The following is a 114,425-nucleotide window of genomic DNA, read 5'->3' on the forward strand; positions in this document are numbered from 1 at the left end:
CCCCCGCGGCGCCCCCCCCTCGCCCCCCCCGCCGCCCCCGCCTGGGGCCCCCGGGGCCCCCCCCCCCCCCCTGGGGGGCCCCCCCCCCCCGGGGGGGGGGGGGGGGGGGGGGGGGCGTGGGAGCGCTCCCGACTCCCCACAGATGGGAGCGCTCCCACTTGCCGTTGACTGGACTGTAGAAGCGGTTCATGTCCCTGACAAGACTGTGCGCGTCGGGTTTGTCGAAGGAATTTCGAAGCCCCAGGTGAGAGACGCGCCGCCGGGAGCGCTCCCGGGCACCGACGTCGGATCAGGCGGAGTCCCGGAGCACGAGTTCGGTGCGCAGGATGACGTGGCGCCAGGCGACGGCGGAGTCCTCCATCTCCTCCAGGAGGAGCCGCACCATCGTGTGGCCGATCTCCTCCAGCGGCTGCCGGACCGTCGTCAGCCGCGGTTCCGTGGACCGGGCCGGCCGGCAGTCGTCGAAGCCGATCACCGCGACGTCCTGCGGCACCCGCCGGCCCGCCGCGCGCAGCGCGTTCAGCGCCCCGGCGGCCATGGTGTCCGAGGCGGCGAACACCGCGTCGAGCTCCGGGTGACGGGAGAGCAGACCGGTCATCGCCCGGCGCCCGCTCTCCTCCGTGAAATCGGCGCACTCGGCGACCAGCGAGGACCTGACCTCCACACCCGCCGCCTCCAGAGCCTCCCGGTATCCGCGCAACCGGCACTGAGCGACGTACATGTCGAGCGGTCCGCTGACGGCCGCGACCGTGGTCCGGCCGCCGTTCAGCAGGTGCGTGACCGCGCCGCGCGCGCCGCCGGTGTTGTCGGCGTCGACGTAGGTGACGCTCTCGTCGCCGGAACGGCGCCCCAGCATGACGGTGGGCAGTCCCGCCTTGGCGAGCAGGTCCGGCAGCGGGTCCTCGGCGCGTACGGACATCAGCAGCACGCCGTCGACCCGGCCGCCCCGCGCGTACTCCACGAAACGCTGCCGCTCGGTGTCCGTACGGACCAGGGTGAGCAGCAACTGCACCGGGGTGTCGGTCAGGGCGTCGCCGACGGCATGGACGATCTCGGTGAAGAACGGCTCCCCGAACAGCCGCCAGTCCGTCTCCGTCATGACCAGCGCGACGGCGTCCGCGCGGTGGCCGGCCAGGGAACGGGCCGCGAGATTCGGTACGTAGCCCAGTTCGGCGATGGCCCGCTGCACGGCGCGGCGTGTCGAATCCCGCACGCCGGCCGCGTTGTTGACGACCCTCGAGACGGTGCCCCGCCCCACACCGGCGAGGGCGGCCACCTCCTCGAGCGTCGGCGTACCGGGACGCTGCCTGACCATGCCCGCCTCCCCCCTACGAGATCATCCGATATTACGGTCAGTCGCTCGGCTTGGTGGGCCGATCGCCAGGCGTCCGGGGCGGGCGGGGGCCGTCGGGTCGTACGAGCACGGCCGGATCGACGGGAGCCGCCGGACCGGTGACGTCCGTGAGGTCCGCGCCCCACGCGGCGGCGCACAGGATGCGGTCGAGCTCCCCGGTGTGGACGGCGGCGCCGAGCCAGGCGCGGGTGAAGCGGCCGGTGTCGGCCGGGAGCAGCCGGCCGAAGGGGTCGCGTGCGCGGTCCGCGGCGGCGGCGTGGAGCTCGGTGAGGAGTTCGGCGGCGGTGGCGAGGCCATGCCGGCGAAGACGCGTGCCGTCGGCGTCCCGGTTCCCCGGGAAGGCGAGCACGCGGCGGCCTCCGGAGGCCGCCTGGTGGACCCGGCGCCGCAGCAGGTGCACGGGTGCCTCGTCGACGGCGGGCGCGGCGGCCGGGGCACCGCTGGGCGCCGGTGCGGCGGGCAGGTCCGCGCGACGGAGCCGGTCGAGACCGAGGTCGAGGCGGCTGCCCGGGTCGGTGGGATGGCTGACGGCCAGGAGCAGAGCGCGGGGCCGCGGGGCCGGCGTGAGCCGGGCGACGACGCGCAGCCGGACGCCCCGGGCGGACGCCAGAAGGCGGAGGTTCTCCCGGTCGGGCAGCGCGGGGTCGTCGTGGGCGGCGGCGAGCCGGAGCGTGCGGCCGCCGCAGTCGGCGACCAGGCACTCGCCCGCTGCCTCACGGACCGTGCCGATGAGCGTGACGTCGAGGAACAGCAGGTCACGGTCGTCCGTCAGGGCGCGGGAGACCTGCTCGGCCACCGGCACCGCCCACAGGCGGTCCAAGGGCTCGGCGTGCCATGCGGCGCCGGTGGCACGCACGGCCCGTACACCCGCGCCCGCACCCAGGCGGCCCGTCGGAGAGACGGTCGCGCCGGACACGGCGAGTCCCGCACGCGACAGCTCACGGTGCGTCAGGGACGTGTCCCCGATGGGCACGGCGCGGTCGGCGGCGCCGGCGGCCCGCCCGGCGCCGCCCGGGGCCACGTCGGAGACCGCGTACAGCCGGCCCGCGGCGTCGGCGGTCCAGGTGACGGCGCCCGCGTATCCGGTCGCGGTGAGGACGGGCTCGGCGAAGAGCCCGTACAGGCGCAGGGACCCGTCCGGGGTGTACGGCCGGCGTACGGTGCCGCGCAGCCCGGCGAGTTCCGGGCCGGTGGCGCCGGGGAGGCGGTGCGCGAGGAGCAGGACGTCGCGGAGGGCGGCGGCGAGATCGGTGAGACGGTAGGCGGGGTTCGCGCTCCGGGCCGCGCGCAACGCGGTGACGACGGCGACCGCACGGCTCGCCGCCCGGGGGAGTCCCGCGAGCCGTGCGGTGTGCGCGGCGTGCAGCAGCTCGGCCTGGAGCACAGCACCGGCACCGTCGGTGCCGGCCTCCAGCACGGCGGCCGCGGCGTCGTACAGGGCGGTCGCGGCGAGACGTTGGCCGGGAGTGGCCGTTTCGGGGGCGGTTTCCACGGGGACGGCCGTCGCGGCGGTGGGGACCGTGGAGGGGACCGCCGGCGCGGTGGGTGACGGCCGGGGAGAGGAGGGCGGTGATGGAGCAGGGTCCCGAGCCGGAGGAGGGGCGGGCGACGGCTGTGCTGAATCCCTGGCCGGTGGCTCAGCGGGCGCTGGCTGTGCTGAGTCCGTGGCAGGTGGCTCCGTCGCCGAGGGCTCCGCGGGATCGGCGACCGGGGCCGCCGACGCCGCGGCGGCACGGTGCAGGCAGCCGGGTGCGAGCAGACAACCGCAGCGGATCTCCCCGGCGCTGGTCACCACCCCACCGGGAGCGTGCAGTTCGAGGTCGGTGTCGTCGTCGACGGCGATGCGCACCACGTCGCCCGCACGCACCGTCGGGCGAGCCGCCACCTTGGCGACGCCCGCGTCGAGCCGCTTGCGCAACCGAGGGGTCAGCGCCGCGACGAGCTCGGCGGTCACCGACGGGGCGACCGGCGGAAGCTGTGGGTTCACGCGATCTTCTCTCCTACCCAGCGGGCGAGTTCGAGCGGACTGAGGGCGGCGACCGGCATACCCGCGGCGACGAGTTGGCCCGCCGTCCCGGTGGAGTACCGGGGGCGGCCCGTGTCGTCGAGGCTCGCGCAGCCCAGGACGTGGCAGCCGGCCCCCACCAGGGCGCGGACCTCGGCGAGCAGTCCGCCCAGCGGGTAGCCCTCGTCGAAGTCGCTGACGACCACGACGAGGGTGCGGGACGGCACGGTGACGAGCTCGCGGGCGTGCCGCAGCCCCGCGGCGATGTGCGTGCCACCGCCCACGCTGACCTCGAGCAGCAGGGACAACGGGTCGTCGACGTGGTCGGTGAGGTCGATGACCTCGGTGGAGAAGGCCAGGAAGTGCGTGGACAGCGTGGGCACTGCGGCCAGTACCGAGGCGGTGAGGGCGGCCCAGACCGTGGACGCCTCCATGGACCCCGACACGTCGGTCACCAGGATCAGCCGCCAGTCGGCGGCCCGTCGGGCGCGGGTACGGAAGACGGGGTGTTCGGGAATGACCCGGACCGTGCCGTCCGGGGCGCGCCGTGCGGAGGGCAGGTTGGCCCGCAGGGTGCGGGGCAGGTCGAGGCCGCCGCCCGGGCGGCGGCTGGGACGCGGCAGGACCGTGCCGTGCAGCGCGGGGCGCAGCCGTGTGGCCAGTTGCCGGGTCAGTTCCTCGACCAGACGCCGTACGAGCGGCCGCAGCGCGGCCAGGCGCGCCTCGGGCAGGCCACCCGCGTGCCGGAGCACGGTGCGCAGCAGGTCCACGGAGGGCCGCACGCTGTCCGGGTCCAGTTCGGCCAGGACGTCCGGCCGGCCCGTCGCGGCCGCGGCCGCGAGGACCTCCTCGCGGATGCCCGGCCCGAACAGCACTGCCAGCTCCTCGGACCACTCACGCACACCCGGATAGGACGCCTCCCGGCCGCCGCCCCCGCCGCTTCGGCCGGGCCCGGTCAGGTCCCCGCGGCTGCCTTCGCCCCGCCCGCTGCCGTACAGCTCGTCCAACGCGGTGGCCAACGAGGCCGCCGACGGGGGCAGCCGGTCGGTACGGCGGCCGAGCACGAGCCGCCAGCGGTCGGCGGGGGCGAGGCGGTGATCGCCGGCGGCGGGCGGTGCGTCGGGGGTGGGTGGTGTGTCGGGGGTCGTGGTGGTGGGCTCGGTGGCCGGTGGTGCGTCGGGGGCTGTGGCGGTGGGGTCGGGTGTGCCGGTCTCACGGGCAGGGAGCGGGGGCGGGGGCAGCAGCCCGAGTCCGCCGAGAGCGGCTCGGGCCGTCAGGTCCGCGCGGGTCCACAGGGCGAGGGCATCGGGGTCCACCTCGCCCGTGTCGGCCGGCCGGCCGATGTCCAGTCGTTCCTCGACGGTGGAGAGGAGCCGGTCGCGGGCGGCCGGGCTGAGCGTGTCGAAGCCGCCCCGCAGCGCCGGCAGCCGGTCGAGGAAGTCCCGGTCGGACAGGTCGCAGACCCGGTCGAGCAGTGGCTGCAGCGCGGGTGCCGCAGACTCCAGCAGCGGGCCGGCGGCCGTCAGCAGCCCGGTCAGCCGGGCGGTGAGAGCGGACCGGGACGCGCGGTCGCTCGCCGCGTCGACCCAGGAGGCGACGCGGCGGCCCAGGACTTCCGCGTCCTCGTGCCCGAGGAGCACCCGGACAGCTCCGGCGGCGCCGCGCATCAGAGGCGAGCCGTCGAACGCCAGCCGGTCCAGGGCGTCGGTCAGCCGGACGCCACCGAGGACGTCCGCCCGGTGGGCGAGCTCCAGCAGGGCGTGCGCGTCCGCCGGGTCCTCGGCCCCGGCGAGACCGTCCACTTGGCGAACCGCGGCGGAGGTGAGGAGTTCGGCCACGGCGGTGGCACGCACCGCACGGCCCTCGTCGGTGCCGAGCGCGGCGATGTGGCCCGCGCGCAACCGGTCGAGCAGAGCCAAACCGGTGAGGAGTTCGGGCAGCGCGGCGGTGCCCGGCAGCACCTCGCCGGCCTCCGCGAGCCGCGCGTCGGTCAGCTCCGGCAGGCCGCACTCCGCCGCCTGCCGGAGTCCCTCCAGCGTCTGCGCGGCCATCGGCCCGCCCTCGTCCCGTTCCGCGCGCCACCGCTCGCGCAGGACCCCCTCGGCGGCCTGGGCCGGAGTGACACCGCGGACGCCGGCCGCTGACAGCATGGCCTCGGTCGCCGGAGTCCACCGCACCTCCCACCGCGTCGTCAGCGACTGCGCACCGCCGGCGCCGACGACTTCCTTTTCCTGTGCGTACGGCACACCGCACACCGTCAGGCGGCGCAGCAGCAGGTCGCGTTCGCGGTCCAGGGCGGAACGCAAGGGGTCCAGTCGCAGATCCCGGGCGGCCGCACCCGGCCCGGTGGGACCTGATCCGGTCGGCACCCGCCCGGTCGGCCCCTGGCCGGTCGCCCCCGGTCCGGCCGGCCCTGGTCCGGTGGTGCCCGGTCCGGGCAGTCCCAGCGCCGACAGTTCGGCCTCGACGGCCGGGACGAGGCCGCTGCGCGGCGCGCCCGGAGCCGGACGGCCGTTGCGCGTCCCGACGAGGACCTGCTCCATCGCCCGGGCGACGGCCCGCCCCCTGCCGTACGGCTCGCCCTGCGCGAGCACCGTCTGCACCGCCTCGACCAACTCCCCCCGGCCCGCCGCGGGCAGCCCGCGCAGCCGGGCCAGGTCCGAGGCCAGCCGGGTGATCTCGCGGGCGTCGGCGGGCCCCGACGGATGTCCGAGGGCGCGCAGTCCCGCACACACGCGTACGGCCGCTCCCGTCAGCGCCTCCTCCAGCGCACCCGGATCGCCCGCCGACCGCAGGACGAGGTGCTGCCATTCCGGGTCCCGGATGCCCGCCGGATAACCGGACCGCTCGTCCAGGAGGGCGTACGTGTACGGGATGAGGGACGTGATCCATCCGGAGCGGTCGGCCACGTGGCCGGGGCGGTCGGCCGGGCCGCGACGGCTGCCGGGGCTGCCGGAGCGGTCCGGCTCGGCCTCGGGCTCGGGCGCTGCGGCCGGGAACACCAGCGCCGGAGCGTGGAAGGCACCCACGACCACCGCGGCACGCGCGCCGTCCGCGGTGGCGGCGGCCAGACGGGAGCGCATCCAGCGCTCACGCCGCAGGTCCAGCTCCGGCACGCCGCCCGACGAGATGGCCTCCTCGCGCAGCGCCCAGCCGGTGAGGAGCGCGGCACGGCGCAACGCCTCCGGCTCGGACCCCGGAGCCGTGGCCTCGACGAGACGGTCCCAGAGGTCCTCGTCGGGACGACCGGTGAGCCGGGCCCGGAGAGCGGCGGTGAGCCCGGAGCAGCCGGAATCCGACGCGGCGGCTGAGGTCACGGACGGCAGGGACGGCGCGGACGGCACGGACGGTGCGGGAGGCGGGGCGGGTGTGCCGGGGCGCCTGGTCTCGTGCCATGCCCGGTCGGCCAACGGCAGGTCGCAGGCGACGACCGGCACGCCGCGCCGGCAGGCCCAGCGCACGGCGGCCAGCTCGGGGGAGAAGTCGGCGAAGGGGTAGAAGGCCGGCCCCCCGCCCTCCTCGGTGGACGCGGCCGCGAGGGCGACCGGGGCTCGCGTCTCCTCGTGGCCCAGCCAGGGCAGCCACTCCTGCATCTCGGCGGGAAGCTCGACCAGCAGGACGTCCGGAGCGGCCCCGTCCAGCAGCCCCGGCACCGCCGCGGCCAGGGACGGGGCGTGATGCCGTACGCCGATGAGGTAGGGCGCCGCGGGAGCGGTGAGCGCGACGACCGCTTCGTCCGGAGACAGGGGCGAGGCGGGGGAGGGGGAGGGCGAGGGGCGGGACACGGAAGTCAGCCCTCCAGGTCCGTGCGCAGGTCCCACAGGGTGCGCCAGGTGGCCGAACCCTGCTCCGCGCGGCGCCGGACCGGGCCGTCCCAGTAACCGCGCAGACGCGCCGCGTCGGCCGGGTCGTCCTTGCGGACCACGCCGAGGAGATGCCCGGGGAGCAGCCCCAGCACGTCGCGGTCGCCCGGGAAGTACGCCGCGGCCAGTCCGAGCGCGCCCGCGACGGACACGGCTTCCGCGGTGCTCATCACCGTGGACGGCCGCTCGACCTCCCAGCCCTCCGCCGAACGGCCCTCGCGCAGGTCGCGGAAGGCGACGACGAGGGCCTCCAGGACAGCCTCGTCGACCCGGAACGGCGCGCCGGACCGTTCGACACAGGCCCGAGCCTGGCTGCGGACCAGCGCCGTCTCCGCATCCAGGTCCGGAATGGGGCCGACCGTCTCGAAGTTGAAGCGCCGCTTGAGCGCGGCGGACATCTCGGAAACGCCCTTGTCGCGCAGGTTGGCGGTGGCGATGAGATTGAAACCGGGCGTGGCGTGCGCCAGGGCGTCGTCGGTGCCCGAGAGCTCGGGGACGGCGATGCGCCGCTCGGAGAGCAGCGAGACCAGGGCGTCCTGCACCTCCGGCAGACACCGGGTCACCTCCTCGACGCGGGCGATGCCGCCCCGGCCCATCGCGGTCAGGACCGGGGAGGGCACGAGTGCCTTCCGGCTGGGCCCCTGGGCCAGCAGCAGGGCGTAGTTCCACCCGTACTTGAGCTGGTCCTCGGTGGTACCCGCCGTGCCCTGGACGACCAGGCCGCTGGTGCCGCACACGGCCGCCGCCAGCAACTCGGACAGCATGGACTTGGCGGTGCCGGGCTCGCCGACGAGCAGCAGGCCGCGCTCGCCGGCGAGGGTGACGACGCACCGCTCGACCAGCGCCCGGTCGCCGACGAACTTGCCCTCCACCACCAGACGGCGCGGCACGCCCTCGGGCGCCAGGGCGTCCTCGGGCAGCCGCAGGGCCCGGCCGTCGCTGCCCATGACGAACGTGACCACGGCCCGGGGGGTGAGCCGCCAGGCCGGCGGGCGGGGCCCGTCGTCGTAGGCGGCGAGGAAGGCCAGCTCGGTGGCGTACCGGTCCTCGGGCGGCACGATCTGGCGGGTGGTGTCGGGGGAGAGGGTGGTGGTCATCGACGGATCTTCCGGTGGACTCGGGCAGTGGTCATGGGCGGGCGTGCGGGTGGTCGCCTGCGCGGTCATCGGCGGCGGCCCTTCCTCGTGGCGCGGGTGGTGAGCTCCTCGTAGCCGGGTGCTTCGCCGGCGCGCACCCGGGCCCAGGCGAGGGCGAACAGCTCGGGCACCGGGAGGAGCGGTACGGCGCGGAGTCCCGCGCGGACGGGATAGAGGCCCTCCTTCCACGTCTCCACCGGCAGGGCGGGCGCCTTGAGGTCGCGCCAGCCGCAGGGCAGGAAGAGGGAGCGGCCGGCGCGGGGCCGCTTGGCCTCCACGACCAGCTCCGTCGCGGCGAGTTCGGCCCGGGCCTTCTTCAGACGACCGGGCTTCCAGCCGGTCCAGCGGGCGCAGTTGCGGTCCGTCGGGTCGGGCAGGGCGAGCAGCTGGAGATAGAGCGCCGCCGCGTCCTCGCCCAGTCCGTGGGCCGCGGCGACCTCGGTGACGAGCGCCGGCACGCTGACCGTGGGGTCCTGCGCCGCTCCGGCGGGCCCTTCGGGTTCGAGGCCGGCGGCGAGGGTCCGGGCCAGCTCGTCGCCGAGAACGGCCCGCAGGGACCGGAGCCCGGAGCCGCGCGAGGCACCCACCAGCCCTTCGAGGAGGCCGAACACGGCGTCGTCCGGGCCGGTGAGGCCGGCCGGGCGCACCAGCACGGTCTCCCTGTCGCTGTGCCAGGGGTGCAGCACGAGCGCCTCACCGACCCGCGTGGTGCCGTCCGCGCCGGCACCCCCGGCGTCGGGCAGTCCGTACAGCTTGCGGAGCTCGGTGGCCGTGGTCCCGCCCTTCTCCGTCCACGAGACGTCCAGCTCGAGCAGCAGCCCCGGGTCGGCGACGCGGCGGCGCAGCGCGGTCAGGCCGTCCGGCAGGGCCGCGCGCAGGGGGTGCCCGTAGGGCAGGGCGTAGGCGAGTGAGGCGAGGGCGGTGACCGCACTGGTCAGGTGGTGGCGTCCGGGCACCGCGGCGGGGTCCTCCGCGACCAGCCGGCCGTCCTTGTCGGGCCGTTGGACGGTGGTGCGGCTGAGCCAGGCGGTGCGGGCCGGATTGAGGACGTCGTCGGCGGACGCGGTCGGAAGGCCGTCGAGAGCGGGCGCCAGGTCCTCGGGCACGCGGACGAAGGAACCGAGACGCTCGGCCCACATCCGGCCCGCGGCGTCCGTGTCGGGCCCGGCCGTCCACAACTGCGCCGGGTCGTCGGGCAGCAGGGCGCCGACGAGTGCCTCCCGGTCAGCGGCGAGGAGCGAGTTCAGCATGCTCCTGCCCGAGTTCAGCTGGCGCGGCTTGAGCCCGATCGTGGTGAGCGCGTCGGCGCCGAGCTGCTCCGGCAGTCCGGCGAGGAGCAGCGTGGCCTGGAGCGGACCCAGGCCCGCGTGCGTCACCGCGGCGAGCGCGGCGGGTGCGTCCGGCTGCCAGGGAGCGGCGCCCTTGTCCCGGATCAGCCGGGTGACGGCGGCGAGGCCGTCGCCCGGGAACGCCGACGCGTGGCGGGTCTCCCTCTCCAGAGTGAAGTGGGCGACGGCCCCGAACGTACCCGTCGGGTCGTGGTCGAAAGCGAGCCAGTTGACGCGGTCGCGACCGTAGTCGACGTTCTGGCAGCCGAGGACGACCACGGTACGACCGTCCCGCCGCAGCACCTGACCCGCGCGCTCCGGCTTGTCGTGCTTGTCGTGCCTCTCGTACGGCTCGCTCAGCATGATCTCCCGCAGGCCGCTCCCGGGCGCGGCCAGCGGCCCTTCGGCGAGTGCTTCGAACAGGAGGAGCAGCGCCTCGCGCTCGTCCTGCGGCACGGTCGGTGCGGCGGCCCGGTAGGCCAGTGGCCGCAGCACCTTCAGGAGGGCAGGCCAGACCATGCCGATACGGGGGATGGCGTGCTCGTCGCTGCGCCATCCGTCGCCGAGGGCGGTGCGGCGGGTGCGGTCGGACACCTGCCTGCCGTCGGCGGGCTTCCCCGAGAGTACGTGGTTCACGGCGCGGATCTGCTGGAGCGCGGTCCACTGGCTGTTGCCCGCCCAGGATCCCCACATGTGGGCCAGACCGTCGGTGGCCGTGCGCAACGTGTGGTCGTCACCGTGCTCGGGACGGTAGTCCGCGAACATACCCTCGGTCCGCTTCCGGTGGTCCGCCGTCGGCTGCTCGACGGGCGGCGTGACGAACCTGGTGACCGAGTCGGCGATCTGGAGGGTCGAGCGGACCAGGGCCGCCACGCCGGTAAGGAGCCGCTCGTCGGTGAGGCCGGGAAGCGACCGGGACACGACCTGCCGTACGACCTCCTCGGCGGTCGGCACAGCGGTCCTGCCGTCGGCGGTCACACCGTCCGGACTGCCGGTCCCACCGCTCGCTCCGCCCTGCCCGCCGACCGGACGCCCGCCCGTTCCCGGACCACCGCCCGTGCCCGGACCACCGGCTGCCCCGCCGGGGCCCTCGGCCGCCCTCACCAGCGCCTGACGCTCGGCCAGCGCCCGCGCCGCGTCGCGCACCAGCCCGGCCGCCCGCTCGTCGGTGAGCGCGCGCAGCAGGGCCGACGCACGCTCGTCACGGGGACGCAGGGCGTGCCAGAAGGCGACCGGCGGCACGAGCGGGGTGCCCGCGGCGAACTCCCCGCCCCGTTCGTTCGCCGTCACCCGGCCGAGCATGCCGGTGCCGCTACCGTCGTCCTGCGCGAACAGGGCGATCCGGCGCCGCGTCCGCGCCACGACGGGCGCGGCGCCCCCGGGCATCCGCAGCGCACCGAGCGGAACGACACGTTCCCCGCGCTCGGAAGCCCGCAGGGTGACGGTGCGGCCGTCGGGCGTTCCGGTGGTCGTCCGGGTCTCGCCGGCCTCGTCCTCGGCCCGCACCCAACGGCCGAGAACGGTGCCGTCCGTGCCGAACGGGCTTTGCTCCAGCCCCGGTCGCAGGGGGAGAACCTCGCACCGGTCCTGCAGCAGCGTCGTGCCGTCCTGGGTGCCGGACCGCAGGAAGGCGGGCAGGGAGGCGCGCCCGTGGGTGCCGGTCGCCGGGTCGTACTCCAGCCACACCTGCTGCCGGCCCTGCCTGCCCTGCCGCCAGTACAGGCTGCCGTCCCCGATGACGGGACGGCTCGCGGGCAGTACGGTGTCGCCGGCGTGCAGGGTGCGCCCGCCGGTGGCCCGGCCGCCGCCGGGCAGCGGAAGGGACGGGGTGCCGGCGCTGTCGCCGCGCCACCCGTGGGTGATCTGCTCACCGGTGAGCGTGACCACCTCGGAGGGCCGGGTGGACCAGTAGCCGCACTGCTTGCCCTCCTGCCACCACATCACGAGAAGTTCCCCGTCGGTGTAGCGGAACTGCGGGCGCCGCCAGCGGTCCAGCTCGGCCGGGAGCCGCAGGTCGTGTTCGAGCAGAACCTCGTCCGGGCCGACGACGACCGCCTTGTGACCCCGGCTCAGGATCAGGCAGGGCCAGGCCTCGTTGACGATCAGTGTGTTGTCGCGGTCCTTGCGTGTCTCGGCGTCGAGCAGCCGCAGGGCGTCGTCCAGGGCGGGCCAGCCCAGTTCGTCGAGGATGCCGGCCCGCAGGGTGCGTCCGAGCAGCGGAGCCGTTTCGTAGGCGGCGGCGCGGGCGACCGCTTCGGGGTTGACCCGGGGAGCCACAGCCCGGAAGGGATGCAGCCGGTGCAGTGCCTCGCGGGCCCCGGGCAGCCCCACCGAGCCGGTGAGTTCCCCGACCGCGGCGTCCAGCCATTCGCGCAGGACGCCGCTCAGCACCCGATGTCCGGCGAGGTGCTCGAGTACCTCGGCCGCCTGCCGGTCCTCGCTCACGGCACCGACGGCCCGCAGCAGCAGGGGACGCAGCCGGGGATCAGCCGCGACGGCGGCCAGATCACGCCGCTCGGGGCTGGTGTCCCGCGCCCAGCGGTCCAGTCCGAGATGGACCTCGGTGCCGGGTTCCGGCAGGGCGAGGGGGACGTTCGCCGCCGCGCAGAGGTCCAGCAGACCGACGTCGGCGCCCCTGTACCGGCGGCCGGTGAACAGGTCGACGGGCCGTCCGTCGGCGCGCAGCCGGGACGCCATCCGCGCCACCAGGTCGAGGGTGGCCGGCGAGGTGCCGCACACCGTCGCGCCGTGCTTGCGGTGGGCGGCCCAACGGCTGAGCCAGTCCGCCGCGTCGACACCGTCGGCCCCGACGACGGGCCCGCCCGTTCGGTCCGTACCGTCTGCCTCGTCTGCCTCGTCCGTCTCGCCGGTCAGCAGCCGGTCGGCGCCGCACTCGGCCAGCAGCGTCAGCCAGAAGTCGTCGCTCTCCACGTCGCGGCCCAGCCCGGCAGGCATGATCTCCAGCAGGCGGGCGCGTACGGCCGGTCGCCGGCCGGCGAGGACGGGCAAGGTGGTCCGGTAGGCGGTCCAGAAGGAGACGGGGGCCCGGACGATGGCGGGCGAGGCGACCAGATCGGCGACCAGGTCGCACTCCGCCTGGACGCGGGACAGCCCGGCCGCCTTGATCAGGACGCGGGCGTCCTGCGGCAGTGACGCGTACGGCGGCACACCGGCCGCGCAGCGCTCCACCGCCAGCTGCCGGAACTGGCCCCATGCCTCGGCGGCGTCCAGCCGGCCGGAGAGGTCCTTCACATGCTGCTTGAGCGCCTTGACCGTCAGTGCCCCGGCGAAGGCGAACTCCAGGAAGACGGCGCGCTGCCGCTCCTCGTCGACCGCGAGCGCGTGCACCCGCTCGGCGTCGCGGGCCTTGCCGAAGAAGGCGGCGGCGTAGGTGGTGTTGTCGTACTGGAGGAAGATGCGGGCGGCCTGCTCGTAGAAGGTGGGCAGGAAGTGCGGCACCGCCCGGCCGAGCCGTTCACCGAGTGCCTCGAAGCCCTCCTTCGCGGTGCCGGGGCGGGACTTGGCCTGCCGCGCGAGCCGCTCGATGTCCTTGACCAGGGCCAGCGCGTGATGTCCGTTGCCCGGGTCGTTGACCAGTGCCCAGGCGGGGAACCCGAGGGTCTCCCGCTTGACCTGCCCGACCTCGGGAGTCTCCGCGTCGCGCACGAGGCCGAGGAAGTCCAGGGCGAGGTCCTCGGCCTCGCCGAGGGTGCCCGGCACCAGCCGGACGACACTGCGGTCGCCCAGAGCGGCATGGGTGTAGGTACGGACGGTGAGGGTGTCGGCGTCCTCCCGGCCGGTGCTGCCCGGCGGCAGGAGGGCACCGGCCTCGAGCAGGGCGGCTGCGGTGGCGTCGTCGTAGGCGGTGGTCCGACGAGTGGCGGGCGTGGTGTCGTCGTGCGCGGTGGTTCCGCCCGGCGGAATGGCGGCTCCGGCCTGCGCGAGGGTGGCTCCGCCCGGTGTGGCGGCGGCCCCGTCGGTTGCCATGGTGGTGGTCCCGTTCACGGTGCTCACGCCGCCCGCTCCTCGTCCTCGATGTCACGTCCGGCGTACAGCGCGGCAGCCATGCGCATGCCCTCCGACCAGGCCACCGGCCCGATCCCGCCGAGCTTCAGCACGCGCCCGGCGCTGTCGGTCCACACCAGGGGACCGGTCTCCGTCTCCTCGTAGCCGTCGTAGTCGCCGACCCAGACGCGGGCCTCGACGCTCCGGGCCCTCTCCCGTACGGAGCAGACGGCGTAACCGCCGCGCACGCGGTAACCGAGCTGGGTGACCCGCCCGTGCAGGAAACGCAGTTCCTTGAAGGCACCGCCCGCGTACTCCTCGACCGAGGTGCTCTCGGCGTCGAGCGCGGCGGGACGGTGCCAGACCTCGCGGAAGAGCTGCTGGGCACGCTGCTCGACGCCGAGTTCGACGGCGAACTCCCGCAGTTCCCCCAGGTCTTCGAGGAGCACCGGGTGCGGGAGACGTACGAGGTCGGGGGAGATGCGCACGGTGTCCCCGTCGAGGTCGACGAGACCGAGGCCGCGGTCGGGGTCGGCGTCCCGCAGGAACCCCGCGACCTCGCCGTCGGCGCCGGTGACGACGAGGTCGCGCAGGGCGGACCGCCAGGCCGGGTCGGGCCATACCCGGGTGAGCACGGCGAGGGGGACGGGCAGTGACCGCACCATCCACCGCTCCACGTCGGTCAGACACCGGCGTTCGTGCCGCTCCAGCCACTCGGTGAGCCGGCGCAGCCCCACCACGGCGGGATCGTCCGCCAGTTTGGCCGGCACCGACTTGAGCCGTCGTCCGGCGGCGTTGCGGCACACCACCTTCCCGTCGTCCAGGGCCACCTCGTAGTCCCCGGCCGTCACCCACCCCATGGGTACCTCCCCGCACCGCGGTGATCAAGTGCTGGAAACCATAGGCCAGCCCACTGACAACGCTGCGGGCGCAGGGGACGGCCGGCGTACGGGCGCCGTGCCGTCAGTCGTCCAGGCGGACCGGCATCAGCAGGGAGAAGGCCGTCTCGTCGTCCGTCCGGCGGACCGCGAGGGGGGCCGTGGAGGTGCCGCACTCCAGGATCAGCCGGTCCCGGTCTCCGGCGGCGAGCGCGTCCAGCAGGAATTCGCGGTTGACGGCGACGTGGTTCCGGTCGTCGTCACCGTCCTCGCACACGGTCACCGTGCCGTCGTCGGTGACCCTGAGCACACTGATCTCGTGCGACGGGCCGTCCTTCTCGTGCGCCCCGCCCGCGCGGACGGGGCCGGTCTCCAGTGCCCTCCGGAACGCCGGCACATCGACGAGGGCACGTCGCCCGGAGGGCAGTTGGACCAGACGGCGGTAGTCCGGGAAGTCGTACGCGAGGCACTGCCCGGCCGCCTGACGGTCCCCTGCCTCCAGCGCCACGCGGTCGCCGTCCACGGTGAGGGCGACGGGCTCGTCACCGCTCAGCAGCGCGCGCATCGCGTCGGCCAGCGGGACGGGCACGATGACCTGTACGCGCGGTCCGCCGTGCCCGGCGGTACCGGTCCGCGCGACCGCCAACCGGTACCGGTCGGTGGCCACGAGGTGGAGCGCGTCGCCCTCCGCGTCGAAGAGGACTCCGCCGAGCATGGGCAGTTCGGGGTCGCCACCGGTGGCGAAGCGGACCGAGTCCAGCGCGGCGGCCAGTTCGGGCGCGGAGACGGACATCCGGACGGTGGCGGTACGCGGTGCAGCGGTCATGGGGGTCTCCCTGTGGTCGAGTAGCGTTCGGAGTGCGGAGAACTCGCTGCGGGCATCGGCCAGCCCCAGTTCGAGACGGCGCAGGTGCGCCTGGAGGAGCCCGCGCACCAGATCCGTGTCCGCGCTCGACCAGCCGGCCAGGACCAGCCGGATGTCGGCCAACGGCATGCCGGCCCGTCGCAACCGGGCGAGCAGCCGGGCCTCGTCGAGCTGCCCGGGGTCGTACCAGCGGTAGCCACTCACCGGATCCACCCAGGCGGGGACCAGCACTCCGGCACGGTCGTAGAACCGCAGGGCGCTCACGCCCAGCCCGCTGTCGCGGGCCATCTCCCCGATGCTGCGCATCTCGCTCTCCACGTCCGCAACCCTGATCCCTTGACCAGGTCGAGGGTCAATCCCGGCCCGGCCCGGCCCTCCCCGGCCCAGCCCTCCCCTCCCCGGCCGGGTCCGGCCATGCCTGCCCCGAGCGGCGGCTCCACGGAGCGCCCCGGCCCGGTGTCCGCCCGCCGTCTGCCATTCTTGCGCCGTGCACAAGCCCAGCGCCGTCACGCCCGACGCCCCCGGGACGATACGGGCGCCGCTCCTCACGCAGGAGTGGCTCGACCTCGCGTTCGTCCACTGGGCCGTCGAGCCCGCCACCGTGGCGGGGCTCATGCCGCGGGGCACCGTTCCCGACACGCACGACGGGCTCACGTACGTCGGTCTCGTCGCCTTCCGGATGCACCGGGCCGGCTGGCTGGGGCTGCCCGGGGTGCCGTACTTCGGCTCGTTCCCGGAGACCAACGTGCGGCTGTACTCGGTGGACGCGCACGGACGGCGCGGCGTGGTCTTCCGGTCGATGGACGCCTCGCGGCTCCTGCCCGTGGTGATGGGCCGCGTCGGCTTCCGGCTGCCCTACCTGTGGTCCCGCATGTCCGTCCGCACCGTCGGCGACACCGTGACCTACACCAGTTCCCGCCGCTGGCCCGGCCCGCGCGGCGCCTACAGCCGCATCACCGTACGGCCCGGCGAACGCATCGACGAGCCCACCGGGCTGGAGCACTTCCTCACCGCCCGCTGGGGCATGCACAACGCGTTCTTCGGCGGTGCGGCGTATCTGCCCAACCAGCATCCCCGCTGGCCCCTGTACCGCGCCGAGCTCCTCGCCTGCGACGAGGACCTGGTCGCGAGCGCCGGGATCCCGGCCCCCGCCGACGCCCCGGTCAGCGTCCTGTACTCACCGGGCGTCGCGGTCCGCCTCGGCCGCCCGGCCCGCACCGGACGCCGTTGACCGTACGCGGCGCGTGCCCGTTGTCGCCCTCACCACCGTCGCCTTCGTCACCAGGGGGTGCCACCGTGGCAGGGAGCGCCGTCGATGGCGGGAGGGAGACGCGGCGTACGGGCCCACCCTCACCCCCTCTGATGAAAACGATTATCATCGTGTACCTTGCCTCGTGTTCAGGACCATGAGGAAGAAGCGAGGGCACCGATGCCGGCCTCACCGTCGAGATTCGTCCGACGCTGGATCACCGCGGCGATAGTGGGTTCCGTCCTGGTCGGATGCGGCACATCCACCGAACCCGCGGAGGGGGACAAGGCCGCGAAGGCCGACGCCAGGACCGACGTCACGGTGGAACCCATCAAGGCGACACGGCAGTTGACCGACGCGAACGGCGTCACGATCTCGCTGGAGCGGGAACCCGAGAGGATCGTCTGCCTGTTCGGGCTCTGCGACGACATCCTGACCGAGCTGGGCATCGTCCCCACGGCCACGAACAACGCTCTCCTGGCTCACCCCGACTTCCTGGGGAAGGAGCGGGCGGCCGAGATCGACGTCATCCCCGGCGGGTTCATCGCCCCCGAGGTGGAGGCGATCCTCTCCCACAAGCCCGATCTCGTGATCGGCCTCGAGGACACCCACGGCAAGCTGGCCCCCGCCCTGAAGGGCGCCACCACGTTCTGGGCCATGCAGCCCGAGAAGTGGCAGGACAGCGTCGGCTATCTGCGCGACGTCGCCGCGCTCACCGGCCGCACCGCCGAGGGCGAGAAGGCCGAGAGGGCCTTCCGGGCCAAGCTCGCCGGCGCCGAGCGGGCCAGGAGCGACAAGACCGCGCTCGTCATCTTCGGCAGTGACGAGAACTTCGGCGTCGCCACCCCGGGGACGGACGTGACCGCCGGACTGTTTCCCAAGCTGGCCGACTATCCCTGGACATCTCGTGGCGTGGAGGGCAGTTACAGCCTCGAAGAGATCCTCGCGCGCGACGTCGACGTGCTGTTCGTCGAGACGATCAGCTTCGGCGAGCCGGACGGCAAGCTGTCGGAGAAGCTCGCGAAGAACCCGCTGTGGGGCAAAATCCCGGCCGTGCGCAACGGCGACGTCCACGAGGTGAACTCCGAGGTGTGGGCCAAGGGACGGGGCACCCGCTCGCTCGGCATCGTCCTCGACGAGGCCACGGCCGCGCTGCGATGAGAGAGCCGACCGCCCGGGCCGCGGCCGAGGACGCGACGTCGGGCGGGGGGCGGCGGTCCGTACGGTCCCCGCGCGACCCGCGCGCGAGCAGGGCCGGCAGGCGGTGGCAGCTACTCGTCGTGAGCGTGCTGCTGGTCGCGGCGTCCGTGTGCATGCTGAGCCTGGGCACGCCCTACGTTCCGCTGCACCGCCTTCCCGGAGCACTGCGGGACGCGGACGGCACGCTCGCCGGGATCGTCGTCACCGAACTCCGCGTCCCACGGCTGGTGCTGGCGCTGCTCGCCGGTGCCTGCCTGGGCGCGGCGGGCCTCGTGCTGCAGGAGGCGCTGCGCAACCCGCTCGCCGTCCCCGAGATGCTGGGCGTGTCCTCCGGGGCCGCGCTCGGGGTCGCCGCGCCCCTGGTGCTGGCGGTATCCGTCCCCGCCGTCGCCCAGCCCCTCCTGGCCATCGGCGGCGCCGCGTTCGGCGGCGCGCTCACACTGCTGGCCGCCGGACTGGGGCGAAGCCCGTCCGCGGTACTGCTCACCGGGGCCGCGGTCGCCGCCGCCCTGCAGGCCGCGCTGCTCGTGCTCATGGTCATGGCCGATCAGATGGACCTCCAGTTGATCTACCGGTACCTGCTCGGTTCGCTCTCCGCCCGTACCTGGGACGACGTCGCCGGGCTGTGGCCGTGGCTGCTCGTCGCGGTGCCCGCACTCGTGCTGTGCGCGCCGGTGCTCTCGGTACTGCGACTGGGGGACGAGGACGCCGAGGCGCTGGGCGTCCGCGTGCACCGGGCCCGGTTCGCCGCGCTGGCGATCGCGGTCCTGCTGATCGCGCCCGTGACGGCCGTGTGCGGACCGGTGGCATGGGTCGGTTTCCTCGCCCCGCATCTGGCCCGACGGCTCGACCCGACGGCGGACGCCGTGCGCTGGCTGCCCTGGTCGGCCGCGTGGGGTGCCGTGGTGGTGGCCGTCGCCGACGTACCGGCCCGGCTGGCACTGGCACCGGTGGAGACACCTGTCGGCGCCTGGACGTCCCTGTTCGGCGTGCCCGTCGGGGTCGCTCTGCTCCGCTCGGGAAGGCGGAGACCGAAGGCTCCCCGTCCGGCGGCGGGCTCCGAGGCCGCCCGCCCGGACCGGCGGGTCGCGCCGGCCGCGTCGCAGGAGGGAGCCCGGTGAGCCGGGGTTCCGGAGGAGGGATCGTGGTGAGCCGGCGTTTCGGAGTGCTCCTCCTGCTCCTCGTCGTGTGTGCCTGCGGCGGACTGCTGGCCGGCCGCGGCATGTCCCCGGCCGTGGTCCGGGAGGTCATCGGCGGGGGCGGCGACGCGACGGAGCGGCACATTCTGCTGCAACTCCGCCTGCCCCGCCTGCTGGTGTCCCTCGGCGCGGGGGCCTGCCTCGGCGTGGCGGGCCTGATCCTCCAGTCCGCCCTGCGCAACCCGCTCGCCGGACCCGAGGTCACCGGTGTGACCCCGGGCGCGGTCCTGGGCGCCGTCACCGCGACCGGCCTCGGACTGGCGGGCTGGGAATCGCCTCTCGCCGTCGTCGTCGCCGCGTGTCTGGGCGGGTTCGCCGGAGCCGCGCTGATGTGGCTGCTCGCGGGCCGTGGCGGGGGCGATCCCGCGCAGACCGCCGTGCACGGGGTGCTGGTGTCGGCGGTGCTCGGCGGGCTCACCGCCATGGTGCTGCTGGTCGCACCGGGACAGCTCGGCAGTGTCGTGCAGTGGCTCGTCGGCACGACGGAGGGGCGGGTGTGGCAGCACTGGCACCTGCTGTGGCCGTGGGCGCTGGCCTGGGGCGCACTGGCCTGGCTGCTGGCCGGGCCGCTGACCCTGCTGCGCTGCGGCGACGAGATCGCCGGTGCGGCCGGGCTGTCCGCCGTGCGTGCCCGGACCCTTGCCCTGGTGTGCGCCGTGGCACTGACGGCGAGCGCGGTGGCCGCGGTGGGCGCGCTTGGCTTCGTCGGGCTGCTTGTACCGCACCTGGCCCTCGCGGTGTTCGGCGCGGACCTGCGGGTGACGCTGCCCGGTGCCGCCCTCGTGGGGGCCGCCGTGGTGAGCGGGGCGGACGCGACGGCCCAGCTGATGTCGCGGCTGCTGGCCCTCGTGCTGGACACCGAACGGTTCACGCTGCCGGTCGGGGCGCTCACCACGTGTATCGGAGCGGTGCTGCTGCTGGTCGTCGTACGCCGGGCACCGAGCCGAACGTTCTGATGTCGACGAAGGACAGAACATGACCGAACCCGTGGGTATCCGTGCCGAGGGAGTCCACTTCGGCTACCCCGGCCGCCCCGTGCTGCGCGGTGTCGACGTGACCGTCGAACCCGGCGAGCTGACCGCCCTCATCGGCCTCAACGGCTGCGGCAAGTCGACCCTGCTGAGGCTGGCCGCCGGCCTGCTGCGGCCGGGCCAGGGGCGTGTCCTGCTCGGCAGCGACGACGTCGCCGGCCTCTCCCGACGCGCCACCGCGCGGCGGGTCGCGCTGCTGCACCAGTCGGCCCCGGCCGTCCCCGGCATGACCGTCCGGCACCTCGTCCGGCAGGGGCGGTACGCGGCGCGCGGCCCGCTCGGCATGCTGCGCGAGGGCGACGACCCCGTCGTACGGCGCGCGCTGCGCGACGTCGGGGTGGAGGAGTGGGCCGACCGGGACGTGGACGCGCTGTCGGGCGGTGAACGGCAGCGCGTCCGGCTCGCGATGGCGCTGGCCCAGGACACCCGCGTCCTGCTGCTCGACGAGCCGACCACGTACCTGGACCTGCATCACCAACTCGACGTGCTGCAGACCGTGGTGCGCCTGCGTGAGGAGCGCGGCCTCACCGTCGTGATGGTGCTGCACGACCTGGCCCACGCGGCCCGGTTCGCCGAGCGGATCGTCGCGCTGCGGGACGGCCGCGTGGTGGCGGACGGGACACCGAAGGACGTGGTCACCCCCGGGCTGCTCGCCGATGTGCTCAACGTCGCGGGCAGGGTCGGCCGGGACCCCGAGGGCGGCTGGCCGGTGTGTTACCCGGACCGCCCCCTCCCGGGCCCGGGGCATGAGAATGACATTCGATAGATTCCGCTCCGGGGGGCCGCCGACCTGCTGCCCGGGCGCGGTACCGCCTGGCTGCGCTGTGACGGCGAGGGCCGACAGGTCCGGCTGGAGTCCCGCGCGGCCGCTCCCGGAGACGTCACCTCGGCCCACGTCCGTCGAACCCACCGTCACCGCACGGCGCACGAGCTCCCACTACGGCCACCGCGCCCGGCCGTTGACGCTGCTGGACACCGGGTACGCCGCCGCGCCGTGGCTGGCGGCACGCTCCCTGAGCGTGCCGCGGGCCACAGCCGACCTCGACGGGCTCGCCGAGAACCCTCTCGCCGCCGTCCGCCTCGTGCCGTCCGAGACGCCACGCCACACCGCCGGCGCCCCTGCGTCCAGCGACCTGTCGGCCCGCCGCAGCGCCCGGCCCCCGCTGGGGGGCGCCCCGCTCCGGGACGCCCTGCGGACGGTGCCGGCCGCCGCCGTGGAGGCGAGCGCCGGTGAGCTCGCCCGGTGCGCCGCCGTCGGGGAACCACCACCCGGACCCGTCGCGCCGGCGCCCGACGGCACACCGCGGCGCCTCCTCGCGGGGGACGCCCGGCCCACACGCGCCGCCCGGGCCGCCGGCCGGTCCCGGAGCGCGGACGCGGGCGCCGTGCCGCTCGGTCACGGCTGCCCGACGGAGGCGGATGCCCCGCGGATCCGCCGCGCCCACCTGTGCGCGGGCTCGGCCGTGCACAGGGCTCACGTGACCGCCGGCCGGCACGGTCCGGCGAGCCGCCCCGTCGGCTCCTGGCAGCAGCGGGCCGACCTCGGTGCCGCACCCGGCGCGGACTGGAGCGTCCACGGCCCGGCCCTCGGCACCACCCACTCAGGAGGGGGAACCCCGTGATCGTCCACCCAGAGCTGCGGCGTGCCGCACGGCACGCGCAGCGCCCCCTGCTCGCGGCGACCCTCCTGCAGGGAGCCGTCACCCTCGCCCACCTCGCGCAGGCCGTGCTGCTCGCGATCGCCCTCGCCGACGTGGCCCGGGGCGACACGGACCGGCTATTGCCGCTCCTCGGGGGAGTACTCGGCGTCGTCGCCGCCCGCGCGGGGCTCGGCCACTGGCAACGGCGCACCGCCACCCGTGCCGGGGCGCGGGTCAGGGTGCGACTGCGGGACGAACTCCTCGCCCACCTCGGACGGCTCGGACCGGCGTACCTGACCACCGCGCGTGCCGGAGCCGTACGCGCCACCCTCGTCGACGGGGTCGAGGGCGTCGACGCCTACGTCTCCCGGTACCTGCCGCAGCTCCTCGTCACCGTCGCCGTGCCGCCGCTGCTCCTCGCCGTCCTGGCCGCCGTCGAACCGGTCGCCCTGCTCGGCCTCGTACCCGCCCTGCTGCTCGGCCTGCTCGGTCCACGCGCCTGGGACCGGCTCCTGGCCGAGCGCGGCAAGGAACACTGGGACACCTACGAAGGCCTGGCCGCCGACTACCTCGAAGCACTGCAGGGCATGCCCGCACTACGGGCCGCGGGCGCCGTCGGACGCACCCGCGAGCGACTGGAGGAACGCTCCGCGGCGCTGCACCGGGCGACCGTCGCCAAGCTCCGCGTGTCACTGGTCGACACCGGCCTCACGGACCTGGCCATCCAGGGCGGCACCGTGGCCGCCGCCCTGCTCGCCTGCTGGTCGGCCGTCACCGGTACCGCCACGCCCACCGGCACCTACCTGGTGCTGCTCCTGGCCTCCGAGTGCTTCAGGCCCGTACGCGACCTGTCCCGGGAATGGCACGCCGGATACCTGGGCGCGTCGGCGGCGGACGGACTCGCCGCACTGCGCACCGCCGACCCCGAGGTCTCCGATCCCCACGTCCGCGACCCGGCGCCGGAGCGGGCGCACTGGCCGGATCCGCCGCGCATACGCTTCGAACACGTGGAGTTCGGATACGACGGAGCCGACGGGCCGGTCCTCCGCGACGTCACCTTCACCGCCGAGGCGGGGCGCACCACCGCCGTCGTCGGGCCCTCCGGTGCCGGAAAATCCACGCTGCTCGCCCTGCTCCTGCGCCACCGCGACCCGCAGCGGGGCCGGATCACCGTCGACGGCCGCGACGTGGCCGGTTACGGACTCGACTCGCTGCGGCAGGGCATAGCCGTCGTCTCGCAGGAGACCTACCTCTTCCACGCCTCCATCGCCGCCAACCTGCGCCTGGCACGGCCGGACGCCACGGACGAGGAACTGGCCCACGCGGCACGGGCGGCTGGCATCCACGACGAGATCACCGCCCTCCCCGACGGCTACGCCACCCTGCTCGGCGAACGGGGCGCCACCCTGTCCGGCGGACAACGCCAGCGCCTCGCCCTCGCCCGGGCCCTGCTCGCCGACGCCCGGGTACTCGTCCTCGACGAGGCCACGAGCGCGGTCGACGAACGCCGGGAGGCCCACATCGTCCGGGAACTGCTCGACGCCGCCGGAGACCGGACCGTCCTGCTGGTCGCCCATCGGATCGCCGCCGTCCGGCACGCCGACCGCATCGTCGTCCTCGACGGTGGTCGCGTGGACGCCGTCGGGGAGCACGCCGCCCTCGTGGCCGCCGGAGGCGTCTACGCGGAGCTCGTCAAGGCCGGTCACACCGAGGAAGAGGGGCTCACCGCATGAGCAGCACCGTCGGCACCACCACCGCGGTGACGCCGGGCGGCACCACCGACGCGTCCGTGCCCCCACGGGGCTCACTGCGCGCCCTGCTGCCCGCCCTCACCGGGCACCGGGTCATGGCGGCCCGCACCTGCGCCGCCGCGCTCGCCGAACAGGGCTCACTGGTCGCGCTGCTGACGCTGGCCGCGCACAGCGTCGGAACAGCCGTCATCGAAGAGCGGGCCCCCTCGCCCGGTACGGTCACCGCGCTGATCGCGCTCGTCCTCGTACGCTCCCTGATGACCTGGCGCGAGATGGATCTCTCGCACGACCTGGCCTACCGGGTGCTGGCCGAACTGCGCGTGCGGATCTTCGACGGGCTCGCCCGCAGCGCCCCCGCCCGGGTGGCCGGCCGCCGCAGTGGGGACCTGGCCGCCACCGCGCTGGCCGACGTGGAGGCGCTGGAGTTCTTCTACGCGCACACCACGGCCCAACTCCTCGCATCCGGCGTGGTGTTCACCGGCGGTGCCGTCACACTGGCGGCGGTGGAGCCGTGGCTCCTGGCGGCGGTGCTGCCCTGCGCCGCGCTCCTGACCGTGGCACCCTTCGCCGACGCGCGTGGACGCGCCACGCGCGGGGCCCGCACCAGGGCGGAGGCCGCGAAGCTCTCGGCCGACACCGTGGAGACCATCGACGGCCTGCGTGAACTGCTCGCATTCGGAGGGCTCGCCGAGCGGCGCCGCCGCCTCGCCGAGCAGGGCCGGCGGGTGGGTGCGGCACAGCGGGCCGAGGCCACCTGGGAGGCCATGGCCGCAGCCGTCCGCGATCTGCTCATCGTGCTCGCGGTCCTCGGCGTGGTGCTCGCGGCCGCGCAGTCCGTGAACTCAGGGCGGCTGCACGGCGCATGGGCCCCGGCCGTCATGACGCTGGCCCTGGCGGTGCTGGGCCCGGTCGCCGAGTCGGCCAGGTCGCTGAGCCAGGCCGTGGGGCTGCGCGCCGCGGCCGCCCGCGTCGACGCGGCCGTGAAGGCCCCCGCGTCGGCCCCGCCACCCGCCGCCGTCCGTCGGCTTCCCCCGGGCCCGCTGGGTGTCCGACTGCACGGGGTGCGCTTCGACTACGGGGGCGGGCCCGTACTCGACGGAGTCGACCTGACGGTTCCCGCCGGGCAGACGCTCGCCCTGGTCGGTGTCTCGGGGGCCGGCAAGTCGACCTGCGCCCACCTGCTGGCCCGCTTCTGGGACCCGTCCGTGGGAGCCGTCCAGCTGGTGCCCCGTGACGGCGACCCCGTCGACCTCCGCGACGTGGCGGACGCCGAACTGCGCCGTGCCGTCGCCGTCGTGGGGCAGGAGACGCCCCTCTTCCACGGCACCCTCGCGGAGAACCTGCGCCTCGCCGCACCGGACGCGGACGACGAGGTCCTCGCCGAAACCGCCCGGGTCTGCGGCGTGGACGGGATCGCCGCCCTGGACTCACTCGTCGGGGAGCGCGGTTCCACGCTCTCCGGCGGCCAGCGGGCCCGTGTCGCTCTGGCCCGCGCCCTGCTGGCCCGGCCGAGGGTCCTCGTGCTGGACGAGACCACGGCCCACCTGGACAACGCCGGCGACGCCCGGCTCGCCACCGCGCTCGCCGGAGGCGATCGGACGACCGTCGTCATCGCCCACCGCCCCGCCACCATCCGCCGTGCGGACCGTATCGCCGTCCTGGAATCCGGCCGCGTGGTGGAGGAGGGCACCTGGGACGACCTGACCACCCGCCCGGGCGGCGCGCTCAACCGCGTGCTGACCGTTACGCCGTCCCCAGGGTGAGGCCGTCGCCGGCGACCGTCGATGACGCCGAGGCCGGTGAATGGATCCGTTCAGGGTGCGGATCCGGATGATCGGGTCCGCACGTCTTTGTGAACTGGCGCGAGATGTGACCACCACGCGGACTCACATCGTCCCCCGAGCGTTCTGCTGTCCTCGTGGACGCCGACGGGGAATTCCCCAAAGCCAGGGTCGTCATCCACGAATTATCTGCCTCGCCGGCACGCCTTGCGGACCACCGCATTCGGAGGATACTGAGATGGGGCGGGCTGCGCGGTATGCCGGTCCGAGGGAGGCCATTGCCACTGTCGCAGCGGCAATGAAAAAGCAAGTGAACCGCGGCAGTTCAATTGCGGAGAAAGTGTCATGCATGGGCAAGTGCGGGCAGTCATCGACAACGAGCCGATCGCGATGATCAAGGTGGGCGTCTACCGTGATCGGTCTCTCATCGGCAAGGCCTATACCGACGACGAGGGGCGATACAGCGCTGATGTTTCCGAGGGGGAATTGGTCACCGTGAAGTTCGATACACACCATTCGCTCACCAATGCCGAAGACTGGCATCCGTCGGTGGTCGCCAATGTGGTCGCTGACGACAGGATTCCATTGGACCGCCTTCTGCTCAAAACTGGTCATGGTGCAGACGCGGAATCGGCCGTAGATGCTCTCAGTGGGTATCTGTTCGCTGCGGAATGGGAGGATGACGACTACGCCCGAACGGCAGAATCCCGCCTGTCAGGACTGAAGCAGACCAGTGAGGTGCTCCAGGGAATCCAGCGAAAGCTCCAGGAGTACTTCAGGGCGAAGACCTGAGGGTGCCGAATAGTTCTTCGACCGCTCGGCGACGGTGCGGTCGCGGGCGGGGGTCAGGGTGCCGTCGGCGATGAGCACGGCGTCCTCGGCGAACCGCTTGCGGGGGCCCGGCAGGGCCCGGTCCTCCAGCGGGAGGCTCCACAGCCGGCCCTTGCGGACCGCGTCCTCGCCCTGCGTTCGCAGAGCAGGCGCGCACCAGTCCCGGACCGGCAGCCGGTTCGGAGTGGATCCGGAGTTACGGGACACGAGGCGCTCGCACGGTGAAGCACTTGACGCCCCAGGCTTGACGCCCCAGGGGAGTGAGTGGTTGAGTACTCACATGAAGACGGAACGCCGCCAACTGTCCACAGCCGAAGAACGCCGGGAGACGGTGTTGCGCACGGCCATCGGGGCGTTCGCGGCCCGGGGGTACTTCGGGACCACCACCACCGAGGTGGCGAAGGCCGCCGGCATCTCGCAGGCCTACGTCTACCGCCTCTTCCCCAACAAGGAGGCGCTGTTCACCGCGGTCGTCGACCACTGCTTCGTCCGGGTCCGCGCCGCCCTCGAAGGCGGTGCGGCGAACGCGGGAGGCGCTGCCCCCGAAGTGGTCCTCGACTCGATGGGTGACGCCTATGCCCGCTTGATCAGCGACAACGACCTCATGCTCGTCCAGTTGCACGCCCAGGCGGCTGCCGTCTCCGAGCCGGCGATCAGGGAGGCGGTGCGGGCGGGGTACGCCCGCACCGTCGAGTACGTCCGCGGCGCCTCGGGGGGCAGCGAGCAGCAGGTCCAGCAGTTCTTCGCCGTCGGCATGCTCTGCCACCTGCTGGTCTCCATCGACGCCGAGTCGGTCTCCGCACCCTGGACCCGCACCCTGGCCGCCGGGATCACGCACTACTGACTCGCTCTTCGGCAGGCGGCCCCGTGTCGGCGTACCCGGTGGCCGCTTTCCTTGGTCCGGAGAGTGAGTGTTCAACCACACAGTCATTCTGCAGTGCACCCTTCTCTCGACACCGAACCGAAACCGAGAACGAAAACCGAGGTCCGCCATGGCCAGCAAGCCCTACCTGACCGGTCACTACGCTCCCGTCACCGACGAGACCACCGCGGCCGAGCTGACCGTCGAAGGCACCCTGCCGCCCGAACTGACCGGCCGTCTGATCCGCAACAGCCACAACCCCAAGCCCGGCATCACCCCGACCCACTGGTTCAAGGGCAGCGGCATGGTGCACGGCGTACGGCTGCGCGAGGGCCGCGCCGAGTGGTACCGCAACCGCTGGGTCCACACGCCCGCCCTGGACGGTGCCCCCTACATGACCGACCAGGGACCCGACCTGACGGCCAGCACGGCCGGCACGCACGTCATCGAGCACGGCGGGCGGCTCCTGGCCCTGTCGGAGGCGGCGCTGCCCTTCGAGCTGACGGCCGACCTGGAGACGGTGGGCGCCTATGACTTCGGCGGCAAGCTCACCTCCGCCATGACCGCCCACCCCAAGGAGGACCCGGCCAGTGGCGAGCTGCACTTCTTCTCCTCCTCCCCGTTCCCCCCGTACCTGATCCACCACGTTGCCTCCGCCGACGGCCAGGTACTGGACAGCCAGGAAGTACCCGGAGCGAGCGCCGCGCTGAAGCACGACTTCGCGATCACCGAGCACTACGTCGTCTTCCTCGAGGGCTCGGTCACCTTCGACCCCGGCGAACACTCCGGAATCCCCTACGGCTGGAGTGACGCGCAGGCCTCGCGCATCGCCGTCATGCCGCGCGGAACGGGCGGCGCCCGGCAGACCCGCTGGTTCGAGATCGGCCAGGGCTACGGCATGCACTTCGCCAACGCCTACGAGGACGCCCACGGGCACATCGTCGTCGAGGGCCCCACCGTGGGCCGCGAGGGCTGGCAGCGCTCCTGGAACTGGTGGGTCGGAGCCGAGGACCGGGGCGCCGAGCCGAACTCCGGCTCCCGCAGCCGCCGCTGGACCGTCGACCTGGCCGCAGGCACCGTCCGGGAACAGCAGACCGACGACCTCACGGTGGAGTTTCCCACCATCAACGACCGCTTCACCGGCAGCGAGCACCGCTTCCAGTACGCGCTGTCGTTCCCCGACGACCGGGGGATCGGCAACCACACCCTGGTGAAGTACGACCGCTCCACCGGCGCCCGCCAGCTGCTGCCCTTCGGCACCGGCCACCTGCCCAGCGAGGCGGTCTTCGTCCAGGCGGAAGGCACCACCGGCGAGGACGAGGGATACCTCATGACCATCGTGAGCGACCTCAACGCCGACGCGTCCCGGATGGTCGTCCTCGACGCCTCCGACCTCACCGTGCCCCCGGTCGCCACGATCCACCTCCCCCGGCGGGTGCCCGCGACGATCCACGGTTCGTGGATCCCGGACGCCGCCCTCTGACCCGCCCAGCACTCGCCGACGCACACGACACCGACACCGACACGTGACAAGGAGCTCTCCCATGTACGACTCCCCCACCCCCTCTTCCGCCGGCACCGTCACCACCGAGGCGGTGCTGCCCGGCATCGTCGACCCGGACGGCATCCAGGTCCGCACCCGGCCCGTCCGCCCGGCCGGCCCCGGGCAGGTGGTGCTGGCGATGGAGGCCGCCGGAATATCCTTCGCCGAGCAGCAGATGCGCCGCGGAAAGTACTTCGACCAGCCGCCCTTCCCCTTCGTCCCCGGCTACGACCTCGTCGGACGGGCCGTCGACGTGGGAGAGGGCGTACCCGGCGAACTGCTGGGGCGGCGCTTCGCGGTCCTCACCAAGACCGGGGCCTGGGCCGGCCACGTCACCGTCGACGCCGGTGACCTGAGCGCGGTGCCCGAGTCCGTCGACTCCGCCGAGGCGGAGACCTTCGTGGTCAACGGCATCACCGCCTGGCAGATGCTTCACCGCATCGCGAAGATCCGGCACGGCCAGACCGTCCTCGTGCACGGCGCCAACGGCGGGGTGGGCTCCACCCTCGTCCAGCTCGCCCGCATCGCCGGTGCCCGGGTCGTCGGCACCGCCTCGGCCAAGCACCACGACGCCGTCCGGGCGCTGGGCGCCGTCCCCGTCGACTACCGCGCCCCCGACCTGGAGGGCCGACTGCGCGGGCACGCTCCGCGCGGCTACGACGCGGTGTTCGACCACGTCGGAGGCGAGGGCATCGTCGTCTCCTACCGCCTGCTCGCCCCCAAGGGCACCCTCGTCGCCTACGGCACCGCATCGACCCGCGACGTCCAGGGCTCGTCGAAGGCGCCGGTCCTCAAGCTGTTCGCCCGCCTGATGGTCTGGAACGCGCTCCCCAATGGCAAGAGCGCCCACTTCTACAACATCTGGGCCGGACGGCGCAGGCTCGACACCTTCCGCGCCACGCTGCAAGCCGACCTGGGGCACGTCTTCGACCTGCTGGCCGAGGGCGAACTCGTCCCCCAAGTCGCCGCGCGCCTCCCGCTCACCGAGGTCGGCGAAGCGGTGCGGCTGGCGGAATCCGGCACCGTGGTGGGCAAGGTCGTCCTGGTGCCGTAGACCCAGCTCGGCTGAGTGCGTCAACGGGCGCTCCGCCGCACGCCACGAACACGCCGTCTGCGGGGAGCAGGACGTTTCTACGAAGCGGTCGCAGTGGTTCCCGCACGCTCGATGCGGGCGACGATCTCCTCGGCCACCCGGTCGAGGTCGGCGTCGACGACGAGGCGGACGTGACCCGACGGATCGCGGTGGAAGGTGGTGACACCCTCGTCGTCGACGGTGACCGTACCGGGCTCGGTCTCGTACAGATCGGGGCGGAGCATCGACAGGGCGGTGATCGGGTCGTGCGGGACGCTCCAGCCCTCGCCGGTGAAGCCGGTCCAGGCGTCGATCTCGCGGGCGAGCGCGACGCCGTAGGGGCCGGCCGCGCGGATGCGCTCGATGCCGTCGCGGCCGATCCGCACCCGACGGGTGGTCTCGATGCCGGTGATCACGGTGGGGATGCCGGCGGCGAAGACCTCGCGGGCGGCGGTGACGTCGCTGACGATGTTGTGCTCGGGCTCGGCATCCGGCCCGAAGTGGCCGCCCATGAGGTAGAGCGTGCGGACGGCTTCGGCGAAGCCCGGCGCGTGGGCGAGGGCGCGGGCCAGGTTGGCCTGCGGGGCGATGCCCATGACGTCGAGCTCGCCGGGGCGGGCGAGGACGGCCTGGGCGAGGAAGCGGTCGGCGGGCACGCCGTCGCGTACGGGCTCCGTCTCCAGGTCGGTGAAGGCGCGGCCCTCGTGTCCGGCCCACCACACCTCCTTGCCGGAGAGGGTGTCCTCGGCGCCCGGCACCACCGTCAGCTCGTGCCCGGCGAGGGCGGCGAGGCGGTGGGCGAGGCGGGCGCGCAGCAGGGTGTCGCCGTAGACGGTGGTGACGGCCTCGACCCGGACGTCGGCAGGCGAGCCGAGCAGCACGCCGAGGGCGAGCGCGTCGTCGACGTCGCTGCCGATGTCGGTGTCGAGGAGGACGTGGTGGAGCGGGGTGGTCATGCGTGGGGTCCTTACTCGGGCCGTTACTTGAGGCCGCTGCTCGCGATGGACTGGGTGAAGTGGCGCTGCAGTCGCAGCAGGACGGCCAGCGGGATGACGGTGAGGACGACGGCGGCCGCGAAGACCTGCCCGTAGTCGACGACCATCTGGCCCTGGAGCGTGCCGAGCGCGATGGGGCCGAGCTGCTTGGACGGTTCGGTGCCGATCAGCAGGGGCCACATGTACGACTGCCACTGGAAGGTGAAGAGGGTGAGGCCCGCGCCGATCAGCGCGGGGCGCGACAGCGGCAGGTGGATGCGCGTGAACACGCCCCACCAGCTGAGGCCGTCGATGCGGGCGGCCTCGACGAGTTCCTTCGGTACGGCGAGGAAGAACTGGCGCAGCAGGAAGATGGCCAGGCCGTTCCCGATGCCGGGCAGGATCAGGCCCGCGTACGTGTTCTGCAGGTTCCAGTCGCGGAACAGGGACGACAGCGGGATCGCGATCGCGTCGAACGGAATCATGAAGCTGAGCAGGATCACGGCGAAGACCAGGCCGCGCCCCGGGAACTCGAAGACCGACAGGCCGAACGCGGCGCTCGCCGAGACCAGCAGCCCGAGCGAGACGGTGACGGCCGCGACCAGCACCGAGTTGAGCACGGCGCGTCCGAACTCACCCTGGAACAGGGTGACGTAGTTGTGCAGTGTCGCGTCGGTGGGGACCAGGGAGCGCCAGGACAGCTCGTCGAGGCTTCCGAGGACGTGGGAGCCGGGGCGAAGGGAGCCCGCGAGGACCCACAGCAGCGGCAGCGCGAACAGCACGCCGATCACGACGGCGGCGATCGCCGGCATGTGCCGGGCCGCGGAGGGACGGCGGCCCGTCGAGCGGTGAGGCGTCGTCATGGCTACTCCTCCTCCTTGCCCTGCATCAGCCGGTACTGGACGGCGACGACGGCGAGGGTGAGTGCGACGAGCAGCACCACCTCGGCCTGGGCGTAGTGGATGTCGCCGACGCTGTAGGCCCGGCGGAAGACGTCGTACATGAGCAGGTTGGTGGAGCCCTCGGGGCCGCCGCCGGTGAGCAGCTGGACCGGTGCGAACACCAGGAAGTTGGAGACGGTGTCGGCGACGAGGACGAAGGCGAGCGGGCGGCGCAGCAGGGGCAGCGTGACGTGCACGAAGCGCTGCCAGGCGTTCGCGCCGTCCATGGCGGCTGCGTCGTACGTCTCCTGCGGGATGTCCTGGAGCCCGGCGATGAGGAACGTCATCCAGTAGCCGACGCCGACCCAGCTCATCAGCACGATCAGCGCGTACAGCGCCTGCGTCGGGCTGGTGAGGAACGGCTGGGAGGGCAGGCCGAAGACACCCAGGAGCGCGTTGAGCGGGCCCTCGGGGCGGTAGAGGATGCCGAAGATCACGGCGGAGACGGCGGGCGGCACCGCGATCGGCGCGAAGACGAGCGACCGCCAGAACCGGGCGCCCGAGAAGCGCCGGTTGAACAGGACGGCGAGGCCGAGCGCGCACAGCACCTGGAGCGGGTTGACGATCACGCTGAAGAGCAGGGTGACGCGCACGCTCTGCCAGAACTGCGGGTCGCCGAAGAGGTCGCCGTAGTTGTCGAGGCCGACGAAGCGGGTGACGCCGTCGACGAGGCTGTGGTGGCGCAGGCTGTCGACGACGGCGAGTCCGGCGGGCAGCAGCCGCAGGACGAGCAGCGCGAGCAGGGCCGGGGCCAGGAAGGCGAGCGCGGTGCGGGCCTGGGAGCGGGTGCGGCGGCGCACGGCGGGCTTCGGGCCGGTGGGGAGCCCGGGGGTGTCCGGGGGCCGGGTGGTACGCGTCATCGCAGTCGCTCCCAGGTGCGCACCAGTTCGTCCGAGGCCTTGGTGAGCCGGGGCTCCGCGGGCGAGCCGTTGCGGATGTCGGAGAAGGCGGAGGCCAGGACGGTCTCGAACTGGGTGTAGCCGACGGAACGCGGGCGGCTGACGGCCGTGTGCTCCAGTTCGTGCCGCATGATCGCGGCGACTCCCTCGGTCGACCGCGTGGCCTGCTCGTCCAGGCGCGCGGCGTACGCGTCGAAGGCGGCGCGGTGGGCCGGGATCAGCGGGGACGCGGCGACCGTGGCGAGGCTGCCCGCGGTGGTCAGCGAGGCGTACTCCATGAACTTCAGGCCCACCTCCTGGCGGCCGCTGTACGGGTTGAGGCCCCAGGACCAGGAGTCGGTCGGGGTGACCGGACGGCCGCCCTCGAAGTACGGCTGCGGAGCCGTACCCCAGGCGAACTCCTTCAGCCCGGCGAAGGCACCCAGGTTCCACGGGCCGCCGACGAAGAACGGCACCTTGCCCGAGGTGAAGAAGGACGCCAGCTGGAAGGAGGTGACGCCGCGCGGGGAGAGGCCGTCCGCGAACAGCTCGTGGTACCAGCGCATCGCCTTCGCCCAGCCGTCCGTCGTGACGGCGGGCGAGAGCATGTCCTCGCCCGTGATGCCGGAGCCGCCGCCGAGGGACTCGACCAGCGGCTGCAGGCCGTAGTACGCGTCCGTCTGCTCCAGGACCAGGGCGTACTCGCAGCCCGCCCGCTTCATGGCACGGCGCCCGGCATCGACGATCCTCTCCCAGGTCCAGCGCTCGGCGGGGTCCGCGGACGGGACGCCGACGCCCGCCTTCTTCAGCAGGTCGGCGTTGTAGAAGAGGTACTGGGTGGAGGTCCACACCGGAAGGGCGCGCAGGGTGCCGTCCCAGGAGCTGATCCCGTACTGCTCCGTCGTGACGGCCGCGCGGGCCCGCCGGCCGACGCCGTTCAGGTCGGTGAGGAAGCCCCGGGCGCTGAGCGCGGGGACGCGCGGCTGATCGACGCAGTACACGTCGATGGCCGAGTCCTTCGCGGACAGCCGCAGCTGAAGGACGTCGTTGAGCTGTGCGGGCGGCACGGCGGTGTACGCGACCCGCAGCCCCGGGTGCGCTTTCTCGAAGCCCCGGATGACCGGCCGGAACGTCTCCGGGGTTTCGGGGCCGAGGAACCGCACGGTCCGGCCGGGGTCTCCGGACACGTCGGAGGTGCACCCCGTGAGGGCCGCGCCGGAGGCGGTGGCGGCGAGGGCCGCGGCGAGCAGCGTTCTGCGGCTGAGCGGGCGCGCGGCGCCCGGGGAGCGGTTCACGGCGACCACTCTGCATCGGGTGGAGCCCCGGGAAGGGGTGCTATGACCATCACATGTCCAAATCGTTTTGCATTACGGGTGGCGAGGAGAGCGCAGACAGGCGTAGGTGTGCATGGTTGCTCCGCACCTTGATGGCGAGCACGATACAAAACGTTTTGCGTTCTGGGTAGGGTGACACCGACCACGGCGCCGCACGGGCGCCGCCGACGACCGGGAGACGGATGTGCACGGCTCGGGCCGCGTCAAGATCGTGGATGTGGCGGCCGCCGCCGGGGTCAGCGTGACGACGGTGTCGCATGTGATCAGCGGCCGCCGCCCGGTGTCGGCGACCACCCGCGCCCGGGTCGAGGACGCCGTGCGCCGCCTCGGTTACCAGGCCGACCCGTCGGCGCGCGGCCTGCGCACCCAGCGCACCGACACCATCGGGCTCGTCGTCCCGGACATCACCAACCCGTTCAACACCGAGCTGGCCGCCGGCATCCAGGCCGTCGCCTACGCCCGCGGCCTACTGACGGTGGTGTGCGAGGCGCCCATGACGGACGGTCCGAAACTCCCGTCGGTGCTGAGTCAGTTGACCGCGCGACGGCTCGACGGCATCGTGCTCGGGCGGTTCGGCGCACAGCGCGCGGACCTCGACCGGATCGCCGGCTCCGGGGCCGGTCTGGTCCGCCTCGGCACCCGGATCGCCGACGGTCCCGGCGATGTGGTGCGCGGCGCCGAGACCGAGGGCATGCGGGACCTGGTCCGGTATCTCGTGGGCGAGCGCGGCTACCGGCGGATCGGCTTCATCGGCGGCGAGGCGGGCGTCGAGCCGGGCGGCGAGCGCTACGAGGGGTATCGGCAGGCGCTCACCGAGGCGGGGCGGACCCTGCCGGAGGAACTGGCCGTGTGGACGGGCTTCACACGGGAGGGCGGGCGCGCCGGGGCGGCCCTCCTCCTCGACGCGGCCGAGCCGCCGGACGCCGTGGTGTGCGCCAACGACCTGATCGCGATCGGGGTGCTGGACGTCGCGCGTGAGCGGGGGCTCGACGTGCCGGGGCGGCTGGCCGTCACCGGGTACGACGACATCGACGCGGCGTCGATGGTCTCCCCCGCGCTGACGACGGTCGTCAACCCGGCGCGGGAGATCGGCCGTTCGGCGGCCCGGCTGCTCATCGACCGGCTCGACGGGGACAAGGGGCCCGCGCGGGAAGTCGTGCTGACGCATCAGGTGGTACGGCGTGCCTCGGCGTGAACCCGGCCAGTGGCGCGGCACGGTCCGGCGGCGAGAGCAGTCCTGCCGGGGCATGGCGGGAGCACGCCGAGCACGTCGGTGTCGCACCGGACGGCCCGTGTTCCGTGACGCGGCCGGGAACCATGCTGGCCCTGGACGAGCTCGCCCTCGAACGCGCGCGGCGGCCGTACGACCTGCGCCACGCAGGTACTCCTTCCGGCCGGCCTCCGGCGGCGGTCCCGCCGAGTGCGCGCGCCGGGCAGGGCAGAGCATTCAGGTGCTCTTCCGCTACTACGCCGGGGACCTTGCCGAGGCACGTCATCATGCGAACCGGCTCGTCGAGGAGTCCATGCTGCCGTGGGACGAGCGCGGAGGCGATGCTGCTGCGCGTCGGTCCGGGCCCGGTCCGGGAATGCCCCGGAACAGCTGGTCGGAGGTGGGAGACGGGTGGGACGCATCAGGAGTGAGGTCGAGATTCGCCCCGCGACTCAGGGTGAGTGTCACGAGGGCGCCCGACCAGGCGACTTGCCTGGTCAGGCGTCACAAGGGCTTGTCCGGGTCCCTAGAAGAAGCCCAGCTTCCTCGCGGAGTACGAGACCAGGAGGTTCTTCGTCTGCTGGTAGTGCTCCAGCATCATCTTGTGGTTCTCCCGGCCGATCCCCGACTGCTTGTATCCGCCGAAGGCGGCATGCGCGGAGTTTGATGCAGCTCCGTACCGGCGACGTTGGACGCTCAGAAGAATCCGAGCTTCTTCGGCGAGTAGCTGACGAGAAGGTTCTTGGTCCATTGATAGTGGTCCAGCATCATGCGGTGGTTCTCGCGGCCGATACCCGACTGCTTGACCCCGCCAAATGCAGCGTGCGCCGGATACGCGTGATAGCAGTTGGTCCAGACACGCCCCGCCTGGAGTGCGCGGCCCGCTCGGTAGGCGGTGTTCATGTCGCGGGTCCACACCCCGGCGCCGAGGCCGTACAGGGTGTCGTTGGCGGTCTTGATCGCGTCGTCGAAGTCGTTGAACGGCGTGACCGACACGACCGGGCCGAAGATCTCCTCCTGGAAGATCCGCATGCGGTTGTGGCCCTCGAAGATCGTGGGCTGCACGTAGTAGCCGCCCTTCAACTCGCCGTCGTGCTCGACGCGTTCGCCACCGGTGAGTACCTTGGCGCCCTCCTGCCGGCCGATGTCCAGGTAGGAGAGGATCTTCTCCAGCTGGTCGTTGGACGCCTGGGCGCCGATCATCGTGTCGGTGTCCAGGGGATGCCCCGGCCTGATCATCTCGGTGCGGGCGACGGCGGCCTCCATGAACTCGGCGTAGGCGCCGCGCTGGACCAGCGCGCGGGACGGGCAGGTGCACACCTCGCCCTGGTTGAGCGCGAACATCGTGAAGCCCTCGAGCGCCTTGTCGCGGAAGTCGTCGTCCCGCGCCCAGACATCCTCGAAGAAGATGTTCGGTGACTTGCCACCCAGCTCCAGCGTGACCGGCTTGATGTTCTCCGAGGCGTACTGCATGATCAGCCGCCCCGTGGTGGTCTCCCCGGTGAACGCCACCTTCGCCACCCGCGGGCTGGACGCGAGCGGTTTGCCCGCCTCCGCGCCGAAGCCGTTGACGACGTTCAGGACGCCGGGCGGCAGCAGGTCCGCGACCAGGCTCAGCCAGTAGTGGATCGACGCCGGGGTCTGCTCGGCGGGCTTCAGGACCACGGCGTTGCCGGCGGCGAGGGCGGGGGCCAGCTTCCAGGTCGCCATCAGGATCGGGAAGTTCCACGGGATGATCTGCGCGACCACACCCAGCGGCTCGTGGAAGTGGTACGCCACGGTGTCGTCGTCGAGCTCGCCGAGCGAACCCTCCTGCGCGCGGATCGCGCCCGCGAAGTAGCGGAAGTGGTCGATGGCGAGCGGGATGTCGGCCGCCAGTGTCTCGCGCACCGGCTTGCCGTTCTCCCAGGTCTCGGCGACCGCCAGGCGCTCCAGGTTCGCCTCCATACGGTCGGCGATCTTCAGCAGGATGCCGGAACGCTCCGTCACCGACGTGCGGCCCCAGCCCGGAGCGGCCTCGTGAGCGGCGTCGAGCGCCCGCTCCACATCCTCCGCCGTACCGCGCGCGACCTCCGTGAACGGCCGGCCGTTCACGGGTGACGGGTTCTCGAAGTACTGCCCGCGCGCGGGCCGCACGTACTCGCCGCCGATGAAGTGGTCGTAGCGCGACTGATAGGAGACGATCGCGCCCTCGGTGCCGGGCGCCGCGTAACGGGTCATCCTGTCTGCCTCCCTCGTCCAGCGCTGCCCGCCGTTGGACAGCTCTGCGCGCGAGGCTAGGCAGCGGGACGTTGCAGGGACGTTGCGTGCGCGGCGGTCACCGACCACAGGCGGGAACCGCGCCCGTGACCCGTCGGCCGGCGGTCACCACGCGTGAGGTGCCGCCGCCAGTTCGGACTCCAGCGCGGCGAGCCGGGACCGGACCGCCGGCGTGGGCCGGACCGCGGCCAGCGCACGCCACACGTCGAGATCGTCCTCGCCCCAGGGTGCGTGCGCCCAGTCGGCCAGCAGGTCGGGATCGCGGCAGGCGATCAGCGCGGCGCGCAGACCGTCGGCGAGCCGGTGCCTGAGCCGTACCACCGCCGGAGCCCGGGACCCGGGCAGCAGCGGGCCGGCGTACGCCGCCACGGCCCCCGTGACCGCACCGGCACGCAGGCGACGCTCGACGACGGTGGCGTCGGTCTCGACGGGCAGCGTGAGCCGGTACGGTCGGGACGCCAGCCGGCCGGGCCCCAGGATCCCCCGCAGCCGGGCCAGTTCGGCACGGAGGGTCACCGGCGGCACCGACTCGTCCTCGTACAGCGCGCACAGCAGCTCGTCACCGGTCAGGCCCTCCGGGTGGTGGGCCAGCAGCACGACGATCTCGCTGTGCCGCCGGCTCAGCCGTACTCTGCGACCGCCTCCGCGCAGCAGGGCCTCGTCACGGCCCAGCGCGGTCAGCTCGGCCGCCTCGGCCGGGGGCTGCTCCGGGGTGAGCAGCGCCAACTGTGACTCGGCGGCACGCGCGACCGCCTGGACAAAGCCCAGGCTGTGAGGGTGCGCCAGATCGTCCCCGCCGGTGATGTCCACTGCGCCGAGTACCCGCCCGGTGCGGGGGTCGTGCACCGGAGCCGCCGCGCACGTCCACGGCTGGACCCGCCGTATGAAGTGCTCCGCCGAGAAGACCTGGACCGGCCGTCCGACGGCCACCGCCGTGCCCGGCGCGTTCGTCCCGACCGCGGACTCCGCCCACCGGGCACCCGGCACGAAGTTCATCCGTCCGGCCCGGCGCCGGGTGGCCGGATGCCCTTCGACCCACAGCAGCCTGCCGTGCGCGTCGCACACCGCGAGCAGGTGATCGCAGTCGGCGGCGAACGTGCCCAGGAGTTCGCGGATCAGCGGCATCACCCGCGCCAGCGGATGCTCGGCCCGAAAGGCGCCGAGGTCACTGTCCGTGAGCTCCACGCTCGCGGTGCCGTCCGGGCCGACACCCGCCCGGACCGACCGCCGCCACGACTCCGCCACCACGGCACGCACGGGCCGCGGCACCGTCCCTGCCTCGGTGAACGTCGCATGTGCGCGCCGCAGTGTGCGCGCGCGTTCGACGGGATCGTCCCCCGATTCCAGAGCCAGCCATGAATCAGGCAACTCGGCCTCCCCGGGCGGTGATGCTGACGGTGATGCGCTGCGGACATCGTCACTCCGCCCCCACGCGCGGACAACCTCTCGGGCCAGCCGGATCACCCCGGACGCGGGGCCCGCCGGCGGTCAGGCGAAGTTGACCAGTCTGATGTAGCGGGTCCAGTCCCACAGGGGCCCCGGGTCGGTATGGTCACTGCCGGGTACCTCATGATGGGCGATGATGTGCGCGCGGTCCTTGGGGATGCCGTACGCGGTACAGATCGCCGCGGTGAGCCGGGCCGACTGTTCGTACAGGGCGTTGGTGAAGTATGCGGGCCGGTCCACCCACCCTTCATGTTCGATGCCGATGCTGCGGGTGTTGTAGTCCCAGTTCCCCGCGTGCCAGGCGATGTCCGCCTCACGCACGCACTGCGCCACGTGCCCGTCGGAGGAGCGGACGACGTAGTGCGCGGACACCTGTTTCTGCGGATTGCGGAAGATGGAGAGGGTGTCGGCGTATGTTTCCTGTGTGACGTGGACGACCACGCGGTCGACGGGGTAGGCCGTGGGACGGCTCGACCGGGTGTAGTTGGACGTACTCGCCGGCTGCCACTCGGCGGAGGGGTAGTCGACGGCCCGGGGCCGGGCGGCGGCCCGTGGGGAGGAGAGCAGGGCGTAGGGGACGGCGGCGAGCGCGGCGCCCGTCAGGAGCCGGCGCCTGGTCGGAACCGGTGCTGTCCTTTTCCTTTCCATGGGGGACTGCCTTTCGTCGGTGGGCCCTCGAGCCCTGTGGGGGTGCAGGGTGCTCCGCTGCGCGACGTTGCAGGGAAGGAGAACGCGATGCGGACGTTCGCCGCCCTCCGGACGAGGAACATCCGCGCGAATCACCGTACGGGCAGCGGGGGTTGCGCAGAAGGGCGCCGCGCCGTTCCGTGGACAGCCGCCGCCTTGTGGACACCGCGCTCACTCGATCGAGTGGCCTGGGTGCGAAGCGGGGCTGTTCGGGCGCTCAGGGTCGAGGCCGGTTCCGCCACCGCCACCGCCGCCGGTGCCGGGCTCGGGGGCCGGGTTCGCCTCCCTGCGGCCATGGCGGCGGGCTCGGGTTTGCCTCGCGGCGGTCACCGGTTCGGGTCGTTGCCTCGCTGCGGTACCGGATCCAGGCTCGGTTCGTAGCCGTAGCCGTAGCCGTAGCCGTAGCCGTAGCCGTAGCCGTAGCCGTAGCCGGAGCCGGTCCGGTCAGGCCCGCTCCGCCACTACCGCCGGGTCGTCCAGGACAGCGCGCACAACCGAGTGTGCGGCGCCGAGCAGCGGTCCCTGAGGGCCGAGCTCCGACACGGAGACCGGGCAGGCCGGACCCGCCGTCCGCCGGGCCAGTTCGTCCCGCAGCGACGGCAGCAGCCAGGGCGCGAGTCCGGCCAGCGCGCCGCCCAGCACCACGCTCTCGGGGTCGAGCAGGTTGACCGCCCCGGTCAGCGCGATGCCGAGCGCCGTGCCTGCGTCGCGCAGGGCACGTCGTACGGCCTCGTCGCCCTCGGCGGCACGCCCCGCCAGCAGCCCGACGCGATCCGCGCCCGGCTCCACGCCCGCCGCGCGCAGTACCGCCTTCTCACCGGCGTACTGCTCCAGGCACCCGCGCCCGCCACACGCGCACTCCGGCCCGTCGGGACTGACCGGCATGTGCCCGAGCTCGCCGGCGAATCCCCGGGTACCGCGCAGCAAGCGCCCGTCGACGACCACGGCCGCACCGATGCCGATCTCCGCCGAGACGTGCAGGAAGTCCCGTGGGGTGCCTTCGCCGAGCCACAGTTCGGCCAGCGCGCCGAAGTTGGCCTCGTTGTTCACGGTCAACGGCAGGTCCGCGGGCAGCAGTGCGCCCAGATCCGCGTCGTGCCAGTCCAGGTTCGGCGCGCGTACGACGGTACGGGCGTCCCGCGCCACGAGACCGGGCACGGCGACCGCGAGCCCGGCCGGCCACAGCCCCTCGGCCTCCGTCTCCGAGACGACCTGCCGCACCAGGCCGGTGAGCTGCTCGATCACCGGCTCGAGCGAGCGGCCCCGATTGCTGCCGTACCGCACGGCTCGCGACCGCACCTGGCCACGCAGGTCGACCGCGCAGACCGCGAGGTGGTCGACGCCGACCTCCGCCCCGATGCCGGCCGGGCCCTTCGCGCTGACAGCGAGCGCCGACCCGGGACGCCCCACCCGGCCGGGGCGCTCGGGACCCAGTTCCTCCAGCAGGCCCGAGCGGATGAGCTCGTCCACGAGCGTGGACACCGCCGCACGCGTCAGCCCGATCCGTGAGGCCACGGCTGCCCGGGACAGCGGCCCCTCGGCGCTGACGGTGTGCATCACCCGGGCGAGGTTGCGACGGCGCATCCCCTGCTGGGTGTCCGGCAGCGCGCGCCCGGGGCGGGCCGGGTGTGCTTCGTGTGGCGGTGCGGTCATGCCTCCGTCAGCCCCTGGTCTGTCATCGGTCGGTCGTCGACCGGTCGGTCATCGGTCTGTTCCCCGGTCGGTCCCATCCTCGGCCATGTACCGCGTGGGCGCGGGCCCGCCGGACGTACGTCGCCTCCGACCGTGCCCGGCGGCCGCCGCGGGGCACCGCCGGAGGACAGCCGGGAACGTCCACGGATGACGCCCCCCGGGCGGCCTGGCTCGGGACGCTCCGCGACGACGAGCGTCCGGTCGCGGGCCCTTCGGCTGTCCTCCGTCGGCGCGTGCCGGGCGCGTTTCCACGGCGGACGTCTCCATGGCCGGTGAACGTGATCGCGGTCCGGGCACACCTCCGGCCGGTGTGCGCAGCTCGCCGATCACGTCGACATGCCCCGGCGACGCCCCGCGCCCCGCAGGAGCGGCCCGTGACGGTGCCCGTTGCTGGCGTCGCCCGCGTGAACACGTCCTCAGCGGGAGTCCGCGTTCCGTTCCAGCAACGGTGCCGCGTCGGAGAGTACCCCGGTGATCCTGGTCAGTGTCGCCTCGTCCCGTTCCACGGCGTCGAGTACCGGCCCGGCGGCCGTGTTCCAGCGCCGGGCGACCGCCGCCGCGTCCTCGCCGGTCAGCAGGCCGGCCGCCTGCGCCGCGGCGCCGAGGGCGACGAGTTCCCTGGCCTCGGGGATCTGGACAGGACGCCCCGACAGCCGTCGTACGGTCTGCTGCCAGGCAGTCCCGCGTGCGCCGCCGCCGATCAGCAGCAGTGGCGCGGACGGGTCCGCGTCGGCGTCGAGGACCAGGTCGAGCGCGCCGAGCAGCGAGTGGACGGCGCCGTCGTACGCCGCCTGGAGCAGCTGGCCGGCGGTGGTGTCGTGCCGCAGGCCGTGCAGGAGGCCGGAGGAGTGCGGCAGGTTCGGCGTGCGTTCGCCGTCCAGGTAGGGCAGGAGCGTGATGCCGGTGCCGGGCTCGACGGCTTCCCGGTCCACGCCCAGCAGGGCCGCGACGCGGTCGACGGCGAGTGTGCAGTTGAGGGTGCAGGCCAGCGGCAGCCAGTCGCCGCGGGCGTCGGCGAAGCCCGCCACGGTGCCGGTCGGGTCGGCGGGGCGTCGTTGCGAAACGGCGTACACGGTGCCGGACGTTCCGAGGCTCATCACCGGTACACCGGGACGCAGCCCCAGACCCAGCGCGGCTGCCGCGTTGTCGCCGGTCCCGGCGGCGACCAGGGTGCCCCTGGAGAACGGCAGGTCGTGGCCGTCGCGCACGGTGCCGGCCACCTCCCCGGGCCGGACCACTCGGGGCAGCAGTGCCGGATCGAGCCCCACACGCGCGAGGATCTCCTCGTCGTACGCCTCGGTGCCGGACGCCCACCATCCGGTGCCGGACGCGTCGCCTCGATCGGTGGTGCCCTCGCCGGTGAGGCGCTCGGTGAGGTAGTCGTGGGGGAGGCGTACGGCCTTCGCCGAGCGTGCTGCCTCCGGCTCGTGCTCGGCCAGCCAGGCCCACTTGGTCACCGTGAACGAGACGCTGGGCACGCTGCCCGTGCGCTCCGCCCAGGACTTGGGGCCGCCCAGTTCCTCGATGAGACGACGGGCCTGCGGGGCGGAGCGCACGTCGTTCCACAACAGGGCCGGACGCACCGGGTCGCCGTGGGCGTCCAGCGTGACGAGTCCGTGCTGCTGCCCGCCGATCGACACCGCGGCGGCCTCACGCGCGGCGTCACCGCACTGGTGCAGGGCCTCGCGCAGCGCGTCCCACCACTGACGCGGATCGCTCTCGCGCCCGGCTCCGGTGGACACGACGTGGGGGGCCTGGCCGCTTGCCACGACCCGGCCGGTGGCCGCGTCGACGACCAGCGCCTTGGTGGACTGGGTGGACGTGTCCACGCCGACGACGAGCGGACCCTCGGCTGCTGACATCGGACTTCTCCCTCTTCCGCGGCTCTGCGGCATCTGACTGGACTTGCCTGGACGTACCTGCGCTGAGCAGGGGTTTCGCGGTTCCTCGGTCCTCGTGACTCGGACGTCACTCCTTCGGGGACGCCTTGTCTCTTCCCAGGACCGTGTGTGCATACTAATTTGTAAAGCGCCATGACGAAATAGTCGGTGGCAAGTGATCGGCAGCGAGCGAGGAGCCACGGAATGAACTACCAGCCCACTCCCGAGGACAGGTTCACGTTCGGTTTGTGGACGGTCGGTTGGCAGGGTCGGGACCCCTTCGGTGACGCCACCCGCCGGGCGCTGGACCCGGCGGAGTCGGTGCGGCGCCTGGCCGAGCTGGGCGCCTACGGGGTCACGTTCCACGACGACGACCTGATCCCGTTCGGGTCGAGCGACACCGAGCGCGAGGAGCACGTCAAGCGGTTCCGGCAGGCGTTGGACGCGACGGGCATGAAGGTGCCGATGGCGACGACGAACCTGTTCACGCATCCGGTGTTCAAGGACGGCGCGTTCACCGCGAACGACCGGGACGTGCGCCGGTACGCCCTGCGCAAGACGATCCGCAACATCGATCTCGCGGTGGAGCTGGGCGCGAGCGTCTACGTCGCCTGGGGCGGCCGGGAGGGCGCGGAGTCCGGCGCGGCCAAGGACGTGCGGGACGCGCTGGACCGCATGAAGGAGGCCTTCGACCTGCTCGGCGAGTACGTCACCGAGCAGGGCTACGACCTGAAGTTCGCGATCGAGCCCAAGCCGAACGAGCCGCGCGGTGACATCCTGCTGCCGACGGTGGGCCATGCCCTGGCGTTCATCGAGCGGCTGGAGCGGCCGGAGCTGTACGGCGTGAACCCGGAGGTCGGCCACGAGCAGATGGCGGGGCTGAACTTCCCCCACGGGATCGCGCAGGCGCTGTGGGCGGGCAAGCTCTTCCACATCGACCTCAACGGCCAGTCGGGCATCAAGTACGACCAGGACCTCCGGTTCGGTGCGGGCGACCTGCGGGCCGCGTTCTGGCTCGTGGACCTGCTGGAGAGGGCCGGATACGCGGGGCCGCGGCACTTCGACTTCAAGCCGCCGCGGACCGAGGACCTCGACGGGGTGTGGGCGTCGGCGGCGGGCTGCATGCGCAACTACCTGATCCTCAAGGACCGGGCTGCCGCCTTCCGCGCGGACCCGCAGGTGCAGGAGGCCCTCGCCGCGGCTCGGTTGGACGAACTGGCCCGTCCGACCGCGGAGGACGGTCTCGCGGCGCTGCTGGCCGACCCGACCGCCTTCGACACGTTCGACGTGGACGCGGCCGCTGCCCGCGGCATGGCCTTCGAACACCTCGACCAGCTCGCCATGGACCACCTCCTCGGCGCCCGCTGAGCGGTCCGGCCTCGGTGCGAAGGCTCCGGCCCCCTCCGGTTCACGGACGCTGTTGATGCATCCCGTCGCATGACGCCGAGCGGAGCGGCGGTCCCCGGCGACGCGCCGCGTGCGCGCTGTCTCGCCGGGGCCCCCGCTCCGACCGAGGTCCCAGGGCAGGTGCCCGGCAGCCGGCGGACGGATTCGCCCACGGCGAACGGTTCACGGAGGGGGCCGGAGCCCGTCCGGCTGTGAGAACCCGTGCGCAGCCGCACGATCGGTCACCGGGTCTCGTTACTGCCGCTGCCGCTGCCGCTGCCGCTGCCGCTGCCGCTGCCGCTGCCGGTCAGGCGGGCCGGTGCCGCTGCCGCTGCCGCTGCCGGTCAGGCGGGCCGGTGCGGCGTGGGCGTGGCGAGTCGTTCGGGGCCGGGCATCAGGGCTCGTCCCCGGCTGCGAGTACCGCCATGGCCAGCGCCGTCGCCGGATCCTGAGTGGCGCCGCCCGCGGGGACCCAGCGGCCGCGCTCCTTGCGGTAGGGCCACCAGCGGCCGTCGCGGTCCAGGCGGAGTTGGTGCGGCGCGCCGACGACGGTCCACCGGTTGGCCCGCGCCCGCAACGACGGCCGCTCGTCCTCGTCCCACGCCGATTCCAGTGCCGCACGCGCGCGTGCGAGCGTGTCGCCCGTAACCGCCCACTCCTCCTCGAGCACGGCCAGAGCGGCTCCGCCGCCGAGCCGCCACGCGCGTACGGCGACGGCCAGTGCGTCCTGGCCGCGCCCCGAGCCGTCGCCGAGGCGGTGCAGCACCTTTGGCCCGGGGCCGCCCGCGGCCAGGCGTACCGCGTCCTGCGAACAGGTCGCTTCCTCGCCCACCGCCGGCCGGCCGTGCCCGCTGCGGAGGGCCTCGGCGAGCAGACGGTGGCCCTCCGCCGCGGCCCGGGAGGCCAGGAACGCCAGTGCGGCCGGGTCGACGCCCGGAGGCGGCGCGCTCTCGGTGTCCAGGGACGGCGGTACACCCGGAGCCTCCCGGAGGTCGGGCAGGGCAGGCAGCGGGGGCAGCACGTGCCCCGCCGCGTACGCCTCCGCGGCGTCCACGCCCTCCGGGCGCGAGGCGGCGCACTGGGAGGGTGTGTTGCCGCGCGTCTGAAGGGCGTCGAGTACGGCCCGCTCCGCGCGTCCCCGCATCAGCAGCAGGACGAAGGGGTCCTGGTCCAGCAGCCGGGCAACCTGGTAGCAGAGAGCCGCCGTGTGCCCGCAGTGGTCCCAGGCACCGCAGTCGCACTCCGGTTCCAGGTCGCCCAGTCCCGGCAGCAGGTCGATGCCGGCGTTCGCGGCGTCCTCCACCAGGTGCGGCGGCATGTCGCGGTCCAGCAACGCCGCGACGTGCCCGGACCGCTCGATCGCCATGTCGACGAAGCGGTCCCACTGGGCGTCGGACAGCTTCTCCAGAAGGACGTCGGCCCGGTGCGCCGTGCGGTTCCGGTCCTGGACGACCGCGGTGATGCGTCCCGGACGTACCGACACCGCGCCGACCGCTCCCGCGCGCGCGAGCCGGCGGCCCGTCTTCACCTGTGCCGTGTCCAGAGCCGCGTCCTCCAGTGCCTTCAGCCAGGCCAGCCCCCACCAGGTCTGCGCGAAGCCCCGTCCGTGTGCGGGCGGCAGCGCGGCGAGCGTCCGTTCCGTGTCATCGTCGTACCGGGTCATCGCCTACCCCCTCGCAGCTCGACCAGGTCGGCCAGCTCCGCGTCCGTCAGCTCCGTGAGCGCCGCGTCACCCGTTCCCAGCACCGCGTCGGCGAGGTCCCGCTTTCGGTTCAGCAGGGCGGCGATGCGGTCCTCCACGGTTCCCTCGGCGACCAGCCGGTGCACCTGCACGGGGCGGGTCTGGCCGATGCGGTAGGCACGGTCGGTGGCCTGCGCCTCGACGGCCGGATTCCACCAGCGGTCGTAGTGCACGACGTGCTCCGCGCGCGTGAGGTTCAGTCCGGTGCCCGCGGCCTTCAACGACAGCAGGAAGACCGGGACCTCGCCGTCCTGGAACCGCCGCACCAGTGTCTCCCGACCCGTGACGGACGTGCCGCCGTGCAGGAACAGCGAGGCCACGCCGCGGGCGGCCAGGTGCTGTTCGAGGAGACGTGCCATCTGCACGTACTGCGTGAAGACCAGCACACTCGCCTCCTCGGCGAGGATGGTGTCGAGCAGCTCGTCCAGCAGCTCCAGCTTTCCCGAGCGGCCCGGGATCCTCGGCTGTTCCTCCTTGAGGAACTGTGCCGGGTGGTTGCAGATCTGTTTGAGACTCGTCAGCAGTTTCACGACCATGCCGCGACGCGCCATGCTGTCGGCTCCGGCGATCTCCGCGAGCGCCTCGCGCACCACCGCCTCGTACAGCCCCGTTTGTTCCGCGGTCAGTGACACCGGGTGGTCGGTCTCGGTCTTCGGCGGCAGCTCGGGGGCGATTCCGGGATCCGATTTGCGGCGCCGCAGCAGGAACGGCCGTACGAGCCGCGCCAGCCGCTCCGCCGCCGCCGGGTCCTGACCGCCCTCGACGGCCTGTGCGTAGTGCCTGCGGAAGGTGCCGAGCCGGCCCAGCAGCCCCGGGGTGGCCCAGTCGAGGACGGCCCACAGTTCGGAGAGGTTGTTCTCCACCGGGGTGCCGGTGAGCGCCACGCGCGCGCGTGCGCCGATGGAGCGCAGGTGCCGCGCGGTCTCCGAGTACGGGTTCTTCACGTGCTGGGCCTCGTCGGCCACGACCATGCCCCACGGCACGGCGGAGAGCCGGTCGGTGTCCAGGCGCATGGTGCCGTAGGTGGTGAGCACGAACTCGCCGTCGGCCGGCCCTTCGAGGTCGCGCCGGGCACCGTGGAAGCGGCGTACGGGCGTGCCGGGTGCGAACCGCTCGATCTCGCGCTGCCAGTTGCCCATGAGGGAGGTCGGGCACACCACCAGGGTGGGTCCGGCCGCCGACGCGTCGGTCTGCCGGTGCAGATGCAGGGCGATCAGCGTGATGGTCTTGCCGAGACCCATGTCATCGGCGAGACAGCAGCCCAGGCCCAACGACGTCATGCGGACCAGCCAGTTGAGTCCCCGTCGCTGGTAGTCGCGCAGGGTGGCGTCGAGGGCGGCGGGCTGCTCGACGGCATCCTGGGCCTCGGGGTCGGCGAGCCGCTCCCGCAGAGCCGCCAGCCATCCCGTGGGGCGTACCTCGACACGGTGCCCGTCGACCTCCGTCGAGCCCGTCAGGGCCGCGGCGAGCGCGTCGACCGGCGTGACCTCGTGGTCCTGCCGGGTACGGGCGCGGCGGGCTTCCTCGGGGTCGACGAGCACCCACTGGTCGCGCAGGCGCACCACGGGACGGTTGGCCTCGGCCAGCAGCTCCAGTTCCGCCCGCGTGAGTTGCTGCTCGCCCAGGGCGAACGACCAGTTGAAGGCCAGCAGCGCGTCGGCGGACAGGAACGACGGGCCGGTGTCCGACGAGGCCGTGCGCGGCGCCGGCTCGTCGTCGGGCGGCCCCACCTCCGCGCGGGCGGTCAGGTCCCGGGCCAGCTCTCTCGGCCAGTGCACGTCGACGCCCGCCCCGGCGAGCGTCCGGGCGCCCCGCCCCAGGAGCTCGGTGACCTCTTCGTCGGCGAGTTCGAGGGCGTCCGGCACGGCGGCGGACAGCAGCGGTGCGAGGGCGGGCCAGGCCCGTGCCGCGCGGCGGAGTGCGAGCAGCACGTCCATCCGCGCGCGGGTGCCGAACGCGTCACCCACGCCGCCCGCCCACACGTCGGCGGTGTCCGCGACGAGGGCGGGGTCGCTCACGCTGTGTACCTGGAGCACGGCCCGGAACGCCGGCCCGGTGTCCTGGGAAGCCGCGGCCGACAGGCCACGCACCTCGACACGCAGCGACAGCCGTACGCCCATGTCGTGTCCCGCGGCGATCTCGGCGGCCCATTCGCTCAGCTCGGGCGTGCGCCGGGGCTCCCGCGAGGCGTAGGCGGGCCCGGCCGTCACGAGTTCGGCGGCGGGGGAGCGGGGGAGTGTGTCGGCCAGGGCGTCCAGGAAAGCACGCACGAGCCGTTCCGGGTCGGGCAGCCGCAGGGGTTCGGCATCGTCGACGGGTACCGCGTGGGCCTCGGGCGGCATGGCGGCGGCGAGGTGGCGGACCCGCTCGGTCTCCTCCGCACCCAGCGGTCCGATGCGCCAGGCGTCGTGGCCGGACGCGGACAGGCCGGGCAGCAGCAGCCCGCGCGCCACCAGGTGCAGCGCCTCGACGGCGACCGCGCCCCAGAACACGGTCGCCCGGTGGCCGTCCGCGCGGGCACGCGCGCGTGTGAGGACCGGCAGGGCCGCCCGCACCGGCAGCACCACCGCGGGCACACGGACCGCGGCCACGCCGTCACCGTCGGGCAGTACGACCGTCAGGTTTTCCACGGACCCCTGTGACATGGCCGCGGTGTCCTCGCCGTCGGGCCGCCAGAAGGCGACTCTGCCGGTACGGGCGGGGTCGCCGGGCACGAAAACGGCACGGCAGCGGGCGAGTTCGGAGTACTCGGAAAGTGTCGCCGGGAGGGTGGTCTGCGCAGCGATGACGTATTCCTCAAATTTGACTAGTCGGGGACACGATCGCCGACTGTACCTGATCGCCGAGGCTTCGGGGTGCGGTCGGGCTGTGGCGTGAGTCACTGTTCAGAGGGGGGATGTTCTCTCCGGAGGGAGTGGCCGACGGGTCTCAGGGGCGCGTCGGGGATCTCAGAGTTGCGACGGGAGCACAGGGTGCGTGAGGGACCTCAGGGGGGCGTAAGGGTACGGCCTCAGGGACGTCTCAGGGTCGCGGTACGGAACCGCCGGGAGCGCGGGCCCGTTTTCAGGACAGAGAGCGGCAGTGGCCGCGAAGGAGGCGACACCATGTCGAAGAACGCCAAGGTCGCAGCAGGGGGTGTGGCGGCCGGGCTCATCCTGCTGATCTGGCTGCCCTGGTGGGCCGCCCTGCTCATCGTTCTGGGAGTCCCGGCGGCCGCGTACCTCACCCTGGACCCCGCCCAGCGGCGCAGGCTGCGCCGCGTCACACGCAAGGAGATCGGCCGCTGAGGTGCTGACGCGGCGCCGGCCGCGGTCCTGACGGTCGTGCGGGCCGCGGGCGGCGCGGTGGCCCCGCGCCACCCACGCGGTCCGCGCGTCCAACGCCGACCGGGAGCAGGACAAGGACCGGCCGTGGTCTTTCGGACCTCCTGCCGCCCGGACCGTCGACGTGCGTGCCGCCGCGGGCCGTGCGGTAGCGGTGCGGCTCGCCTCGCCCGCCGGTGTCGACCAAGTGCGTGCACACGTCGGAGCCGGAGGCCTCGGCGCCGGGTCAGCTCGGCCGTACGGCCATCGCGTCGAGGGACTCCAGGAGTCCGGGCAGCAAGGGACCCCGGCCCACCGGCAGGACCTCACCGGGTTCTTCGTCGAGCAGGATGAAGGCGATGTCGTCGGTTCTGGCGACGAGCGACCAGCCGGGGCCGTCGGCACGCAGCGTCCGCGCGTCCCCCGGCGCGAACGACGACCGGATCCGGCCGAGCGGCGGAGGCGTGTCGACGTAGGCGCGGGCCTCCGCGAGCACCCGCCGGACACCGCCGTGTCCGGACCGACCGGCGTCGGCCTTGACCGCGGCGTCCGCCTCGTCCGCGGCGTCGGTCTCGTCCGTGGAGTTGTTCTCGACGTCCTCGCCGGCGCCCGCGCTCCCCACCGACCCACCGCCCGGTGTGCCGCCCGCCGAGCCGTCGTCGCCGCGCGCCGCCAGGAATTCCGCGTCGTCGACCTGTTCCCGCCACTGCGTCCACCGCAGGGCGATCTCGTCGGCTCCCAGGCGCCGCTGCGCGGGCCCCCAGGCAGTGGTGTCCGGCGGCGACAGCGCGGGCCGGCCGGCCGACTCGGGGCCGGGATCGTGCGGTGCGGGCAGGCCGGGGGCCGCCACGGCGACCGCGAGAGGCCAGCCGGGCAGCGCGGCGACAACCGTACGCTCGTCCGGCGACAGGTCGTGCTCCATGCCGCAGTCCCAGGACGCCACGGCGACGGCGACCAGCGAGACGTCGTCGATGACGACGGTCCACCGGGCGCCGTCACCGTCCTGACCGAGGACCAGGCCGTAGCCGTCGGCCAGCGGTGGGAGACCGATCGCCGCGCACGCCTGCGGATAGTCGTCGCCCAGCACACTCGGAAACTGCGCCGGTGTCAGCAGCGCCGCCGTGAGCACGTAGAGCGCGTCGTCCGCGGTGGCGACGGCATCCTCGTCCGTCCCGGCCATCCCAGCCTCCCCATCGGTTCGCCCAATGGCGCGCACCCTAGTGCGGTCGGGAAGCCGTTGTCACGACTCCCAGACGCACCCGAGCTGCGGCTCTTCCGGATGGACGGGGGCGAATCGCCCACTCGCGCCGGACCGTGGAGTCAGCCCGTGGGCAGTCCCAGGAGCTCGCGGGCCACGACCCGGGGCGACTGGCCGCGTTCCCGCGCGAGCGTGAGCACGGCCCGGCACGCCAGCTCGTTCACGCCGAACGACAGAGCCTCCGGTGACACCCAGCCCGCCGCCTCGTCGATCCGCTCCTGGTCGTCGTCCGCACACGCCGAGACGTACGCGGCCGCGGCCTCGAACAGGTTGTGCGCGCGCTGCCCCCCTCCCGTGTCGCCCTCAGTGCGCCGAGCGGCGCGAGTTCTCTTCCAGACCTCGCGGATCCTGCCGAACAAACGGACCACCCCTCCCTGCCGACGGCCAGAGCCGTACGTACATCTCCCCCTGTTCCACGTAGTGTTGACACTCCGGAGGCAGAAGGGAACGGTCACGGTGAGGCGTTTCGAACGGCTGGCACAGATCCGGCGGATGGACCCGTACGCGGACGCTTCGGAGATCTACCGCCTGGCTTCGGCCTACGAGTTCCCCTGGGACTTCGCCCGCGCCCTCGAGCTGGCGCTCTACCGCACCTACGCCGTTCCGAGCATCGGCCGGTTGCTCGCCGGGACGGCGGAGTTCACGGACCGGCCGCAGAAGCGGTACGACGACACGGCGCTGCTGCTCGATGCCGTGGTCGAGCACGGATTCGGCAGCGAGCAGGGTCGCACGGCCATCCGGCGGATCAACCAGATGCACCGCAGCTACGACATCACCAACGACGACATGCGGTACGTCCTGTGCACGTTCGTCGTGACTCCCAAACGCTGGATCGACACCTACGGATGGCGAAGGATGTCGCGCCACGAGACCATCGCCTCCGCGGTCCACTACCGCACGCTGGGGCGGCACATGGGCATCAAGGACATTCCCGGTTCCTACGAGGAGTTCGAAGCCTGCCTCATCGCCTACGAGCAGGCCCACTTCGCGTGGGACGAGGGGGCGCGCCGGGTCTCCGACGCCACTCTCGACCTCATGGCCTCCTGGTACCCGAGTGCCCTCGCCCCGCTCCTGCGGACCGGGACCCTCGCCCTGCTCGACGAGCCGCTCCTGCGGGCCTTCCGGTACACCCCGCCGGGTCCCGCCACCCGCGCGCTCGTGCGCCGCGCCGTGCGGCTGCGCGGCCGCGCGGTGCGCCTGATGCCGCCGAGGCAAGCGCCGCACCACGCCCGGCAGAACCGGGAGATCAAGGGCTATCCGCACGGGTACCGGCTGGCGGAGCTGGGCACCCGCCCGGTCCCGGGCGTACGGAGCTGCCCGGTCCGCCACCTCGGCACGTCAGGCGCCGAGTGAACCGATCGCCGCGCGCAGCGGAGCGGTTCTCGTCGGTGATGTCGCGCTGCGCGGGCTCGGCGATCCGACGGCGCGGCTCGTGCCGGCCCTCCTCGGTGAGCGTCAGGACGTGACGCGGGGCGGCCACAGGGCCCGGCCGTGGGGTATGCGCCAGGGGGGCGCAACCCGCGCGGGCGTATGTGCACGGGCTCGGATCGGTCTCGTCCGTGTACCGCGCCTCGGCGGCGGTCGCGGGAGGGAGCCGACCGCTCCGACTCGGTCAAGCGGTCGGGTCCTCGCGCACGGCCAGGGCCAGGAAGCGGGCGTTCTCGTCGACGTACGACGTCATGCGCCACCCGGAACCGGCCAGCAGCGGCCGGAGAGTGGACTCGGCACGCAGGTCGTCCGGGGTGATCCGCCGCCCCTGACGGGCCGCGAGGGCCGCCCTTCCGATCGGGTGGAACAGCGCCAGCACACCGCCGGGTCTCACGACGCGAGCCAACTCCCGCAGGTTCTCCGCGGGATCGGGCAGGTGCGCGACGAGGCCCGCCGCGAACACGGCGTCGAGCGACCGGGACCGCAGCGGCAGCGCCGCGACGTCGGTCAGCAACAGCTGTCCGTCACGGTCCCTCGCCGCCCGTACGGCGGCCTGGAGCATGGCAGGTGTCAGATCGGCCCCGACGACGAGGCCCGACGGTCCCACGGCCGCGCGCAACGGGGGCAGGGCGCGTCCGGTGCCGCAGCCCGCGTCGAGCACACGGGCCCCCTGGCGCAGGCCCAGCGCGGCGACCGCGGCCGCGTAGGCGGGACCGTCGTCGGGAAACCGGCTGTCCCAGTCGGCGGCGCGGACCCCGAAGAACTCCTGGACGTGCGTGTGGTCGTTGCTCATCTCCGCATGATCCCCCAAAGGCACGGCAGGTGCCGCGGGGCACACGTTCGAACGTGGTGCGATCGCTGCGTCGCCTTCCTGGAGCAGGCAGCGACAACTTGCGGCGTCCTTCCCCGCAGTGCGCCCTTGCCGGGACCGGCGTCCCGGGGCCACGGGACAACTGAACCACGCCGCCCCGGGCCGGCTGCCCCCGCGCCGGCACACCGCTACGACGACCAGGGAGCCCCGCCTGCGCGCCCCGTCCTCGCGCCGGGAACCCCGGTCGTGCTGTGAGACGCCCGGCACCGCGACTCGGGGAAGGAGGTGCCGATCCTGCCCGTCGAGTGTGCCGGGCGGACGCACACCGCCCGGCTGCTCGACTCCACGCGCTGACCGGAGCGGCTCTCCCGACCGGGACGGCCTCAGTCCGCCACGGCCTTCTGGGCCAGGACCTTGTCCACGGGGACACGGACGAGAAGCTCGCCCGGAACGCCGTTGCGGGCCCCGAACTCCTCGGCGCGCTCCTCACCCATGTACCGGGCCCCGATTCGGGCGGCCCAGTGCCGGAGGTCGTCGAGGTCCTCCGAGATCCGGGCGCTTCCCCGCAGCACCACGAAGCCGAAGGGCGGCCGGTCGTCGTCCACGCACAGGGCGACCCGGCCGTCACGGACCAGATTGCGTCCCTTCACGGTGTCCTTGCCGGTGTTGAACACGACGTCGTTCCCGTCCAGCAGGAACCAGATCGGCGCCACATGCGGGCTGCCGTCCGCCCGAACGGTCGCGAGCTTCCCGGTGCGGGTGCCGTCCGAGACGAACGCCCGCCATTCCTCATCGGTCATCTTGTGCGCCATGTCCCCATCCTCCTTGCCCGCAGCACGAGCGTGGTGAAGGCTGGCGGGCAGATCCTCCGACCAGAGGGGGCGACCATGCACACGGGGACAACACGGGGAGATCGGATCATGGTGCAGAACCAGGGACTCGGCTGGCTGCTGGACGACCTGACCGAGCGCGTCGAACACGTCCGGCACGCGTTGGTCCTGTCCAACGACGGGCTGGTCACCGGAGCCAGTACGGGTCTGCGACGCGAGGACGCCGAGCACCTCGCCGCCGTCTCGTCCGGACTGCACAGCCTGGCCAAGGGCTCGGGCCGCCACTTCGGCGCGGGACAGGTACGCCAGACGATGGTCGAGTTCGACGACGCAGTGCTGTTCGTCACCGCCGCCGGCTCGGGCAGTTGCCTGTGCGTGCTCAGCGGCGCGGAGACCGACATCGGGCAGATCGCCTACGAGATGACGCTGCTCGTGAACCGGGTCGGTGAGCACCTCGACATCGATGCGCGACAGCCAGGCCGCATAGCGCCCACAGAGCTCTGACCTGGGCATTCAGCGCACCCGTGGGGTGGGCCGCGGAGTTGTCCACAGGCCTGCCACGAATGTCGCGCCAGCGGCTACGGTTTTGTGTCAGGCGGGCGCGGACGGCGTCGGCCGCACACTCCACGGGGGAGACGAGCATGTCCGGCAACACCATCGGGCACGAGACCACGGCCACCACCGAGCAGGTCGGCGCCACGTGCGGCACCAGTCGCGACAACCCGCTCACGCCGGGACGCGCGGCACGAGAACTCGGCCTCGAGCGCCGTGACTTCGACCTCGCGGTACGTCTCGGCCGCATCCCTTCGACCCGGCCGAGGTCTCGGAGGTCGTCAGGGACCCCTACGAGCGTTCCCATATGAACCGCTTCCGTCCGCCGCCGCCGGTCCATGGCTCGCCCGGCTCCCCGGCCGCGCAGCTCGTGGAGGAGATCATGACGGCGGGCGACCCGGACGAGATCGGCTGGCTCCGCACGGACCTGGCGGGCGCGGTGGAAGCCGCTCGCGGTCGGCGCCCGGCGCCACGCCCGGCCCTTCGCCCGGTGCCGCCCCCGCCCGACCGGGAACCCACCCGGTACGAGGCGGAGCCGACCGGACGGTTCCGCGGCCTGTTCGGCCGGCTGTGGCGCAGAGCCGCATGACCTACAGGGCCCGGAAAAGCCCTTCCTGGACGACCGAGACCAGCATGCGCCCCTCCGTGTCGTAGATCCGCCCCCGGGCCAGGCCCCGCCCGCCGGTGGCGATCGGCGACTCCTGGTCGTACAGGAACCACTCGTCCGCGCGGAACGGCCGATGGAACCACATGGCATGGTCCAGCGACGCCATGTCGAAGCCCCGCCGACCCCACAGGGGTTCCACCGGGATGCGCACGGCATCCAGGAGGGTCATGTCGCTGGCGTAGGTCAGGGCGCAGGTGTGCACGAGCGGGTCGTCCCCGAGCGGACCGACCGCGCGCATCCACACCGCGCTCCGGGGCTCGGCGCTGCGGACGTCATCGGCGTTCCAGCGCAGCCGGTCGACATAACGGATGTCGAAGGGCTGGCGGCGGGCCATCCGCTCGAACTGCTCCGGCAGCGCGCCCAGGTGCTCCCGCACCTCGTCGGCGACCGTCGGCAGGGACTCGGGATCCGGCACCTTGCGGGCCGGCGGCAGCTGGTGCTCGAAACTCCCCTGCTCAGGCTTGTGAAAGGAGGCGGTGAGATTGAAGATCGTGCGGCCCTGCTGCACCGCGGTGACCCGGCGGGTCGTGAACGACCGCCCGTCCCTCACCCGTTCCACCTGGTACACGATCGGGACGCCCGGGCGTCCCGGGCGCAGGAAGTACGCGTGCAACGAGTGCACCGGGCGGTCGCCCTCCGTGGTGCGGCCCGCGGCGACCAGCGCCTGGCCGGCCACCTGGCCGCCGAAGACCCGCTGCAGCGACTCCTCGGGACTGCGGCCACGAAAGATGTTGACCTCGATCTGCTCCAGGTCGAGCAGGGCGACGAGGCTCTCGGCCGGGTTCGTCATCAGCGGGATTCTCCTGTGTTCACAACTGGCCGACATCGGTGACGCGGACGACCGCCCGGCCCTCGGCGTCGGAGGCCGTCAGGTCGACCTCCGCGCTGATGCCCCAGTCGTGGTCGTCGTTCGGGTCGTCGAAGATCTGCCGCACACGCCACAGGCCGTTCTGCGGCTCCTCCTCGATGACCAGCAGCTTGGGACCGCGGGCGTCGGGACCGGTGCCGAGGTCGTCGTACTCGTCCCAGTACTTGTCCATGGCCTCGCCCCACGCGTCGGCGTCCCAGCCGGCGTCGGAATCCATCTCGCCCAGCGCCTCGACCTGGTCGAGGGCTGCGAGCTCGACACGGCGGAACATGGCGTTGCGGACGAGGACACGGAACGCGCGCGCGTTGGCGGTGACCGGCCGCACCTGGTCGGCCTTCTCCTGCGCCTCCTCGGCGGTCATCTCCTCCGGGTTGGCGAGCTGCTCCCACTCGTCCAGCAGGCTGGAGTCGACCTGGCGCACCATCTCGCCGAGCCACTCGATCAGGTCCTGCAGGTCGTCGGACTTCAGATCGTCCGGCACCGTGTGGTCGAGGGCCTTGTAGGCGCTCGCGAGGTAGCGCAGCACGATGCCCTCGGTACGGGCCAGTTCGTAGTGGGAGACCAGCTCGGTGAAGGTCAGTGCCCGCTCGTACATGTCCCTGATGACGGACTTCGGCGACAGCGGATGGTCACCGACCCAGGGGTGGCTCCTGCGGTAGGTGTCGTAGGCGTGGAAGAGCAGTTCCTCCAGCGGCTTCGGGTACGTGATGTCCTGGAGGCGCTCCATGCGCTCCTCGTACTCGACGCCGTCCGCCTTCATCGCGGCCACGGCCTCACCGCGCGCCTTGTTCTGCTGGGCGGCGAGGATCTGCCGCGGGTCGTCCAGCGTGGACTCGACGACGGACACCATGTCCAGCGCGTACGACGGCGACTCCGGGTCCAGCAGCTCGAAGGCGGCCAGGGCGAACGTGGAGAGCGGCTGGTTCAGCGCGAAGTCCTGCTGAAGGTCCACCGTGAGACGGACGATGCGTCCCTCGGCGTCCGGCTGGGCGAGTTTCTCGACGATGCCGCCGTCCAGCAGCGAGCGGTAGATGGCGATCGCCCGACGGATGTGCCTGAGCTGCTGCTTGCGCGGCTCGTGGTTGTCCTCCAGCAGGTGCCGCATCGCCGCGAAGGCGTCGCCGGGCCGGGCGATCACCGACAGCAGCATGGTGTGGGTGACGCGGAAGCGGGACGTCAGCGGTTCCGGATCGGAGGTGATGAGCTTGTCGAACGTGCTTTCCGACCACGCCACGAAGCCCTCGGGAGCCTTCTTGCGGACGACCTTGCGCCGCTTCTTCGGGTCGTCACCGGCCTTGGCGAGCGCCTTCTCGTTCTCGACGACGTGCTCGGGCGCCTGGGCGACGACGAAGCCCTCCGTGTCGAACCCGGCGCGCCCGGCCCGGCCGGCGATCTGGTGGAACTCCCGGGCCCGCAGCGTCCGCACCCGGGTGCCGTCGTACTTGGTCAGCGCCGTGAACAGCACCGTACGAATGGGGACGTTGACGCCCACGCCGAGCGTGTCCGTTCCGCAGATCACCTTCAGCAGGCCGGCCTGCGCGAGCTTCTCCACCAGCCGCCGGTACTTGGGCAGCATGCCGGCGTGGTGGACACCGATGCCGTGCCGGACATAGCGGGACAGGTTGCGGCCGAATTTCGTGGTGAAGCGGAAGTTTCCGATCAGCTCGGCGATCCGCTCCTTCTCCTCACGCGTGCACATGTTGATGCTCATCAGCGCCTGTGCCCTTTCCACGGCCTGCGCCTGCGTGAAGTGCACGATGTAGACGGGAGCCTGCCGGGCCGCCAGCAGATCGGTGAGGGTCTCGGTGAGCGGCGTGTAGCGGTACTCGTAGGAGAGGGGCACGGGCCGCGTGGCCGAGCGGACCACCGCCGTGGGACGGCCGGTGCGGCGCGCGAGGTCCTTCTCGAAGAAGGAGACGTCACCGAGCGTGGCCGACATCAGCACGAACTGGGCCTGCGGCAGCTCCAGCAGGGGAATCTGCCAGGCCCAGCCGCGGTCCGGCTCCGCGTAGAAGTGGAACTCGTCCATGACGACCTGGCCGACATCCGCGTGCTTGCCGTCACGCAGCGCGATGGACGCCAGGACCTCGGCGGTGCAGCAGATGACGGGGGCGTCGGCGTTCACGGAGGCGTCGCCGGTCAGCATGCCGACGTTCTCGGTGCCGAAGATCTTGCACAGTTCGAAGAACTTCTCCGACACCAGCGCCTTGATCGGGGCCGTGTAGAAGGTGACCTCGTCCCGGGCCAGGGCGGCGAAGTGGGCGCCTGCCGCGATCATGCTCTTGCCCGAGCCGGTGGGCGTCGACACGATCACGTTCGCGCCGGAGACCGCCTCGATCAGCGCCTCCTCCTGGTGGGGGTAGAGCGTGAGACCGCGCTCCTGGGCCCACGCCTCGAAGGCTTCGTACAGGGCATCGGGGTCGGCGGTCCGCGGCAGCTGGTCGATGAGGGTCACGCCCCCATCTTGCCTGCCCCGGGTCGTGATGGGGGAATCGGCTGTCCGCATGAAGATCACGAACGCTACGCTGGGTCGCCGACGAGACATCGGTGGACCCGGACAACTGCACAGTGGTACACGAGGAATGGGGCGGGCAACGGCGATGATGGGACCAGCGCACTCACTGTCGGGCGCCGCGGCGTGGCTCGGAGTCGGGGCGGCGACCGCCGCCGCAGGGCATCCGATGCCCTGGCCGGTGCTGCTCGCCGGAGCTCTGATCTGCGCCGGCGCGGCGCTCGCTCCGGATCTCGACCACAAGGCGGCCACCATCTCCCGGGCCTTCGGACCGGTCTCACGGGGATTGTGCGAGATCGTCGACAAGCTGTCGTACGCCGTCTACAAGGCGACGAAGAAGCAGGGCGACCCGCGCCGCTCCGGCGGGCACCGCACGCTGACGCACACCTGGCTGTGGGCGGTCCTCATCGGCGGGGGCACGTCGGTCCTGGCCATCACGGGTGGCCGCTGGGCGGTCCTGGCGATTCTCTTCGTGCACATGGTGCTGGCCATCGAGGGCCTGCTCTGGCGGGCGACCCGCGGCTCCAGCAGCGATGTGCTGGTCTGGCTGCTGGCCGCGACCAGCGCCTGGATTCTCGCCGGGATACTGGACAAACCCGACGGTGGCGCGGACTGGCTGTTCACCGCACCGGGCCAGGAGTACCTGTGGCTGGGGCTGCCGATCGTGCTCGGCGCGCTGGTGCACGACATCGGGGACGCGCTGACCGTCTCGGGCTGCCCCGTGCTCTGGCCGATACCCGTGGGCCGCAAGCGCTGGTACCCCATCGGCCCGCCGAAGGCCATGCGGTTCCGGGCGGGCAGCTGGGTGGAGCTGAAGGTGCTGATGCCGGCGTTCATGCTGCTCGGGGGAGTGGGCGGCGCGGCGGCCCTCAACTTCATCTGAGGGAGGCGGAGCGACCGGCCAGGTCAGCCGGCCCCGCCGGCGCTCTGCCCCTCGCCCGCGCCGTAGCGCCGTTCGAAGCGGGCGACCCGCCCCTCCGAGTCGACCGTCCGCGCCTTGCCCGTGTAGAAGGGGTGGCTTTCGGAGGAGATCTCCACATCCACGACCGGGTAGGTCTCGCCGTCGTCCCACGCGATGGTCTGATCGCTGGTCGCGGTGGACCGGGTGAGGAAGGCGTACCCGGCGCCGCGGTCACGGAAGACGACGGGCCGGTACTCGGGATGCTTGTCCTGCTGCATGGCTTCTCCTCGTGCGGCGCGGATCATCGGGGCGACGACGCGGAAGCGCCGCCGCGGGTGGTGTCAGCCGGGCAGGGAGTCCTCGTCGACGACGTGCATCGCGGCCTCCTCGGCGGAGGCAGCCGCGCCGTCGATGCCCACGTCCAGGGCGACCAGCGCGGGCTCCTCGTCCTCGTGCGCCCCCTCGTCGGGCGCCACGAGCCGACCGGAACGGTCCGTGCCGACCTCGTTGTCCAGCAGTTCGCCGTCGGTGCCGTCCGAGTCGCCCAGTCCGTCGCCATCGGGTGCGAGCACGTCCGGCCGCTCCTCGGCGAGCCGCTGCTCCAGTGTCTCGCCCTGATGGCGCTCGGCGGCAGTCACACCGGTGTGCTCCACCGCCCAGGGGCGCTCGGGCGGGGACCAGCCCCGGTCGAGGGGATCGTCGACACCGTCGTACTCGAGGGTGTCCTCGCCGTCGAGCAGCCCGGTGTCCTCCCTCTGCTCGGATCCGTCGGGCTGGTAGACGTCATCTCCCCATCCGTCGGCGCTGTTCACGGGTACCTCCAGGGGGTGGGGCGGGCCCGCTCTCTCCGTGGACCACGGCGGGCCGCCGCTGCACGGGGCACGGGTGCCACCCGTCGCAGTACCGCACTCGTCCAGGGCCTGCCCCGAGCCGTTGCCTCCTTCCACCCTTCCACCCCCGTTCGGGACCCCGCAACGGCACGGCCGCCGACCGGGCACCCGACGCCCCGGCCCCCGGGGCCGGCCGGTGGCCCTGTCCGGCCGAAGCAGGGGCCGGAACCTGCCGAGCACCGACCCGGTCCGGTCGACACCGGCCGACTCGGGCCTCCGGTCGACTCCGGACGAACACCGGCCGACTCCGCCGGAAGCCGACGGGGCGGGTCCGGCCGAACGCCGGCCGACTCCGCCGAAAGCCGACGGGGCCCTCCGGCCGAACGCCGGAGGGCCCGAGTGAACACCAACCGCCCTTCACGGCGCCCGCCGCCCACACCGTGCCCAGCCGCCCCCGTCACTCCGGATCGGCACCACAACGGCAGCCGGCCGGTTGCCGCGCGGAGCGCGCTATCCGTGCCAGGACCGCCACAGCGCGGCATACGCGCCGTCCGCCGCGACCAGCTCGTCGTGGCTGCCCAGTTCGCTGATCCGGCCGTTCTCGACGACGGCGATGACATCCGCGTCGTGGGCGGTGTGCAGGCGGTGGGCGATCGCGACGACTGTGCGTCCGTCGAGGACCTTGGCCAGGGACCGTTCGAGATGGCGAGCGGCCCGGGGATCGAGCAGGGACGTCGCCTCGTCCAGCACCAGGGTGTGCGGGTCGGCCAGCACCAGGCGGGCCAGCGCGATCTGCTGGGCCTGTGCCGGAGTGAGCGCGAATCCGCCCGAGCCGACCTCGGTGTCGAGCCCTTCGGCGAGGGCCCGGGACCAGTCGTCCGCGTCGACCGCGCCCAGCGCCGCCCACAGCTCGGCGTCGGTGGCGCCGGTCCGGGCGAGGCGGAGGTTGTCGCGCAGGGAGCCCACGAAGACGTGGTGCTCCTGGTTGACGAGGGCGACGTGCGAGCGGACCCCTTCGGCGGACATCCGGGACAGTTCCGCGCCGCCCAGCGTGATCCGGCCGTCGCGAGGACCGTAGATGCCGGCCAGCAGCCTGCCCAGGGTGGATTTGCCGGCGCCCGAGGGCCCGACCAGGGCGAGTCTCGTGCCCGGAGCGACCTCCAGCGACACCTCGCGCAGTACGTCCACGCCCTCGACGTAGCCGAAGTGCACTCGGTCGGCGTGCACGTGCCGTCCGTCGGGCGCCAGGGACGAGTCGCCGGCGTCCGGCTCGATGTCCCGCACGCCCACCAGCCGGGCCAGTGACACCTGGGCCACCTGGAGCTCGTCGTACCAGCGCAGGATGATGCCCACCGGGTCGACGAGCATCTGCGCGATCAGCGCCGCCGTGGTCAGCTGTCCGACCCCGATCCAGCCCTGCAGGACGAACACACCACCGATCAGCAGGACGGAGGCGAGCACCGTCACATGGGTGATGTTGACGACGGGGAAGAGCACCGACCGCAGCCACAGCGTGTAGCGCTCCCAGGCGGTCCACTCCTTGATCCGGCGCTCCGACAGCTCGATGCGGCGGGCGTCCAGACGGTGGGACTCGACGGTACGCCCGGCGTCCACGGTCTCGGCGAGCGCGGCGGCCACGGCGGCGTACCCGGCGGCCTCCGAACGGTATGCGGAGGGCGCCCGCCGGAAGTACCAGCGGCAGCCGATGACGAGCAGCGGCACCGCGAGGAGCACGGCCGGTGCCAGCTCAGGCGCCGTGACCACCAGCCCGCCCAGCAGCAGAACCACCCACACGACGCCGATCGCCAGCTGGGGCACGGCCTCGCGCATGGCGTTGGCGAGCCGGTCGATGTCCGTGGTGATCCGGGAGAGCAGATCACCCGTGCCGGCCCGCTCCAGCACGCCCGGCGGCAGCCCGACCGACCGCACGAGAAAGTCCTCGCGCAGATCGGCCAGCATCCGCTCGCCGAGCATGGCCCCGCGCAGCCGCACCTCCCGCACGAACACGGCCTGCACGACGAGGGCGACCACGAAGAACGTGACCGTGAGACCGACGTCCGTTTCGCGGGCGTCGTCCGACACCCGTTCCACGAGCCCGCCCAGCAGATAGGGCCCCGCCATCGAGGCGATCACGGCGACGACGTTGACGGTGACGAGGAAGAGGAAAGCGCGGCGGTGCCGGCGCAGCAGTTCTCCCGCGTAGGCGCGTACGGTCGAGGGCGCGCCGACAGGCAGGGTGCTCGCCGTCGTCGGGGCCGCCGGGTCGTACGACGGTGGCGCGACGCCGATCATGCCGTCTCCTCGATCTCTTCCAGTCGGTGCAGTACGTCGTCGCCGAGGACGTCGTCGTCCAGGGCCTTCGCCGGTTCGTCCCCGGCGGTTCCGTCCCGGTCCGCCGCTGTCTCCTCGTCGGTCTCGCGGGTCACCACCGCCCGGTACCGGGGCTCGGTGTGCAGCAGGTCCCGGTGGGCGCCGACCGCGGCGACCTCGCCGTCGTGCAGGAACACGATCCGGTCCGCGCGGTCCAGCAGCAGCGGCGACGAGGTGAACACCACTGTGGTGCGTCCTGCCCGCAGCGTCCGCACGCCCTCCGCGATCCGTGCCTCGGTGTGCGAGTCCACGGCGGAGGTCGGTTCGTCCAGGACGAGCGCCTCCGGGTCCGTGATCAGGGACCGGGCCAGCGCGAGCCGCTGGCGCTGGCCGCCCGACAACGAGCGGCCCTTCTCGGTGATGCGGGCGTCCATCGGGTCGTCGGCGCCGAGTGATCCCTGCGCGAGTGCCGCCAGTACGTCCCCGCACTGGGCGGCGGCCAGCGCGTCCTCCGCGCCGACGGTGCCGGACGCGGGTACGTCGAGCAGTTCACGCAGCGTGCCGGAGAGCAGCACCGGGTCCTTGTCCTGCACCAGCACGGCGGTGCGAGCGGACTTCAGTGGCAGCTCGTCCAGCGGAACCCCGCCCAGCAGGGCCGACGTGCCCTCCTCCGAGGGGTGTCCGCCGAGCCGTTCCGCCAGCCGCCCGGCCGCGTCGGGGTCGCCGCACACCACGGCGGTGAACCGGCCCTTCGGCGCGAGGAGACCGGTGGTCGGGTCGTACAGGTCCCCGGACGGGACCTCGGCGGGACGCGAGCCCGCGGTGTCGGTGGCGCGCTCCAGCGCCAGGACCCGTGCGGCGCGTTTGGCCGAGGGCCGGGAGAAGGAGTACGCCATGGCGATCTCCTCGAAGTGCCGCAGCGGATAGGTGAGGATCATGACGGAGCTGTAGACGGTGACCAGTTCGCCGACGCCGATGCTGCCCTCGCGGGCCAGGTGGACGCCGTGCCAGACCACCGCGACCAGCAGCAGTCCCGGCAGCAGCACCTGGATCCCGGAGATCAGTGACCACATCCGGGCGCTGCGCACGGCTGCGTGGCGTACCTCCTGGGAGGCGTCTCGGTAGCGGTCGAGGAAGAGCTCCTCCCCGCCGATGCCGCGGAGCACGCGCAGTCCCGCGACGGTGTCCGAGGCGAGTTCGGTGGCGCGGCCGGCCTTCTCGCGCTGCACGTCGGCCCGCCGGGTGGCCCGGGGGAGGAGGGGCAGCACCGCGAGGGCCAGCACCGGCAGGCCCAGGATCACGACGACGCCGAGCGCCGGCTCGTAGACGAGCAGGGCCACGCAGACCAGCACGATGGTCAGCGCGGCCGCGGTGAAGCGGGAGACGGCCTCCACGAACCAGCCGATCTTCTCGACGTCGCCGGTGGAGACGGCCACGACCTCGCCGGCCGCGACGCGACGGGTCAGTGCCGAGCCCAGCAGGGCGGTCTTGCGGGCCAGCAGTTGCTGGACGCGGGCCGCGGCGGTGATCCAGTTGGTGATGGCGCTGCGGTGCAGGAAGGTGTCGCCGACCGCGTTGCCGACGCAGCACAGCACCATGACCCCGCCGGCGAGGGCGAGCCGGGTGCCGGAGCGGTCGACCACGGCCTGGATGGCGAGACCGACGCAGAACGGCAGGGCGGAGACGGAGGCGAAGTGCAGCAGGCCCCAGGCCAGCGACTTGAGCTGTCCGCCCAGCTGGTTCCGGAACAGCCACCACAGGAATCGGGGACCCGAACGTGCGTCCGGCACGCCCGGGTCGGGAAACGGAAGGTCTCGGATCTGCATGGCATCCCAGTGGCTCGTGTCAGGGGGTGCCGTTCACGACGGCATCAAGAGGCTGCAAACCGTGAAAGGTTCGCGTCGCGGCAGGCCAAAATCAAGCGGTTTTCCGCGGTGGGGTACGAATCCGGCTGCCTCCGCCACCCACCCACCTGCCGCGCCGCTGCGGCGCGATGCGGTGCGCGTGCGAACGCGGACCCATGCGGAGCGGCAGGTGGGTGGCGTGCACCCGGTCCGCCGCCTTCGCGGCGCGCCGCGAAGGCGGCGCAGGCCGTACCGGCACGACTGTGACCACGCCGTCGCCATCGACCACAACCGGGTCAAGGGCACCTCGCCGAACGACCCGACCCGCCCCGAGGGCGCGGGCGAGGGGTGGTGGCATCTGGCTGCATATGGACCACGGAAGCCGTACGTCAGCCTGCCGCAAGCCGGCGATGGAGTACCGGCCGCGCACGCTGGCCCCCGAGCACGCCCCGGTGGTGGTCATGAGGACAGGGCGCATCCCAGTGCCTGACCGCCATCTCAAGGCGTGACCGCGCGTCCGACAGGCGTGACCGCGCGTCCGAGAGGCGTGACCGCGAGCCGCCGGTCACGCCGTCCGTCGGCCCCGTCCGAGGTCGGGCCCGTCGATCAGCGTGTCCAGGAGTCCGCCGAGCACCGCGCGCTGCTCGTCCGTCAGCGGGGCCAGGATCTCCTCGGCGGCGCACCGGCGTGCGCCGTGCAGTTCCCGCAGGGCCGCGTGCCCTTCGGCGGTGAGCTCGATCCGGATCACCCGGCGATTGGCCGGGTCCGGTACGCGGCGCACCATCCCGGCCGCCTCCAGTCCGTCGACCAGAGTCGTCACCGCCCGCGGCACGACCTCCAGGCGCTCGGCCAGATCGGCCATGCGGGGTGGCGAGCCGTAGTGCGCCAGGGTGCGCAGCAGCCGGGACTGGGCCGGTGTGATGCCGAGGTCGCGGTGCTCGAGATGGCGCTTCTGGATGCGGTGCACGCGGCGGGTGAGCCGCAGCAACTGCTCCGCGAGCAGGCCGTCGGGATCGGGGGCGGTCATGGGGGAACAATATCAGGATGATGTTCATTGTGAGTATAGGTAACAATGACTTATGATCCGTGAGATCCACGCAGGTCTGCCGACGGCAGGCCGCGCCGGCCTCCCCCTCCGTCTCCGAAGGAGCTTATGCACCCCGGTCGCGCATCCACCTGGACCGCACCCGCCGACGCCGGCGAACAGCCCCGGCAGGTGCGCCGCATCCTGAAGCTGTTCCGTCCCTACCGCGGCCGCCTGGTGATCGTCGGGCTGCTGGTCGGCGCAGCGTCGCTGGTGTCGGTCGCCACGCCCTTCCTGCTGAAGGAGATCCTCGACGTCGCGATCCCCGAGGGGCGCACGGGCTTGCTGAGCCTGCTCGCCCTCGGCATGATCCTCGGCGCCGTCCTCACCAGCGTCTTCGGCGTGCTGCAGACGCTGATCTCCACGACCGTGGGCCAGCGCGTCATGCACGACCTGCGCACCGCCGTCTACGGCCGGCTGCAGCAGATGTCCCTCGCCTTCTTCACCCGCACCCGCACCGGCGAGGTCCAGTCCCGCATCGCCAACGACATCGGCGGCATGCAGGCCACCGTGACCTCCACGGCGACCTCCCTGGTCTCCAACCTCACCGGCGTGATCGCCACGATCGCCGCCATGGTCGTTCTCGACTGGCGATTGACCGTCGTCTCGCTGCTCCTCCTCCCCGTCTTCGTGTGGATCAGCCGTCGCGTCGGCAGGGAGCGCAGGAAGATCACCACACGACGCCAGAAGCAGATGGCCGCGATGGCCGCCACGGTCACCGAGTCCCTCTCCGTGAGCGGCATCCTGCTCGGCCGCACCATGGGCCGCTCCGACTCGCTCACCCGGGCCTTCGCCGACGAGTCCGAGAGCCTGGTCGACCTCGAGGTGAAGTCGAACATGGCGGGCCGCTGGCGGATGGCCGTCATCACGATCGTCATGGCCGCCATGCCGGCCGTCATCTACTGGACCGCGGGCATCGCCCTCCAGTTGGGCGGCCCGGACGTCTCCCTCGGCACCATCGTCGCCTTCGTCTCGCTCCAGCAGGGACTGTTCCGCCCGACCGTGAGCCTGCTGTCGACCGGCGTCCAGATCCAGACCTCGCTCGCGCTCTTCCAGCGCATCTTCGAGTACCTGGACCTGCCGATCGACATCACCGAGCGCGCCGACCCCGTCCGCCTCGACCGCATCAAGGGCGAGGTCCGCTTCGAGGGCGTCGAGTTCCGCTACGACGGCAAGGGCGGCCCCGTCCTCGACGGCATCGACATCACCGTCCCCGCGGGCAGCAGCCTCGCCGTCGTCGGCCCGACCGGCGCCGGCAAATCCACACTGGGCCACCTGGTGCCGCGGCTGTACGACGTGACGGGCGGCCGGGTCACCCTCGACGGGGTCGACGTCCGCGACCTCGACTTCGACACCCTCGCGCGCGCGGTCGGCGTCGTTTCGCAGGAGACGTACCTCTTCCACGCCTCGGTCGCCGAGAACCTGCGCTTCGCCAAGCCGGACGCCACCGACGCGGAGCTGGAGGCGGCGGCGCGGGCGGCGCAGATCCACGACCACATCGCCGCCCTGCCCGACGGCTACGACACGGTGGTCGGTGAGCGTGGGCACCGTTTCTCCGGCGGGGAGAAGCAGCGCCTGGCCATCGCCCGCACCATCCTGCGCGACCCGCCCGTCCTCGTCCTCGACGAGGCGACCAGCGCCCTGGACACCCGTACCGAGGCCGCTGTGCAGGCCGCCATCGACGCCCTGTCCGCCGACCGCACCACGATCACCATCGCGCACCGCCTGTCCACCGTCCGCGGTGCCGACCGCATCGTGGTCCTCGACGCCGGGCGCCTGGCGGAACAGGGCAGGCATGAGGAGCTCCTGGAGCGGAACGGGCGGTACGCGGCCCTGGTCCGCCGGGACGCCCGACTGGAGCCGACAAGATGACGATATGCCGGGTTTGCGTACAAATGGGGGTTACCGTGCCCGCATGCAGACGAACACTCCGCGACGGAGCACGAGAGGCACCAGGAGAACGATCCGACTGACGCGCCGGGGCCGTATCGCCCTGATCGTGACCGGCGCCGTCGTGGCCGGTACCGCGGTGGCGGTGCCGCTGCTGGTGCCGGACGAGGAGGGCGACTCCCGCCCCACCTCCCTGGTGATCCCGGAGGGCTGGCGCGCGACCCAGGTCTACGAGGCCGTCGACAAGACCCTTGCTCTGGCCCCCGGCACGACCAAGAAGTCCCTGGCCAAGGCCAACCTCGAACTGCCGAACGACGCCGAGGGAAACCCGGAGGGCTATCTCTTCCCGGCGACCTATCCGCTCGGTGAGAACCCGACGCCCGAGAAACTGCTGACGGCCATGGTCGACACGGCGAACGAGCGGTTCAACGGCGCCCCGGTCGCCGCGGGCGCCCAGCGCAACGCGCTGAACGTCTACCAGGCGGTCACCATCGCCAGCATCGTGCAGGCCGAGGCCGCCACGGAGGAGGACATGGGGAAGGTCGCCCGGGTGATCTTCAACCGGCTGGAACGCGGTATGCCGCTCCAGATGGACTCCACCATCAACTACGCCCTGCGCCGCTCCAGCCTGGAGACCACCACCGAGGACACCAGGATCGACAGCCCCTACAACTCGTACCAGCGCATGGGCCTGCCTCCCACGCCCATCGACAACCCGGGCGACGAGGCCGTTCGCGCCGCTGTCACGCCGACCCCCGGCGACTGGCTGTACTTCGTCACGGTCAAGCCGGGCGACACCCGCTTCACCGCCGACTACGCCGAACACCAGCGCAACGTCGCCGAGTACAACCGCATCCGGCAGAGCGCCTCGAAGGAGCCTGCCGAGACGAGGTGACCGGCCGGCGTCACGTGGCGACCGGTTCCTGTTCGGCCAGCAGTCGCCTGATGTCCCGTACGGCCGCGCGTCCGGCCCGGTTGGCGCCCACGGTGCTGGCCGACGGCCCGTAGCCGACGAGATGGATCCGAGGGTCGGCGACGGCACGCGTCCCCTCGACACGGATCCCGCCCCCCGCCTCCCGCAGCCGCAGCGGTCTCAGATGGCCGATGGCGGCCCGGAACCCGGTCGCCCACAGGATGACGTCGGCGGCCGCCCGCCGTCCGTCGCTCCACTCGACCCCCTCGGCCGTGATCCGGTCGAACATGGGCCGCCGGTCCAGCACCCCCGACTCCAGACCCGCCCGGATCGCGTCGTTCAGCGGCAGTCCGGTGACCGCCACCACGCTCTTCGGCGGCAGTCCCTGCCGCACCCGTTCCTCGACGAGCGCCACCGCGGCCCGGCCCGCGTCCTCGTCGAAGGGCCCCTCGCGGAAGACGGGGGGCCGCCTCGTCACCCACGTGGTGGCCGCGGCGTACGGGGCGATCTCCAGCAGGTGCTGCGTCCCGGAGGCGCCCCCGCCCACCACGACCACGCGCTGCCCGGCGAACTCCTCGGGGCCGGTGTACTGCGCGGTGTGCAACTGCCGCCCCCGGAAGGTCTCCTGCCCCGGACTGCGCGGCCAGAAGGGCCGGTCCCAGGTGCCGGTCGCGTTGATCAGTGCCCGCGCCGACCAGGGGCCGGCCGACGTCTCGACGAGCAGCCGCCCGCCCGTCCCCTCGCGCACCGCCCGCACGTCGACAGGCCGCCGCACCCGCAGATCGAAGGTCCGCTCGTACGTCGCGAAGTACTCGCCGACGACCTCGGCGGACGGCCGCGCCGGATCCGCGCCGGTCAGCTCCATGCCCGGCAGGGAGTGCATGCCGTGCACCTTGCCGTACGTCAGCGACGGCCAGCGGAACTGCCAGGCGCCGCCGGCCCGGGGCGAGTGGTCGAGCACCACGAAGTCCCGCTCGGGCTCGAACCCGGTGCGCCTGAGGTGATGGGCCGCGGCGAGCCCCGCCTGACCGGCACCGACGACGACGACCTCGACCTCCTGTGTGTTGTTCACCTTTCTACCAACGGATTGGGGCGTCCCGGTCTTCCCCGATCCGCCCCGGGACGATCACGAGCCCGGTGCTCCCCCGCCCGGCTCGCCGCGTACGTCAGGATGGGGGCATGCCAGATGCCTTCACCACCCGAGTCCTGAACCTCGCCACCGGCTCGTCGGAGCGGGTCGCCGACATCACCGGTGACTGCGAGTCCTTCCTGCGCGAGGCGGCGGCCGGCCGCGACGGTCTCCTCAACGTCTTCGTCCCGCACGCCACCGCCGGCATCGCGGTCATCGAGACCGGCGCCGGCAGCGACGACGACCTGCTGGCCGCCCTGCACACCCTGCTCCCCGCCGACGACCGCTGGCAGCACCGCCACGGCAGCCCCGGCCACGGCCGCGACCACGTCCTGCCCGCCTTCGTACCGCCGCACGCGACGCTGCCGGTGATCGGCGGACGCCTGGAACTCGGCACCTGGCAGTCGGTGTGCCTGGTGGACACGAACAGGGACAACCCCGACCGCCGGGTGCGATTGTCCTTCCTCGGGTAGCTCCGGCGCAGCCGAGGCACTGGAGGCGAAGTCCGGCCGTACCGAGCGGGAGGGCTGGGACTGGCCCCGGGAGACGGCCGGGACCGGCCCCGGGACGGCCGTGCGAGCCGGCTCGCAGGCGAAGAAGCCGACGGCCCGGTCGGAGCCGGCCGTGCCCTCGTGTGTGCGAGAAACGAGCCGCCTCTTGGCCCTGGCAGCGGGTGGATCCGTGAGAGCGGCCGGGCTCCTGACCGAGTTCGGCAGCGTGGTGCGGGCTGCCGAATCTCAGAGCCTTCTGATTTCACGTCACTACCGTCCGGGCCATGGTGCGCGACTATCTCATCATCGGGGCCGGACCGGCCGGACTCCAACTTGCCGCTCTGCTGGAACGCGACGGGCGCGACTACGTCGTCCTGGAGCGGGGGAGCGGACCGGGGACGTTCTTCACCCGGTATCCCCGCCATCGGCAGCTGATATCGACCAACAAGGTGAACACGGGTTTCACGGACCCGGAACTCAACCTGCGCATGGACTGGAACTCGCTGCTCAGCGACGACCCGGAGCTGCTCTTCACCCGGTACAGCGAGCGCTACTTCCCACCGGCGGACGACCTGGTGCGCTATCTGGCCGACTTCGCGGCACGCACCGCGGTGCGCGTCGAGTACGGGACAGAGGTCGTCCGGATCTCCCGCGCGGACGGCGTCTTCACCGTCGTCGACGACGACGGACGCACCCGGCAGGCCAAGCGGCTGGTCATGGCGACCGGTGTCTCCCGACTCCACGAGCCGCCGATCCCGGGACTCGAACTCGCCGAGCGGTACGACACCTTCGACCCCGACCCGGCGTCCTTCACCAACCAGCGGGTGCTCATCATCGGCAAGGGCAACTCCGCGTTCGAAACCGCCGACGGTCTCGTGGAGAAGGCCGCGGTGATCCACGTCGCCGGCCCGCACTCGGTCAAACTCGCCTGGAAGACCCACTATCTCGGGCATCTGCGCGCGGTGAACAACAACTTCCTGGACACCTACCAGCTCAAGTCGCAGAACGCGGTGCTCGACGGCACCGTGGAGAGCATCGAGAAGTCCGGGAGCGGCGGCTTCCGGGTGATGCTCCGCTATGCGCGGACCAGGGAACCGCTGCGCGAACTGCACTACGACCGGATCATCGTATGCACCGGTTTCCGCTTCGACGCGTCCGTCTTCGACGACACCTGCCGCCCCGCGCTCGTCATCAACGACCGGTTCCCCGAGCAGACCTCGTCCTTCGAGTCGGTCAACGTACCGGACCTGTACTTCGCCGGAACCCTGATGCAGCAGCGGGACTTCAAGAAGTCCACCAACGGCTTCATCCACGGTTTCCGCTACGCGACGCGTGCCCTGCACCGCATCCTGGGCGCCCGCCATCCCGGTACCCCCTGGCCGGCCCGGACGCTCACCGCCACGCCGGAGGCGATCGCCGACGCCGTCATCGGCCGCGTCAACCGCTCGTCGGGCCTGTGGCAGCAGTTCGGGTTCCTCGGTGACGTGGTCGGCGTGGACGGCGACCGCGCCGTGTACCAGGAAGAGGTCCCGCTCGACTACGTCACCGACGGCGGTCTCGGGCCCGCACCGCACCGGTTCGTCGTGGACCTGGAGTACGGACCCGAACACGACCAGGCCGACCCGTTCGACATCGGTGTCCCGCGCGTGGTCGAGAACGACGTCGCCCACGCCATGGATTCCACGTATCTCCATCCCGTCGTCCGCCACTACCGGGACGGCGTACTCGCCGGGACCCACCACCTGGCGGAGAACCTGGAGAACGACTGGAACCTCCCAGCGGTCCACCGGCAGCCGCTCACCAGGTTTGTGAGGGAGAGCCTTGGCTGAGCAGTTCCCCGGTGCCGTACTCGACCTCCTCGACGCGGCGGGCGACCGTACGGTGTTCGAGCACGCCGGCCGGGAGGTCTCGGGAGCCCGGCTCCTCGGCATGGTGCGGCGCGCCGTGAACGGCATGCGGCGCTGCGGTGTCGGGCCCGGCGACGGCGTCGCCATGCTGCTCGGGGTCGGCCCCGGGCCGTTCGCCGCGGTCATCGCCGCCCACGTCCTCGGGGCCCGCGTCGTCGGGGTGCGGCCCGGCCTGACCGGGCGTCAGCAGAAGCACGTCCTGAGGGATGCCGCCGTACGGGTCACCGACCGGCCCGACGGTCCCGGCGCCCGCGGTGCCGGAAGGGTCCTCGCGCTCGACAGCCTGCTGTCGGCGGAGGACGACGGTGTCCGGCCACGAGTGCTGGCACGGCCCGAGGACGTCGCCCGGCTCCTGCACACCAGCGGCAGCACCGGCGTCCCCAAGGCGTGCGCCCAGACCTACGCGGCGATGACCGCGGGCTGGGCGCACCGGCCGGACGCCTGGCCGCCCGCCGTCCGTCGACTCGCCGGGCGCCTGGACCGGTTCCTGGTGTTCGGCACCCTGGCCAGCCAGGTGATGATGGAGTACGGGCTGCTGGCACTTGCCGCCGGCGGCACCCTGGTCACCGCCGACCCGCCGGACTTCCCCGACGCCCTGGTGCGGCACCGGGCGACCGCGAGCGTCATCACGGTCGCCCGGTTGGCGAAGCTCGTGGCGGGTCAGCGCGAGTCGCCGGTGGACCTCGGCGCACTGCGCGCGCTGATGGTGTCGGGGTCACCGCTGGAGCCGGGACGGCTGCGGGAGGCGGTCGAGGTGCTCGGCCCGGTCGTCTTCCACGGCTACGGACAGACCGAGACCGGCATGATCTCCATGGCCACCCCGGAGGAGCCGGCAGGCTCCCTCGGGGTGCCGCCCGTCGAACTGGAGATCCGCGACACCTCCGGCCGCCCGGTCCGGCGGGGGACCGACGGCGAACTCTTCGTCCGTACCCCGTCGCAGAGCTCCGGCTACTGGCGGGAACCCGCCCTCACGGCGGAGGTGTTCCGCGACGGGTGGGTGCGCACCCGCGACCTCGGCCGTCTCGACGCATCGGGCCGGCTGTGGCTCACGGGACGGGTCCGTGACGTGATCATCGTCAACGCCAACGTGTACTACGCCGGGCCCGTCGAGCGGCTGCTCGCCGGGCATCCCGCGGTGGCGGAGGCGTACGTCGTCGCCGTGCCCGACGACAGCACGGGCGAGGCCGTCCACGCCTTCGTCGTCCCCTCGCCCGGTCGTACCCCGGACCTCGGCGAACTGCGCACGCTCGTGGCGGCGGAGCTGGGTGAGGCCTGCGCGCCGACCCGGCTCACCCTCATCGGCGAGGTACCGCTCACGGCCGCCGGAAAACCCGACAAGCGGCGTCTCGCGGCCGGAGGCTAGCGCCGGGCCCCGTCCCGGGCCGTGCCCGGGACGGCAGGAGGGACGGGGCGGCGCGCGCGACGCCATGGACGCCACCGCTCACGGCGCCGTGCCCTCGTTGCCCGGTGCGGGCGTTGCCGGCACGGTCTTCTCGGTGGTGACGGCCTCGCCGCGCACCAGATCGTCGAGTTCGGCGTTCAGCCCGGCGTCTTCGGGATGCCGGGCAGCGGCCTGCGGGTCGCTCCCGCGGAGGGCGACGGCTCCCCCCGCGACGGCCATGGGGAGAGCGACGAGCACCGCGGCGGTGCGCATGCCTCCCGGCGCGGAGAGGACCAGAGCGATGAGAGGGGGCCCGAAGGCTCCGCCTGATTTGCCGACCGCCGCGGCCCAGCCGCCGGCGGTCCCCCGGATGGCCATCGGGTAGATCTCGGCCGTGTAGGGGCCGATGAGTGCGATGACACCGGCGGTCCCGGCGAACAGCAGCATCACGGCGGTCAGGAGGACAGGCCGGCTGCCGTCCGTCCCGACGGCGGCCAGAGCGAGCAGCGCCGCGACGGTGAGGGCCGCGTAGACGACCATGGTGCCCTTCGCCGACCAGCGCATGTAGAGCCATGCGGCCGCGACGCAGGTGGGGATGGACAACAGCGACGAGACGAACAGCAGCGTGGCGGCGGACATGCCCCCCTCGTTCGAGGCCTCCAGCAGACTGGGCAGGAAGGTGATGAAACCCCAGTAGACGAGGCCCCAGGCGAGTGCGTAACCGCTGACGACCAGAGTCTTGGCCGTCTGAGGGCGTTTGAACAGGGTGGAGGCGGGGACGCGCCCGGCCTGGGACCGCTGGGCGGTGAAGGCGGCCGACTCCGGGATCCACCGGTTCAGCGCGATCAGGATCAGGACCAGTGGGAGCTGGGCGAACCAGAGGACGCGCCACCCGGTCAGCGGGATCAGCACCGCGGCCAGTCCGGCGGCTGCCATGTAGCCGCCGGTGGTGGTGAGCCCGGCCTGGAGCACCATGATGGCCGCGCGTCGTCCGGGCGGCAGACTCTCGGTCATCAGGGCGTAGACGACGGGCAGCATGCCTCCGGCCGCCATCCCCATCAGAGCGCACATGACCAGGATGCCGCTGTAGGTCGTCATGGCGCCGCACACCGTCGTACCGAGAAAGAGGAGGGACGCGATGAGGATCGTGGCCCTGCGCCCGATTCGGTCCGCGGCACGGCCCCCCACGAGTGATCCCAGTACCGTGCCGCTGAGTGCCACGGTGGGCAACCACGAGATCTCAGCGGCGCTGAGATGGAACTCGGCACGCATGCCGGGCTGGATGAACGCCAGGGTGGCGGGTTTCATCTGGTCGACCATCAGCGCGAAGCTCAGAACGGCGATGAGACTGTGCCGGCTCGCCCGGGCCGGGGCGGGGCCGGCCGCGGGGCCTGCTCCAGGGGGCTGCACGACCGCGAACCCGGAGATCACCACGCCCACGACGATGGCGGCCATGGCGGCCCACATCATCTCCGACGTTCCCATCATGGCCATGTGGAACCCCATGGACGCGGAATCGATGAACATCCACACGTGCTGGCCGACGCCGGCGCAGGTGAGGGCGACGCCGGTCCAGAACATCAAGGGCCGGGGTATCAGCGAAGCTGGTTGTGCGGGCAAGGTCAGTTCTCCACCCTGTAGAAGCTCTGACGGGGCTCGCCGCGGAAGCGGCCCGCCTCGGCGACGGGCGGCGCTCCGTGCGGTCGCGGCCAACGGCTCACGACCCGGCAGCCGGCCGGGACCACGACCGCCGGAACGAACGCGGGGCCGAGCTCCGTGCGAGTCATCCGGCGCCCCTTTCCGGGTGGCGGACCGGACAGCGTCCGGCCCGCTGCTCCTCGAAGTACCGTGCCGCCGGACGCCGTCGGCGGGCATGCAGGACCATGACCGTGCCGAGCACCAACTGGCGTACGCTCCGGGTGACGTCCTCCACCCCGTCCCGCAGCCGGACGAAGGTCCGCAACGCCTCCAGGCGGCGGGGCCGGGGAGGCAGGCCGCGCGGAATCAGCAGGCACGGCGCCCGGTGCGGGATGGAGCGGGTGTGCGCGGCCGTGGAGTCCAGCCGGAAGCGGCCCAGCACCTCGCGGACCGCGGCGCGCAGTACGAGCGGCGAGATCCGCCAGGCCGGACAGGGGCGGTTCGCTGCCATGCCGTACGGGATGTGGTGGACGTCCCTGGCGGTCAGGCGGGTCCAGCGGTCGGGGTCGAACTCCTCGGGCCGTTCGTATCCGGTGGCGTGGTAGTCGGGGTAGCTGAAGCACACCACGGAGCCCGCCGGCAGCACCGTCGCCTCGTCGAGCGGGATCTCACCCGTGGTGATCCGGTGGGCGATGCCGAACAGCGGGTACAGCCGCATCGTCTCGTCGAGCACCTGCGTCAGGTACCGGTCGTCCTCGGGATCCGCGGCCAGGCGCTGCTGCACCCGCGGGTGGTGGGCGAGGGCGAACAGGACGTGCGCGGTCGCCTCGGACAGTTGCACGACCGCCGTGTTGAAGAAGGTCCCTTGCAGGTAGTGCACCTGCTCCGGCACCGACAGGGAGGCCGGCAGCGGGTGCGGTACGTGGCCGGCCGCGACCCGGTCCCGCAGATAGGCGGTCAGTCGGGCCCGGCGGCGCGGATGGCGTAGACCGGTGCACTTCAGGGCGGTGATCACGTCATCGGCGTGAGCGGTGATCAGGTCCCGGGCGCGCGGCGGGCACGGCTCCCGGAAGACGAGCTCGTAGCAGAACCCGGCCCACGCGGGCATCACCAGGTCCCGCAGCCGTACGAGGCTGATCCGCGTGTCCGGCAGCGTGTCCAGCGCGCCGGCGACGGCGCGGGCCGCTGCCGCCGTGAGATCGGCCGAGTTTCCGGCGACGATGCGCCGCGTCGTCGCGGCTACGTCCTCGTAGCGTTCGCCGGGCTCCAAGTGTTCCTGGTGCACCTCGGGCCCCGGCGCCAGCCAGTACCAGAACAGGTCGGACAGGCCCGCCCCCTCGCTCCGCCCGTTCGCGGCCGGGTGGGCGTAGACCCGCTCGAACACCTCCGGCCCGTGGATGGCGTTGGGCAGGGTCACCACCCGGTCGCCGTTGACCTTCTCGAAGATGCGTACGCGCAGCGCCACCACAGCGCGCGGCAGCCACCACGCCTGCGTCCTCGTCCGGTTCCTCACCGCGGCCCCCCGTTCCGCACGACCATGTCGGCCGTCAGATCGGCGTTCCGGCGCCCGCCGCACAGGGCGAGCGTGTGGTCGTACTCCTCCCGCAGTGTCGACAGGACCCGCCGTACCCCCGTCTCCCCCTCGGCGGCCAGACCCCACATCACCGGGCGTCCCACGCCGACGGCGGTCGCGCCCAGGGCGAGCGCGACCGCGACGTCGCTGCCCCGGCGCACCCCTCCGTCGAGCAGGACCGGCACCCGGCCCGCGACCGCCTCGGTGATGGCGGGCAGGCAGTCCACGGCAGCTGGGACCGCGTCGCACTGGCGGCCCCCGTGGTTGGAGACGATCACCCCGGCCGCACCGTGCTCGACGGCCAGCCGTGCGTCCTCCGGATGCAGTACTCCCTTGATCAGCACGGGAAGTGAGGTACCGCGCAGGGCCTCGGCGAAGTCCGGCCAGCGGACCGCCGGGGACATGGGGATGGCGGTGAGCGCGCCCGGTCCGGCACCGGGCAGGTCGCGCATGTTCTCCGAGGCGAGTCCGGGCGGCAGGTCGGTGAACCCGTTCCGCAGGTCCCTGGTGTGCCGGCCGAACACCGGCGAGTCGACGGTGATCACCAGTGCCGTGCAGCCCGCTTCCTCGGCGCGCCGGACGAGGGCGGAGGTGACCTCCCCGCGGGGGTGCAGATACAGCTGGAACCACACGGCCGGGTCGGACGCCGCTTCGCGCGCCGCGGCGACGACGTCGAGGACCGCGGTGGTCGCGGCCGTCCCCGTCACCAGGACGGCTCCCTCGGCCGCGGCGGCCCGGGCCGTGGCCCGCTCGCCGCCCCGGTGCACCAGCCGGTGGAAGGCGGTGGGTGCGACGATCACCGGCGCCACCTGCCGGGCCCCCGGCAGGTCGACGGCGGTGTCCCGCGTTTCGCTGCCGCTCAGCACCCTCGGCAGCAGCGCGTACCGGTCGAATGCCTTCTCGTTGCCGACGAGGACGCGTTCCTCGCCCGCGCCGCCCGCCACGTAGTCGTAGGGGACCGGATCCAGTGTCTTCCGTGCGCTGTCGTGCAGTTCCCGGAGCGTCACGACGCCACCGGGGTGGCCGGGCTCCGGTGCGCGGTGAGGAAGGCGTCCAGCGGGGCGCGGTGGACCTCCTCGCTGTCCCACTCGTTCTCCAGGTTCTCGGCGAGGTGGTGCTCGGCGACGAACTCACCGTCCCGGTACCAGCGGACGACCGGATGCAGATAGCGTCCGTCCAGGCCCGACGCGTCCTGCTGGGACTTGCGGCCCGCGGTGACGTCGAAGGGGTCCACCCGGTCGTGGTCCTCCCCGTATTCCAGGGTGATCACCGCGTAGGCGTCCACCTCACCGAAGTCCCCGGCGCGCACGGCGCCCGGCACGTGGCCGACGGGCACCTCCTCGGCGTAGCGCAGCGTGCCGTCCGGGGCGAGGAGCAGCAGGTCGCCGAGGACGGCGAACTGCTGCCACAGCGCGGAGGACCGGTTGACGCGGGTGATCACCGCGTCGACGGCCCGCTCCGTGGCGTCCCCGAGCACCGTCGTCGGCCAGGGCACCCTGTCGTACTGCTGCCGCAGTCCACGGTGCAGCGCCCGCACCGCGTAGCGGAAGCCGTGGATGAAGCCGGTCGTGGACTTCCCGAAGTCGCGGCCCTGCATCAGTGTCCCCGCGAAGTACAGACCGGGTACGTTGACCGACTCGCCGAGAGGCGTCAACTCCGGGAAACGGCCGTCGACGATCAGGTCCGGCGTGCAGGTGTCGTCGAAGATCGAGCCGTCGAACCGGAAGCCGGTCGCGACGATCACCCGGTCGTAGCGGATCTCCTTGACCACCTCGTCGACCCGCTCGAAGGAGACCGGTACGTGAAAGCCGTCCGGCTCACGTCTGACGGCGAGCACCCGGCCGTCGAGGAGAGCGTTCTGCGACTTCAGCTGGTAGCTGTCCAGGAAGTTGTTGTAGACCGCGCGCAGGTGTCCCACATAGTGCGTCCGCCAGGCCATCTTCAGCGAGCCCGAGCCGACGACGTGGATGACCGCCGCGGTCTCCATCAGGTTCTCGGCCGTCTCGAAGGCGGAGTTGCCCCGGCCGATGATGAGCACCCGCTGATCGGTGAAGGACTCCGGGTCGGTGTCGATCGTGTCGTAGCGTTCGGCCAGTTCGATGCCCGGGATCGACGGCACGTTCGGCACGGGCACTCCGGTGGCGGCCACCAGACGCCGGGCACGCCACGCCTGCCCCGTGTGGTCGGTGACGGTGAAGACCCCGGCGTCGCGGGAGACCTTCTCGACGGAGGTGTCGTACCGCACGCGCACCCCGGTCCGGGCGGCGAAGTCCGTCAGGTAGCGCACCAGGTCGTCGGCCGGCGGGAAGTAGCGGGGGCTGTACCGGGTGAACAGCAGCTCCGGGTCGTCGCTCAGCAGGGAGTTCCAGTCCATCCGCAGCCGCAGCTCCGGATCGTCGTACCCCGTGTGCACCTTGTTGTTCGAGATCAGAAAGCGGTGCCGGGGGAACCGCGTGAAGAACGTGCCCGGACCACTGCCGCGCTCCAGAAGGACGTAGTCCGCGCCGTCCCGCTCCAGGAAGGCGGCGAGTTGCAGCCCGGCGGGCCCCGCGCCGATGATCAGGTAGTCATGGGTCATGCTCCGGAAGCTAGTCACCGGATTTCAGAGCGCTCTGAGATTCCCCGCCTATGTTTCCGGACGTGCTCACCACCACGGACATGGTCTCCCTCGCCGGCCCCCTGGACTCCGCCGCCCTGCGCCGCGCGGCGACACCGCTCACCGTCGGCGTGGACGCCGGGGTCCGGGCGCGGCTGGACCGCGGCCGCCGGTTCCTCCACGGCCTGCGGCACGGTGGCGATTCCCCCCGGATCTACGGCGCCACCACCGGGTTCGGCGCACTCGTGGGGTACGCCGGCCGTCCCGACGAGGCGGACCAGTGCGACAACACCCTGGCCCACCTCGGGGCCGGTCAAGGACCGGACCTGCCGCACGAGATCTGCCGCGCCGCCCTCCTGCTGCGCACCTGGTCCCTCGCCCAGGGTGTTTCCGGTGTGTCCGCGGAGGTCGTCGACCGGCTCGCCGCGATGTTCGCCACGACGTTCTCGCCCGCCGTCCCCCGCTACGGATCCGTCGGGGCCAGTGGTGACCTGATCCCGCTCGCCTACGCCACCCAGGCCCTGCGCGGCCGGGGGCACGCCTACGTGGACGGCCGCCGCATGCCGGCCGACGAGGCGCTGACCGCCGCCGGGCTCCGTCCGCTCGCTCTCGACGGCCGCGACGCGCTGGCCCTCGTCAACGGCACCTCCGTCACCACCGCGGCGACGGCACTCGCCCGCGACACCGTCCGCACGGCGCTCCGTTCACTCATGGCCCTCACCTGTCTGCTGGCCGACACTCTCGGCTGCGATCCCGGCTTCCTCGACGGGGACCTGCTGCGCGTCTACGGCCACACCGGCGCGATCGACGTCGGCGCGCGGATGCGGCGGACGCTCACCGGCATCGTCCCCTCCGGAACGCGTCCGCTGCAGGAGCCGTACAGCATCCGTTGCGCCCCCCAGTTGCTCGGCGCCGCCGAGGACGCGCTGCGCTACGTCGACGGTGTGGTCGCCGCGGATCTCGGCGGCGTCAGCGACAACCCGCTGCTCTTCCCCGACGACGACGCGCAGAAGGGAAAGGTGGTGCACGGCGGGAACTTCTTCGGGCAGCCCGCCGCGTTCGCGGCCGACCTGCTGGCCTCTGTCACCGCCCAGCTGGGCAACCTCGCCGAACGCCAGCTGGACCTGCTGACGGACCCGGCACGCAATGGAGGGCTGCCCCCGATGCTCGCCACCGCACCGGGCCTTCAGCACGGTCTCCAGGGCGTACAGCTCGCGGCCACCGCGTTCGTCGCGGAGATCCGCCGCAACGCGACACCGGCCGGGATGCAGAGCCTGCCGACGAACCTGCACAACCAGGACGTCGTGCCGTTCGGCACCCAGGCCGCCCTGCGCTCCTACGACATGGCGGAGCTGCTCGGCCTGCTGTTGGCTCCCTCGCGCTCGGTCTGCGCCAAGCCGTCCACGTCGGCGCCCGCCGTCCCACCGCGCCCCGGTCTGCGGAACTCCTCGACGCTCTCATCGAGGTGATCCCCCCGGTCGAGCCGGACCGTCCGCTGGACGCGGACGTCCGCGCCGCGGCAGGCCTGCTCGCCGCGCGCGAGCTGCCGTGACCGGACCCGCCGGGGCCGGGACGCCGGGCAGGGGATCGTACTCCGGCAGCCGGATGACGAAACGGGCGCCGTGGCCCGGACGGCCGGTGGCGGTGACCGTGCCCCGGTGGCGCGTGACGACCTCCCGCAGCAGCGCGAGCCCCAGCCCGTACCGTCCGCCGTCGCCGCTGCCACGGTGGAATCTCTGGAACAGCTGTTCCACCGTGGCCGGGTCGAAGCCGGGCCCGGTGTCCGTGACGGCCAGCCCGACCATGCCGGCGGAGCGCGACAGCGTCACCTCGATCCGCCCCTCGGCGGGGGTGTGGCTGATCGCGTTGGACAGCAGCTCACCGACGGCGCGGCGCAGCGCGGACTGTATACCGTCGACGAAGAGGGGACGCGGGGGGCCGTCCACGACGACGGTGAGGCGACGGGCCCGCGCCCGGTCCGACTCCTCGGCCACCACTGCCCGGGCCAGCGCGACCAGGTCGACCGGCCGGCGTTCCGACGGCCGTGCCGGGCCTGCCGCGAGGCTCGCGGACAGCAGCAGGTCGTCGAGCACCTCGCCGAGCCGGCCGGCCGAAGTGACCAGCCGGTCCAGCCCGTCGCGGTGGGGGACCGGCAGATCCTGGTCAGCCGCCTGCCGGGCCAGCACCTGCGCCCGCGTGTGCACCTGGGTGACGGGAGTGCGCAGCTCGTGACTGGCGTCCGTGACGAACTGCTGCTGCCGGGTGAGGGCCTCCGCCAGCGGGGCCACGGCCCGTCGTCCGAGGAGCGCCCCGGTGACGGCCGCGGCGAGCAGCCCCACCAATTCGGCCACGCCCAGCGCGAACCAGAGATGGTTACGGTCGGCCAGCTGGAAGCGCATGTCGAACACCGCCTGCACCACGTCCCCGTCCGCCCGGAGCTGCGTGCGCACCAGGTAGACCGTGTGGTTGCGTTCCACGGTGCGCTCCACGGCCTCGTGGGTGCGCCGCACCCGGTCCAGGTCGGCGCGCAGCGGGAATCCGTCCGGGGCGTTGGACAGCGGGGCCACGCCGGGCGCGTACAGCCAGGTGCAGACCGGCGGGCTGGTCAGATCGCCGTAGCCTGCGCCGTAGCGCAGCTCACGCCACACCTGCTCGTTCTGCCCGTGCACCATGACGGTGTGCGCGATGCCGCCGACGACCGTGATCAGCAGCGTGATGATCGCCGCGGTGATCACGGCGATCCGCAGACGCGCCCGGCGCACCGCCGCCCACTCGGTGGGGGCTGAGCGCCTCACAGTGTCCCCAGGCGGTAACCGAGACCGCGGACCGTGCGCACGACCTGCCGGCCGAGCTTGCGGCGGAGGTAGTAGACGTAGGTGTCGACGATGGACGACGCGGGCGCCTCCTGGAACACCAGCCGGCGCAGCTCCGCCCGCGAGTGCACGGTCGCGGGGCGCGAGGCGAGCACCCACAGCAGCGCGAACTCCCGGGCCGCGAGGGCGACCTGCTCGCCACTGGCCAGCTCGACCTCCCGGCGGCCGACGTGCAGGCGTCCCGATCCGATCCTGAGGACATCGGTGGCTTCGAGCGCCCGCCGGCACAACGCCCGTAATCGAGCGCTCAGTTCGTCGAGCTCGAACGGCTTGACGAGGTAGTCGTCGGCACCGGCGTCCAGCCCGTCGACCCGGTCGTGGACCGTCCCCATCGCGGTCAGCAGCAGGACCGGCGTCCGGACGGCGCGGGACCGTAACCGGTTCACGAGGTCGAGGCCGTCGAGCGCCGGCAGGCGTCGGTCGACGACGAGCACGTCGTACTGCCGGGAGAGGCCGAGGTGCAGGCCCCGCTGGCCGTCGGCCGCGACGTCGACCGCGTACCCCTCGTCCCGCAGTATGCCGGAGAGCATGCCGACCAGCTCCCGGTCGTCCTCGACCAGCAGCAGCCGCCAAGGACCCCGCGCGTGTCTCCGCGTCACAGTTCTGCTCCCCTCGCCCGCCCCGCAACCCCTGTCAACGCCCCTGTGCGGGAGGGGGTTCCCGGCCGGCCGAGGAGGCGGCCGGACAAGGAATGGGCCGGGGGAGGGACGCGGTGGCGGACCGTGCGGGCGGACGGGCGCGGTACGAGGGGACCGGCCGCGCGCCGCACCGTCGACGACGCGGGACACTGCGGCGGTTGCCTCGACGGAGCCCGGCGGACACCGGCGGGGACGAGGCGGCGGCAGCCGAAGAGCCAGGCGATCGACCCTTGGGTCTTCGCGTGTGCCGGCCGAGGCGCTCGCCGGACCCGACGCGGGACAGGGGATCCGGGGGGGCGAGGTTCCGGACGCGGGTCAGGGGCGTGCTCAGGCGTCGGGTGTGTCCTGGGTGAGTCGGCGCACCCACTCGACGTCCGGCTGGTGCGAGGCGTGACCGTCCCGGGCCGGCGACGGGTCGTTGGCGGCGTTCGCCGGGTCCACGAGCCGACGCAGGCCGGTGCGCAACAGGGCGCCGTCGACCGAGGCGATACCGCTGAGGGCGAGCACGGACACTCCCTGGTCGAGGGCGGTCATGAGCTGTGCGACATCGTCGGACGGGAGGTGCTCGCCGTCCGGCCGGCGCGCGGTGGCGACCCGTCCGTAGGCCTGGAGGAGGACCTGGACGCGTGCGCGGAGCAGGTCGGTGAGCTTGTCGTCGCGGGCGGCGGTCGCGATGAACTCCAGCATGGCGAGTCCGAAGCCGCGGACCATCTCCGCCGCCTCCTCGGCCTGGCCGGTGTCCTTGTCCGGCGAGGACGCGGCGGGGCCCGACGCCTCGGGTGTCGCGAACGGGTCCCAGTCCTCGCCGCGAAGCGCTTCCAGGTTGTGGTCCATCACCGCCAGGAACAGTTCGGCCTTGCCGCCGAAGTTCGAGTAGACCGCGCCCTTGGAGAATCCCGCCTCGTTGGCGATCCCCTCCAGGCTCGCCCCGTGGTAGCCGTCGCGCGCGAAGGTGCCCAGCGCCGCCATCGTCAGCGCGTCACGGGTCTCCCGCTTCTGCTCGGTACGGCTCCGCCGTACCCGGGGCGTGGTCGTCAAGGCGCGCTGGTTCATGTCCCCATCGTAGTTGACGTACCCGCAGCATCGCGATACCAATGGGATTTAGATACCGTGAGAATCTGAATACCGACGGTATCGAAAGTGACCCGGGCGAGGCCCCGATGACGGAGGATCAGGCATGACTGACGCGGTGTTGGAGGTCCGGGGCCTCACGAGGAGGTTCGGCCCGGTCGTCGCGAACGACGGGGTCGATCTGCGGGTCAGGGCGGGCGAGGTGGTCGGGCTGCTCGGACACAACGGCGCCGGCAAGACCACGCTGGTCTCGCAGATCGTGGGCCTGCTCAAGCCCGACAGCGGGTCGATCCGGGTGGCCGGTGTGGACGCGGTCGCGGACCCGGCCACGGCCCGCCGCTGCGTCGCGCTCCAGGCACAGTCCCAGGCGCCGATAGACGGTCTGACGCCCAGGGGGGCGATCGAGATCGCCGGACGCCTGCGCGGCATGTCCCGTACGGCGGCATCGGCCGCCGCGCGCACGCTCGCCGACGAACTGGACATCCACGAGTGGCTCGACCGGCGCGCCCTGCCGGACGGCCGCGGTCTGTCCGGCGGTGTGCGCCGTCTGGCCGCGTTCGCCATGGCCGCGGTCGCGCCCGTGCCCCTGGTCATCCTCGACGAGCCCACCAACGACGTCGACGCGGGCCGCCGGCGTCGCCTGTGGGACACCGTCCGCCGCCTCGGCGACGACGGCGCGGGGGTCCTGCTCGTCACCCACAACGTGGTGGAGGCCGAGCGGGTGGTGGACGAGCTGGTCGTGCTCGACCACGGCAAGGTCGTCGCCGCCGGCTCGCCCAGCGGCCTGCGGGGGTCCGGCGACAACGACCTGCGACTCGAGCTCTCGCTGAACCCCGACGGCGCGGACCCCTCCGACCCCCTGGCCGCCGTGCCCATTCCGGTGACCCGCCGGGTCCGCCTCGGCCGCCGGGTGCTGCTGACCCTCGGCCCGGGTGATGCCGAGGCAGCCGTCTCCTGGGCCACGAGGCTGCGCTCGAGCCGGCTCATCGAGGAGTACTCGCTGGCCCCCGCCACCCTCGAAGACGTCTACCTCGCCGCCACCACCGGAGCAAGCCCGGGCGCGGCCGCCACCACGGAGGAAGCAACCCATGTCTGAGGCAACCGTCGTCGCGCCCCGCACACGGGTGCCTCGCGCCGTTCCGCCGCGCACCGGCCTGTGGGCGACCTACGGAAACCTGCTGCGCTGGAACATGGCCCAGATCGGCGCGATGCTGCCGCTGATCATCATCGTCCAGGCGGTGCTCGCCGCCGGCATCATCGTCGGCTTCGGGTTCCTCATCAGCGACATCAACACTCCCGCGGCCCTGTTCCTGTCCACGGGCACCCCCACCGTGCTGCTCATGGTCATCGGCCTCGTGATGGTCCCCCAGGGCGTGGCGCAATCACGCACCAGCGGCACCTTCACCTACCTGCGGGCGCTGCCGGTGCCCCGTCCGCTCCACCTGCTGGCCGACCTGACGGTCTGGCTGGTGGTCGCGCTGCCGGGCATCCCCGTCTCCGTCTTCGTGGCCTGGCTGCGCTACGACCTGACCTACAGCTTCGACTGGCCCGTCCTGATCGCCGCGTCCGTCCTGACCGCGGTGATGGCCACGTCGGTCGGCTACGCGCTCGCCGTGCTCCTGCCGCCGCTGCTGGCCCAACTCGCCAGCCAGGTGCTGGTCTTCTTCGTCATGCTGTTCTCGCCGATCACCTTCCCGGAGAGCCAGCTGCCCGGCTGGCTCAGGGCGGTCCACGACGTGCTCCCGTTCCGGCCCGCCGGTGACCTGCTCCGTTCCGGGCTGGTGTCGGGCGGCGGGGGTGTGGACTGGACCGATCTGGCCGTGCTGTCGGCCTGGTGCCTGCTCGGGCTGGTGATCAGCGTCCGCGCACTGGTCCGTCGAGCCTGAGACGGAGCATCGGGCGGCCGGCGTGAGGTGATCCTTTCGCCGGTTCGCCGGCGCATCGAAGTCATGGGAAAATCCCAACCCTCCGACGGCGTCCAGTGCGTTGACCTGTCCTTAGGGTACCCAGAGGGCCCGAGGGAGCGCGTCGGACGACCGGGGCGAGCCCGTCGGCAGGCTGACGGCCGAGCGGTGGTGACGAGGTGCCGACGGTCCTCGTCCTCGACATCGACCGGCTCTCGGACGCCGACACGGAACGGTTCCGGCAGGCCGTGCCGGCCGAGCGGCGGGCGCGCGCGGACAGGTTCCACTTCCCGGCGGACCGGAAGCGGTGTCTGGCGGCCGGCGTGCTGCTGCGCTACGCCCTGCTCGAACACCACGGCCTGCGCGCCCGCGACCTGGTCCTGGACCGGAACGAGTTCGGCAAACCGATCCTGGTGAACCGGCCCGACCTGCACTTCAGCCTGTCGCATTCCGGGCGGTGGGTGGCGTGCGCCACGGGTGCCACGGAGATCGGCGTGGACGTCGAGCACACCAGTGCGGGGACCGTCGACATCGCCCACCGGTTCGCGCCGGACGAGCACGCCTGCATCTGCGCGGCGCCGGCCGGTGAGCGGGCGCGCCGGCTCGTACAGATCTGGACGCTCAAGGAGAGCTATGTGAAATACCCAGAGAGGACGAGAGCGACATCTCTCTCGCCGAGCCCGCAGCCAAAGACCTGCTCACCGTCTGCTGAAGGCGGCCTCGAGGGGCTCCGGGCCGGGCACCGCCCGCCCCGGAGCCCCTCGAGGGCCCACCCACAGCCGGATGGTCGGCCGTACGCGCAGACCCCCGGGCCCGTCCTGCGGCCCGGCCGGCCCGCGTCCACCGTCGGCCGCAGCAGCGGGAGCAGCCTCGGGCCGCAGCAGCGGGGCAGCCTCGGGCCACCCGAACGTATTGCCGGGAAAACCGCTTTTCACAAGGCAGTGTCCTCCGACCGGAGTACCCCGTTGTCACCACGTACAAGCCGTGAGTTACCGGTGAAAGTGGTGAAGATGGCACACATGGCGAATGGGTGCAGGCGCGTTGTGGTGACGCTCTGCTGCGGCCTGATGATGGCGGGCGCGGGCGGGACGGCCCACGCGGACAGCAACGACAATCTGGCCGACCCGCCGATGAAGTGCGGTTCGGGGCTGCTTTCCGCGAGCGGCGAGGGGCAGTCGTGCGTCACGGACCAGCGCGTCGACCAGCAGATGGTCAAGCACCACAGCAAGAGCGTCGACCTCGTCGACTTCGCCGACGTGATCACGCCGCTCGACGGCCTGCTGCCCTGAGGCTTCGTCCTTCCCCCTCCGCGTCCGGCCGGAGAAGCCGGGGCGGGTGTCCCCGTTCAGTTCAGGAGTTCATCGATGCGTACCCGTCAGTTCGTCGGCGCCGCGGCCCTGGCCGCGGGGGTGCTGGTGCCGGCCGCCGCAGGAGTGGCCGCGGCGGACACCAACATCAACACCCACAGCCCGTCGATGCTGTGTGACACCGGGCCGGCGGCCGCCACCACCGCTCACAGTTCGTGCGAGGCACGGCAGAGCGTGAGGCAGGGCGTGCTGAAGACCCACACCGAGGACGTCGATCTGGTCAACCGGCTCGACATCGCCGTGCCGGCCGCCCTGGGGGCCTGAACATGACGGCAGGACGTTCCAGGGGCGTGATGCGTGCGGCCGGCCTGTCGCTGACGGCGTTCGCCGCCGTTGTGGCGAACGGGGCGGAGGCCGCGGCCGACTCCAACCAGACCGAGCAGAAACCGGTGATGCTCTGCAACGTCGTGCTGCTCTCGCCCGGGGCCCAGGTCGGCGACGGATGCCAGGCCCTGCAGGCCAGCGGGCAGAGCATCGTGAAGGAGGACAGCGTCAGCCACACGCTGGTCGACTTCATCGGTGTCCGTCCGAGCCTGTTGTGACGGAGCGGTCCGGCCGGCCGGACCCGGCCGGACCGGGACCGGCCGGGGGAGTGACTCCGGCCGGTCCCGGCGGGCCGTCCGGCCCGTCAGGACGCGGGCGAGGCGCAGGCCCGGACGGTGTCCCACGCCCGGCGGACGGTCGTCTCGTCGGCGTACGGGGACCCCAGGGCGGCGCGGAGCACCGGCCGGCCGTCCACGGTGGCGGGAGTGCACAGGACCTGGGGCTTCCCGGTGAGGCGACGGGTGACCTCCCGGGTCGACTCGTCGGTCTCCGCGCGGAGGACGACGAGCCCGAGCCGGTGGGCCACGAGACGGAAGCCGGGCTCCCGCTCGACCAGGGAGGCGAGCAGGGCGGCGAGCCGGATGTCGTGCCGGATCACCTCCCGCAGTCCCTCCAGTCCGTGAGCGCGCAGTACGTACCAGAGTTTCAGGGCGCGCATCGGGCGGCCGAGCGGCACCTGCCAGTCCTTGAAGTCGACGACCTGCCCCGAGTCGGTGGCGTCGTTGCGCAGGTAGGAGGAGGTCGCGCCGAGCGCGTCGGTCAGGTCCTTGCGATCGGCGACCCACAGGATGTCGCAAGGGATGCCGGTGCGCATCCACTTGTGGGCGTTGACGGCGTAGGACTCCGCGAGTTCCGACTCCGCGTCCTCGGCCCGCAGTTCGGGGCAGAGCGCCGCACTGCCGGCGTAGGCGGCGTCGACGTGCAGCCAGACGCCGCGTTCCCGGCAGACGGCGCCGATCCGGGGTACCGGGTCGATGGCGCAGGTGGCGGTGGTGCCCACGGTCGCGACGACGGCGGCGGGCACCAGACCCGCGGCCCGGTCGGCGTCGAGGCGGTCGGCCAAGGCGACAGGATCCATGGTGTGCGTGCCGGGGACGGTCGGGACGAGGACCGGTTCGCCGGCGCCGGCGATGCGGACCACCTTGGGCACACTGTGGTTGGCCTGGTCCGTGCAGTAGACGCGCAGCCGGCCCTCCGTCCCGTGCTCGCGCCACCGGCCCCGGGAGGCCCGGTGCAGGGCGGCGGCCACGGCGACCAGCGCGGCCGACGACGCCGAGTCCTGGATCACGCCGCCGCCCAGCCCGGACGCGTGCGTGAAGCGGGGCGGAAGCCCCAGGGCGCGGGCGAGCCAGTCGCACACCCGCTGTTCCAGTTCCGTGGCGGCGGGCGACGTCGACCACATCATGCCCTGGACGCCCAGGCCCGCCGTGACCAGCTCGGCCAGGACGGAGGCGGGCGAGTTGTTGGTCGGGTAGTAGCCCAGGAAGTTCGGGTGCTGCCAGTGCATCAGCTGCGGCACGATCGTGTGCCAGGTGTCCTCGAGGATGCAGGCCAGGTCCTCGCCCTGCTCGGGGGCGGTCTCCGGGAGCGCCTTGAGCGTGGTGCCCGGCGGACCGGGCGGCACCACGGGGAGTTCGCAGGAGGCCAGGGACCGCCAGTGGTCGGCCAGGCGGCCCGCCGCGTCAGCCGCGGCGGTCCGAAAAGCGTGCTCGTTCATGTGCGGAAATTAGAGGCGCGACGGCCCAGGTCCACACCCGATGGAGTCATGATCACTCGTACGAGCCCCGTGTGGCTGCCCCCGCCCGAACTGCTGCCCGACGCCCGTTCGGCACTCCGCGGCGCAGCGGAGAGGCAGCCCGCCCCGGGCGACGGCCTCGGGCCGGTTCCCGGCTCCGGTGCCGCCCTCCGTCCCGGGGACGCCGAACCCCTCGCCGACCCCAGGGAAGCCGTGTACGACGCGCACTTCGGTGTGGCCCGTACCTCCCGCGACCCGGCGCGCACCCTGATGCGGGCACTGCTGCGGACCACCGCCGAGGCGAGTGCCTGGGTCTCCGGGGAGGACCGGGCCGCACTGCACACGGCACTGGCGGTCTGCGGGTCGAGCGCGCCCGCCCCCGTCGGCGCGCAGGCCGGGACCGCGACGGCCCGTTGGAGGGCGGGGCACCGGCTGTTCTTCGCGCTCACCGCGGTCACCGTCGTCGCCCTGCGCGACGCCACCGCCCGGCCCGTGGGACGTCACCCCGGACCGGCCGCGACCCGGGACGCGGCCGTCCTGCTCCGGGCGAGTGCGGCCGCCATGAACGCGACCGCGTCCTTCGCCCCGCACGCCTACGAGACGGAGGTGCGGCCGTCGATGGAACCACCCGAGGAGCGGGACGGCTTCTCCGGATTGTGGTCCGCCGACCACCGGGCCCTCGTGAGGCAGCTGGGGATCTGGGGCAGGGCCCACACCGATGCCTGCCCCGCGGGGTGTGTTCCGGGACGGGCACTCGGTGCCGCCCTGGCGGACGTGCACGCGGCTCACCACGGCATCTGCGCCCGCTTCGTCGGCCGCGGCCCCTCCCTGCTCGGGACCGGCGCCGACGCCTTGCACACCCTGGACCGCCTGGCCGTCTCCCGCGGCAGGCTCCTGCGGCCGGACGTGGCCCCGCCGCCCGTGCCGCGCCGCCGCGAAACCGCCGACCACCGGAGGAACTGATCGTGCGCCCGAACGCCACCCCACCCGCCCGGCCACGGACCCGGCCCGGGCCCGCGCCCGCCGCCTTCCCTCCGGTACGGGAACCGGAGGGCGCCCGCCCGGTCACGCTGGAAGGCGTCGAGGCCGACGAGGGGACGGCTCACCTGGAACGGCTGGCCGACGAGATCGTCTTCCTCGACCGCTCCGCGTTCCTGCCGGCCACCTGCCGCCCCGCCACCGGACTGGTACGGCACGAGCCCGTCTCCCCGCTGCTGACGGCCCCGCCCCCGCCGCGGCCCGCACACCGCACCGGTGGGCGGACGGTCGCCGTCGCCTTCGCCCCCGAACACGGTGACCACGCGCGAGCCTGGGCCCGGCGGCACGGCTGCCCTCTGCTCGCCCCGCCCGCCGGTATCACCGCCCGCGCCTCCGACAAGATCGACTCGTTGGGACTGCTGGCCGAGGCAGGCGTCGCCGTCCCCGAGTACGTGGTCGTCCCGGCGGAGCGGCAGCCGTCGGCCGCCGCCCACTGGCCGGACGGCTGGGACGCCGCGGTGCTCCAGCGCCGGGAGAACAACCTGGCGGGCCGCGGCACCGTCCCCCTGGACACACCGGACGCGCTGCCCGCGGCGCTGGACGCGTGGGCCGGCCACACCCTGCGGCTCAGCAGACGCGTGCCCGGACTGCCGTTGACCGTCAGCGCCTGCGCGGGAGCGGACCGGACCGTCGTCTCCGCCGTCTCCCACCAGCTTGTCGGCCTGCCCGAACTGACCCCGGGGTGGGGCACCCACTGCGGCAACCAGCTCCTGGACGACTCCGACCTGTCCGCCCCGCTCCTCGCCCGCGTCCGGGACACCGCCCGGGCCGTCGGCGACGCGCTGCGACGGCACGGCTTCCGGGGCGTCTTCGGCCTCGATCTCGTCGTCGGCGACGGGACGCCCGTGGTCATCGAGATCAACCCGCGTTTCCAGACGGTGGCCTCCCTGGCCCAGGCGGCCGAGACCGCCGCCGGACTGCTGCCCCTGCTGGGGCTGCACGTGCTGGCCTGTCTGCTGCCCGAACTGCCCCCCGTCCGCGCCACGACGCGGCCGGTGCCGCGGCTCGCGCAGCTCGTCGTGCACGCCCGGTGGCCCGGGAACGTCACGGGCCTGCCCCGCCCCGGTCATTACCGGCTGACAGGAGAGGGGCCCCTCGAACTGCTCGGACCGCTCGAGGGCCGCACGTTCGACGAGACGGCTCTCCCGGATCCCCTCCCACGGCAGGAGGCCGGGACGGCCCTGCTCTGGCCGCACGCCTCCCCGGGCCCGGTGCTGCCCGGCGACGAACTCGCGCTGGTGCAGACCGGACACCACCTCTGCGACGTGTCCCCGCGACCCGCCCTCGGCCCCTGGGGCCGGTCCTGGACCGAACGACTCCTCACCCAGGAGATCCGAACCACGACAGGTGATGCCGTATGACCAGCGACACCACGTCCACCGGCACAGGCCCCCCGGTCGATGTCTCTCCGGCCGGCGTGCCCCCGGTCGATGTCTCCCCGGCCGGCGTGCCGCCGGTCGATGTCTCTCCGGCCGGCGTGCCGCCGGTCGATGTCTCTCCGGCCGGCGTCTCCCCGGACGCCGGCCCGGTGCCGTCGGCCCGCTCCGCGAGCGGCGGTGAGGCCCCGCACCCCTACCGCCCCGGTGAACTCGCCCTGTCCGCCGAGGAGATGCGGGACGCCGGCCACCATGCCGTCGACCTCGCCGTCCAGCGGCTGTGCACGGTGGCGGACGGCCCGCCGCACACCGTCGCCGATCCCGCCGGACTCGCGGCACTCCTCGGCGAACCGCTGCCCGAGGACGGCGGCGACCTGACCGGACTGCTCGACCACCTCGCCCACGACGTACTGCCGCTCGGTATCCGGTTCGACCACCCCCGCTGCTTCGCCTTCGTGCCCACCACCGGAAACTATCCCGCGGTCCTCGCCGACCTGCTCTCCACCGCCCACCTGAGCGTCCCCGGCGCATGGCTGGTCGGTTCCGGCCCCACCCGCGTCGAACTGACCGCCCTGGACTGGCTGAAAGAGCTGCTGGGCCTGCCCGGACACTGGGGCGGCCTGTTCGTCAGCGGCGGATCCGTCGCCAACCTCACGGCACTCGCCGCCGCCCGCGACCACCACCTCGACGGTGATCTCGCCGGCGCCCGCCTCTACTGCTCCACCCAGGCCCACCCCTCCGTCGCCCGCGCCGTCCACCTGCTCGGTCTCGGCCGCGACCAGCTCATCGCCCTCGAACCCGACGCCGTCCAACGCCTCGACCCGCGGGTCCTGGCCGCCCGGATCGACGCCGACCTCACCGCCGGCCTGCGTCCCTTCGCCGTCGTCGCCACCGTCGGCACCACCAGCACCGGCGCCGTCGACCCCGTCACGGACCTCGCGCGGCTCTGCCGCCGTCACGGCCTGTGGCTGCACGTCGACGGCGCCCACGGGGCGGCGTTCGCCCTTTCCGAGCGCGGCCACGACCTGCGCGACGCGCTGGGGCACGCCGACTCCCTCACCTTCGACCCGCACAAATGGCTGTTCCAGCCCTACGAGACCGGCTGTGTCCTCGTCCGGAACCCGGAGCTTCTCAGGGCCACCTTCCGGATGGCACGCCACCACCTCGACACCGGATACCTCCACCCCGCCGAGGCCCGTCACGACGAGGTCAACCTCGACGACCTCGGCCCCCAGCAGTCCCGGGGCCTGCGCGCCCTGAAGGTGTGGCTCTCCCTCAAGACCTTCGGCGCCGCGGCCTTCCGCCGTGCCGTCGAGCACGGCCTCCACCTGTCCGACCACGCCGCCGCCCGCATCACCGCCCACCCCGACCTCGACCTCGCCGGCGCACCCGGCCTCGGCATCCTCACCTTCCGCTGCCGGCCCCCGGGCTGCCCCGCCGACCCGCCCGCCGTCGACCGCCTCCAGCAGTCCGTCAGCGACGCCGTCCGTGCCACGGGCCAGGCACTGCTTCTGACCACCCGTGTCCAGGGCCGGACGGTCCTCAGGATGTGCACCATCAACCCGGCCACCACCACGGCCGACATCGACACCGCGCTCGACCTGGTGGTCCGGGCGGGGCGGGAGGCGCAGCAGAAGCCCCGGTGACGCCGCAAGGAGGCGTCGCACACTCCTGCCGCCGTCCGTGACCCGGCCGCGGGGACAGCGCTCGGCACCCGCTTCGGACGGCCACTGCCCTCAGGGAGCGGGAGACCGCGTCGCAGGCCGCGACAGTGGAGACCGACCGCTTCCACGGTTCCGGTCGCACCGGACAGGCGCTCGGGCGTCCTCGGCGGTGTACGGCTCAGGCGTCACCCGGCTGACCCGGGCGGTGAGCGCGGGACGGTCAGCGCTTGAGATCCATTTCCTCGAGGCGGGTCTGCACGGTCCGGCCGCTCTCCCACGCGTTGGCGCCCGGGACCACGTCCGGCATGGGGATGTCCGCCCGGTTCTGCCGCTTGCGGGACGTGGAGATGCCCAGCCTGTCGTCCCGGGCCTGGATCATCTCGTCCGAGGCCTGCCCGTCCTCGGTGAAGCCCATCATCAGCTGCGGGATGCCGTAGGGGAAGTCGTCCCGGTCGTACTGCCAGGTGTGGAAGGTCTTGCCGTAGGTGGTCACGAGGTCCTCGAAGTAGGCGTGCTCGGCCAGGTCGGGGATGCCGGGAGCGGTGAGGCTGCCGGACTTCACCTCGTAGTGGTGGCTGTGCCACAGCCGTTTCTCGTCCTCGGGCAGGGAACGGAAGCGCTCCTCGCTGATGATGTACTCGATGCCGATCAGACGGGCGTCGGGAGCGTTCCGGTCGAAGATCACGCACTGGTGCAGGTCGTGCCGGAGGTGGATGCAGAAGTGCGTGGCCTCCACCTGGCGGCCCATGTCGTCGGCGTACATGTGGAAGCCGTTGAGGTAGGTGCTCATCGCGTCGATCGGGTACTTCGTCTGCATCGCGCCCGCCGCCAGGTCCAGCGCGCGGTGCTTGAGCGGGTGCCCCTTGCCCACCTTGCCGATCGTGGCTGCCTTGCGGCCGAGCAGGAGACCGGCCGCGGCCGTCACGCCTGCCGCGGCACCGAGCGCGGCGGACGCGGCCGGTCCCCGGCCGGAACCGTGTGAACGGTGGGTGCCGTGTATGGATGCCATGGGCGGCGAGTGCCCCGTGCCCGGAGGCCGTAACGGGCCGCGCGGCGGGCCGGCTCGGCCGCCGCTTCGAGCGGCGACACGGCCGGGCTACAGTTGGCCGCATGAGCCGCTGGACGGATTTGGCAGGGAAGACATCCGGGGAGGACTACGCCGCACGGTTCGAGACCCTGGCCCGGAGCGGCGAGGACGTGCACGGCGAGGCGCGGTTCTGCGCGGCCCTCGTGCCTCCCGGAGCGCGGGTGCTGGACGCCGGCTGCGGTACCGGACGGGTCGCGATCCGGCTCGCGGAGCTCGGGTACGACTGCGTCGGGGTGGACCTTGACGCGTCGATGCTGGCGGTGGCACGGAAGCAGGCACCGGGACTGCCCTGGTTCCAGGTGGATCTGGCCGCGTTCGATCCGGACCGGCTCGGCTTCGCAGCGGGCTTCGACCTTGTCGTCGCCGCGGGCAATGTGATCCCGCTGCTCACTTCCGGCACCGAGAGCACGGTGGTCGAACGCCTGTCCGCGGCCCTGCGCCCGGGCGGCCTGATGGTCGCGGGCTTCGGCCTGGACGAAGCCCACCTGCCCGTGCCGCCCGGCCTCACGCTGCCGGAGTACGACGACTGCTGCGCCGCGTCCGGCCTCACCCTCGTCGACCGCTTCGCCACCTGGGATGCCGACCCCTACGACGGGGGCGGTTACGCCGTCAGCGTCCACCGTCGGTGACCAGGGGGCCGGACGTCTCGATCACCGCGTCCGCCGGGCGGCCCGACGGCTCCTCGCACGGTCCGTGGCAGACCTTCGCGTACTCCGTGGGTGCCGGGATGCCGGGATCAGGGTGAGCGGTTCCCTCAGGGGCGGAAGGTGCGGCGATACGTGTCGGGCGGAACACCGACGGTGCGCTGGAAGTGGCGGCGCAGGGTGGCGCCGGTGCCCATTCCGCAGGCCTCGGCGACGGTGTCGACGGTCGCGTCGGTGGTCTCCAGCAACTCCTGGGCGCGGCGGATGCGCTGGATGTGGAGCCACCGCAGGGGTGTGGTGCCGGTGAGGTGCTTGAAGTGGCGGCCCAGGTGGCGTGAGCTCAGATGGGCCCGGCGGGCGAGGTCCTCGACGGTGAGGGGCTGGTCGAGGCGTTGGAGGACCCAGGGGAACAGCTCGCCGAGGGGATGGTCGCCCGGCTCGGGGACGGGCGTGGCGATGAACTGGGCCTGACCGCCGTCGCGGTGCGGGGGGACGACCAGGCGGCGGGCGACCTTGTTGGCGTTGGCCGAGCCGTGGTCGAGGCGGACCAGGTGCAGACACAGGTCCATGGCGGCCGCCTTGCCCGCCGACGTGAGGACGTCGCCGTTGTCGACGTAGAGGACGTCCGGATCGACGGTGGCGGCCGGGTACCGCCGCGCCAGCTCCCTGGTGTGGGCCCAGTGCGTGGTGGCCCGTTTCCCGTCGAGCAGGCCGGCGGCACCGAGGACGAACGCGCCCGTGCACAGGGAGGCCACCCGGGCGCCCGCCGTGTGGGCCGCGCGCACCGCGTCGATCAGTTGCGCCGGTGGTTCGCGGTCGGTGTCGGCCCAGCCGGGCACGAGCACGGTGTCTGCCTGCCGGAGGTGGTCGAGCCCGTGGCCGGGCTCCAGGTGGAAGCGGCCGACGCGCACCGGGCCGGGTCCGCAGAGGGCGAAGTCGTACCAGGGGTCCACGACATGGGTCAGGTCGGCTCCGAAGATCTCCAGGGCCACGGACAGTTCGTAGTGGAGCATGCCGTCGGTGACGGCCAACGCGACGCGAGGCATGTCCGAAAGTGTATGGGGCATGTCGTTTCCGACGATCGTGCGCGTCCCGTCGAAGGGACAGGATGTGGGTGCCGGACCACCGGCGGATCGACATCGCAGCGGACGATCGAGTACAGGGGAGCAGTCTCATGGAGCCAGGCCGGCCGGTGGCGGTTTTCGGCGCGTACGGGCACACCGGACAGTTCGTGGTCGCGGAGCTGGCGGCGCGCGGGTTCACTCCGGTGCTGTCCGGACGCGACCCGCGGGCGCTGGGCGAACTGGCCGACGCACACGGACGGGAGGCCCGGGTGGCGTCGGTCGACGACCCGGCCTCGCTGGATCTGGCCCTGGCCGGCGCGGTGGCGGTCATCAACTGTGCCGGCCCGTTCGCTGCGACCACCGGCCCGGTGATCGAAGCCGCGCTCCGGGCCAGGATTCCCTACCTGGACGTGGCCGCCGAGATCGAGGCCACCCTCGACACCTTCGCGCACTTCCGCGAGCGGGCCCGGGACGCGAGAGCGGTGATCGTCCCGGCCATGGCCTTCTTCGGCGGCCTCGGCGACCTGCTGGCCACCGCGGCGATGGGCGACTGGACCTCGGCCGACGAGGCCCACATCGCCTACGCGCTCAGCAACTGGCACCCCACCGCCGGCACCCGGCTGTCGGGCGCGGTCTCCCGCGAGCGGCGCGGCAACGTCCGCCTGCGCTACCGCGGCGGACAGTGGGAGCGCCGCACCGATGCCGCGCCCACGGTGTTGTGGACCTTCCCGGAGCCGGTGGGACGCCGACCGGTGGTCGCGGAATTCACCATGGCCGACGTCGTGACCGTCCCCCAGCACCTGAGCGTTCCCGACGTGACCACCTACATGAACGTCGAGGCGGCCCGCGACGTCACCGCCCCGGACACACCGGCCCCGACCGCCGCCGACGACAGCGGCCGCTCCGGCCAGACCTTCCTCGTCGACGTCGTCGTCCGCTCGGGTGGCACCGAACGCCGGGCCACGGCCGCCGGTCAGGACATCTACGCCATCACCGCGCCCCTCGTCGTCGAAGCCCTCGACCGCGTCCTCACCGGCCGCGCCAAGGCCGTAGGCGTCGCCTCCGCCGGCGAGATGTTCGACGCCCCCGACTTCCTGCGGGCGCTCGCCCCTCGTATCGCGTTCGATCCGCACCGGCGTCGTGCGGGCCACCGACGAGGACAGCGGCAGTGACCTTGGCTCCATCCACACGGAGGGAGACGGGACCTGGCCGGTCCGGCCGGGACGCTCCGCCATCGGCGAGCTGGTCGCCGTGGCGGTGATCACGTCGAGGTCGCCGGAGCCGCGCCCCGTCTGACCGCCGGGTCAGCCACGCCCCCGGCGTACCAGCCGCTTCAGCAACGGCCACGCCAGCAGCAGCACGATCACGGCGTACACCGTCACCGCGAACGGCGTGTTGACCAGGCCCGTCACGCTGCCGTCGCTGATCTGGAGGGCCCGGCGCAACTGCTGCTCGGCGTTCGGGCCGAGGATGACGCCGATGACGGCCGGCAGGATCGGCAGGCCGTAGCGCCGCATGCCGAAGCCGACGAGGCCGATGATCAGCAGGGTCACCAGGTCGACGACCTCGCCGCCGACGGCGTACGCGCCGACCGCCGCGAAGAACATGATCCCCGCGTAGAGGTACGGCCGCGGGATGCGCAGCAGCTTGGCCCACACCGGTGCCAGCGGCAGGTTGAGCGCGAGCAGCAGCACCATACCGACGAAGAGGGAGGCGATCAGGCCCCACACCAGTTCTGGTTCGCGTTCGAAGAGCAGGGGGCCGGGCTGGATGCCGTACTGCTGGAAGGCGGCCAGCATGACCGCCGCGACCGCCGTCGTCGGCAGACCCAGGGTCAGCATGGAGACCAGCGTGCCCGCCGCCGAGGCCGAAGCCGCCGACTCCGGGCCGGCCACACCCTCGATGGCGCCCTTGCCCCACTCGTCCTTGTTCTTGGACAGGCGCTTCTCCGTGACGTACGACAGGAAGGTGGGGATCTCCGCCCCGCCCGCCGGGATGGCGCCGAACGGGAAGCCGATGAAGGGGCCGCGCAGCCAGGACTTCCAGGTCCGCTTCACATCGGCGCGGCCGAGCCAGGGACGGCCCACCGGGATCGGTTCGGCCGCCCCGCGCCGCAGATGGGCCGCCACCCACAGCGCCTCGCCGATCGCGAACAGGCCGACCGCCACGATCACCACGTCGACGCCGTCGGCGAGTTGGAGGGAACCGAAAGTCAGCCGCTGCTGTCCCGTCATCTGGTCCAGGCCCACCAGGCCGATCGTCAGACCGATCAGCAGGGAGGCCAGGCCCCTGACCCGCGACGAACCGAGCACCGACGTCACGGCGATGAACGCCAGCACCATGATGGCGAAGTAGTCCGGCGCGCCGATGTCCACCGCCAGGTCGGCGACCGTCGGAGCCAGCGCCACCAGCAGGACCGTGCCGATCATGCCGCCCGCGAAGTGACCGATGGCGGCGGCCGCCAGCGCCTGGGCGCCGCGCCCCGCCTTGGCCATGGGGTTGCCCTCCATGGCCGCGACCACGGCGGCGCTCTCGCCGGGCGTGTTGAGCAGGATGGAGGTGGTCGAACCGCCGAACATCGCGCCGTAGTAGATGCCGGCGAACATGATGAACGCGGCGACCGGATCGAGCCCGTACGTCACCGGCAGCAGCAGCGCCACCGCCATCGCCGGCCCGATGCCGGGCAGGACGCCGATGGCCGTGCCGAGCAGCACGCCGAGGGCGGCCCACAGGAGGTTGATCGGGGTGAGGGCCGTACCGAAGCCGTCCATGAGGGAGTTGAGGGCGTTCATGTCAGAGCACTCCCATCAGCGGACCGCCGGGCAAGGGCACTCCGAGCAGCTTGTCGAAGACGACGTAGGTGAACAGGGACAGCACCGCGGCGATCAGCGGATCGCGGTCCACGCGGCGACTGCCGAGGGCGAACGCGGCACCCCAGAACAGCAGCGCCCCGGCGACGGGGAAGCCGGCCGGCTCGATCAGCACGGCCGCGCCGAGGAAGATCCCGGACAGCAGCAGCACCGTGCGCCAGTCGGCCGGTTCGGACAGGTCGATGTCCTCGCCGCCCTCGGCCTCGCCCCGGCCGCCGCGCAGGACGTCGACGGCGAGCAGCGCGGCGATCACCAGCAGCCCGACGCCGACCGCGATCGGGACGGTCGTGGGGCCGACCGGCCCGCGCTGGGTGATGTCGACGTCCATGGTGAGCGCGTCGGTCAGGACGAGCCCGCCGAGCGCCATCAGCAGCACGCACACGCCCAGTTCGGAGTGCTCGCGCAGCCACGCGCGCCGGCCCGGGGCCGTCCGCGTGGAGGTTTCGGTCGTCGGCGTCGTCACAGTCCCAGCTCCTTCAGTACCGACACCACACGCTTGTCCTGGGCGTCCAGGAACGCGCCGAACTCCTCGCCCGTCAGGAAGGCGTCGTCCCAGCCGTTCTGGTCCATCGACTTCTTCCATTCCGGGGAGTCGTGCAGCTCCTCGGCCAGGCGGATCAGCTTCTCCCGTTCCGCCTCCGACAGACCGGGCGGGGCGACGATGCCACGCCAGTTGGTGAAGTCCACGTCGTAGCCGGACTCCTTCAGCGTCGGCGCGTCCTTCAGGTCGTCGACCCGCTCCGGGCCGGTCACCGCGAGCACCCTCAGCTCGCCCGCCTTGATCTGGTCCAGGTACTCGCCGACGCCGGAGACCCCGAAGCCGACCTTGTTGCCGAGGATCGAGGCGAGCAGCTCGCCACCGCCGTCGAAGGGGATGTAGTTGACCGACTTGGGGGAGATCCCGGCGGCCTGCGCCATCAGCATCGGCGCGAGGTGGTCGGGTCCGCCCGGCGACGAACCGCCGCCGACGGGGGTCTTGCCGGGGTCCTTCTTCCAGGCGGTGATCAGCTCGTCGATCGTCTTGTACGGCGAGTCCTTGCCGACCACGACGACGTCCTGCTCCTCGGTGAGCCGTGCGATCGGCGTGGTGTCGGCGAGGGTCTTGGGCGCGTGGTTGGAGCGGGCGGCGCCGACGACGCCGAGGCCCATGGACATGGCGAGCTTGCCGTTGCCGTGCTCGCTCACCAGCCGGCTCAGGCCGACGGTGCCGCCGGCGCCGGGCAGGTTGAACACCTCGATGTTGTGCGTGAGCCCGGCGTCCTCGGCGTTCTTCGCGGCCGTGCGGGCGGTGATGTCGTAGCCGCCGCCGGGCGTGTTCGGAACCATGAAGCGCAGGCCGGGGATCTGTGTGCCGGTCTCGGAGTCGCTGCCCGTGGAGAGCAACGGCGGTCCCGCGAGCACGAGCACGGCGGCCCCGAGCAGGGCAAGGGGGGTGCGCAGGCGCACGTATGACACCACCTGTCGGTTGGGTAGATCGGTACGGGGGAGCCCTGTGGGGGAGGGTGACGTGGGCCACATGGTGCCCGTGCGGCGGCGCCCTGTCTTCCTTCCGGAACCAAGGGAGGTTGTGGTCATTGCGGTCGCCGGTGGGTCGCCGGTTCGTTGCGAAGACAACACATCTCTTTCTTTCGCCGCAGGTGGGCGCCATGATGGCGACCCGGCACACCCGCCGGTCGCCCCTGCTCCCGTCCCCCGTCCCCCTGCGTCCGCAGTCCTGCGCCCCCCCGTCTTCCGTCAGCCGAGATCGAGTCCGCCGTGGCCCCCACCTTCCGCCGTCAGACCCTCGCGGGCGAGATGCTGGTCCTCCAGCTCGCCATCGTCGTGGTGGTCCTGCTCGCGGTCGCCGCCGTCTCGCTCGCCCAGTCCAGGGCCACCTTCAACCGCGTCGAGGGTCGCCGGGTCACCGCCCTGGCCGAACAGCTGGCCGCCACGCCCCTGGTCCGCAGCCAGCTCCTGCGCCCCGTGCCGCGGGAGGCCCTCGCCCCACTGGTGAACTCCACCCAGACCCAGTCCGGGGTCACCTCGGTCACGGTGGCGGACGCCGACGGCCGCGTCGTCAGTTCCACCGACCCCACGATGATCGGCGGCCTGCTGCCCCGCGGCGAGGGTGCCGTCGAAGGACGCGGCTGGTCGGGCCCGCTGACCGTGCAGCGCGGCCGGGAGCTCGTCGCCCAGGTTCCGGTGCTCGGCGCCACCCGCCAGACCCTCGGCCGGCACCTCGGCACGGTGATGGTCGGCGAGGCCGACCCGACGGTGTGGCAGCGCCTCAGTGGCGCCTCCTCCTACCTCCTCGCCTACCTCGGCATCGCCAGCGGCCTGGGCGTGGCCGGCTCCTGGCTGCTCGCCCGGCGCGTCAAACGGCAGACCCTCGGACTGGAGCCGCGCGAGATCGCCGGGCTCGCCGAGCACCGGGAGGCCATGCTGTACGGCATCGCCGAGGGCGTCGTCGCCCTCGATCCGCAGCACCGGCTCACCCTGGTCAACGAGGTGGGCCGGCGTCTGCTCGGCCTGCCCGCCGATTGCGTGGGCCAGAGCCTGGACGGCCTCGGTATCGACGGAAGACTGCGTGACGTCCTGGCCGGTGCCACGGCGGACACGGCCGGGCCGCGCGACGAGGTCGTCGTCCGACACGGCCGGGTCCTGGTGATGAACCGCATGACCGTCAGCAAGGACGGCCGGCCGCTCGGCTCCGTCACCACCCTGCGCGACCGGACCGAACTCGCCCGCCTGGAGCGGGAGATCGGCTCGTTCCGCAGTACCTCCGAGCTGCTGCGTGCCCAGGCCCACGAGTTCGCCAACCAGCTGCACACCATCTCCGGGCTCATCGAGATCGGCGAGCAGGACGAGGTGGTGCGCTACATCCGTGCGCTCAGCCAGCGCCGCCAGTCCCTGGACGTCACCCTCAGCCGTCGGGTCCGCGACACGGCCGTCGCCGCGCTGCTGACGGCGAAGTCCTCCCTCGCCGCCGAACGCCGGGTCGCCCTGCGGGTATCGGACCGCACGGCCCTGGACCGGCTCGCCCCGGAGGACGCCGCGGACGTGGCGACCGTGGTCGGCAACCTCGTCGACAACGCCGTGGACGCCGCCGCGGCACCCGGCACCGGCCACGAGGCCTGGGTCGAGGTCGAGCTGAGCCAGGACGCCTCCAGCGTGGAGATCGTGGTCCGTGACTCCGGGCCCGGCGTGGCGCCCGAACTGGCCCGTGAGGTCTTCTCCCACGGCTTCACCACCAAGGCCGCCCGGCAGGGCGAGCGCGGTATCGGCCTGGCGCTGACCAGGCTGGTCTGCGAGCGTCACGGCGGTGAGATCTCGGTGACCAACACCCCCGAGGGGGCCATGTTCACCGCACGCATGACCGTCAGCCACCTCACCGACGCGGTGGCGGAAGGAGCAGCACCATGACGGGTAGGAGCGGTTCGGTCGACGCGACCGCTACGACCGGTACGGCCCACGCGGCGGCTACGGCGGGCAGGGCTACTGCGACGGGTACGGCCCACGCGGCCGCTACGGCGGCTACGCCCGCTGCGACGGGGGCGGCGCCCCATGTCGCCGACGCCGCGATCGGCGTGCTCGTCGTCGACGACGACTTCATGGTGGCCCGGGTCCACCGGGCCTTCGTCGAGCGGGTCGCGCCCTTCCGGGTCGTCGGGGTCGCCGGTACCGGGGAAGAGGCGCTCGCCGCCGCCGGGGAACTGCGCCCCGGCCTCATCCTGCTGGACCTGTACCTGCCGGACGTCTTCGGCCTCGACGTCATCCCCCGGCTGCGCGCCGCCGGCCACGACTGCGACGTCATGGTCGTCAGCGCGGCCAGGGAGGCGGACGCGGTGCGCGGCGCCGTCCGGCAGGGCGTGGTCGACTACCTCCTCAAACCGTTCGAGTTCGAGGACCTGCGGGTCCGGCTAAAGCGCTACGCCCTCCAGCGGGGCCGGCTGCTCGGCACGGTGGTGCGCAGCCAGGCCGACGTCGACCGGGTACTGGCGGGAGCGGCGGCGCCGGCCGCCGCGGTCCCGGCGCTGCCCAAGGGCATGAGCGTGGAGACCGCCGAGTTGGTGGAACGCACGCTGCGTGAGGCCGACGGCACCCTGTCCGCCAGCGAGTGCGCGGCCCGCACCGGAGTCTCCCGGGTGAGCGCCCGCCGCTACCTGGAGTACTTCCACACCGTCGGCAGCGCGGAGGTCTCCCTGCGCTACGGGGTGGCGGGCCGCCCCGAGCGCCGTTACCGCTTCCGGGGCGCGGTCACCGGCCTGGCGCTCCCGCCCGCAGTCCGTCCATGACGAAGTCCAGGAACCGGGTGACCCGCGGCTGCCAGTCCTCGTCGGGATCGATCAGCCAGAGACCGCCGATGACGAGGAAGAAGTCGTCCGCGGAGACCCCGGGCCGGATGGTGCCGGCCTCCTCGTTGGCGCGCAGCAGGAGCCGGGCCGCCTCCATCACCGGGGCGGGGCCCGGTTTCGCCGGCCCGCCGGGCGCGCTGGTGACCAGCCGGATCGCGTCCGCCAGGCCGGCCTTGGTCATGGCGAACCGGGCGAGGTGGTCCATCCACTCACGCAGGGCCTGCTCGGGCTCCCGCGCGGCCAGCAGGTGGGGTGCGGCCTCGGCCACCTGCCGCATCTCGTAGCGGTAGACCTCCAGGACGAGAGCCTCCCGGTTCGGGAAGTTGCGGTAGAACGTGCCCTGCCCGACGCCCGCCTTCCTGGCGATGGCGCTCAGCGGGGCGTCCGCGCAGCGCGTCAGTTCCTCCGTGGCCACGCGCAGGATGCGCTCGCGGTTGCGCAGGGCGTCCGAGCGCAGGGGAGTGTCCTTCTTGTCCCTGTCCGGCTTCTCGTTCCCCGACTGAGGCACTCGTCCTCCTTCCGGATTCGTGGCCGAATCCCGTCCTTGCTAAGCGGACAACTGTCCGTTACGTTTCCAGTCAGCGGACAGTTGTCCGGTTATTCGCCCACTCTAGCGGCGGATGCGGCCGGCGGCCCCGGCCACGCACGAACCCCCCGCCTCCAGCCCGTTTTCACTGTCACCGGACACCAGAGAAGGCTGATCATGGCCCCAGCACCCTCGTCGACGTCCAGCGCCGTCATCCTGCACATCAACGGCGAGAAGCACGAGCTGACCGTCGACCACCGCACGACCCTGCTCGACGCCCTGCGCGAGCGCCTCGATCTCACCGGCACCAAGAAGGGCTGCGACCAGGGACAGTGCGGCGCCTGCACCGTCCTGGTCGACGGGCGCCGCACCGTCTCCTGCCTGAACCTCGCGGTCGCCGCCGAGGGGCGCGAGATCACCACCATCGAAGGCATGGCCGAGGGCGACCGGCTGCACCCGGTGCAGCAGGCCTTCCTCGATCTCGACGGCTACCAGTGCGGCTACTGCACACCCGGCCAGATCTGCTCGGCCGTCGCCGTCATCGAGGAACACGCGGCCGGCTGGCCCAGCGCCGCCACCGACGACGTACGGCCCGAGGCCGGTCCGCCCCCTCTGACACCGGACGAGATCCGGGAACGGATGAGCGGGAACCTGTGCCGCTGCGGCGCCTACGTGTCCATCGTCCAGGCGGTCGCCCGCGCGGCGCAGGCCCATGAGGAGGCCCGGGACTCGTCCCCGTCGCGGACCGCGAAGGAGGCGGCGGCATGAGGGAGTTCGGTTACCAGCGCGCCGAAGACGTCTCCGGCGCGGTGGCGCTGCTCGCCGCCGACCCGGACGCCCGCTACCTCGGAGGCGGCACCAACCTCGTCGACCTGATGAAGACCGGCGTCGAACGCCCCGCCCGGCTCGTCGACGTCCGCGAACTCCCCCTGGACGGCATCGAGCCGACCGGCGACGGCGGCCTGCGCATCGGCGCCACCGTCACCAACAGCGACCTCGCCGCCCACCCCGACGTACGCCGCCGCTACCCGGCGCTGGCGCAGGCGGTCCTGGCCGGTGCCTCGGGGCAGCTGCGCAACATGGCCACCGTCGGCGGCAACCTGCTCCAGCGCACCCGCTGCGGCTACTTCACCGACGTGAACAAGCCGTGCAACAAGCGCGCCCCCGGCAGCGGTTGCCCCGCAGTCACCGGCGAGCACCACAACCACGCGATCCTGGGCGCCACCGACCACTGCGTGGCCGTCCACCCCTCGGACATGGGCGTCGCCCTGACGGCCTTCGACGCGGTCGTCGCCTACCAAACCCCCGACGGACCGGGAGAGTCGCCGCTCGCCGACTTCTACCTCCCCGTCGGCGACACCCCGCACCGGGAGACCGCACTGCCGCCCGGCGCGCTGATCACCGGCGTCGTCCTGCCGCCCGCCCCGGTCGCCGCCCGCTCCCGCTACCGCAAGGTGCGCGAGCGCGCCTCGTACGCCTTCGCGATCGGCTCGGTCGCCGCGGCGCTCGACGTCGAGGACGGTGTCGTACGCGACGCGCGGCTGGCCTTCGGCGCGGTCGCCTCCCGGCCCTGGCGGGCCCGCGCGGCCGAGCAGGTGCTGATCGGCGCGCCGGCCGGCGGCGAGACCTTCGCCGCCGCCGCGGACGCCGAACTCGCGGCCGCCAGGCCGCTGCCCGACAACGGATACAAGGTGACCCTCATGCGCAACCTCGTGGTGGCCGTCCTGACCGAACTCGCCGAGGAGGCCGCCCGATGACCACCGCCACGACCGGCCGTGCACCGGTGAAGGGCGCCGTCGGCACCGCGCACACCCGCGTGGAGGGCCGCGACAAGGTCACCGGAGCGGCCCGCTACGCCGGCGAGATCCCCTTCGCCGACCTCGCGCACGGCTGGCTGGTGCTGTCCACCGTCACCCGCGGCCGCATCCGCTCCATCGACGCCGACGCCGTCCTCGGCATGCCCGGCGTGCTCGCCGTCCTCCACCACGGCAACGCCCCGCGCGTCGACACCGGCTACATCAGCATGATGGGCGTCCCGGACCCGACCGCCGCCGTCTTCCAGCACGACCGGGTCCCGCACGCGGGCTGGCCGGTGGCCCTCGTCGTCGCCGGGACGCCCGAGCAGGCGAGGGAGGCCGCCGAGGCCCTCGTCGTCGCCTACGACGTGGAACCGCACGACACCACGCTCACCGCAGGCCGTCCCGACGCCTACCCGGCCGACGGACACATGCCCGCCGAGACCGGGAAGGGGGACCTGGCGGCCGCCCTCGCCGCGTCCGCCGTCGTGGTGGACGAGGAGTACACCACCCCCGAAGAGCACCACAGCATGATGGAGCCGCACGCGGCCACCGCCCTGTGGGACGGCGGCCGCCTGGAGGTCGTCGACTCCAACCAGGGCACCACCTGGGTCCAGAGCGAACTCACGAAGATGTTCTCCCTCGACGAGTCCTCGGTGCGGGTGCGCTCCGAACACGTCGGCGGCGGCTTCGGCAGCAAGGGCCTGCGCGCCCACCAGGTCTCCGCCGTGATGGCCGCGACCATACTGCAACGGCCGGTGCGGGTGGTGATGACGAGGCGCCAGATGTTCTCGCTGGCCGGCTACCGCAGCCCCACCACCCAGCGCGTCCGGCTCGGCGCCGAGGCCGACGGCCGGCTGCGCGCCCTGGAACACCGCTCACTCAACCAGACGTCGACCGTCCACGAGTTCGTCGAGCCCGGCGCCAGTGTCGCCAGGGTGATGTACGACGCCGACGCCCACCACACGGCCAACCACGTCGTACGGCTCGACGTACCGACCCCGACCTTCATGCGCGCGCCGGGCGAGGCACCGGGGTCCTTCGCCATCGAGGCGGCCCTCGACGAACTCGCCGAGCGCTGCGGCGTCGACCCGATCGAACTGCGGCTGCGCAACGAGCCGCAGGCCGGACCGGTCTCCGGCCTGCCGTTCAGCAGCCGCAACCTGGCCGCCTGCTTCAGCGAGGGAGCGCGCCGCTTCGGCTGGGCGGAGCGCGATCCACGCCCCGGGGTGCGCCGCGACGGGCGCTGGCTGCTGGGCACCGGTACGGCCGCGGCGTCCTTCCCGGCGGGCGCCGGCCCGTCCACCGCCCTCGTGACCGCGGAGGCCGACGGCACCTTCACCGTGCGGATCGCCGCCGCCGACCTCGGCACCGGCGCACGCACCGCGCTCACCCTGGTCGCCGCCGACGCACTCGAGGTCACGCCCGAGCGGGTCCGGGTCCGCATCGGCGACAGCGACTTCGGGCCGGCGATGATCGCGGGCGGCTCGATGGGCACCCGCTCCTGGGCCTGGGCGATCACCGCCGCGGCCGGCGAACTGCGGGAGCGGCTCGCGCTGGGCACGACCGTCCCGCCGGAGGGCATCACCGTACGGTCCGACACCACCGAGGTCCTCGGCACGCTCGCCCCGAAGGAGCGGCACTCCTTCGGGGCGCAGTTCGCCGAGGTCGCCGTGGACACCACCACCGGCGAGGTGCGGGTGCGCCGCATGCTCGGCATCTTCGCCACGGGCCGCATCGTCAACCCGCTCACCGCCCGCAACCAGCTCGTCGGCGGCATGGTGTGGGGCATCTCCATGGCCCTGCACGAGGAAGCGGTCCGGGACCGGGCGAGCGGCGGCCTCTACGGCCCCGACCTCGCCGGATACCACGTGGCCACGCACGCCGACGTCCCGGACATCGAGGTGGACTGGGTGGACGACCCCGACCCGGACGACCCGGTCGGCATCAAGGGCGTCGGCGAGATCGGCATCGTGGGCGCCGCGGCGGCCGTCACCAACGCCGTCTGGCACGCGACCGGCGTACGCCACCGGAGCCTGCCGGTCCGGCCCGACCGCGTGCTGTCGGCGACGGTGCCCGCAGCCGGGGGCGGTACCGATGCTTGACATAGCCGACGAGCTGAACGGCTGGCTCGCCGAGGGCCGGGAGTTCGCCGTCGCCACCGTCGTCTCCGTCGGCGGCAGCGCACCGCGCGGTCCCGGCGCCGCCCTCGCCGTGGACAGCGAGGGAACGGTGATCGGCTCGGTCTCCGGAGGCTGCGTGGAGGGCGCGGTGTACGAGCTGTGCACCGCGGCCCTCCGGGACGGCGAGACGGTGCGCGAACGGTTCGGCTACAGCGACGAGGACGCCTTCGCGGTCGGGCTGACCTGCGGCGGGGTCATCGACGTGATGGTCACGCCGGTCGGCGCGGGCTCGCCCTCGCGGGAGGTGTTCCGGGCGGCTCTGTCGACCGCCGCCCGGGGCGGGGCCGCGGCCCTCGCCCGGGTCGTCCAGGGCCCGGCGGATCTCCTCGGCAGGTCCCTGCTCGTGCGCCCCGACGGCTCGTACGAGGGGGGCCTCGGCGGTCATCCGGACCTGGACCGCACAGCGGTGGCCGAGGCCGGGGCCCTGCTGGACAGCGGCCGCACCGGCACGGTCGGCCTCTCCGCGGACGGTTCCCACTGCCCCGGCGGGCTCACCCTGCTCGTCGAGTCCAGCGTGCCGCCGCCGCGCATGATCGTCTTCGGGGCGGTCGACTTCGCGGCGGCGCTGGTGCGGGCCGGCAAGTTCCTCGGCCACCACGTGACGGTCTGCGACGCCCGGCCCGTCTTCGCGACACCGGCCCGCTTCCCGGACGCCGACGAGGTCGTCGTCGACTGGCCGCACCGCTATCTGCGGAGCACCCCGACCGACGGGCGCACGGTGCTGTGCGTACTCACCCACGACGCCAGGTTCGACGTACCGCTGCTCACGGAGGCCCTGCGGATGCCGGTCGCGTACGTCGGCGCCATGGGCTCGCGCCGCACCCACGAGGAACGGAACCGGCGGCTGCGCGAGGCCGGCCTCGGCGAACACGAGCTGTCCCGGCTCCGCTCGCCGATCGGCCTCGACCTCGGCTCCCGGACGCCCGAGGAGACCGCGCTGTCCATCGCGGCGGAGATCGTCGCCACCCGGCGCGGCGGCACGGGCGCGCCACTGACGGGCGGGGCGGCGCCGATCCACCGGGACCTGACCGGGGCGGCCGTCTGACGCGGGCCGGCGGCGGGCGGGCCGGGGCGGCGACGTCCCGCCGGCCGGGCGGACGGCGTACTCCGGCATCGTCGCGTGCACGAAGGCCCGCGGCAGATGGCCGCGAAGCCGCCGCCGGCGCACGCCGTACTCCTTCGGCGGCACGGCCCGCTCGCGGGCCCAGGAAGGGCACGCCGGCTCCGGCGCACTGATCGCCCCGGTCCGTCACGACCCTACGGCTGTCCCGGCGCCGCAGGCCGGAACGGCGGCGTCCCCGACGCCACCGGGGCCCGCCCCGCCGCTCCGTCTCCCGGGGACGGGGCGGACCCGACCACCCCGTGGTCCGCCAGCGGCCCCACCGTCAGCCCCGCCGCACGGCAGTCGCGCACGATGTCCGGCAGGGCGCCCAGGGCGGCGCGCCAGCTGCCCGGGGCCGAGGCGTGGTCGGTGTCGTGCAGGAGGATCGTGCCGCCCCCGCGCAGGTCCGCCGCGACGGTCGCCCGTACCGAGGCGGGCGTGGCGTCCTGCCGCCAGTCCTTGCCCCACGCGGTCCACAGCACCGGCCGCAGCCCGGCCCGGCGGGCGGCGGCCCAGCGGCCGGAGGTGAGGATGCCGTAGGGCGGGCGGTACCAGCGCGGCACGCTTCCGGCCGCCTCGCCCACCGCGCGGACGGCACGCGGCAGCTCACGTGCGTCCCGCGCCGGCGACGGCAGCCAGGGGCGGTCGTGCGCCCAGCCGTGGACGGCGAGTTCGTGCCCCCTCCGGGCCAGCTCGCGGGCCTGCGCCGGGTGGCGTAGGACGTTCTCGCCGAGCAGGAAGAACGTCGCCCGTACCCCGAGCCCGTCCAGTACGTCGAGGAAGTGCGGCGTGGACGCGGGATCGGGGCCGTCGTCGAAGGTGAGGGCGACGTGGTCGGGGCGGCCCTGTCCGGCCAGGCCCGGGAAGCGGCGCCGGCGAAGCTCCGGCAGCCAGGTCGCGGCCGGGCCGATGTGGGCCAGCGCGGCGACGACGACCGGCGCGACGGCGTACACCGCCGGCCCGGCATGCGACCCCTCGCGCATCGTGTGTCTCCTGTCCGTCCGCCGTCTTTCCGTTCCGCGTCTTTCCCGTTCCGCGTCTTTCCCGTTCCAGGTCTTTCCGGTGCGGCGTCCTGCCGTCTCACCATCGCGCGGCTGCGCCCGTCGCGCCCGTCGCGCCGTGCGGCCGTTCGGCGCGGTGTGGTCATGCCCCCCGTCGTCCCCGGGTCCGCCGGCCCGGCCCGGGGCCGTCCCGTGCGGCCGGCACCGTGTCCCACGCACCATGGACCGACGGCGCGCGGGCCAGCCCGACACTGCCCAGCCCGATCAGCGCCATGCCGGTCAGCTCGGGCAGCACCCGCACCCCGAGGGCGATCTGTTCGCCGAACAGGGCCCAGCCCAGGGCGACGCTGGTCAGTGCGTCGCCGAGGGTCAGCGCCGGCTGCGACGCCGCGAGGGTCCCCGCCCGCAACGCGCTCTGCAGCAGCAGGAAGCTGATCACCCCGACCGCCGCCGTGGCGTACGGCGGCCACTGGGTCAGGACGGCGCCCACCCCCTGGGGGAGCCGCCCGGTGACCTCCTTCAGCAGTCCCGCCGTCCCGCCGAACGCCACCGCGGACGCCGATCCGAACAGCGCGGCACGAGGCGCGCCCCGTACCAGGGTGCCGATCGACGCCAGGGCCGTCACCACGACGAACAGCGCGAGGCCCGCCCAGCCCCACCGGCCCGGCGTCGCGGTGTCGTGGCCGGCCGACGGCGCCGCGGCCCCCAGAAACAGCGCCAGCCCCACGGCCAGGGCCACGAACGCCAGCCAGGTCCGCAGGTCCGGCCGCCGGTGGAAGATCACGCTGCCGACCATCAGGGTGAACAGCAGCTCACTGGCCATCAGCGGCTGGACGACGGCCAGACTGCCCACCGCCAGCGCGGCCGCCTGCAGCACGGTCGTCAGCGCGAGCAGCGCCGCGCCGCCCACCCAGTACGGGTCGCGCACCAGCCGCAGCAGCGAGCGGACCACCGTGTGGACGGCGCCCGCCCGGCCCTCGTCCTGCGCCGCGGCCCGGCGCTGCAGCACCGACGCCGCCGCGTTGGACAGCGCCGCGAACAGGGCCAGGACGACGGTGAGAACACTCACCGCCGCGCGCTCCCGCTCATCCGGAGTTCATCCGAACCGCGCCGCCAGCCGCCGGTACAGTCCCGGAGCCGCGCCCCGCACCCGGCACGGCAGTCGCAGCCAGCCGGGTACGTAGACCTCGTCCCGGCCCCGCATCACCGCGGTCCGCACCGCGTCGGCCACGCGCTCGGCGGGCACCGGACGCGGCCTGGACCGGAGGTAGGGGGCGCCGCGGCGCTCGAAGAACGGTGTGTCGACGACACCGGGCACCACATGCGTGACGCCCACGCCGGTGCCCCGCAGCTCGTAGCGCAGGGCGTCCGCGAAGGCGCCGACCGCGGCCTTGGCGGCGGAGTACACGGCCTCCTCGCGCACCGCCACGCTGCCCGCCAGCGAGCCGACGAGCACCACCCGTCCCGACCCCGCCTCGACCATGCCCGGCAGCAGCAGCCGCACCAGCCGCAGCGTGGCCAGCACATTGATGTCGAACACCTCGTCGATGGTGTGCGGCGGCATGTCCAGGAACTCCCCGGCCCAGCCGACCCCGGCACCCGCCACCAGCAGTTCCACCGGTCCGACCGTGGACCGCGCGAAGTCGGCGAGCTGCCGGTCGGCACCGGGCAGCGTGAGGTCCGCGGCGAAGGCGGTGGCCGACGCCTCCTCGGCGACCTCGCGCAGCCGGGCCGGGTCACGCCCGCTGAGCACCAGCCGCCAGCCGCCCTCGTCGCTCAGCCGGCGGGCCACGGCCGCGCCGATGCCGGAGGAGGCCCCCGTCACGAGCGCCGTGCGCGTCCGCGGGCCCCGGCCCCCGGCGGGCTCCCGCCGGGGCCTGGCGTGGTCCGCGTCGGGCGCGACGACCTGCGGTCCCGGAGCGGAGCGGGGGCGGGAGAAGGCATGGACCATGGGCACCACCTTGACTCGGGGCGGAACCGGGGAAGCGACCGACCAGGTGGTCGGGCTCCGGCGTCCGGCCGGACGGGCGGTCAACGGAGTATCCCTGATACGGCGTCCGAAACGCCCGTGTATGCGGTGGTTTGGAATGCGGCGGCCGGGCAACTAGGACCGCCGTGCATCCTCGCAGCTCATCAACGCCCCGCCGACCCGCCGGCCCGCACGCCCCACGGGACGGCAGACGGCTGCTGGTGGTCAGCGCGAGCATGGGCGCCGGGCACGACACGGTCGCCGCCGAACTGGTCCGCCGGGCCCGGGAACGAGGTGACGACGCCTTCGTCGTCGACGTCCTCGCACTGCTCCCGTACGGTCTGGGCGGTGCGCTGCGGCACTTCTACCGCGGGTCGGTACGCCACTTCCCCTGGGCCTACGCCCTCCTGTACCGCCTGTTCCTGCGCCCCGGCGCCGGGCACCGCCCCGGCGCCACGCCCCTGGCCCGGCTCGCCGGCGGCCGGCTGCGCGAGCTGGCCGAGCGCACCGGCGCGGACGTGGTCGTCCCCGTCTTCCACCTCGGCGCCCAGCTCACCGGCCACCTCCGGGCCCGGGGCCTGCTGTCCGTGCCCAGCGTCGTCCTCGTGATCGACTTCGCCGTCCACCGCCAGTGGCTCCACCCCGGCAACGACCACTGCCTGTGCCTCACGGAGGACGCGGCGCGCGAGGTGCGGGAGAGCACCGGTACCTCCGCGTGGACGTGCGGTCCGATCGTGGCCCCGGAGTTCTTCGCCGGATCTCCCGACGCGTCCGCAGCGGCCGAGTGGCGGGGGCTGTTCGACCGTCTCGGTCCCGGACGGCCCGCCGTGGTGCTGTCCGCAGGCGCCTGGGGAGTGGGCTCGCGCCTGAACGCCACCGTCCGGCTCCTCACGGACCACGGTCTCCTCCCGGTCGCGCTCTGCGGGGACAACGAACGGCTGCGCCGCGAACTGTCCGGCACACCCGGCGTACTCGCGCTGGGCTGGGTGACGGACATGCCCGGCCTGATGCACGCCGCCCGCGCCCTGGTCGACAACGCCGCCGGCCAGACCGCGGTGCAGGCGCTCGCCGCCGGACTGCCGGTCGTGGGGTACCGCCCGATACCCGGCCACGGCGCCGACGGTGTCCGGCGGATGGCCGCGCTCGGCGTGTCGGACGTCGCCGAGGACGAGACCGCGCTGCTCGGCGCACTGGGGCGGCTCATCGCCCCGGGGCCGGCCCGGCGGGAGCGGATCGCCGCGGGGCACGCCCTGTTCAGGGACGACGCCATGACCCGGGTGGCCTCCGTCGCCGACGCCCGGCGCGCCCGCCGGTGAGACCACGCCCGTTTCCCGGCCCGGGCGGAGGGCACCCGGGCCCGGAGCGAGAACCGGCGGAAGGAGGCGACGCCGTGCGGCTCGACGAATTCCTGACCCTGGTCCGCGACCGCGGCGAGTACCACAGCGAGGAGGAGGCCGAGCAGGTCAGCACGGCCGTCCTGTGGGTGGTCGCGTCCCGCATCGACCCGGAGGAGGCCGCGGGACTGGCCTCGGACCTGCCGGCGCCCCTGGACGACGTGCTGCGCCTGGAACGCGGGCGTCCCGAGTCCTTCGGCCGCGAGGAGTTCCTGCGGCGCGTGGCGCAGCAGACCGGCGCCCGGCCGCGCACCGCGGAGTGGGACGCGGGTGCCGTCCTCTCCACCCTCACCGAGGCGGTGCCCGGCGAACGGGTCGACCATCTCCTGGCCGGCCTGCCCCCGGACTGCGCCGACCTCTTCGGCGGACCGGCACCGCACTGACAGCGGCTCGCGCAGGTGTGGGAGACGGGAGGAAGCGGGCACCCGGCCCCCGGCGAAGAAGCGGCCCCGCACAGGAGGCATTCATGACGGACGGCGAGCAGCGCCCCGGCGAAGGCTACGGCGAAGACGACGAGACCCCCCTCGGGGGATACGCGACGCTCGCGACGACCTTCGCGGCGACAGCCGCGGTGTTCGCCGCGACCGCGCGGCACCGGGGGCTGCGACTCCCCGACACCGTCCCGCCCTGGGACGTGGCCCTGCTGGGGACGGCGACGTTCAAGGCGTCCCGGCTGCTGACCAAGGACAAGGTCACCAGCTTCCTGCGGGCGCCGTTCACCCACCGCGAGCGTGACAGCAACGCGGACGAGGTGATGGACGCGCCGCGCGGCAGCGGCCTGCGCCGCGCCGTCGGCGACCTGGTGTCCTGCCCGTTCTGCACCTCGGCCTGGGTGGCCGGAGGACTCGTCGGCACCTACGCCGTCGCGCCCCGGGCCGCGCGGCTGCTGTGCGCGGGCCTGAGCGCCGTGGTGCTGTCGGACTGGCTGCAGTACGCGTGGAGCGTGACGGAGCAGAAGGCCGAGGGGTGAGCGGCCGAGGGGCGAGCGTCAGTCGCGCTCCGCGCGTTCCGCCCGCTCCGCGCGCTCGGCGTGCAGCTTCTTCACACGGGCCGCCTCCTTGCGGACGTCGGCCTGGACGGCCTGCTCGCGTTCCAGCCACTCGGGGCGCTCCTGCTTGAGCGCCTCGATCTGCTCCGTGGTGAGCGGCTCCGTGACTCCGCCCCGGTGCAGTCCCGCGATGGAGACACCGAGCTTGGCGGCCACCACCGGCCGCGGGTGCGGACCGTCGCGCCGCAGGTCGCGCAGCCACTCGGGCGGATCGGCCTGGAGCGTGTTCAGCTCGGCGCGCGTGACGACGCCCTCCCGGAACTCGGCGGGTGTGGCCTCGAGGTACACACCCAGCTTCTTCGCCGCGGTCGCGGGCTTCATGGTCTGGGTGTTCTGGTGCGACGTCATGGTGTCAAGGGTATCGAGCGTCCGCACGACCGCCGACCACGCCCGGTGACCGAGGCCGCCGGCCGTGCCCGGTGGCCGCCGTCGCCGACCACGCCCGGTAACCTGGCCGGGTGACAGGCTCGGAAGAACCCCCCGTGTTCCGGCTCGCGTACGTCCCGGGGGTGACGCCCGACAAATGGGTGCGCATCTGGAACGAGCGGCTGCCCGGCGTCCCGCTGTCCCTGACCCAGGTCACCGCCGCCGAGGCGGGTGGCTCGCTGCTGCGCGGCGACGCCGACGCCGGGCTGGTGCGGCTGCCCGTGGACCGCACCGCCCTCAGCGCGATCCCGCTCT

General features: G+C 73.2%; 93 protein-coding genes and 4 pseudogenes (1 of these 97 running past the window's edge). 46 read left to right on the plus strand and 51 right to left on the minus strand.

What is annotated here, in order from left to right; translation table 11 throughout:
- Window positions 1–289: 289 nt before the first annotated feature.
- The 7 genes from ACP4IX_RS08900 to ACP4IX_RS08930 form a co-directional block, all read right to left on the minus strand.
- The gene (locus ACP4IX_RS08900; RefSeq protein ID WP_426525997.1) at window positions 290–1,315 is read right to left on the minus strand and encodes a LacI family DNA-binding transcriptional regulator; all 1,026 of its coding nucleotides are present in this window, start codon (window positions 1,313–1,315) and stop codon (window positions 290–292) included.
- Between the two features lie 37 nt (window positions 1,316–1,352).
- Window positions 1,353–3,341 (minus strand): hypothetical protein, encoded by a 1,989-nt coding sequence (locus ACP4IX_RS08905; protein ID WP_426555189.1) that lies wholly within the window; start codon window positions 3,339–3,341, stop codon window positions 1,353–1,355.
- Entirely contained in the window at window positions 3,338–7,144 is a 3,807-nt protein-coding gene (locus ACP4IX_RS08910) for a vWA domain-containing protein (RefSeq protein WP_426555191.1), read from the minus strand. Before ACP4IX_RS08910 ends, ACP4IX_RS08905 begins: the two co-directional genes overlap by 4 nt.
- A gap of 5 nt (window positions 7,145–7,149) precedes the next feature.
- Window positions 7,150–8,319, minus strand: coding sequence for an AAA family ATPase (locus ACP4IX_RS08915; RefSeq protein WP_426525991.1), 1,170 nt, complete (start codon window positions 8,317–8,319; stop codon window positions 7,150–7,152).
- Window positions 8,320–8,384: 65 nt separating this feature from the next.
- Window positions 8,385–13,673 (minus strand): hypothetical protein, encoded by a 5,289-nt coding sequence (locus ACP4IX_RS08920; protein WP_426555282.1) that lies wholly within the window; start codon window positions 13,671–13,673, stop codon window positions 8,385–8,387.
- Window positions 13,674–13,696: 23 nt separating this feature from the next.
- Entirely contained in the window at window positions 13,697–14,551 is an 855-nt protein-coding gene (locus ACP4IX_RS08925) for a DUF4132 domain-containing protein (RefSeq protein WP_426525989.1), read from the minus strand.
- A 103-nt stretch (window positions 14,552–14,654) separates the two neighbouring features.
- A complete protein-coding gene (locus ACP4IX_RS08930; protein ID WP_426555192.1) occupies window positions 14,655–15,740 on the minus strand; it encodes a MerR family transcriptional regulator in 1,086 nt (361 codons plus the stop codon).
- A 181-nt stretch (window positions 15,741–15,921) separates the two neighbouring features.
- On the opposite strand from ACP4IX_RS08930, the gene ACP4IX_RS08935 reads away from it, so the two are divergent.
- The 9 genes from ACP4IX_RS08935 to ACP4IX_RS08975 all read left to right on the plus strand — a co-directional run bounded on the left by ACP4IX_RS08935 (window position 15,922) and on the right by ACP4IX_RS08975 (window position 26,077).
- Window positions 15,922–16,665: a YqjF family protein gene (locus ACP4IX_RS08935; RefSeq protein ID WP_426555193.1), complete on the plus strand. Its 744-nt coding sequence runs from the start codon at window positions 15,922–15,924 to the stop codon at window positions 16,663–16,665.
- 198 nt (window positions 16,666–16,863) lie between these two features.
- Entirely contained in the window at window positions 16,864–17,844 is a 981-nt protein-coding gene (locus ACP4IX_RS08940) for an ABC transporter substrate-binding protein (RefSeq protein ID WP_426525983.1), read from the plus strand.
- A 152-nt stretch (window positions 17,845–17,996) separates the two neighbouring features.
- The gene (locus ACP4IX_RS08945; RefSeq protein ID WP_426526001.1) at window positions 17,997–19,004 is read left to right on the plus strand and encodes a FecCD family ABC transporter permease; all 1,008 of its coding nucleotides are present in this window, start codon (window positions 17,997–17,999) and stop codon (window positions 19,002–19,004) included.
- A gap of 26 nt (window positions 19,005–19,030) precedes the next feature.
- Window positions 19,031–20,038: a FecCD family ABC transporter permease gene (locus tag ACP4IX_RS08950; protein ID WP_426525999.1), complete on the plus strand. Its 1,008-nt coding sequence runs from the start codon at window positions 19,031–19,033 to the stop codon at window positions 20,036–20,038.
- Between the two features lie 19 nt (window positions 20,039–20,057).
- The gene (locus tag ACP4IX_RS08955) at window positions 20,058–20,879 is read left to right on the plus strand and encodes an ABC transporter ATP-binding protein (RefSeq protein WP_426525981.1); all 822 of its coding nucleotides are present in this window, start codon (window positions 20,058–20,060) and stop codon (window positions 20,877–20,879) included.
- 193 nt (window positions 20,880–21,072) lie between these two features.
- Entirely contained in the window at window positions 21,073–21,735 is a 663-nt protein-coding gene (locus ACP4IX_RS08960) for a hypothetical protein (RefSeq protein WP_426555194.1), read from the plus strand.
- Window positions 21,732–23,486 (plus strand): ABC transporter ATP-binding protein/permease, encoded by a 1,755-nt coding sequence (locus tag ACP4IX_RS08965; protein WP_426525977.1) that lies wholly within the window; start codon window positions 21,732–21,734, stop codon window positions 23,484–23,486. Before ACP4IX_RS08960 ends, ACP4IX_RS08965 begins: the two co-directional genes overlap by 4 nt.
- Window positions 23,483–25,267, plus strand: a complete 1,785-nt coding sequence (locus ACP4IX_RS08970) for an ABC transporter ATP-binding protein (protein WP_426555195.1) — start codon at window positions 23,483–23,485, stop codon at window positions 25,265–25,267. The genes ACP4IX_RS08965 and ACP4IX_RS08970 overlap by 4 nt, the downstream gene beginning before the upstream one ends.
- A 375-nt stretch (window positions 25,268–25,642) precedes the next feature.
- Window positions 25,643–26,077: a carboxypeptidase regulatory-like domain-containing protein gene (locus ACP4IX_RS08975; protein WP_426555196.1), complete on the plus strand. Its 435-nt coding sequence runs from the start codon at window positions 25,643–25,645 to the stop codon at window positions 26,075–26,077.
- Window positions 26,078–26,086: 9 nt separating this feature from the next.
- Here ACP4IX_RS08975 and ACP4IX_RS08980 read toward each other — a convergent pair.
- Window positions 26,087–26,260 (minus strand): annotated as a pseudogene (locus ACP4IX_RS08980) (IS5/IS1182 family transposase); the annotation flags it as partial.
- A 136-nt stretch (window positions 26,261–26,396) separates the two neighbouring features.
- Between ACP4IX_RS08980 and ACP4IX_RS08985 the strand changes: the two are divergent.
- The 3 genes from ACP4IX_RS08985 to ACP4IX_RS08995 all read left to right on the plus strand — a co-directional run bounded on the left by ACP4IX_RS08985 (window position 26,397) and on the right by ACP4IX_RS08995 (window position 29,575).
- Window positions 26,397–26,960, plus strand: coding sequence for a TetR/AcrR family transcriptional regulator (locus ACP4IX_RS08985; RefSeq protein WP_426525971.1), 564 nt, complete (start codon window positions 26,397–26,399; stop codon window positions 26,958–26,960).
- A 148-nt stretch (window positions 26,961–27,108) separates the two neighbouring features.
- On the plus strand, window positions 27,109–28,461 hold the full coding sequence (locus ACP4IX_RS08990; protein WP_426525969.1) for a carotenoid oxygenase family protein: 1,353 nt from the start codon (window positions 27,109–27,111) through the stop codon (window positions 28,459–28,461).
- 61 nt (window positions 28,462–28,522) lie between these two features.
- Window positions 28,523–29,575 carry a medium chain dehydrogenase/reductase family protein gene (locus ACP4IX_RS08995; RefSeq protein WP_426525967.1) on the plus strand — a complete coding sequence of 351 codons (1,053 nt, stop codon included), beginning with the start codon at window positions 28,523–28,525 and terminating at the stop codon, window positions 29,573–29,575.
- A 77-nt stretch (window positions 29,576–29,652) separates the two neighbouring features.
- On the opposite strand, the gene ACP4IX_RS09000 is transcribed toward ACP4IX_RS08995, so the two are convergent.
- Genes ACP4IX_RS09000 through ACP4IX_RS09015 form a run of 4 tightly spaced genes read right to left on the minus strand, consistent with a single transcriptional unit; the run spans window position 29,653 to window position 33,681 of the window.
- Entirely contained in the window at window positions 29,653–30,549 is an 897-nt protein-coding gene (locus tag ACP4IX_RS09000) for a nucleoside hydrolase (RefSeq protein WP_426555197.1), read from the minus strand.
- A 23-nt stretch (window positions 30,550–30,572) separates the two neighbouring features.
- On the minus strand, window positions 30,573–31,430 hold the full coding sequence (locus ACP4IX_RS09005; RefSeq protein WP_426525963.1) for a carbohydrate ABC transporter permease: 858 nt from the start codon (window positions 31,428–31,430) through the stop codon (window positions 30,573–30,575).
- Window positions 31,431–31,432: 2 nt separating this feature from the next.
- Entirely contained in the window at window positions 31,433–32,368 is a 936-nt protein-coding gene (locus ACP4IX_RS09010) for a carbohydrate ABC transporter permease (protein ID WP_426555198.1), read from the minus strand.
- Entirely contained in the window at window positions 32,365–33,681 is a 1,317-nt protein-coding gene (locus tag ACP4IX_RS09015; protein ID WP_426555199.1) for an extracellular solute-binding protein, read from the minus strand. The genes ACP4IX_RS09010 and ACP4IX_RS09015 overlap by 4 nt, the downstream gene beginning before the upstream one ends.
- Window positions 33,682–33,904: 223 nt before the next feature.
- Between ACP4IX_RS09015 and ACP4IX_RS09020 the strand changes: the two genes are divergently transcribed.
- Complete coding sequence (locus ACP4IX_RS09020; protein ID WP_426525957.1) at window positions 33,905–34,915, plus strand: LacI family DNA-binding transcriptional regulator; 1,011 nt, start codon at window positions 33,905–33,907, stop codon at window positions 34,913–34,915.
- A 711-nt stretch (window positions 34,916–35,626) separates the two neighbouring features.
- Here ACP4IX_RS09020 and exaC read toward each other — a convergent pair.
- The 5 genes from exaC to xylB all read right to left on the minus strand — a co-directional run bounded on the left by exaC (window position 35,627) and on the right by xylB (window position 42,876).
- Window positions 35,627–37,150 carry an acetaldehyde dehydrogenase ExaC gene (exaC, locus tag ACP4IX_RS09025; RefSeq protein ID WP_426555200.1) on the minus strand — a complete coding sequence of 508 codons (1,524 nt, stop codon included), beginning with the start codon at window positions 37,148–37,150 and terminating at the stop codon, window positions 35,627–35,629.
- Between the two features lie 144 nt (window positions 37,151–37,294).
- A complete protein-coding gene (locus tag ACP4IX_RS09030) occupies window positions 37,295–38,557 on the minus strand; it encodes a GAF domain-containing protein (RefSeq protein ID WP_426555201.1) in 1,263 nt (420 codons plus the stop codon).
- A gap of 120 nt (window positions 38,558–38,677) precedes the next feature.
- Window positions 38,678–39,283: an N-acetylmuramoyl-L-alanine amidase gene (locus ACP4IX_RS09035; RefSeq protein WP_426518337.1), complete on the minus strand. Its 606-nt coding sequence runs from the start codon at window positions 39,281–39,283 to the stop codon at window positions 38,678–38,680.
- 483 nt (window positions 39,284–39,766) lie between these two features.
- Window positions 39,767–40,975: an ROK family protein gene (locus tag ACP4IX_RS09040; protein WP_426518335.1), complete on the minus strand. Its 1,209-nt coding sequence runs from the start codon at window positions 40,973–40,975 to the stop codon at window positions 39,767–39,769.
- 455 nt (window positions 40,976–41,430) lie between these two features.
- Window positions 41,431–42,876: a xylulokinase gene (gene xylB, locus ACP4IX_RS09045; RefSeq protein WP_426555202.1), complete on the minus strand. Its 1,446-nt coding sequence runs from the start codon at window positions 42,874–42,876 to the stop codon at window positions 41,431–41,433.
- A 222-nt stretch (window positions 42,877–43,098) separates the two neighbouring features.
- Here xylB and xylA point away from each other — a divergent pair, with 222 nt between their 5' ends.
- Window positions 43,099–44,262 (plus strand): xylose isomerase, encoded by a 1,164-nt coding sequence (xylA, locus tag ACP4IX_RS09050; RefSeq protein WP_426518331.1) that lies wholly within the window; start codon window positions 43,099–43,101, stop codon window positions 44,260–44,262.
- Between the two features lie 412 nt (window positions 44,263–44,674).
- On the opposite strand, the gene ACP4IX_RS09055 is transcribed toward xylA, so the two are convergent.
- Window positions 44,675–45,943, minus strand: a complete 1,269-nt coding sequence (locus ACP4IX_RS09055) for an SWF or SNF family helicase (protein ID WP_426555203.1) — start codon at window positions 45,941–45,943, stop codon at window positions 44,675–44,677.
- On the minus strand, window positions 45,940–48,666 hold the full coding sequence (locus ACP4IX_RS09060; RefSeq protein ID WP_426555204.1) for a DEAD/DEAH box helicase: 2,727 nt from the start codon (window positions 48,664–48,666) through the stop codon (window positions 45,940–45,942). Before ACP4IX_RS09060 ends, ACP4IX_RS09055 begins: the two co-directional genes overlap by 4 nt.
- A gap of 459 nt (window positions 48,667–49,125) precedes the next feature.
- Here ACP4IX_RS09060 and ACP4IX_RS09065 point away from each other — a divergent pair, with 459 nt between their 5' ends.
- Window positions 49,126–49,308, plus strand: a complete 183-nt coding sequence (locus tag ACP4IX_RS09065) for a hypothetical protein (protein WP_037761886.1) — start codon at window positions 49,126–49,128, stop codon at window positions 49,306–49,308.
- 262 nt (window positions 49,309–49,570) lie between these two features.
- Here ACP4IX_RS09065 and ACP4IX_RS09070 read toward each other — a convergent pair whose 3' ends face one another.
- Together ACP4IX_RS09070 and ACP4IX_RS09075 are read right to left on the minus strand one after the other, a co-directional pair.
- Window positions 49,571–50,503 carry a hypothetical protein gene (locus tag ACP4IX_RS09070; RefSeq protein ID WP_426555205.1) on the minus strand — a complete coding sequence of 311 codons (933 nt, stop codon included), beginning with the start codon at window positions 50,501–50,503 and terminating at the stop codon, window positions 49,571–49,573.
- Window positions 50,504–50,643: 140 nt separating this feature from the next.
- Entirely contained in the window at window positions 50,644–50,940 is a 297-nt protein-coding gene (locus tag ACP4IX_RS09075) for a hypothetical protein (protein WP_426518323.1), read from the minus strand.
- A gap of 97 nt (window positions 50,941–51,037) precedes the next feature.
- Between ACP4IX_RS09075 and ACP4IX_RS09080 the strand changes: the two genes are divergently transcribed.
- Window positions 51,038–51,934, plus strand: coding sequence for an oxygenase MpaB family protein (locus ACP4IX_RS09080; protein WP_426555206.1), 897 nt, complete (start codon window positions 51,038–51,040; stop codon window positions 51,932–51,934).
- A 22-nt stretch (window positions 51,935–51,956) separates the two neighbouring features.
- On the opposite strand, the pseudogene ACP4IX_RS09085 reads toward ACP4IX_RS09080, so the two are convergent.
- The 3 genes and pseudogenes from ACP4IX_RS09085 to ACP4IX_RS09095 form a co-directional block, all read right to left on the minus strand.
- Window positions 51,957–52,070, minus strand: a pseudogene (locus ACP4IX_RS09085) (PadR family transcriptional regulator); the annotation flags it as partial.
- A gap of 123 nt (window positions 52,071–52,193) precedes the next feature.
- Window positions 52,194–52,802, minus strand: coding sequence for a class I SAM-dependent methyltransferase (locus ACP4IX_RS09090; protein WP_426555207.1), 609 nt, complete (start codon window positions 52,800–52,802; stop codon window positions 52,194–52,196).
- A 401-nt stretch (window positions 52,803–53,203) separates the two neighbouring features.
- Window positions 53,204–53,632 carry a PPOX class F420-dependent oxidoreductase gene (locus ACP4IX_RS09095; protein WP_426555208.1) on the minus strand — a complete coding sequence of 143 codons (429 nt, stop codon included), beginning with the start codon at window positions 53,630–53,632 and terminating at the stop codon, window positions 53,204–53,206.
- Window positions 53,633–53,740: 108 nt separating this feature from the next.
- Between ACP4IX_RS09095 and ACP4IX_RS09100 the strand changes: the two genes are divergently transcribed.
- Both ACP4IX_RS09100 and ACP4IX_RS09105 read left to right on the plus strand, forming a co-directional pair.
- Window positions 53,741–54,154 (plus strand): roadblock/LC7 domain-containing protein, encoded by a 414-nt coding sequence (locus ACP4IX_RS09100; RefSeq protein ID WP_426518315.1) that lies wholly within the window; start codon window positions 53,741–53,743, stop codon window positions 54,152–54,154.
- A 313-nt stretch (window positions 54,155–54,467) separates the two neighbouring features.
- Window positions 54,468–54,791 (plus strand): annotated as a pseudogene (locus ACP4IX_RS09105) (DUF6397 family protein); the annotation flags it as partial.
- 1 nt (window position 54,792) lies between these two features.
- Here the strand turns inward: ACP4IX_RS09105 and ACP4IX_RS09110 are convergent.
- Window positions 54,793–55,659: an acyl-CoA thioesterase gene (locus tag ACP4IX_RS09110; RefSeq protein WP_426518313.1), complete on the minus strand. Its 867-nt coding sequence runs from the start codon at window positions 55,657–55,659 to the stop codon at window positions 54,793–54,795.
- A 19-nt stretch (window positions 55,660–55,678) separates the two neighbouring features.
- Window positions 55,679–58,192: a DEAD/DEAH box helicase gene (locus ACP4IX_RS09115; RefSeq protein WP_426518311.1), complete on the minus strand. Its 2,514-nt coding sequence runs from the start codon at window positions 58,190–58,192 to the stop codon at window positions 55,679–55,681.
- A gap of 145 nt (window positions 58,193–58,337) precedes the next feature.
- On the opposite strand from ACP4IX_RS09115, the gene ACP4IX_RS09120 reads away from it, so the two are divergent.
- The gene (locus tag ACP4IX_RS09120) at window positions 58,338–59,132 is read left to right on the plus strand and encodes a metal-dependent hydrolase (RefSeq protein WP_426518309.1); all 795 of its coding nucleotides are present in this window, start codon (window positions 58,338–58,340) and stop codon (window positions 59,130–59,132) included.
- Between the two features lie 23 nt (window positions 59,133–59,155).
- Here the strand turns inward: ACP4IX_RS09120 and ACP4IX_RS09125 are convergent, their stop codons facing one another.
- The 4 genes from ACP4IX_RS09125 to ACP4IX_RS09140 form a co-directional block, all read right to left on the minus strand.
- Window positions 59,156–59,428: a type B 50S ribosomal protein L31 gene (locus ACP4IX_RS09125; protein WP_426518307.1), complete on the minus strand. Its 273-nt coding sequence runs from the start codon at window positions 59,426–59,428 to the stop codon at window positions 59,156–59,158.
- Between the two features lie 63 nt (window positions 59,429–59,491).
- Window positions 59,492–59,962: a DUF5709 domain-containing protein gene (locus tag ACP4IX_RS09130; RefSeq protein ID WP_426518305.1), complete on the minus strand. Its 471-nt coding sequence runs from the start codon at window positions 59,960–59,962 to the stop codon at window positions 59,492–59,494.
- Window positions 59,963–60,490: 528 nt separating this feature from the next.
- Window positions 60,491–62,272 carry an ABC transporter ATP-binding protein gene (locus ACP4IX_RS09135; protein WP_426518303.1) on the minus strand — a complete coding sequence of 594 codons (1,782 nt, stop codon included), beginning with the start codon at window positions 62,270–62,272 and terminating at the stop codon, window positions 60,491–60,493.
- Window positions 62,269–64,116, minus strand: a complete 1,848-nt coding sequence (locus ACP4IX_RS09140; RefSeq protein ID WP_426518301.1) for an ABC transporter ATP-binding protein — start codon at window positions 64,114–64,116, stop codon at window positions 62,269–62,271. The genes ACP4IX_RS09135 and ACP4IX_RS09140 overlap by 4 nt, the downstream gene beginning before the upstream one ends.
- A 244-nt stretch (window positions 64,117–64,360) precedes the next feature.
- Between ACP4IX_RS09140 and ACP4IX_RS09145 the strand changes: the two are divergent.
- A pseudogene (locus tag ACP4IX_RS09145) lies at window positions 64,361–64,643 on the plus strand (hypothetical protein); the annotation flags it as partial.
- A 56-nt stretch (window positions 64,644–64,699) separates the two neighbouring features.
- Here ACP4IX_RS09145 and ACP4IX_RS09150 read toward each other — a convergent pair.
- A complete protein-coding gene (locus ACP4IX_RS09150; protein WP_426518299.1) occupies window positions 64,700–65,161 on the minus strand; it encodes a MarR family winged helix-turn-helix transcriptional regulator in 462 nt (153 codons plus the stop codon).
- A gap of 126 nt (window positions 65,162–65,287) precedes the next feature.
- On the opposite strand from ACP4IX_RS09150, the gene ACP4IX_RS09155 reads away from it, so the two are divergent.
- A complete protein-coding gene (locus tag ACP4IX_RS09155) occupies window positions 65,288–67,090 on the plus strand; it encodes an ABC transporter ATP-binding protein (protein WP_426555209.1) in 1,803 nt (600 codons plus the stop codon).
- Between the two features lie 43 nt (window positions 67,091–67,133).
- The gene (gene mltG, locus ACP4IX_RS09160; protein WP_426555210.1) at window positions 67,134–68,003 is read left to right on the plus strand and encodes an endolytic transglycosylase MltG; all 870 of its coding nucleotides are present in this window, start codon (window positions 67,134–67,136) and stop codon (window positions 68,001–68,003) included.
- A 10-nt stretch (window positions 68,004–68,013) separates the two neighbouring features.
- Here mltG and ACP4IX_RS09165 read toward each other — a convergent pair whose 3' ends face one another.
- A complete protein-coding gene (locus tag ACP4IX_RS09165; protein ID WP_426555211.1) occupies window positions 68,014–69,093 on the minus strand; it encodes an NAD(P)-binding domain-containing protein in 1,080 nt (359 codons plus the stop codon).
- Between the two features lie 107 nt (window positions 69,094–69,200).
- Between ACP4IX_RS09165 and ACP4IX_RS09170 the strand changes: the two genes are divergently transcribed.
- From ACP4IX_RS09170 to ACP4IX_RS09180, 3 genes are all read left to right on the plus strand, one after another.
- Window positions 69,201–69,623, plus strand: coding sequence for a YjbQ family protein (locus ACP4IX_RS09170; protein ID WP_426518291.1), 423 nt, complete (start codon window positions 69,201–69,203; stop codon window positions 69,621–69,623).
- A gap of 302 nt (window positions 69,624–69,925) precedes the next feature.
- Window positions 69,926–71,470, plus strand: coding sequence for an NAD(P)-binding domain-containing protein (locus ACP4IX_RS09175; protein ID WP_426555212.1), 1,545 nt, complete (start codon window positions 69,926–69,928; stop codon window positions 71,468–71,470).
- Window positions 71,463–72,911 (plus strand): class I adenylate-forming enzyme family protein, encoded by a 1,449-nt coding sequence (locus ACP4IX_RS09180; protein WP_426555213.1) that lies wholly within the window; start codon window positions 71,463–71,465, stop codon window positions 72,909–72,911. The genes ACP4IX_RS09175 and ACP4IX_RS09180 overlap by 8 nt, the downstream gene beginning before the upstream one ends.
- A 78-nt stretch (window positions 72,912–72,989) precedes the next feature.
- Here ACP4IX_RS09180 and ACP4IX_RS09185 read toward each other — a convergent pair whose 3' ends face one another.
- The 5 genes from ACP4IX_RS09185 to ACP4IX_RS09205 are packed head-to-tail and all read right to left on the minus strand — an operon-like array spanning window position 72,990 to window position 78,718.
- Window positions 72,990–74,510 carry an MFS transporter gene (locus ACP4IX_RS09185; RefSeq protein ID WP_426555214.1) on the minus strand — a complete coding sequence of 507 codons (1,521 nt, stop codon included), beginning with the start codon at window positions 74,508–74,510 and terminating at the stop codon, window positions 72,990–72,992.
- A gap of 41 nt (window positions 74,511–74,551) precedes the next feature.
- Window positions 74,552–74,716 carry a hypothetical protein gene (locus ACP4IX_RS09190; RefSeq protein WP_426518283.1) on the minus strand — a complete coding sequence of 55 codons (165 nt, stop codon included), beginning with the start codon at window positions 74,714–74,716 and terminating at the stop codon, window positions 74,552–74,554.
- A complete protein-coding gene (locus tag ACP4IX_RS09195; RefSeq protein ID WP_426555215.1) occupies window positions 74,713–76,080 on the minus strand; it encodes a cytochrome P450 in 1,368 nt (455 codons plus the stop codon). The genes ACP4IX_RS09190 and ACP4IX_RS09195 overlap by 4 nt, the downstream gene beginning before the upstream one ends.
- Entirely contained in the window at window positions 76,077–77,147 is a 1,071-nt protein-coding gene (locus ACP4IX_RS09200; protein WP_426555216.1) for an alpha-hydroxy acid oxidase, read from the minus strand. Before ACP4IX_RS09200 ends, ACP4IX_RS09195 begins: the two co-directional genes overlap by 4 nt.
- Window positions 77,144–78,718, minus strand: a complete 1,575-nt coding sequence (locus tag ACP4IX_RS09205) for an NAD(P)-binding domain-containing protein (RefSeq protein WP_426518278.1) — start codon at window positions 78,716–78,718, stop codon at window positions 77,144–77,146. The genes ACP4IX_RS09200 and ACP4IX_RS09205 overlap by 4 nt, the downstream gene beginning before the upstream one ends.
- 62 nt (window positions 78,719–78,780) lie before the next feature.
- Between ACP4IX_RS09205 and ACP4IX_RS09210 the strand changes: the two genes are divergently transcribed.
- Window positions 78,781–80,205, plus strand: a complete 1,425-nt coding sequence (locus tag ACP4IX_RS09210; protein WP_426555217.1) for an aromatic amino acid ammonia-lyase — start codon at window positions 78,781–78,783, stop codon at window positions 80,203–80,205.
- On the opposite strand, the gene ACP4IX_RS09215 is transcribed toward ACP4IX_RS09210, so the two are convergent.
- The 3 genes from ACP4IX_RS09215 to ACP4IX_RS09225 form a co-directional block, all read right to left on the minus strand.
- On the minus strand, window positions 80,194–81,531 hold the full coding sequence (locus tag ACP4IX_RS09215) for a sensor histidine kinase (protein ID WP_426518274.1): 1,338 nt from the start codon (window positions 81,529–81,531) through the stop codon (window positions 80,194–80,196). The genes ACP4IX_RS09210 and ACP4IX_RS09215 overlap by 12 nt on opposite strands.
- Window positions 81,528–82,208 (minus strand): response regulator transcription factor, encoded by a 681-nt coding sequence (locus ACP4IX_RS09220; protein WP_426518272.1) that lies wholly within the window; start codon window positions 82,206–82,208, stop codon window positions 81,528–81,530. The genes ACP4IX_RS09215 and ACP4IX_RS09220 overlap by 4 nt, the downstream gene beginning before the upstream one ends.
- Before the next feature lie 366 nt (window positions 82,209–82,574).
- On the minus strand, window positions 82,575–83,300 hold the full coding sequence (locus ACP4IX_RS09225) for a TetR family transcriptional regulator (protein WP_426518270.1): 726 nt from the start codon (window positions 83,298–83,300) through the stop codon (window positions 82,575–82,577).
- Between the two features lie 124 nt (window positions 83,301–83,424).
- Here ACP4IX_RS09225 and ACP4IX_RS09230 point away from each other — a divergent pair, with 124 nt between their 5' ends.
- From ACP4IX_RS09230 to ACP4IX_RS09250, 5 genes are all read left to right on the plus strand, one after another.
- Window positions 83,425–84,414 (plus strand): ABC transporter ATP-binding protein, encoded by a 990-nt coding sequence (locus ACP4IX_RS09230; protein WP_426555218.1) that lies wholly within the window; start codon window positions 83,425–83,427, stop codon window positions 84,412–84,414.
- Window positions 84,407–85,204 carry an ABC transporter permease gene (locus tag ACP4IX_RS09235; protein WP_426555219.1) on the plus strand — a complete coding sequence of 266 codons (798 nt, stop codon included), beginning with the start codon at window positions 84,407–84,409 and terminating at the stop codon, window positions 85,202–85,204. The genes ACP4IX_RS09230 and ACP4IX_RS09235 overlap by 8 nt, the downstream gene beginning before the upstream one ends.
- 197 nt (window positions 85,205–85,401) lie before the next feature.
- Complete coding sequence (locus tag ACP4IX_RS09240; RefSeq protein WP_426555220.1) at window positions 85,402–86,511, plus strand: 4'-phosphopantetheinyl transferase superfamily protein; 1,110 nt, start codon at window positions 85,402–85,404, stop codon at window positions 86,509–86,511.
- Between the two features lie 75 nt (window positions 86,512–86,586).
- Window positions 86,587–86,853: a hypothetical protein gene (locus tag ACP4IX_RS09245; protein ID WP_426518262.1), complete on the plus strand. Its 267-nt coding sequence runs from the start codon at window positions 86,587–86,589 to the stop codon at window positions 86,851–86,853.
- Window positions 86,854–86,855: 2 nt separating this feature from the next.
- On the plus strand, window positions 86,856–87,131 hold the full coding sequence (locus tag ACP4IX_RS09250) for a hypothetical protein (RefSeq protein ID WP_426518260.1): 276 nt from the start codon (window positions 86,856–86,858) through the stop codon (window positions 87,129–87,131).
- A gap of 86 nt (window positions 87,132–87,217) precedes the next feature.
- Here the strand turns inward: ACP4IX_RS09250 and ACP4IX_RS09255 are convergent, their stop codons facing one another.
- Window positions 87,218–88,630, minus strand: a complete 1,413-nt coding sequence (locus ACP4IX_RS09255) for a pyridoxal phosphate-dependent decarboxylase family protein (protein ID WP_426555221.1) — start codon at window positions 88,628–88,630, stop codon at window positions 87,218–87,220.
- A 48-nt stretch (window positions 88,631–88,678) separates the two neighbouring features.
- Between ACP4IX_RS09255 and ACP4IX_RS09260 the strand changes: the two genes are divergently transcribed.
- From ACP4IX_RS09260 to ACP4IX_RS09270, 3 genes are read left to right on the plus strand one after another with little or no spacing between them, the layout of a single operon-like run.
- A complete protein-coding gene (locus ACP4IX_RS09260; RefSeq protein ID WP_426555222.1) occupies window positions 88,679–89,611 on the plus strand; it encodes a hypothetical protein in 933 nt (310 codons plus the stop codon).
- 2 nt (window positions 89,612–89,613) lie between these two features.
- Window positions 89,614–91,047: an ATP-grasp domain-containing protein gene (locus ACP4IX_RS09265; RefSeq protein ID WP_426555223.1), complete on the plus strand. Its 1,434-nt coding sequence runs from the start codon at window positions 89,614–89,616 to the stop codon at window positions 91,045–91,047.
- Window positions 91,044–92,708: a pyridoxal phosphate-dependent decarboxylase family protein gene (locus tag ACP4IX_RS09270; protein WP_426555224.1), complete on the plus strand. Its 1,665-nt coding sequence runs from the start codon at window positions 91,044–91,046 to the stop codon at window positions 92,706–92,708. The genes ACP4IX_RS09265 and ACP4IX_RS09270 overlap by 4 nt, the downstream gene beginning before the upstream one ends.
- 238 nt (window positions 92,709–92,946) lie before the next feature.
- On the opposite strand, the gene ACP4IX_RS09275 is transcribed toward ACP4IX_RS09270, so the two are convergent.
- A complete protein-coding gene (locus ACP4IX_RS09275; RefSeq protein WP_426555225.1) occupies window positions 92,947–93,735 on the minus strand; it encodes an OBAP family protein in 789 nt (262 codons plus the stop codon).
- A 101-nt stretch (window positions 93,736–93,836) separates the two neighbouring features.
- Here ACP4IX_RS09275 and ACP4IX_RS09280 point away from each other — a divergent pair, with 101 nt between their 5' ends.
- Window positions 93,837–94,442, plus strand: a complete 606-nt coding sequence (locus ACP4IX_RS09280) for a class I SAM-dependent methyltransferase (protein WP_426518248.1) — start codon at window positions 93,837–93,839, stop codon at window positions 94,440–94,442.
- Between the two features lie 125 nt (window positions 94,443–94,567).
- Here ACP4IX_RS09280 and ACP4IX_RS09285 read toward each other — a convergent pair whose 3' ends face one another.
- Window positions 94,568–95,503, minus strand: a complete 936-nt coding sequence (locus ACP4IX_RS09285) for a helix-turn-helix domain-containing protein (protein WP_426518246.1) — start codon at window positions 95,501–95,503, stop codon at window positions 94,568–94,570.
- A 128-nt stretch (window positions 95,504–95,631) separates the two neighbouring features.
- Here ACP4IX_RS09285 and ACP4IX_RS09290 point away from each other — a divergent pair, with 128 nt between their 5' ends.
- Window positions 95,632–96,693: a saccharopine dehydrogenase family protein gene (locus tag ACP4IX_RS09290; protein ID WP_426555226.1), complete on the plus strand. Its 1,062-nt coding sequence runs from the start codon at window positions 95,632–95,634 to the stop codon at window positions 96,691–96,693.
- A gap of 132 nt (window positions 96,694–96,825) precedes the next feature.
- Here the strand turns inward: ACP4IX_RS09290 and ACP4IX_RS09295 are convergent, their stop codons facing one another.
- From ACP4IX_RS09295 to ACP4IX_RS09305, 3 genes are read right to left on the minus strand one after another with little or no spacing between them, the layout of a single operon-like run.
- Window positions 96,826–98,313 (minus strand): tripartite tricarboxylate transporter permease, encoded by a 1,488-nt coding sequence (locus ACP4IX_RS09295; RefSeq protein ID WP_426518242.1) that lies wholly within the window; start codon window positions 98,311–98,313, stop codon window positions 96,826–96,828.
- A 1-nt stretch (window position 98,314) separates the two neighbouring features.
- Window positions 98,315–98,854 (minus strand): tripartite tricarboxylate transporter TctB family protein, encoded by a 540-nt coding sequence (locus ACP4IX_RS09300; protein ID WP_426518240.1) that lies wholly within the window; start codon window positions 98,852–98,854, stop codon window positions 98,315–98,317.
- Window positions 98,851–99,837 (minus strand): Bug family tripartite tricarboxylate transporter substrate binding protein, encoded by a 987-nt coding sequence (locus ACP4IX_RS09305; RefSeq protein WP_426518238.1) that lies wholly within the window; start codon window positions 99,835–99,837, stop codon window positions 98,851–98,853. The genes ACP4IX_RS09300 and ACP4IX_RS09305 overlap by 4 nt, the downstream gene beginning before the upstream one ends.
- Window positions 99,838–100,146: 309 nt before the next feature.
- Here ACP4IX_RS09305 and ACP4IX_RS09310 point away from each other — a divergent pair, with 309 nt between their 5' ends.
- Both ACP4IX_RS09310 and ACP4IX_RS09315 read left to right on the plus strand, forming a co-directional pair.
- Complete coding sequence (locus ACP4IX_RS09310) at window positions 100,147–101,793, plus strand: ATP-binding protein (RefSeq protein ID WP_426518236.1); 1,647 nt, start codon at window positions 100,147–100,149, stop codon at window positions 101,791–101,793.
- Complete coding sequence (locus tag ACP4IX_RS09315) at window positions 101,790–102,665, plus strand: response regulator (RefSeq protein ID WP_426555227.1); 876 nt, start codon at window positions 101,790–101,792, stop codon at window positions 102,663–102,665. The genes ACP4IX_RS09310 and ACP4IX_RS09315 overlap by 4 nt, the downstream gene beginning before the upstream one ends.
- Here the strand turns inward: ACP4IX_RS09315 and ACP4IX_RS09320 are convergent.
- A complete protein-coding gene (locus tag ACP4IX_RS09320; protein WP_426518232.1) occupies window positions 102,628–103,233 on the minus strand; it encodes a TetR/AcrR family transcriptional regulator in 606 nt (201 codons plus the stop codon). The two genes, ACP4IX_RS09315 and ACP4IX_RS09320, sit on opposite strands and share 38 nt — an antisense overlap.
- Window positions 103,234–103,428: 195 nt before the next feature.
- Here ACP4IX_RS09320 and ACP4IX_RS09325 point away from each other — a divergent pair, with 195 nt between their 5' ends.
- The 4 genes from ACP4IX_RS09325 to ACP4IX_RS09340 are packed head-to-tail and all read left to right on the plus strand — an operon-like array spanning window position 103,429 to window position 108,275.
- Entirely contained in the window at window positions 103,429–104,019 is a 591-nt protein-coding gene (locus tag ACP4IX_RS09325; RefSeq protein ID WP_426518230.1) for a 2Fe-2S iron-sulfur cluster-binding protein, read from the plus strand.
- Window positions 104,016–105,008, plus strand: a complete 993-nt coding sequence (locus tag ACP4IX_RS09330; protein ID WP_426518228.1) for an FAD binding domain-containing protein — start codon at window positions 104,016–104,018, stop codon at window positions 105,006–105,008. The genes ACP4IX_RS09325 and ACP4IX_RS09330 overlap by 4 nt, the downstream gene beginning before the upstream one ends.
- The gene (locus ACP4IX_RS09335) at window positions 105,005–107,152 is read left to right on the plus strand and encodes a xanthine dehydrogenase family protein molybdopterin-binding subunit (RefSeq protein WP_426518226.1); all 2,148 of its coding nucleotides are present in this window, start codon (window positions 105,005–105,007) and stop codon (window positions 107,150–107,152) included. The genes ACP4IX_RS09330 and ACP4IX_RS09335 overlap by 4 nt, the downstream gene beginning before the upstream one ends.
- Complete coding sequence (locus ACP4IX_RS09340; protein ID WP_426518224.1) at window positions 107,145–108,275, plus strand: XdhC family protein; 1,131 nt, start codon at window positions 107,145–107,147, stop codon at window positions 108,273–108,275. Before ACP4IX_RS09335 ends, ACP4IX_RS09340 begins: the two co-directional genes overlap by 8 nt.
- A 212-nt stretch (window positions 108,276–108,487) precedes the next feature.
- Here ACP4IX_RS09340 and ACP4IX_RS09345 read toward each other — a convergent pair whose 3' ends face one another.
- The 3 genes from ACP4IX_RS09345 to ACP4IX_RS09355 form a co-directional block, all read right to left on the minus strand.
- Window positions 108,488–109,315 (minus strand): polysaccharide deacetylase family protein, encoded by an 828-nt coding sequence (locus tag ACP4IX_RS09345; protein ID WP_426555228.1) that lies wholly within the window; start codon window positions 109,313–109,315, stop codon window positions 108,488–108,490.
- Window positions 109,316–109,475: 160 nt separating this feature from the next.
- On the minus strand, window positions 109,476–110,402 hold the full coding sequence (locus tag ACP4IX_RS09350) for a DMT family transporter (protein ID WP_426518220.1): 927 nt from the start codon (window positions 110,400–110,402) through the stop codon (window positions 109,476–109,478).
- A gap of 27 nt (window positions 110,403–110,429) precedes the next feature.
- Window positions 110,430–111,284 (minus strand): SDR family NAD(P)-dependent oxidoreductase, encoded by an 855-nt coding sequence (locus ACP4IX_RS09355; protein ID WP_426518218.1) that lies wholly within the window; start codon window positions 111,282–111,284, stop codon window positions 110,430–110,432.
- Between the two features lie 254 nt (window positions 111,285–111,538).
- Here ACP4IX_RS09355 and ACP4IX_RS09360 point away from each other — a divergent pair, with 254 nt between their 5' ends.
- The 3 genes from ACP4IX_RS09360 to ACP4IX_RS09370 all read left to right on the plus strand — a co-directional run bounded on the left by ACP4IX_RS09360 (window position 111,539) and on the right by ACP4IX_RS09370 (window position 113,666).
- Window positions 111,539–112,618, plus strand: a complete 1,080-nt coding sequence (locus tag ACP4IX_RS09360) for an MGDG synthase family glycosyltransferase (RefSeq protein ID WP_426555283.1) — start codon at window positions 111,539–111,541, stop codon at window positions 112,616–112,618.
- Window positions 112,619–112,692: 74 nt separating this feature from the next.
- Window positions 112,693–113,079, plus strand: coding sequence for a DUF2267 domain-containing protein (locus tag ACP4IX_RS09365; RefSeq protein ID WP_426555229.1), 387 nt, complete (start codon window positions 112,693–112,695; stop codon window positions 113,077–113,079).
- 83 nt (window positions 113,080–113,162) lie between these two features.
- Window positions 113,163–113,666 carry a DUF1360 domain-containing protein gene (locus tag ACP4IX_RS09370; RefSeq protein WP_426555230.1) on the plus strand — a complete coding sequence of 168 codons (504 nt, stop codon included), beginning with the start codon at window positions 113,163–113,165 and terminating at the stop codon, window positions 113,664–113,666.
- Between the two features lie 18 nt (window positions 113,667–113,684).
- On the opposite strand, the gene ACP4IX_RS09375 is transcribed toward ACP4IX_RS09370, so the two are convergent.
- Complete coding sequence (locus ACP4IX_RS09375) at window positions 113,685–114,092, minus strand: DUF5997 family protein (protein ID WP_426518212.1); 408 nt, start codon at window positions 114,090–114,092, stop codon at window positions 113,685–113,687.
- Between the two features lie 110 nt (window positions 114,093–114,202).
- Here ACP4IX_RS09375 and ACP4IX_RS09380 point away from each other — a divergent pair, with 110 nt between their 5' ends.
- Window positions 114,203–114,425 carry the beginning of a LysR family substrate-binding domain-containing protein gene (locus ACP4IX_RS09380; RefSeq protein ID WP_426555231.1) on the plus strand. Its footprint extends 593 nt past the window's final position, so only the first 223 of its 816 coding nucleotides appear in the window; the start codon lies at window positions 114,203–114,205; its stop codon lies beyond the right edge, outside the window.

Source organism: Streptomyces sp. WG5 (genome assembly GCF_049974565.1).
Classification (GTDB): Bacteria; Actinomycetota; Actinomycetes; order Streptomycetales; family Streptomycetaceae; genus Streptomyces.

Bases quoted from the DNA above. Each gene is read 5' to 3' on its own strand.
- ACP4IX_RS08900 (WP_426525997.1), bottom strand. From the start codon at position 1,315: ATGGTCAGGCAGCGTCCCGGTACGCCGACGCTCGAGGAGGTGGCCGCC.
- ACP4IX_RS08915 (WP_426525991.1), bottom strand. From the start codon at position 8,319: ATGACCACCACCCTCTCCCCCGACACCACCCGCCAGATCGTGCCGCCC.
- ACP4IX_RS08920 (WP_426555282.1), bottom strand. From the start codon at position 13,673: ATGGCAACCGACGGGGCCGCCGCCACACCGGGCGGAGCCACCCTCGCG.
- ACP4IX_RS08925 (WP_426525989.1), bottom strand. From the start codon at position 14,551: ATGGGGTGGGTGACGGCCGGGGACTACGAGGTGGCCCTGGACGACGGG.
- ACP4IX_RS08930 (WP_426555192.1), bottom strand. From the start codon at position 15,740: ATGCGCAGCATCGGGGAGATGGCCCGCGACAGCGGGCTGGGCGTGAGC.
- ACP4IX_RS08940 (WP_426525983.1), top strand. From the start codon at position 16,864: ATGCCGGCCTCACCGTCGAGATTCGTCCGACGCTGGATCACCGCGGCG.
- ACP4IX_RS08945 (WP_426526001.1), top strand. From the start codon at position 17,997: ATGCTGAGCCTGGGCACGCCCTACGTTCCGCTGCACCGCCTTCCCGGA.
- ACP4IX_RS08955 (WP_426525981.1), top strand. From the start codon at position 20,058: ATGACCGAACCCGTGGGTATCCGTGCCGAGGGAGTCCACTTCGGCTAC.
- ACP4IX_RS08970 (WP_426555195.1), top strand. From the start codon at position 23,483: ATGAGCAGCACCGTCGGCACCACCACCGCGGTGACGCCGGGCGGCACC.
- ACP4IX_RS08985 (WP_426525971.1), top strand. From the start codon at position 26,397: ATGAAGACGGAACGCCGCCAACTGTCCACAGCCGAAGAACGCCGGGAG.
- ACP4IX_RS08990 (WP_426525969.1), top strand. From the start codon at position 27,109: ATGGCCAGCAAGCCCTACCTGACCGGTCACTACGCTCCCGTCACCGAC.
- ACP4IX_RS08995 (WP_426525967.1), top strand. From the start codon at position 28,523: ATGTACGACTCCCCCACCCCCTCTTCCGCCGGCACCGTCACCACCGAG.
- ACP4IX_RS09000 (WP_426555197.1), bottom strand. From the start codon at position 30,549: ATGACCACCCCGCTCCACCACGTCCTCCTCGACACCGACATCGGCAGC.
- ACP4IX_RS09005 (WP_426525963.1), bottom strand. From the start codon at position 31,430: ATGACGACGCCTCACCGCTCGACGGGCCGCCGTCCCTCCGCGGCCCGG.
- ACP4IX_RS09010 (WP_426555198.1), bottom strand. From the start codon at position 32,368: ATGACGCGTACCACCCGGCCCCCGGACACCCCCGGGCTCCCCACCGGC.
- exaC (WP_426555200.1), bottom strand. From the start codon at position 37,150: ATGACCCGTTACGCGGCGCCCGGCACCGAGGGCGCGATCGTCTCCTAT.
- ACP4IX_RS09035 (WP_426518337.1), bottom strand. From the start codon at position 39,283: ATGGAAAGGAAAAGGACAGCACCGGTTCCGACCAGGCGCCGGCTCCTG.
- ACP4IX_RS09040 (WP_426518335.1), bottom strand. From the start codon at position 40,975: ATGACCGCACCGCCACACGAAGCACACCCGGCCCGCCCCGGGCGCGCG.
- xylB (WP_426555202.1), bottom strand. From the start codon at position 42,876: ATGTCAGCAGCCGAGGGTCCGCTCGTCGTCGGCGTGGACACGTCCACC.
- xylA (WP_426518331.1), top strand. From the start codon at position 43,099: ATGAACTACCAGCCCACTCCCGAGGACAGGTTCACGTTCGGTTTGTGG.
- ACP4IX_RS09055 (WP_426555203.1), bottom strand. From the start codon at position 45,943: ATGACCCGGTACGACGATGACACGGAACGGACGCTCGCCGCGCTGCCG.
- ACP4IX_RS09060 (WP_426555204.1), bottom strand. From the start codon at position 48,666: ATGTCACAGGGGTCCGTGGAAAACCTGACGGTCGTACTGCCCGACGGT.
- ACP4IX_RS09065 (WP_037761886.1), top strand. From the start codon at position 49,126: ATGTCGAAGAACGCCAAGGTCGCAGCAGGGGGTGTGGCGGCCGGGCTC.
- ACP4IX_RS09070 (WP_426555205.1), bottom strand. From the start codon at position 50,503: ATGGCCGGGACGGACGAGGATGCCGTCGCCACCGCGGACGACGCGCTC.
- ACP4IX_RS09090 (WP_426555207.1), bottom strand. From the start codon at position 52,802: ATGAGCAACGACCACACGCACGTCCAGGAGTTCTTCGGGGTCCGCGCC.
- ACP4IX_RS09095 (WP_426555208.1), bottom strand. From the start codon at position 53,632: ATGGCGCACAAGATGACCGATGAGGAATGGCGGGCGTTCGTCTCGGAC.
- ACP4IX_RS09100 (WP_426518315.1), top strand. From the start codon at position 53,741: ATGGTGCAGAACCAGGGACTCGGCTGGCTGCTGGACGACCTGACCGAG.
- ACP4IX_RS09110 (WP_426518313.1), bottom strand. From the start codon at position 55,659: ATGACGAACCCGGCCGAGAGCCTCGTCGCCCTGCTCGACCTGGAGCAG.
- ACP4IX_RS09120 (WP_426518309.1), top strand. From the start codon at position 58,338: ATGATGGGACCAGCGCACTCACTGTCGGGCGCCGCGGCGTGGCTCGGA.
- ACP4IX_RS09125 (WP_426518307.1), bottom strand. From the start codon at position 59,428: ATGCAGCAGGACAAGCATCCCGAGTACCGGCCCGTCGTCTTCCGTGAC.
- ACP4IX_RS09135 (WP_426518303.1), bottom strand. From the start codon at position 62,272: ATGATCGGCGTCGCGCCACCGTCGTACGACCCGGCGGCCCCGACGACG.
- ACP4IX_RS09140 (WP_426518301.1), bottom strand. From the start codon at position 64,116: ATGCAGATCCGAGACCTTCCGTTTCCCGACCCGGGCGTGCCGGACGCA.
- ACP4IX_RS09150 (WP_426518299.1), bottom strand. From the start codon at position 65,161: ATGACCGCCCCCGATCCCGACGGCCTGCTCGCGGAGCAGTTGCTGCGG.
- ACP4IX_RS09155 (WP_426555209.1), top strand. From the start codon at position 65,288: ATGCACCCCGGTCGCGCATCCACCTGGACCGCACCCGCCGACGCCGGC.
- mltG (WP_426555210.1), top strand. From the start codon at position 67,134: ATGCAGACGAACACTCCGCGACGGAGCACGAGAGGCACCAGGAGAACG.
- ACP4IX_RS09170 (WP_426518291.1), top strand. From the start codon at position 69,201: ATGCCAGATGCCTTCACCACCCGAGTCCTGAACCTCGCCACCGGCTCG.
- ACP4IX_RS09175 (WP_426555212.1), top strand. From the start codon at position 69,926: ATGGTGCGCGACTATCTCATCATCGGGGCCGGACCGGCCGGACTCCAA.
- ACP4IX_RS09185 (WP_426555214.1), bottom strand. From the start codon at position 74,510: ATGTTCTGGACCGGCGTCGCCCTCACCTGCGCCGGCGTCGGCCAGCAC.
- ACP4IX_RS09190 (WP_426518283.1), bottom strand. From the start codon at position 74,716: ATGACTCGCACGGAGCTCGGCCCCGCGTTCGTTCCGGCGGTCGTGGTC.
- ACP4IX_RS09205 (WP_426518278.1), bottom strand. From the start codon at position 78,718: ATGACCCATGACTACCTGATCATCGGCGCGGGGCCCGCCGGGCTGCAA.
- ACP4IX_RS09225 (WP_426518270.1), bottom strand. From the start codon at position 83,300: ATGAACCAGCGCGCCTTGACGACCACGCCCCGGGTACGGCGGAGCCGT.
- ACP4IX_RS09230 (WP_426555218.1), top strand. From the start codon at position 83,425: ATGACTGACGCGGTGTTGGAGGTCCGGGGCCTCACGAGGAGGTTCGGC.
- ACP4IX_RS09235 (WP_426555219.1), top strand. From the start codon at position 84,407: ATGTCTGAGGCAACCGTCGTCGCGCCCCGCACACGGGTGCCTCGCGCC.
- ACP4IX_RS09245 (WP_426518262.1), top strand. From the start codon at position 86,587: ATGCGTACCCGTCAGTTCGTCGGCGCCGCGGCCCTGGCCGCGGGGGTG.
- ACP4IX_RS09250 (WP_426518260.1), top strand. From the start codon at position 86,856: ATGACGGCAGGACGTTCCAGGGGCGTGATGCGTGCGGCCGGCCTGTCG.
- ACP4IX_RS09255 (WP_426555221.1), bottom strand. From the start codon at position 88,630: ATGAACGAGCACGCTTTTCGGACCGCCGCGGCTGACGCGGCGGGCCGC.
- ACP4IX_RS09260 (WP_426555222.1), top strand. From the start codon at position 88,679: ATGATCACTCGTACGAGCCCCGTGTGGCTGCCCCCGCCCGAACTGCTG.
- ACP4IX_RS09270 (WP_426555224.1), top strand. From the start codon at position 91,044: ATGACCAGCGACACCACGTCCACCGGCACAGGCCCCCCGGTCGATGTC.
- ACP4IX_RS09275 (WP_426555225.1), bottom strand. From the start codon at position 93,735: ATGGCATCCATACACGGCACCCACCGTTCACACGGTTCCGGCCGGGGA.
- ACP4IX_RS09280 (WP_426518248.1), top strand. From the start codon at position 93,837: ATGAGCCGCTGGACGGATTTGGCAGGGAAGACATCCGGGGAGGACTAC.
- ACP4IX_RS09285 (WP_426518246.1), bottom strand. From the start codon at position 95,503: ATGCCTCGCGTCGCGTTGGCCGTCACCGACGGCATGCTCCACTACGAA.
- ACP4IX_RS09290 (WP_426555226.1), top strand. From the start codon at position 95,632: ATGGAGCCAGGCCGGCCGGTGGCGGTTTTCGGCGCGTACGGGCACACC.
- ACP4IX_RS09295 (WP_426518242.1), bottom strand. From the start codon at position 98,313: ATGAACGCCCTCAACTCCCTCATGGACGGCTTCGGTACGGCCCTCACC.
- ACP4IX_RS09315 (WP_426555227.1), top strand. From the start codon at position 101,790: ATGACGGGTAGGAGCGGTTCGGTCGACGCGACCGCTACGACCGGTACG.
- ACP4IX_RS09325 (WP_426518230.1), top strand. From the start codon at position 103,429: ATGGCCCCAGCACCCTCGTCGACGTCCAGCGCCGTCATCCTGCACATC.
- ACP4IX_RS09330 (WP_426518228.1), top strand. From the start codon at position 104,016: ATGAGGGAGTTCGGTTACCAGCGCGCCGAAGACGTCTCCGGCGCGGTG.
- ACP4IX_RS09335 (WP_426518226.1), top strand. From the start codon at position 105,005: ATGACCACCGCCACGACCGGCCGTGCACCGGTGAAGGGCGCCGTCGGC.
- ACP4IX_RS09340 (WP_426518224.1), top strand. From the start codon at position 107,145: ATGCTTGACATAGCCGACGAGCTGAACGGCTGGCTCGCCGAGGGCCGG.
- ACP4IX_RS09345 (WP_426555228.1), bottom strand. From the start codon at position 109,315: ATGCGCGAGGGGTCGCATGCCGGGCCGGCGGTGTACGCCGTCGCGCCG.
- ACP4IX_RS09355 (WP_426518218.1), bottom strand. From the start codon at position 111,284: ATGGTCCATGCCTTCTCCCGCCCCCGCTCCGCTCCGGGACCGCAGGTC.
- ACP4IX_RS09360 (WP_426555283.1), top strand. From the start codon at position 111,539: ATGGGCGCCGGGCACGACACGGTCGCCGCCGAACTGGTCCGCCGGGCC.
- ACP4IX_RS09370 (WP_426555230.1), top strand. From the start codon at position 113,163: ATGACGGACGGCGAGCAGCGCCCCGGCGAAGGCTACGGCGAAGACGAC.
- ACP4IX_RS09375 (WP_426518212.1), bottom strand. From the start codon at position 114,092: ATGACGTCGCACCAGAACACCCAGACCATGAAGCCCGCGACCGCGGCG.